Below are 115343 nucleotides of genomic sequence, written 5' to 3' on the forward strand. Positions count from 1 at the left end.
TGGCTATCTGTGACACTGTAACCTGAAATCAGTCGATAGCCGCGTACTAATCTGCTTTGGAAGCTGACAAAGGCGATAATCTGTGACAGTGTCACAATGGCATCCGGCGTCCAGCCCGCCTGTTGTAATATTACCAAATGTTCAGCAGTGGCACTGACCGGCTGGAAAGTCAGTCGTTGGGCATGATCCAGCGCCAGCTGGTAAGCGGCGTTCTGCGGGATACTCGCCGTTTGGGATGCGTAGTGTGCGGCCAGCTGATCCTCCTGATGCCAGCTGGCAACCTGTGCCGCCACAGCCAAACGCTGCTGCAGCGGAAAATCAGTACTGCCGTTGCTGAACAGCGCCAGGTAGCTGCCCTGGCTATGCCGCGTTGCGGCATCACGTTGCTGTCGGGCTGCGGCAAGTGGTGACGCCGGATCAATATCAGCCAGTTGCGCCAGTAAATCTGTAGTCTGTGTCATGCGGGAGTTCCCTGATTAAGCGTTGAGTGGGCGGCAGTCCAGCCAGATGCCGGAGCAACTTCAGTCGCCAGCAGTTCGATGGAGCGCAGGATATGCTGATGTGGCGGATCGATAGAGTGCACCTGGAAAGAGATGTCGGTAGCGCGCCGCAATACGCTGTCATTTTGCAGTGAGGTTTGCACCTCGTCGGGCGTCCCGAGATGCACATCAAAGGCGTCGATATAGTGCTCCAGCGTCTCGCCTTTTAGCTGATGTCCGGCGGCGCGGTACTGCTGTGCCTGTTCACGTAATCCCGGCAGTGCCAGCTGGCGCGCCTGCTGGCGGCTGTCGCTGGCAAAAGCGGTGCGCGATGCCAGAATGCGTGGCGGTATCCCTGCCGGTAACGCGGCCAGATAGGCATCGATCATCGGATTTTGTATCGCATCCAGCGCTAAGCCCGGCTGCCCGGCCGGACGCGGCTGAGTGCGGGACAGCATCAGGCCATGTCCAGCTTTACCGGCACGCGCCGCGCCCTCAGCCGAAAAAGTGGCGATCCACACCCGCGATGTCAGCTGTGGTGCGGGCGGATAGAGACGATTATCGGCGTGGCCGAGCAGTTCGCCGCTCCAGGCGTTGTGCAGTACTTGCAAATGTTCAGCAAAGGCGGCGGCGCGCTGCTCAATGCTGAGACCGAATGGCAGAAAAGAGCTGGCAGTACCGCCGGAGCCGAGGCCAATTTCCAGCCGTCCGTCCGCCAGCAAATCCAGCACCGCGGCGTCTTCTGCTACCCGCAGAGGATTCTCCAGCGGCAAGGTAATTATCGCGGTACCCAGACGGATGCGCCGGGTTTGAGCCGCGACGTGAGCGAGAAACACCAGCGGTGCAGGGAGTCCACCTTCATTTTCATGAAAATGGTGCTGGGCAATCCAGGCGGTATCAAAGCCGAAACGTTCGGCATGTTGTATCTGCTCCAGCGCCAGACGGTAGCGCTGCTGTGGTCCGGTTTTATCCAGCAAACGGGTAAAAAAACCGAGGCGTTTCTGGCTCATGCGAAATCCTTTTGTTCTGCTGCAAGGTAAGGAATGGCGTCAATCAGCTCACGGGTATAGTCACTGGACGGCTGGCTGAACAGCGCCTCAACGGTACCCTGATCGACTACCTGGCCAGCGCGCAGCACGGTAACGCTATGAGCGATGCGGCGCACGGTGGCGAGGTCGTGAGAAATAAACAGATAGGTCAGACCGAGTTGCTGTTGCAGCTGCTGCAACAGACCGAGAATTTGCGCCTGCACGGTGACGTCGAGCGCGGAGGTGGCTTCATCAAGCACCAGAATATCCGGCTGCACTATCAGCGCCCGGGCAATCGCCACGCGCTGGCGCTGACCACCAGACAGCTCATGGGGTTTGCGCGTCAGCAGCTCGACCGGCAGTGCGACCCGCAGCGTGACATCCTCAACGCGCTGACGACGTTCACTTTTACTCAGGGGCGCAAAGTTAAGCAGCGGCTCTGCAATAATGTCATACAGGGTTTGTGACGGATCGAGCGAGGCGAACGGATTCTGATACACCAGCTGAATCTTTTGCCGCAGCTGGCGCAGTGCTTCACCGCGTAATTCACGGGTATCGATATCATCAATCAGCAGCTGTCCGCTGTCTGCACGCTGAAAGCCGAGCAGAATACGCGCCAGCGTGGTCTTGCCGGATCCTGACTCGCCAACCAGCGCATGGGTTGTGCCGCGCGCCACGCTGAAGGAAATATTTTGCAGCGCCGCCAGTTTTATCTGGGGATTTTTACCCAGCTGAAAGGTTTTGTTCACCCGATTTACCACAATCGCCGGTGAGGAGAAGCGGGCATGGCGTGTCAATGGTTGGGGTGGAGCCAGACTACGCAGATCGGCAAACAACTGGCGGGTATAGGGATGTTGCGGCGATTTAATCACCGTGGCAGTCTCACCCTGTTCCTGGATTTCGCCGTGGCGAAACACCAGCAGTCGGTCGGCTCGCTGCGCTGCCAGCGCCAGGTCATGAGTAACAAACAGCACCGCCGTGCCAGACTCCCGGCGCAACTCGTCGATCAAATCCAGAATGCGTTTCTGTACCGTCACATCCAGCGCGCTGGTCGGTTCATCGGCAATTATCAACGCTGGCTGTAAAGCAATGGCGATGGCAATCAGCACACGCTGCTTCATTCCGCCGGATAACTGATGCGGATACTGTCGTGCGCGCTGCTCGGGGTGGCTGAGGCCGACGCGCGTCAGCAGGGCAATGACCCGTTGTTGGCGCTCGGTGCGGCTCAGACGCTGATGCAGCGTCAGGATCTCTGCCACCTGATCGCCAATGGTTTTCACCGGATTCAGAGAACTGCCGGGATCCTGTGGGATCAGACTGATGGTTGCGCCGCGCAGACTATCGAGTCGGCGCGGCGACCAGCCGCTGATATCGACGCCGTTAAGCAAAATACGTCCGCCGTCGCGCACGCCGTTTTCAGCCATCAGGCCAATAATCGCCTGCGCGGTGGTGGTTTTGCCCGAGCCGGATTCGCCAACCAGCGCCAGCATCTCACCGGCTCTGAGCTGAAAAGAGACATTGTGTACCACCGGTCGCGACTGGCCGCCGCTGAGATAACTGAGCGTCAGATTTTCCAGTTCCAGCAGTGGCACCTGCGAATTATCGTTCATCGGCGAGCTCCTGAAAATTGACGGCTGATGCGGTTAGCCGCCAGTACGATGGCGACCACCACCAGGCCGGGGAAAGTGGTCAGCCACCAGGCGGTAGAAATATAGTTACGTCCTTCGGCAATCAGCAGCCCCCACTCCGGCGTTGGTGGTGGCGTGCCGTAGCCGAGAAAGCTCAGGGTCGACAGCGCCAGAATCGCATTACCAAACTGTAAGGCGGAAAAGGCGATAACCGAGGTCAGCGAGTTGGGCAGAATATGACGCCAGAGCACGCTCCAGAAGGTGCCGCCGCTGCCGTAAGCCGCTTCGACATAATCGCTGTGCCGCACCCTAACCACTTCGGCACGTGCCAGGCGGGCGAAATTAGCAATGGATGTGACCCCCACGGCGATGGCGGCATTTATCGTGCCAAAGCCAAGCAGGATAATGACGCTCAGTGACAGCAGCAGGCCAGGAATCGACAGCAGCACATCAATGATGCGCATGACCGCCGCTTCAGTTTTACCGCCGGTGGCACCCGCCAGCACCCCGAGCAGCGTTCCAGCTAACAGCCCAAGCGACACTGCAACCACTGCGGCAGAAAGTGAGTGGGACGCGCCCCAGACAATACGCGCGTAAAGATCGCGCCCCAGCTGGTCAGTACCCAGCCAGTGACCAGCCTGCGGTGCCAGACGTTGCGCGCCGGCAATACCTTCGGTTGCGCTGTAATCGGTAAACAGCCCCGGCGCAATCGCAGCAGCCATTGCCAGCAGCATGACCAGCCAGGCGAGCAGCGCTCCGGCCGGTACCTTGTATCCGCTAACGCGGCGGGGAGCGGGGCGGCTGGCTTTCGGCCGTACCAGTTGATCGATCAGGCTCATAAGGTCGCTCCGCGATAAGTTTGCAGCCGTGGATCAAGCAGCGGGGTCAGCAAATCGACCAGCAGATTGATGGTGACAAAGCCGAACGCCGAAATCATCACAATCGCCTGAAGCACCGCGACATCCTGGTTATTAACCGCCTGCTGGGTCAGCTGACCCAGACCGCTGAGGCCAAACACTGTTTCAGTGATCAGCGCACCGGCAATTAACTCACCGAGCAACAGACCGGCGACGGTCAATACCGGCAGCAGCGCATTCAGTGCCACATGACGCCATAACACACGGCTGTAACTGGCTCCTTTGGCGCGGGCGACCGCCACAAAGGGTTGTGTCTGCACCTGATCGATGCTGCGGATCAGGATCTGTGCCAGAGGGGCGGATATCGGTAGCGCCAGTGTGATAATCGGCAGAATCAGTCCTTGCCACGGGCCGGGGTTAATCACCGGAATCCAGCGCAACTGAAATGAGAACAATTGAATCAGCGCGATGCCCAGCCAGAAGGTCGGAATTGAGATAAACAGCGATGGCAGGCTCTGTAAGGCATTCTTCAGCCAACGAAAGCCGACCAGATTGGAGATAAACGCCAACAGTACGGCAATCACCACCGCCAGCAGGAAACCCGGCAGCGCCAGGCGCAGGGTATCGGGAAAATTACTGGCAATCAGTTCGCTGACCGGCACGCCAGCCTGGACTGAGAAGCCAAAGTCACCGCGCAACATCGCCACCAGCGTATGCAGATATTGCTGCCACAGCGGGCTGTCCGCACCGTAAGCGAGGCGCATATCGGCAATCTGCTCCGGACTGAGGCCCAGATCCGGATTCTGAAATTTAATCAGAATGGCGTCACCGGGCAGTACCTGTAACAGCACAAAAGAGACGGTAAACGCCGCCCATAGCACCAACAGCGCCTGTCCCACTCGCTGGCTAAGATAGCTTTTCATCGTCATCTCCCCGACTTAGTGCTTTTCAAGCCATGTGCCGTAGAAACTCGGACGGCCAACCGCTTCAAAGCTGATGCCTTTTAGCCACGGAGCGGCAGCAAACACCTGCGGTTCTTCAAACACCGGAATCACATAGGCGTTATCCAGCAGATAGCGCTGGGCATCTCCCGTCAGCTGCAGGCGTTTCTGCGGATCGATTTCGGCCGAAATATCCACCAGCAGCTGATTCAGCTTGTCGTCACGGAAGTTGGCGACTTTGTCACTGGATCCGCCTTTCTGCAGCAGGGCATCGCGATTGGACGGGTAGAACTGGCTTTTAATCACATCCGGATCGGCACGTCCGACTTCCGATACCGTCAGCGGGGTTTTTAGCGGATCAAGATTATCCAGCGTGCGACTGCCAGCATCGCCCGCGCGCACCGCCAGACTGACGCCAACCTGTTTCCACTGTTGCGCGATCAGTTGCAGCACTTCTTTATTTTGCGGTTGTGGCAGCGATTCATAAATCGTCAGCGCCAGCCGCTGGCCATCTTTCTGACGGATACCATCGCTGCCGGGTTTCCAGCCCGCTTCATCAAGTAACTGTTGCGCCAGCGTCGGGTCATATTTCAGTTTGTCGCTCAGATCGACGTAACCCGCTGCCGATTTCGCCACTACCGAGGTGGCCTGCGGATAATTGGCTGAGAACAGAGTATCGACTACCTGACGGGAGTGAGTAGCGTGCAGCAGCGCCTGACGCACTTTGATATCGGCTACCAGCGGGTTATCCGGGCGGAAGCTAATACTGTCATTTATGCCGCGCGTCGGCGCTGCGTAAATCGGGAAGTTCTGATCGCTGGCCTGTTTTTCATCATAAGCCTGAACCTGACGAATCACATCGGCCTGACCGGCCAATAGCGCACCAATCCGCACGCTGTCTTCGGGTGTGACGATAATTTTGATGCCGTCGAGGTTGGCCGCACCCTGCTGACGGCTACTTTTCGGCCCCCAGTTGTAATCTTTACGCGCCACCAGATCGACTTCGCGACCCAGTTTTTCATTTTTCACTACAAACGGGCCGGAGCCGATAATATGGCGCGCATCGCCCAGCTCATCAAAGTTACGCGCGAGGGTGCTGAGTGAAACCAGCCCGGAACCAATGGTGGCGGTGCCCTGTAAAAAGCCCGGTGACGGTTTGCTGAAATAGAACTTAACCGTCTGCGGATCAATCACTTCGCTGCGATCGTAGTTGTTGATCACTTCGGAGACCGGCAGGCGCTGTGCTTTATTGCCGAGGCCATAAGTATCAAAGTTTTTTGCTACCGCACTGGCATCCAGCGGCGTGCCGTCGGAGAAGGTGACGCCGGGACGAATTTTGAAGGTGTATTCGGTTTTATCGGCATTAGTGCTCCAGCTTTCGGCGATCCACGGTTCAACCTGTAGCGTCTCCGGGTTTTGCCAGGTCAGTTTATCGGTGATTTGATTGAGGATGCCGCCGTTAGGATAAAAACCGCCTGCTGGCGGATAGAGATTGGTATGAGCCTGCTGCTCGAGATAGATCAGCGTACCGCCTTTCACGGCAGCACTGTCTGCGGCGTAAACGGTTTGGGTCCCGGCGAATGAAGCAAAAATTGCGGTTAATGCCAGCGTGCGCTGTACGGCATTAAGCGAAAAACGACTGCGCATGATGAATTCCTTTATTATCAGAGTGTCTGTGCGATGGATTCATCATCTGGTGAGACGGGATGAGAGAGAACTAATCTATTGTGATAAACATTGCTGGAATTAACATTTGTTGGATTATTAGCTGTCAGGCGGATTTTCAGAGAAAATTGTGGTGGTCGCGCGCTTAACGCTTTACGGATTTGCCTTTCACACGTTTTTTGCCGGTCTGATTACCCGATTACTATTCACAGTTGGCGCAGGGTCATTAGCGAGATGGCAACTGAAATTCGATTGCATCTGCATGGCAAGCCATAGCCCTGCTGATAAACAGGCCATCTGTCGCAAATGCAGCACTTTTTTACGCCTCATCGCAGTGGGATTGGGGTATCATCTGGCTATGAATGATTGCCATAATAAAAGCCAACAGCATCAGCGAATTAACGCCAGGAGTGATATGCCAGCTTTCACTCCGATCTTCGATGGCCATAACGACCTGCTGTTGCGTTTATGGCTAAATGACGCCGCCGATCCGGCGGCGCTGTTTCTTGACGATACGCTTGACGGGCATCTCGACCTGAAGCGAATGCGGCAGGGCGGTTTTGCTGGCGGACTGTTTGCGGTGTTTATCCCGCCCGCATCCTATATGCCGCAGTTGAAACCGAATGCTGCGCCGCAACCACACGATGCGTTAGCCATTACTCATGCTCAAATCGCGCTATTACAGCGCATTGAAAGCCAGTCTGCCGGTCGGGCGAAAATCTGCCGCAGTGCCAGTGAAATCAAATCCTGTATTGAACAGCGCGTGCTGGCGATGGTGCTGCATATTGAAGGGGCAGACGCGCTGGACGGCTCGCTTTGCCAGCTTGATGAGCTGTATCAAGCCGGCTTGCGCAGTATCGGGCCGCTGTGGAATTTACCCAACCAGTTTGGTGTTGGCGTCACCGGTGATTTTCCCGGCTCCCCGGACAGCGGTGACGGCTTAACTGACGCCGGGCTGGCTCTGTTACGCGCCTGTAATCAGAAAAAAATTCTGATCGATCTTTCGCATATGAATGAAAAGGCGTTCTGGCAAACGGCGCAGTACAGCGATGCGCCGCTGGTCGCGACCCATTCTAATGTTCATGCGCTTTGCCCGCAGCCGCGTAACCTGACGGATAAACAACTGGCGGCAATTGCCGAGAGTAACGGTTTTGTCGGCGTCAATTTTGGCAACGCGTTTCTGCGTGCCGATGGCAAGCGGGACAACAATACTGCGCTGGGCGAAATCGTCCGGCATCTGGATTATCTGCTGGATAAACTGGGTGAAGAGGGCGTCGGCTTTGGATCTGACTTCGATGGTATCTCGGTTCCGGCTGCGCTCGGCGACGTCAGCGGTTTGCCGCGACTGATCGAAGCGATGAATGCCGCCGGATACAGTCGCGAACTGACCGAAAAAATCGCCTGGCGTAACTGGTTAGCGCTATTAAACAGAAGCTGGGGTGAATAAACCACGGCCTGTGATATCCCTGCTGCTTACAGGGTTGATATCGTACTGCTTCAGGCGCAACATCTGCGCCGCGAAATTTCCGATACTTGACAATAAGCATTCTGACTGCCGCAATAGTATCCGGCAGTCTCTTTAAACTGTGAACACCAAGAGGAGTGAATGATGACTACGTGGACTAAACCTAAATTTGTTGATTTACGTCTGGGCTTAGAAGTTACGCTGTATATCTCTAACCGCTAATCCCTTATGCCCACAGCATGCTGTGGGCATTTTTCTTTTCATTTCCCCCGGTGTTACACATGCAGATTAATGTTCTTGGTTCCGCAGCGGGCGGTGGGTTCCCTCAGTGGAACTGTAACTGCAATAACTGTCAGGGCGTGCGCAACGGTACCATGAAGACTTCAGCACGCACTCAGTCTTCCATTGCCATCAGTGATGACGGCGTTGACTGGGTGTTATGCAACGCCTCGCCGGATATTTGTCACCAGATTGCCGCCACGCCTTCACTGATTAAACATGGCGTACTGCGCGGCACGGCGATAGGTTCGATCATTCTGACCGACAGCCAGATTGACCACAGTGCGGGCTTACTCAATCTGCGCGAAGGCTGCCCGCATCAGGTATGGTGTACGCCAGAAGTGCATCAGGATCTGACCACCGGTTTTCCGGTGTTTACCATGCTTTCACACTGGAATGGCGGTCTGGTGCACCATAAAATGCAGCCGGATGAGCCGTTTTCGGTCGCGGTTTGCCCGGCACTGAAATTTACCGCGATTCCGATATTGAGTAACGCGCCGCCGTACTCTGAGTATCGCGGCAAGCCGCTGCCCGGTCACAATGTTGCGCTATTTATTGAAGATACCCGCAGCGGCAAGACGCTGATGTATGCGCCGGGTCTCGGTGAGCCTGATGATGCGCTACTGGGCTGGCTGAAGCGCGCCGATTGCCTGCTGATTGATGGCACTTTGTGGCGCGACAACGAGCTGGCTGATACCGGCGTCGGACGCAATACCGGCAAGGATATGGGCCATCTGGCGCTGGCCGAAAAGCAGGGGCTGATGGCGCTGCTGTCGTCGCTACCCGCCGAGCGCAAAATCCTTATCCATATTAATAATACCAACCCGATTCTTGATGAATCTTCTGCTGAACGGCAGGCACTGACTGAAAACGGCATTGAAGTCAGCTGGGATGGTATGCGTATCGAACTTTAGGTGAAACACGATGAATGCAAATAATCCCGCGCAGGTGATGACGCCGCAGCAATTCGAGCAGGCGCTGCGTGACAAGGGTGCTTATTATCATATCCATCATCCTTACCATATAGCGATGCACAACGGTCAGGCGACGCGCGAGCAGATCCAGGGCTGGGTTGCCAACCGCTTCTACTATCAGACCAGTATTCCGCTGAAAGACGCGGCAATTATGGCCAACTGCCCGGACCCGCAAACCCGACGGAAATGGGTTCAGCGCATTCTCGACCACGATGGACATGGCGACAGTGAAGGCGGCATTGAAGCCTGGCTGCGTCTCGGCGAAGCCGTTGGACTGGATCGCGAGGTGCTGCTGTCAGAAGAGCGGGTGCTGCCAGGCGTGCGCTTTGCCGTTGATGCCTATGTAAACTTCGCCCGTCGCGCAGTGTGGCAGGAGGCGGCCTGTAGCTCGTTGACCGAGCTGTTTGCTCCGCAAATTCACCAGTCGCGTCTCGACAGCTGGCCGCAGCACTATCAGTGGATCGAAGCCGAAGGCTATGACTACTTTCGTGGCCGCCTGAGCCAGGCTAACCGCGACGTTGAGCACGGTCTGCAACTGGCGCTGGAATACTGTAACACCGCAGAAAAGCAGCAGCGAATGCTGGAAATTTTACAGTTTAAACTGGATATTCTGTGGAGCATGCTGGATGCCATGACCATGGCCTATGAACTTAACCGCCAGCCGTATCACAGCGTGACGCAGCAGGCGGTATGGCATCGGGGACGACTGCTGTGATTGAGATGAACCCAGATCAACTTCCTCTGTTCCGTCGCGGTTATCGACTACAGTGGGAACCGACGCAGGATTGTCATGTCATCCTTTATCCTGAAGGCATGGCAAAACTGAATGAGAGCGCGGCAGTCATTTTGCAGCTGGTTGATGGCAAACGCGCGTTATCCGCGATCATTGCTGAACTCAATGGCCGTTTTCCGGAAGCCGGTGGCGTCGATGATGACGTGATCGAGTTCTTCGCTCAGGCTTATGAACAGAAGTGGATAATTTTCCGTGAACCTGCTTAAACCTCAGGTCAACCCGCCGCTGTGGTTGCTGGCGGAACTGACCTATCGCTGCCCGTTGCAGTGCCCGTACTGCTCAAATCCGCTGGATTTTGCTAAGCAGGACCAAGAGCTGACCACCGCACAGTGGATCAAGGTGTTTGAGCAGGCCAGAGAGATGGGGGCGGTGCAACTGGGCTTTTCCGGTGGCGAACCGCTGGTGCGTAAGGATCTGCCGGAACTGATTCGTGCGGCACGCGATCTTGGCTTCTATACCAATCTCATTACCTCCGGAATTGGCCTGACCGAGAAGAAAATCGATGCCTTTGCTGATGCCGGGCTCGATCATATTCAGATCAGTTTCCAGGCCAGCGATGAAACGCTGAATGCTGCGCTGGCCGGTTCGGCTAAAGCGTTTGAGCAAAAGCTGGCGATGGCAAAAGCCGTCAAAGCCCATGGCTATCCGATGGTGCTGAATTTCGTGCTGCACCGCCATAATATCGACCAGATCGACCGGATTATTGAGCTGAGTATTGAGCTGGAAGCCGATGATGTCGAGCTGGCGACCTGTCAGTTTTATGGCTGGGCGCAGCTGAATCGCGAAGGGCTGTTGCCGACCCGCGAGCAGATTGCCCGCGCCGAAGAGGTGGTGCATCAATACCGTGAAAAAATGGCCGGCAAAGGCAATCTTGCTAATCTGCTGTTTGTCACGCCTGACTATTATGAAGAGCGGCCAAAGGGCTGTATGGGCGGCTGGGGCGCGATATTCCTCAGCGTGACGCCAGAAGGGCTGGCGCTGCCGTGTCACAGCGCGCGTCAGTTACCGGTGGAATTCCCGTCGGTGCTGGATCACTCTTTACAGCATATCTGGTATGAATCCTTCGGCTTTAATAAATATCGCGGCTTTGACTGGATGCCGGAACCTTGCCGATCCTGTTCGGAAAAAGAGAAAGATTTTGGCGGCTGCCGCTGTCAGGCATTTATGCTGACCGGCAATGCGGATAATACCGATCCGGTCTGTGATAAATCACCGCATCACGGCAAAATCCTTGCGGCGCGTGAACAAGCCAATTGTACCAATATGCAGGTCAGCGAGTTACAGTTCCGTAACCGCGCTAATTCGCAGCTGATTTATCGCGGTCAGCCATCCTGATGCAGCCGCTGCTGACGCTAAGTAATGGATTACGGGTCAGACTGATTCACGATCCGGCGGCGCCGCGCGCCGCAGCCCTGATACAACTGGCGGCCGGCAGCCATCATGAACCTGCGCAGTGGCCTGGGCTGGCTCATCTGCTTGAGCATGTGGTATTTGCCGGCAGCACCGGATACCAGGGCGATGCGCGGCTGATGAGCTGGGCGCAGGCGCAGGGTGCCCGACTCAATGCCACCACGCTGCCGACCACTACCGCCTGGTTTTTTGATATTCGCGCCACGCAACTGGAGCAGGGGCTGGCGCGATTAACCGATATGCTGGCGCAACCGCTGTTTGCGCGTGACGCCATTCAGCAGGAAGTGGCGGTGATTGATGCCGAATATCAGCTGTTGTCTGCTGATGCATCGACGCTGCGCGAGGCGGCTTTGAGCCTGGCATTTAACGCACCGGCGGCACTTCAGCGCTTTCACGTTGGCGATGCTGCGCACTTTGGCACGGACTCTGCGGCTTTGCAGCAGGCGCTGCGCGACCATCATCAGCACTATTTTCACGGCGCGAACCTGACGCTTTGGCTCCAGGGGCCGCAGACGCTCAGTGAACTGGCCGCCCTGGCCGAACGCTACGCCGCACCGTTTCCGGCTGGCGGCACGGTGTCGGCTTTGCCTGAAGCGCTGGCGCTGCAACCGGCCCGACACTTTACCTTACAGCTTGTCGATACGCCGCGATTGCGCTTTTCGTTCCCGTTAGCGGGCGCGCCGTCACTGACGCTATTGCGTCAGCTGGTTACGGATAAGGCGCCAGGCAGCTTGCTGGCAGCGCTCAGTGAACGGGGATATTGTGATGATGCGCAGCTGTTGATGCCTTACCGCAGCGAGAATGGCAGTGTGGTCAGTATTGAGTTTCAACTCACCACCGTGGATGCTTCGCTTTGTGCCAGAGTGGAAACGCTGTTTTGCCACTGGCTGCGCCAGCTAACGGCGATAACTCAGCCGCAACGTCAACATTACGCGGCGTTAGCGCAGCAACAGTTCTGCCGACTGTCGCCGGTCGATCAGCTGCGTGAGCGCGCCTTTGGTTTTGCACCGATCGCGCCGGGCGATTGGTCAGAGTGGCAGCCTTTATTGGCACAGCTAACCGCCGAAAATATGACCCGACTGCGGGTTGTGCCGCAGACAGAGGCTAAGCAGCAAAGAGTGCAGGGCTTTACGTTGTCGCTGAAGGCCAACCAGTGGCCTGACGCAGAAGCAGATATCAACCTGCCAGTATGGCAATTTTATCCACGTGCAAATGACGATAACTTACCGCTATTACCGGCGCAGCAGTGTTGTTTGCCCCATATCGATCCGGACGCGGAAAACGGCGTGCTGATGCTCAGCCCGGCAGTGGGCAATACGCTGCCGCAGCGCTGGGGGCATATTATACAGGCCAGTCTGCGCGCGATCATTGCGCAGTGTGCCCATGCCGGTGGCAGCCTTGTTTTTAGCCAGCGTCAGGGGCAGTGGTTATTGCAGCTCAGCGGCAACCACCGGGTGCTGCTACACACGCTGGACGCGCTGCTGAAACAGTTGCAGGCGATTCCTGCCAGCCTGCGGGCGCAGGGCGAGCGCCAGTTCAGCCGCCAGCAACAGCAGTGGCGATCAGATATTGCGGTGCGCTGTTTGCTGAATCAGTTGCCGCAGTTGATTGGCGGTGAAGCAGAGCGGCAACCCGTGGCGAATGGCCTACCATCGCTGTCGTGGCGTGCCGCACTGTACGGCGGTGATATTGCACTCGCGCAGGCGGTTTCCCGCTTGCTGACGCGTTTTCCCGGCGAACTAAATTCAATACAACTTCCGGTGCCGCCGCCGTTACCGGATCGCGCCAGTTATCATCTGCCGACTGACAGTCAGGAGGCGGCGGTGGTGCTGTTTTGTCCGCTGGCCGAACAGACCGCAGCTTGTCTGGCCGCATGGCGCATGCTGGCTCTGCTGTTCGAACCGCGTTTCTTCCAACAATTGCGCGTTGAGAAAAACCTTGGCTATGTAGTCAGCTGCCGATTTATGTCGCTGGCCGGTGAGCATGGCCTGCTGTTTGCCGTACAATCACCGACTCATAATGTTGCGTCGATCACCGCGCACATCCGGCAATTTATTGCGCAGATGCCGCAGATTATTGCGACACTGGATGTCTCAGACTTCGCGGAAAAATGCGCGCAGCTGACGGAAAGTCTGCATGTATTGCATCCGGACCGGCTTGAGCAGTGTGCTGAACTGTGGCTGAATCAGCAGAGTTTTGCGCCGCCCCTGACGCAGCAGGCAATAGCATTGCTGACTATAGGCGGGCTTAAAGATGATTGTCAGCGTCTGGCGCAGCAGCAACAGCGCTGGTGGATGCTGAGTAATAGTGATTGCTGATATTAACGCGTCGTCAGTATCAGAACGTTACTGGTTTCTTGAGGTTTTATCATGAATAACGATATCAGGTCGTTAGATCTGAATTTGCTTAAAGCCCTTGATGCTCTGATTGATGAAGGCAGCGTTACCCGGGCTGCTCAACGCCTCGCACTCACTCAGCCTGCGGTCAGCGGTATGCTGACCCGCCTGCGCGACTATTTTAACGATCCGCTTTTTGTCCGTACTCAGCGCGGTATGGTGCCCACGTTGCGTGCAATCGAGCTGGCTGGCCCGGTAAAACAAATCCTCGCAGAAATCGCTATTTTGCTAAAGCCTGCAAATTTCAATCCGTTAAGCGCGGAGCTAATCTATACCATTGTTGCCACTGACTACGCGCTGAAAGCCGTTATTGTTCCGCTAATGGCCGCGTTAAAACAGCGCGCACCCAATATTCGCGTAGCGGTACGTGCGGTTGATAACGCTGGTCTGTTTCAGCAGTTGGAACGTGGCGATGTTGATCTGGCGCTGGTGACACCCTCAACCACCCCGGTCGAGCTGCACAGCCGCGCGCTGTATCAGGAAGAGTATGTCTGCATGATGCGTGCCTGCCATCCGGTGGCGGCAGCGGGATCCATTACTCTGGAGCAGTTCTGCATGCAGGAACATATCCTGGTCTCGGGCGAGGGGCGATTCTGGGGGGCGACTGATGAAGCCCTGGCGAAAGTCGGTCGCAGCCGTCGGGTGGGAATGTCGGTTAACAGCTTTCTGGTGTTACCGGAACTTCTGCTTACCACGAATATGATTGCCGTTGTGCCGCGTCGACTGGCTTGTCACGATCCACAGTTAGTCATCTTTGAAACGCCACTGACGGTTCCGGGTTTCACCAAAAGTATGGCCTGGCACGAGCGTGCGCATCGCGACCCGGTTCATCAATGGATTCGCGCCCTGTGTACGGAAGTGAGCGCTGAGATATAATTTTTATTATATCAGGTATATAAATTCATAATTTGTCTTATATCTCAATCTGCCGATAATAACCTTCATCAGGTTGCATTGTGACGATACTCAGTCGCTGGCCTGAATCAAGAATAGATGGCTATTGAATCGGAGATGATAATGAACGCAATTAACTGGCCAGAGGGTTATTTACCGGGCTTTACCGACAATTTTGTTTCTAATGAAGTCATTATTTCAGGTCTGACCGTGAGCGAGATCTGGCCTTTGCTTAGCCAACCTTTTAGCTGGCCGCAGTATTATAAAAACGCTGCCGATATTCATTTCTACGATAACAAAGGCCCTGAACTGGAAAACAATGTGCGCTTTTACTTCAGCACGTTTGGCTTTCCGGTTGAAGCTCAGGTTGTGGAATACGTTGCGCCAATGGCCGATCAAGCCGCCCGAATAGCGTGGCACGGCTGGGCGGGTGAAGAAAATAGCGCAGAACGTCTGGATGTACATCATGCCTGGCTGCTGGAGGATTTGCCCGGTCATCGTGTGCGAATTCTGACACAGGAAACCCAGAATGGTGAGCCGGCTAAGGCAATGGCGCTAACCCGTCCTAATCCGATGCTGAACGGACATCAGGAATGGCTGGATGGTCTGGTAGAGGCTGCGTTGTCTAACGCTGAGTAGAGTGCGGCAACAGTCTGGTACGCGTCTGATGAAGGGATGCTGCTATCAATCATATCGCCAGCCTGGCGGTCAATATTTTACGCGAAACAGATCTCTTATTAATGTTCCCCTGCAGCGCAGGGGAACAGGCTCATACATAACAGGAAAAAAACCTATCAGAGCTTGATATTAATACAGAAAATATCACGCCGAATCATCGCTAAAAAAAGCATCCTCGCAGTAGACTAATATATCACCAGGCTGACACTCCAGATGGCGACAAATTTCATTCAGCGTGGAGAAGCGCAATCCTTTAATTTTTCCCTGTTTAATTAATGAAAGATTTTGCCCGGTAATACCCGTGGCCGAGGCTAAATCTTTGGACCTGACTTTACGATTCGCCAGGACGACATCCAGATTCACGATTATCGACATTTTCTAACGGCCTCAAACAAATTGCTGATTTTCTTCATGCAGTTTGCTTGCCTGCTTCAGTATATGAGCAATGATCATCACGCTGGCGGCAATAAACAGAGACACAGCATCTTGTGGAGTAAAACTAAAAGTGACCAGTCTTTGCCCATCTGGCTCACGCATAGTTCCCCAAATACTGAGTAATGGACCACAGATAAGATTCAGCAACGTCCAGATAGCGATTGATCGACCGGTTTTCCCCAAATGCACTCCAGCCGTTGCTGAGAACCAGGCGCGTTTTGCATAGGTCTGAAACAGCATCCGCAAATGGTATAGACCAAAGGCAAGCGCCAGGAGCGGGATACTGGTCAGAACAACCGCGCCAGCGATTTGCCAGCCGGGGAATAAGCTCAGGTTTACTGCGGTATCATTAACAAATTTAGCCGTTAGCGAAAAACTAAAGCCATATCCACCTTCGCGTGAAATCAAGGTAGGGAAAATCCATCCGGCTGCATTGAGCACCATGATGACAATAAGAAACAACAGTGTGATTGTTGCCATACGTTGGCTAAGTTTAGAAATCCGTTCTGGTGACATAGTTATCTCGATTCCAGGTAAGTTGAAAACGAGAGAATCCTACTGCTTCAAATCATCTAAAACAACAATTAATTATTATTTTACGATAATTAATTGTTGTTTTAGATGGTCTGGATTCGATTGAGTACCGGGTTGCCGCCGCGAACCCTTGTCAGATCACATTGAAGGAGCAGGGGGGTGAAGCCGCCGGAAACGCCACCGGCACGGCATCGACGACGAATGATGTGACTGGCAATTTCACCTCAGGCAGATGACTGATCCGACAAAATACTTATTCCCCGTCCGTAATAATCACTAAAAATACATAAATTAAATCGTGTATCTTTCCTGCTTTTATTTCGTTAAATTTGTGTATCTTAAATGTAAGTTTTCGTAAGGGTAATTATTACCCATTTGTTCACGTTGAGAGATCACCATGCTAAACAAGTTAACGAGTATCGTTATAGCGATTGTTGGTATCGCTATGCTTTACATGGGAGGACAGCTGCTGCTGATTGGCGGCTCGCCGTTCTATGTCATTATGGCTATTGGCTTGCTGGCTACGGCCATCACCCTGTTCAGAAATAAAAAAATCGCCTTATCAATTTACGCCATATTAATGTGGATTGTCCTGCTGTGGACTGTCTATGAGGTGGGCTTTGATAAATGGCAGTGGATCCCACGCGGCGATATTATTGGCCTGATTGGTGTCTGGCTGGCGATGCCGTGGGTAGTGCGCCCATTGTATAAAGCGGCGAAGGTCTCGCCACCGCGCAAATTCCATCCTTTCCTCGGCACTACGGTAGTGGTGGTGATTGCGATGGTCATCGGCATGATGTTCTACGATCCCTATCCGCAAGCGGGGGATATCACCACTAAGCGCAATACCACAACAGATGACGTGGCGGGCAAAGACTGGATAGCTTACGGCGGCAGCACTGACGGACAGCGTTTCTCACCGCTTAACCAGATTACTAAAGAAAATGTTAACAATCTGGAAGTAGCCTGGACATACCACACCGGTGATATTCGCGACGCTGACAAAGATGCAACCGAATACACATTCGAAGCCACGCCGCTGAAAGTGAATAACAGCGTTTATTTATGTACCCCACACAATGAAGTGCATGCGCTGAATCCTGAAACCGGTGAGCTGAAATGGAAATATCAGCCAGCGAAAGATCGCTCTTATTTGCAACAGCATCAGACCTGTCGTGGCGTCAGCTATTATCAGGCACCGGCTGCTGAAAATAATGCGGCGGACAGCACTCCAGCCATTTGCCGCAAACGTATTTTCAACGCGACCACTGATGCGAAATTAATCGCACTGGACGCTGATACCGGCAAGCTTTGCGCTGACTTTGGCAACAACGGCATTATCGATCTAGCGGCGAATATGGGAACCATTCGTCCACATGCCTTGATGCAGACTGCCGCGCCATTAGTCGCCGGTAATCTGGTTATCGTTGGTGGATCGGTTATGGATAACGGTTTTAACAGCGGTAACCCATCTGGTGTAATCCGTGCTTATGATGTTAATTCAGGTCGCCTGGTGTGGAATTTCGATCCGGCGAACCCGGAAAATACCCAGCCGATCGCCAATGGGGAAAACTATCCGCAGGACACGCCGGTTGCCTGGGCAACACTCAGTGCTGATCTGAAAAACGGTCTGGTGTATGTGCCATTTGGTAATGCTTCACCGGATGAACTGGGTATTAATCGTGACGCTGACAGCAACACGGAGAAATTCCGCGATACGCTGGTCGCGCTGGATTTGAATACCGGTGCGTTTAAATGGCGTTTCCAGTCATCAAAACATGACCTGTGGGATCGTGATAATCCGTCTCAGCCATCACTGCTGGATATTGACTATCAGGGCAGTAAACAACCGGTAGTGATTTTACCGACCAAAACCGGCAACCTGTTTGTGCTTAATCGTCTTACCGGCCAGCCGGTCTATCCGATTAATCAGGTTGATGTCTCCACCAAGGGTGGCGTAGCGGGTGAGAAATTCTCGCCGACTCAGCCGGTATCTAAACTGAACTTTATTCCAGAGCCGCTGAGTGAAAAATCGATGTGGGGTCTGACGCCATTTGATCAGATGGCCTGCCGCATTGAGTTTAAATCTTTGCGTTATGACGGTAACCCATGGACACCGGCCACCGAAAAAGGGTCGATTATCTTCCCGGGTAATATCGGGGTATTTAACTGGGGTTCAGTGGCTGTCGATCCGCAGCGTCAGATTCTGATCGCCTCGCCGGTGCGCCTGGCTTACAAGTATAATCTGATTAAACGTACGCCGGAGAATGCGGATAAGCGCCTGTTTACCAAAGAAGGCACGCCTTACTGGAATGAGAACTTTGACGGTGACTACGCTATTCAGATTCAGCAGCTGGCATCGGGCTTAGGTATTCCTTGTATCGCGCCGCCGTGGGGTCGCATGGTGGGAGTGGATTTAACCACCGGCAAAACCGAATGGCTGCGTCGCGTGGGTACCACGAAAAATCTGAAAACGACTTTCCTGCCGGGTCGCTTCCCGATTGGTTTCCCGATGGGAATGGTGGCGCACGGTGGGCCTCTGGTCACCGCCGGTGACGTGGTGTTCCATGGCGCAACGGCGGATAACTTCTTCCGTGCTTATGATATCAATAACGGCAAACTGCTGTGGGAAACCGAGCTACCGGCCGGTGGTCAGGCAACGCCTTCCACTTATCTGGGGGCGGATAACCAGCAGTATGTGGTGATTGCCGCTGGCGGTCACGGCTCGCTGGGAACCAAAGGTGGTGATGCGGTGGTCGCTTATCGCCTGAAGTAACCTGGTCAGTTGACCGATACCAAGCCTGGATGCGTCCAGGCTTTTTTTTGCCACCAAAACCACCATTCACTCAGGTTTAACGTCTTATTTACTGTGCCAGTAAGCCACCGCACGCAGCAGTCGCTCGTCAACCTGCTGGTTTTCAACTATCTCACTCCAGGCTTTAACCGTTTTACCTTCACCGGTCAGCCACAGGTAATAATCATTTTCTGGCAGTGTCAGCTGTGCCAGGCGCTGGGCAACGGCCTGCTGATTATCGCCAATAAACCATTCAGGACTGAATGCCGGAAGATGCGAAAAATAGTCTTTGCAGGCGGCGTCCTTGACTGAAATCAGTGCTGTCACCTCAACCGGGACGGTTAATTTGCTCAGCGCTTCCAGCCGACGCAGCAGGGCGGGCATGCCGGTCTCATCACAGGCATACAGCTGCCAGCGATAATCCTCCGGCACCACCAGTGAACCGCGCGGTCCCCCAACGGTTAACCGATCTCCCGGACGTGCCTGGCTCGCCCAGTCACTGGCAACCCCTGACTGATGCAGATAGAAATCGAGCGTCAGTTCATTGAGTTCAGCATCAAACATTGGCGTGTAATCACGGGAAGCTGGGCGGATGTCATTTTCCCAGACAATGCCGTCAGCGGTGATGGTGGGGGGGGCAAAAGAGCTGCCGGGCTGTGGAAAAAACAACTTTATATGATCGTCAAAGCCCGCTGAAACAAAGCCTGTCAGATCGTCGCCGCCAAATACCAGCCGCTGAAAGCAACCGGCAATGCGCTCGCTACTCAGCACGGTCAGGTTTCTGAAACGCAGTTCATTGCGTACGCGCTGCGGATAATTTGGCGCAGTCAGATTTTGCCTGCTGCCGGAGAGTTCTGCTGTCATCGCTTTGACCTCGAAAGTGACCCTGGCGCTAGTTGCTCGGGGAATGGACAATACGATATATCGAAAGGTAGTGTTAACTTGAAAATATAGGTTACATAATATTTCAATGAGTTGGTTTTCGATATATCTGAAATAGTTGTTATGCTGCCTGTCAGGCAGCGCTGCGGCAGGACTTAAATGAGAACGAAACGCATTATTAATCCGGCATTAATTGGCGGCTTACCAGGTTACAGATAGTTACATTTATCGCGCTTTCATCATCTTAGCGCTGGCGTGCACAATAGCCGCCATCCGCGTATGCCGAGTCAGAAGAGGTCAGTTGCTATGTCAAATCATCCCCGCCAGCGTTTTTTTGCTCATGGTGACTTACGGCTGGTGGTGCTGGATATTCTCAGCCGTAATGCCAGCCATGGTTATGAGTTGATCAAAGAGATTGAGTCGCTGACGCTTGGTCACTACACGCCCAGCGCCGGTGTAATTTATCCGACACTAGACTGGCTACAGCAGCAGAACTTTATTGACGTCATTCACGGTGAGCAGGGGCGTAATGATATCGCCATCACCGACAATGGCCGCTTCTGGCTCAATGAGCAAAGCGCGCAGTCAGAACAGATTAAACAGCGGATTAAGGCGCGGATCGTCGGCCATGAGTTGCGAAAAAATCCGGCAATGAAGCAAGCGCTGGATAATATAAAGGCGGTGCTGGACCAGAAGGTCAATCGCGAAAGCGCCAGTGAACAGACGCTGGAGAAAATAATCGCTATTCTTAATCGCGCCAGTCAGGATATTGCCGCGCTGGATTAGCGTCTGAAACCGGTGCAGAAAAAGTGACCGCACCTTTTTATACGGGTTTAACTGGCTCGCACGACGTAAATGCAGGAGAGAAAGTTTGAAGCGTGAGACGACCGCAAACCTCAGAGATGCTCTGCTGGACGGGGCGATAAAATTGTTTACCGAGAAAGGGGTGGAAAACGTCACTACCCGCGAACTCACTGATTTGTTGGGCATATCCCGCAGCCATATTTATCATTATTTTAAAAACTGGCAATCTCTGCGCCTTGCCGCCTGTTCACACTTTATGTACGCTGAACTGAATGAGATGGCGCGAGAAGTGGAAAATCTGCCGCCGCAACAGGCGCTAGATCGGCTTATCGCGCAGTATTTACCGGTCAGCGTGGATGCAAAATGGGTGCTGTATATGGATATCTGGCGGCTTGCGGTGCAGGATCAGCAGTACTCACAATTGACTACCGAGCTGATTAAGGCCTGGGATCGGCTGATGGAAAATGCGATCCTTGACGGGATTACCCTTGGCGTATTTAGACCGGTTGATGCCGCACGCGCCTCACGTCAGTTGGGCGCTTTGATCAATGGATATGCGGATACATTAACGTTCTGTACACCGCTTCAGACACGCGACGAGGCCATTGATGAAATTAATCAGGTAATGCGGTTAATTCTCGGCCCTGCGGGCTGATCCTTTAATGGTATTTATGCAGGACCACGAAATGCCCGGCGCCATTCGCTGGGGCTGACGCCGAATTTCGCCTTAAAATTCTGGCGAAAGGAGATCGGCGACTGAAAACCTGCCATATCTGACACGCTTTCAATACTGCTGTCGGTGGTTTCCAGCAGTTCCTGGCTTCTTTGCAGCCGCTCAGCGTTCAGCCAGTCTCCCAGCGTGTTCCCGGTTGCCTTGATAAAGTGACGCGTCAGCGTTCGTCGGCTCATACTAACGAATCCGGCCAGTGAGTCGAGGTCGTGTGGCTTATCAAGATTGCGCCGCAGGTATTCAATTAGCTGGTTCATTTTACTGTCACGTGTTGTAACCGGAACCGGGCGCTCAATAAACTGCGCCTGACCACCTTCCCTGTAGGGAGGAACCACCATTCTTCTTGCAACACTGTTAGCAATCGCAGTGCCATAATGATCACGTATGATACTCAGACAGCAGTCAATACCGGCGGCGGTTCCGGCTGAGGTAATAAGGCGTTCATCACGGGTGTACAGCGAGTTGCTGTCGAGATTAACGGCAGGAAATCGTTCGGTGAAGTCCCGTTCGTACTCCCAGTGCGTTGCGGCCCGGTGCCGATCAAGCAAGCCAGAATAGGCCAGTACGTAAGTTCCTAAACACAGACCCACCACCTCAGCGCCACGCTGCCATGCGCTGATTAGCTTATCCAACAGCGCCGGGGATGGTTTTTCTTCAGGATGACTCCAGTAGGGCACGATAACAATGTCTGCGACGTCCAGCTGCTCAAGACCATGCTCCACATTGATCGACAGGCCAATATCAGACAGTACCACGCCGGGCTTTTCAGCACAGATTTCCACGCGAAATAAATCCGGCTGCGGCATGGTCGGCCCGAAAAGAATGCAGGGCACGGAAAAGTGAAACGGGCTGAATCCGTTCGTGGCAATCACGGCGACCGTTAATGCAGACATAAATTTGACCTTACCGTAAATAATAACCCCGGTCACTGGCGACCAGGTAGCTGATGTTGACCGGCCACAGAGTTAACGGGCGGCCTGTCGGAATTGCATTCTTCTTGTTAATCAGGCCGGAACGCTAATCAGAAAGCCATCGTTTCACCATCGGCAGGAATAAGCACCTTATCCTCAATGCCGTTTTCCAGCGAGAACTCATGCAACTCAGCACGGGTGAGAAGGCAATGGTTAATCGATTCCATGTGAGAAGCCACGATGGTCGCAGTCGGCAATATCTTAAGCGTGCGCAGCGTGTCCTCTTTGCCCATGATAATCGGACCATAAAGATCGTTTATAGCATAACCGATATTCAGTACCACAATATCCGGCTGGAACCGCTGTAAGCTTCTTACATAAGGTTTTACCCAGACGGTATCACCGGCAATGTAGAGAGTTTTTTCATCATGGTGGGTGAACACCAGGCCACATGCATCTCCCAATAACTCACCCATTTGGACATCCGCATACAATTCGTTACTGCCGTGTTGACCATCAGTTTTATAAATTGTCAGCCCATCGACGAAATGATTTTCATCCTTCAGAACGCGGATGTTGAGAAAGCCCTGAGAACGGATTAGCGCCGCGTCGTTCTCATTCTGCGTGTAAATCAGCATATCTTTAGGTACAGCCCGCTGCGCCGCTTCATCCCAGTGATCGGTATGCGTATGCGTCAGGATAACCGCATCAACAGCCAGTAAATCCTCTACTGCTACAGGCAGAGCAACCATGGGATTACGCAGGTGCGGGCGTGCATTTCCGGCAAAGCCATCCCAGGCTTCCTTTTCTGCCAGCATCGGATCGATAAGAAATTTTTTACCCGCATACTCCAGTAAAAGAGTAGCATTACGAATTTGCGTTAATTTCATTGATTGCTCCAGTCATTCAACAGATTTTGAGGCTCATCCAGCGTGTTTGCTGTTGTCCGGGCTAACTATAAGAGGGAAAAGCGGGGTGTCGTGACACGCTCTGAGGTCATTAGTCGATGAAATCAGGTCAATATGGAAAGTGCTTGCACGTGTAAAAACGATCAAGGTGTTAAGCAGAAAATATTAGCGGATTGCATTGCGGTAAGTGACCAGCGATGAAAACGGAAATCAGTTCGATATTTGCCGGGTTGAGGGCGGCGTTTAACGCCGCCCGCCAGATTACCAGGCTTTAATTGCGTCGCCTTTATACACTTCCTGTGCTTTATCGGCGACTTGTTGTGACTGGAAAGCGTCTTTCAGTTTCTGCACTTTCTCGCTGTCTTTATTATCTTCACGCGCCACCAGCGCATTAACATAAGGTGAGGCGGCATCTTCCATAAATAAGCCATCACGTGCCGCAGATAAACCGGCCTGGGCTGAGAAGTTAGTATTAATAATCGACAATGAGACATTTGGATCGTCGAGCGTACGGGTCAGTTGCGGGGTGTCGACCTCGACCAGTTTTAGCTTCTTCGGATTCTCAATAATATCCAGCGTAGTAGGCAGGTAACCCACACCCTCTTTAAGCTTAATTAATCCCTGTGCCTGTAACAGCAATAAGCTGCGGCCAAGTGTGGTCGCTTCGTTGGAAATCGTGACCGTTGCACCATCTTGTAACTCTTTGATATTTTTTATTTTATGTGAATAGGCAGCAATCGGGAAGATAAAGGTTTTGCCGACGACAGCAAATTTATAGCCGCGCTCTTTGGTCTGATCTTCCAGATAAGGCAGGCTCTGGAAAGCATTGGCATCGACGTCTTTATTTCTTAATGCTTCGTTAGGCAGAACATAATCATTAAAGGAAATAACTTCCAGATCTAAGTTATACTTATCTTTCGCGACTTTCTGAACCTCCTGCCAGATGGCCTCATCCGGTCCGGTATTAATTGCAACTTTGACCTTATTATCTTCATCCGGTGAACAGGCGGATAAAAATAACGCAGATGTGGCGATTAACGCCGAAAAAATTACTTTCCTCATAAACTGCACTCTCCAGAATGATATTATCGCTGAAATACTATGCTATTCATTTGCTGCTGTACAGGTGACAGTTGGCGGTCGTTAAGATCAATAACGGCAAAAAGCCCTTAGTGCGCAATTCTTTCCAATACCGCCAGCGCGTTTACGGCTGTAGTAGACGCCTGTTCAACGTTTGGGGAAGAAGGATGTTAAGCAAAGTTTACCGGGGTATCACGCTATGATGCCGTTTTCTAATGGTTTTTTACTCAGTCTGTCGCTGTGCCTGGATATCGGTATCGCCAATATTGCGATGATTACGCTGGCGATGCAGCGCGGTTACTTTCACGGTTTCTGGCTGGGGATGGGCACCTGTATTGGCGACCTGATTTATGCACTGCTGGCGTTGGCCGGTATGACCATTCTGCTGCAGTACGAAGCGGTACGCTGGGTGCTGTGGATCGGCGGTGGCGCGATGCTGTCACTGTTTGCTGCAAAGATGCTGTTGTCTGCCTGGCGACAGGCGCATGAAATGCCGCTGGCCGGCAGTCAGCCGGCTCGTCCACTACTGCGAGAGTTTGGGCGCGGCGTGATGCTGGCGATGTCATCGCCGAGTGCAATCCTGTGGTTTGCCACCGTTGGAGGCGCGCTGATCGCCAGAATGGGGCAGAGCGGTGCTGCGACGTCATCCTGGTTTCTCAGCGGTTTTTTTCTCGCCGGCGTTTTCTGGACCGGCATACTTTGTCTGGTGGGCAGCTTTGGCGGAAAACTGCTGGGGGCACGACTGCTGCGCTATTCGTATATTGCCTCGGCGCTGATCTTTACCTGGTTTGCTTATTACGTGATTGTGTCAGGCTATCGGGAATTTGTTCAGCTTTGATGCCACCTGATGCGCATAGTGCTGGGGCGTGGTCCCCATCACTTTGCGAAAAGCGTTAATAAAGTGGCTTTGATCGTAAAAACCCAGCAGCAGCGCGGCATCAAGTGGCGCAACGTTTTGACGCAGCATATCGCGTGCGCGATGCAGGCGCAGCTGCATGTGATACTGTAGTGGCGGCATTCCGACCTGCTGGCTGAAGCGCCGAACCAGATGATATTTACTCAGGCCACTGACCTGAGCCAGCTCATCCAGCTGCGGTTTCATGGCTAAATTCTCCTGCATCCAGGCTTTCACCCTATTCACCGCCTGCTGATCCGCTTTGCCAGATCCTTCATCATCGTCCAGCAGCTTACTGCATAACAATATCAAATCTTGCTGCTGTAGCTGATGATTGCTGTGGCGGGCAGTCAGCGCAAACTGACAGATGGCCTGATGAAGCTCAGGATTATTCAATACGCCGTCATACAGTACCGGCGCAGCATTGCTGCTGCGCAGATTCTGCTGGCTGACAATCGTGCTAAGCAGCGACTGCGGCAGATGAATACTGACAAACTCGACGCTGTCGTGACCAAATTTTGACGCCTGAACGGCTGCCGGATTATACACAGTGACGTCGCCAGCACGGACGGTGGCGGTTTTGCCATCCAGCCAGATCTCCTCACTACCGCTGAGATTGGCGCTGATAACATACTCATCATGCAGATGGCGAGGAAAAGCGTCGTTAGCGGCTTTCACCCGTGAACATTCTAACCCTTTATGGCTGAACCACTCTGACGACTGAAGAGACACGGTGTGTAATCCTGAGAAGGCTTATAGCTGAATAACATCACGCCTTTAGCCAGAGTGCAATAGCAAGACAGTCAAAACGCTGGCGCAACACAGCCTAAATTCTGTTTTGATTCAATGCTCAGCCGGTTGGTGGCTGTTGCTTTCGCTGATGGTTAACGATCCCGCTAAGTTATGCCTGCGTCGAAAATAGTAAGACGATATTCATATTTAGTCCGCGGCTTTATCTGTGGAATTCTCCTGTTATAAAGTAATAAGGAGATGTGATGAGTAAACCTACCCATAATATTAAGCTCGGCCTGATGCTGCACGGCGCAGGTAGCCATATGAATTCCTGGCGCCACTGCCGGGCACCGGCCGACGCCAGCGTAAATTTTCGCTATTTTTCCGAGCTGGCGCAGCGCGCCGAGCAAGCACAGTTTGATTTTTTGTTTGTTGCCGACGGGCTGCATATTAATGAGAAATCTCTGCCGCATTTTCTTAATCGTTTTGAACCGGTGGCATTGCTGTCGGCGCTGGCGGCGGTGACTGAACGTATCGGGCTGGCAGGCACGATCTCCACCTCTTACAGCGATCCTTTCACCGTCGCCCGACAGCTGGCGACGCTGGATAATATCAGTGGAGGGCGTGCGGGCTGGAATGTGGTCACTTCTCCGCTGGCTGGCTCATCGCGTAACTTTGGCAAACCGCATCCGGACCATAGCCTGCGTTATCAGATTGCCGAAGAGTACATCAACGTGGTGCAGGGGCTGTGGGACTCCTGGGAAGATGATGCCTTTATTCGCGACCGCGACAGCGGCGTATTTTTTGATGCCTCCAGGCTGCACAAGCTCAACCATCAGGGCAAGTTTTTCTCTGTAGAAGGGCCGCTGAATATTCAGCGCTCACCGCAGGGACAGCCGGTTATCTTCCAGGCCGGCGCTTCGGATACCGGCATCGCCCTCGCCGGAAAATCCGCTGATGCGGTATTTACCAATGCCCGTACGCTGGCTGAAGCGCGGGAATATAGCGAGAAATTACAGGCGCAAGTGGCGAGCCATGGCCGTGAGCCGGTGGGCATTTTTCCAGGCATCACGCCGATTGTCGGCAAAACGCCGGAAGAGGCCGAAGCCAGATATCAGCAGCTGCTTTCACTGCTGTCGGTGGACGATGCGCTGGCCTATCTGGGGCGTTTCTTTGATCACCACGATTTCAGTCAGTATCCGCTCGACGGTCCGTTCCCGGATCTCGGCGATCTCGGGCAAAACACCTTCCGATCGACAACCGACAGCATTAAGCAGCGGGCAAAAGAGCATCAGCTCAGCCTGCGCCAGGTGGCTTATGAAACCACGCTGCCACGCGGCGAGTTTTTCGGCACTGCGGAGCAGGTTGCAGAGACCCTTATTCGCTGGGTTGAACAGGGCGGTGCCACCGGTTTTATCATTACCGGGCCGGTACTGATCGAGGCGCTGGATGATATTACCCGCACTGTGTTGCCGATCCTTGCCAAACGCGGTTACTGGCAGCCTTCTGCTGCGGCAACGCTGCGCGAGCGCCTGAATATTCCCTTTAAAACGAATCGCTATGCACAGCAGCAGCCCGCTGCAGCGCTTTACGCCAAATAAACCACTCAGGATCGATTATGCTTCAGCGAAATAAATACCGCAAAGCCCTGCTGACGGCGGTTATTGCCGCCACGCTGGTGGGATGTGACCAGGCGGCGAGCAGCAGCACGGCGGCAAGCCAGACGCCGTCAACGCCTCAGCAGGGTGGCAAGTTGCTGATCGCTATCGACACCGATCCCAACTGCCTCGATCCACAACAGGCGGGAAATAATAACTCGCTGAACATTGGTCGCCAGCTAACGGATTCACTGACCGATCAGGACAGCCAAAGCGGTGAAATCGTCCCGTGGCTGGCGACCAAATGGCAGATTGAGGACGATAACCGCCGTTTTACCTTTACCCTGCGTGATGGCGTCAGTTTCAGCGATGGCAGCGCCTTTAACGCGCAGTCGGTTAAAGAAAATTTTGAGGCGATTGTTAAGCTGGGAGCGCGTTCATCACTGGCTTCAACCTATCTGAAAGGGTTGAAACAGATCGATACTCCGGATGATCACACCGTGGTGGTGATCTTTGAGCAGCCTAATGCACAGTTTTTGCAGGCAACCTCGACCATGAGCCTCGGGTTCTTTTCTCCGGCAACGGTATCGGCGAGTGCCGAAGCGCGCTGTCAGGGTTCACTGGTCGGCAGCGGCCCGTTTGTACTTAAACAATTTGTGCATAACCAGAAAGTCGAGCTGACGCGCCGCGATGGCTATCAGTGGCCATCGTCACTGGCGGCGCATCAGGGAGAAAGCTATCTCGACGCGGTGGAATATCGGGTGATCCCGGAAAGCGGCGTGCGTTTTGGCAGCCTGATTTCCGGTCAGTTGGATGTGAATGTTGGGGTTACGCCGCAGGATGAGTCGCTGCTGCTGGCAAAAAATATCAAACTGCTGGCCCGCACTAATCCAGGGCTGGTCTACAGTCTGTTTCCTAATCAGTCCACGCCGCTGATGGCCTCGCTGCCGGTGCGTCAGGCGCTGAATCTGGCTATCGATCGCCCGGCGCTGAAACCCGTGTTGTCACGCTATCAGGCATCGGCAACCTCAGTTCTGGCTAAAACCACGCCGCTGTATCAGGACCGCAGCAGTGAGCTGAAATACGATCCGCAAGCGGCGGAAAAACTGCTAGAGGATAACGGCTGGAAGAAAGATGCCGACGGTTTTCGCAGTAAAGATGGCCAGCGTCTGAGTTTCCGCATCAGCTACTGGCAAAACGCGCCGTTTATAGAGCTGGTACAGCAGCAGGTGAAAAAAGTCGGCATCGACTTGCAGCTGGAGAAGGCCCCCATTAGCCAGGTGGTTGCGCGACAGGCCAGTGGCAGTCTGCCGGTCGATTTTTATAATCTGACGCGTTCCGATCCGGATGTGTTGCGCACGGTATTTGATGCCGGCGGCCGCAATGTTAATCATCGCCAGCCATCGGAGGTCGACAGATTGTTGTTGCAGTCCAGTCAGACGCTGGACAGCAGCGCGCGGCAAAAATATGTCACCGGGGCTGCCGACCTGCTGATAGCTGAAGGGAATGCGATTCCGCTGGTTGAACTGGCGACGGTAATTGCCACCGGTCAGAATGTGCACGGCTTCCATTTCGATGCTTCGTCACGTTTTCAGCTGTATGACACCTGGCTTTCAGCGAAGGAGTAATGCCATGACCGACGCCTCCATTCTGGTAACCCGGCGCTCACGCCAGCGACTGTCCCGACTGTTACAGCGCGCTGTGCAGGGCGTTGCAGTATTGTGGGCGACCTGGAGCCTGACGTTTCTGATTCTGTATATTTTACCCTCTGACCCGATCACTATCATGCTGAATCAGGGAGAACAGAGTACGGTCGATGTTGCTCAGCTGGCGGCGCTCAGAGCGCAGTATCATCTCGATCTGCCGGTCTGGCAGCAGTACGTGCTGGCCTTGTGGAAGGTGCTGCATCTCGATTTGGGGCGATCGATTGTCAGTGGTGACAACGTCACTTATCTGATTGCGCAGTCGCTGCCGTCTACGTTGCTGTTGGCCAGCAGCGCGCTGGTCAGTGCGCTGGTTGTCGGCGGTGGGCTGGCGGCGAGCGTCAGCGTATTGCCATCCGGGCGCATCAAGTCGGCGCTACTGGCGTTGCCATCCCTCGGTGCTGCCTTGCCGATGTTCTGGCTGGGATTACTGCTGTTACAGCTGTTCTCATTTAACCACGCCTGGTTTCCGGCAATGGGTAATGCAGGCTGGCAATCGCTGGTATTACCGACGCTGGCGCTGACCATTCCCACAGCAGCGATGATTGCGCAGGTGATGAACCGTTCACTGTCGGAAGTGTGGCGTCGTCCGTTTATTGATGCACTTCGCCTGAAGGGCGCAGGTACCGCGCATCTGCTGTGGCGTCACGTGTTACCTAATGCCGCTATCCCACTGCTGACGCTGACCGGCATGATTTTCGGTAATCTGCTGGCCGGTTCGGTGATTACCGAAACCATTTTTTCACGTCAGGGGCTGGGAAGGCTGGCCGAAGGGGCCGTCTCGGCACAGGATATCCCGGTGGTTCAGGGCGTGGTGCTGACCGCCGCGGTGATTTTTGTGGCGATCAATTTTATCACTGATGCGCTTTATCCGTTACTTGACCCGAGAATTGCCGCCGGAGAAAACGCATGAGTCTGCTGTTAATCGAGAAAGCCCCACGTCGTCCGCTGGCGGTGACGCTGTGGCTAAGCGCCGCCATGCTGTTGATGGTGCTGCTGTGGGCCATTTTTCCCGGCGGATTCAGCCATCAGGATCCGCTGGCAGGTGATGCCTTACAGGCATTGCAGCCGCCGTCAGCAGCGCACTGGTTCGGTACCGACCATCTCGGGCGCGATATCTACAGCCGCAGCGTATTTGGCACCGCGCTGACGTTACAGGCCACGCTGTTCTCGGTGGCGATTGCGTTGTTTGTCGGCACGCTGATCGGTGTAGTGGCTGGCTATGCGGGCGGGCGGATCGACAGCCTGTTTATGCGCATTATCGATATCTTAATGGCGATACCCAATTTATTACTGGCGATGGCGATTATCACCGTGCTTGGTTTTGGCACGCTGAATATTGCGGTGGCGGTTGGATTGTCCTCGGTTGCCACTTTTGCGCGCCTGACGCGCGGAGAAGTGTTGCGCAGCCGCACCAATCTGTTTGTTGAGGCCGCGAGAGCCAGCGGCGTCGGACATCTGGCGATTATCCAGCGTCATATTCTGCCGCATGCGCTGGCACCGGTGCTGTCTCTGGCGGCGCTGGAGCTGGGATTTGCGCTGTTATCCGTCTCGGCGCTCAGTTTTCTTGGTTTTGGCGCGCCACCGCCTCAGCCCGAATGGGGATTGTTAATCGCCGAAGGGCGTAACTACATTGCGGCAGCCTGGTGGTACACCACGCTGCCGGGAATGATTATCGTGCTGTCGGTGCTGGCAACTAATCGGATAGCCGGATTTATTCAGGATTCTGCGGAGAAACTATGACTGAACCTCTGTTAGCGGTTGAACAACTGAGCATTGATTATCCTCGTCAGCAAGGCGGCTATTCGCAGGCAGTAAAGTCGCTTAGTTTTGCGCTGTATCCTGGCGAAGTGGTGGCGATAGTGGGAGGCTCCGGATCGGGAAAATCCACCACGGCTTCAGCCCTGGTAGGGCTACTGAGCCAGCAGGCGTTGCGACGTGGCGGCACCCTTCACTTTGCCGGTCAGCCGCTGGAAAATGCCAGTCAGCGCCAGTGGCGGCAACTGCGTGGGCTGGAGATTGGCTTTGTGCCGCAGGATCCGGCGCTGGCGTTTAATCCGATACAGACTCTGGAAAAGCAGATGCTGGAAGCATTCACCCTGCACGGCGTGCCAAAAAATCAGGCTGCCGGACGCCTGCCTGCGCTGCTGGCTGAGGTAGGCCTGAATGACAGCCAGCGCGTGCTGGCCAGCTATCCGCATCAGCTTTCTGGCGGCATGCGGCAGCGGGTGCTGCTGGCGATGGCGATGTGCCACCATCCAAAGTTAATTATTGCCGATGAACCGACCAGCGCGCTGGATGTCAGCGTGCAGAAACAGGTGCTGGATGCGCTGGCGGCGGTGGTTGAACGGCAGGGAATCGCGCTGTTACTGATTACGCACGATCTGAATATGGCGCTGGAGCGGGCGGATCGCGTGCTGGTAATGCATGAAGGCCAGCTGGTTGAAAGTGGCACTCCGGCATCGTTATTGCGCCAGACGCATCATCCCTATACTCGTCAGCTGCTGGAGGCTTCTCCGGCATTTTTAAGCGTGCCTTATCGTCAGCCAAAACCGCACAAGCAGCCGTTTATGCTGGCGGAAAAGCTCTCCAGACGGTTTATTCTGCCGGGTGGCGAGAGCTTTAGCGCAGTTGACGACGTCTCGTTTCCGGTTTATCGCGGTGCAACTACCAGCCTGGTCGGCGAGTCAGGATCGGGTAAGTCAACCACGGTGCGAATGCTGCTTGGCCTGGAACAACCCGATCAGGGCGCAGTAAATTTTGACGGCGTCAGTTTTAGCACAGCGTCGAGCTTTCAGAAATCTGACTTTCGCCGTCGGGTTCAGGTGGTTTATCAAAATCCCTATGCCTCGCTGAATCCGAAAATGACGCTGGAGGCGATTATTACCGAGCCACTGCGCGCATTTCACATCGGCAATAAGCATAGCCAGCGCGAACGCGCGGCGGAATTGCTGGAGGCGGTCGAGCTTTCCACTAAGCTGCTGACCGCAAGGCCATCGGCGCTGTCCGGTGGGCAACGCCAGCGGGTGGCCATTGCCCGCGCATTAGCGATTTCGCCGGAACTGCTGATTCTTGATGAACCGGTCTCGGCGCTGGACGTGGCGGTACAGGCGCAGATCCTGCGGCTGCTGGAGCGTTTACAGCGTGAAAAGGGTCTCAGCTATCTGTTTATTTCCCACGACCTGGCGGTGGTTCGTCAGATTTCTGATTATGTGGTGATTATGCAGCAGGGCAAAGTGGTCGAGCAGGGCGAGGTGCAGTCGATATTCAGCACGCCGACGGCGGCCTATACCCGTCAGCTGCTGGCCCATATACCAACTCTGCCACTGCAGGCGCTGCGGGCGTGAAAATACAATCACTTTAGCTGATATCGCCTGGCTAATGACCGGAAACTGTACAATTAACCCGCCTGAACAGGCCTCGCGGACGACTGAGGTTGACTCAGGCGCATCGGCGCAGGCAGAATGCGTCACTCAGAAACTATCGGGTTCAGTAATGTCAGTACTGACATTGCAGGAAATCCGATGCGATACCACCCGCTACTGGTAGCGGCGATGGAAATCAGGCTTTGGCCGCGAAGGGGTTGTGGAGGCTGTATTGGCTAACCACTACCGAAAACGGTCTGGCTGCCTGGCAGTGATTCCCCATCAATATCCCCTTTGCGATGCAATGCCGGCAATGACGGTACGAAACGTTACGCCAGCGCAGTATCAGCCAACTCCTGGAGTTATCAAAAATAAAAACTCACTCCACCCGGAGCAACTATGAATTCTCAGCAACAACAGACGGCAATAATAGAAGATAAGTCGATCGATTATGTGCCGGAAGAAGAACGCCATGGGGATGCACGTAGTCTGTTTACCCTGTGGTTTTGTACCAATATTGCGCCACTCGCGGTAGTGACCGGCGCGGTGGCTACCCATACTTTTCATCTGGATATCCTCTCGGCAATCAGTGCGATTATTGCCGGGCATCTGTTTGGCGGCATTTTTCTGGCGCTGACATCGGCACAGGGCCCGCAGGTCGGTATTCCGCAGATGGTTCAAAGCCGCGCGCAGTTCGGTCGTTACGGCTCGCTGCTGGTGATTATCTTCGCCACGGTCATTTATCTCGGCTTCTTTATTTCTAATATTTCACTGTCGGGAAGGGTAATTAACAACGTGCTTCCGGCACTGAACATTCCGGCGGCGACGATTATTGGCGCGATCGCGGCAACGATCATTGGCGTAGTGGGCTATAACTTCATTCACAAAATCAACAAAATTGGCGCCTGGATCATGGGGGGATCGATGATCCTCGGCCTGTGGATGATGCTGTCGCAGCCGCTACCGGCAGACTTCCTGCACCGTGGTTCGTTTACGCTGGCCGGCTGGTTTGCCACCTTCTGTATCGGCGCGGTATGGCAACTTAGCTTTTCTCCTTATACCTCTGACTACTCCCGTTATCTTTCGGCCTCGGAAGGGATCGCCAGGCCCTTTCTCTACACCTGGCTGGGCGCGTGTTGCGGCACCATTCTGGCGTTTGTATTTGGTATGGTGGCGGTCAATATGGTCAGCGGCACCAATGATGCAATGGTGGCCGTGCGGCAGGCAACGGGCTGGCTGGGGCCGATACTGATGGTGCTGTTTCTGATCAATATCATTTGTCATAACTCGATGAATTTATACGGATCGGTGCTGGCATTGATTACCTCAGTGCAGACTTTCCTGCCCAACTGGCAGCCTGACGCCAGAGTCAGGATAGTGTTTTCACTGTCGGTGCTGGTGGGGTCGGTGGCAATCGCGCTGGCCGCTTCCGCTAACTTTGTAGAAGTGTTTCTGAATCTGATTTTTGCGCTGATTTCAGTGCTGATCCCATGGTGTATGATCAACCTGATCGACTTCTATCTGATTAACAAACAGCAGTACGATACTGACGCGATTTTCAGTGCAGACGGCGGGCGTTATGGCTTACTGAACTCGCGGGCGCTGCTGGTATATGCCGGGGGTATCGTGGTGCAGATCCCCTTTGTAGAGAACGCTTTCTTCTCCGGCCCCTGGTCCGGGCTGGTGCCGGGTGCGAATATCTCCTGGGTAATCAGTATGGTGGTGACCGCCATTGCTTATCCGCTGTGCTGCCGACGGTATCCGACCTGGGTGGCGCGACACGCGTAATCATCTTGCCCGGCGACGCCGGGCTTTTTATTATTTACGCTCAGGCAGCAGATCAATCATCACTTCCAGCTGAGGAGTTTTCACTCCGCGCCGCCAGATTAACCAGGTCGACAGCCAGCGCCACGGCTCTTCCGGGGTACAGACAACGACCTGCTCATTACCGGGCATGCTGTTTAACATGCTCCGTGGCAGCATCGCCAATCCGGCACCGGCAATGACGCAGGCCAGCATGCCGTGATAGGACTCCATTTCGAAAATCTTGCCCGGCGTGGCCTGGTCGGCATGAAACCAGTTCTCAAAATGACGCCGGTAGGAGCAATTGGCGCGAAAAGCATAAATATTGACGCCACTGACTTCGCGCGCGCGGGTGAACGGTTTTTGCTTGGCTGGCCCGATAATCACCATCTCTTCGTCAAACACCGGAATACCTTCAATTGCCGGATGGGTCACCGGTCCATCAATAAACGCCGCCGAGATCTTACCTTCCAGCACGCCATCCAGCATAGTGCCGGACGGGCCGGTAGTGAGATCCAGCAGAATGCGCGGATAATTACGGTTGTATTCGGCCAGCAGGCCAGGGATGCGCACCGCGGCGGTGCTTTCCAGCGAGCCCAGGGTAAAGGTACCCTGCGGCTCTTCACCGCTCACCGCCTGACGGGCTTCTCTGACCAGCGATAAAATTTGTGTGCTGTACTGCAACAGACTGTGGCCAGCTGGCGATAGCCGCAGACGCTGGCTTTCACGGATAAACAGTTCCACTCCAAGATCGGTTTCCAGCTGGCGAATGCGGGTAGTGACATTGGATGGTACGCGGTGCACCTGCTTTGCAGCGGCGGAAATACTGCCGGTTTCAGCCACCGCAGTAAACATTTCTAACTGGGACAGGTTCATCTCTTTCTCATTTAGTGAAAACCAACTGCTGAATTATTCAGTTTTTTTATCACTGCTGCAAGGTTAGGCTGATTGCATTGACACTATAAAGCTGAGGATTATATGACCATTTCTTACCAGACTCATGCGATCTCCGTGAATCCGGCCACCGGTGAAACCCTGAATGCTTATCCGTATGACAGCGAGTCGCAAATCGATCGGGCGATTGAGCGCAGTCATCAGGCCGGTAAGCAGTGGAGCAAGCTTAGCGTGGCGCAACGGAGTACAAAGCTGCGCGATCTGGCGGTGGCGCTGCGCGATCACGGCGAAGAGCTGGCGCAAATGATCCGCGCCGAAATGGGCAAGCCGATTTTGCAGGCGCGTGGCGAAGTGAACAAAAGCGCTAACCTTTGCGAATGGTATGCGGAGCACGGCCCGGCAATGCTGGCGACGCTGCCCACTCAGGTGGAAAACAATCAGGCGGTGATGGAGTTTCGTCCGCTGGGTACGGTGCTGGCGGTGATGCCATGGAACTTCCCGCTGTGGCAGGTACTGCGTGGTGCGGTGCCGATTATGCTGGCCGGTAATTGCTATATCCTGAAACATGCGCCAAATGTGATGGGCAGCGCACAGCTGATCGAACGCATTTTTATTGCCGCCGGATTGTCGCAGGGCGAGTTCGCGGTGATTAACGCCACGGCTGAGGGCGTCAGCCACGCGATTAACCATCCACAAATTGCGGCCGTGACCTTTACCGGCAGCGTGAGGGCCGGTAAGGCAATTGGCGCACAAGCCGGTGCGGCACTGAAAAAATCGGTGCTGGAGCTGGGCGGGTCCGATCCGTTTATCGTGCTGGAGGGTGCCGATATCGATCAGGCGGTGAAAGCAGCGGTGGCTGGCCGTTATCAGAATAGCGGCCAGGTCTGTGCAGCATCAAAACGCTTTATTGTTGAGCAGCCAATTGCTGAAGAGTTTACCGACAAGTTTGTCGCTGCGGTGAAACAGCTGAAAACGGGCGCGCCGGATGAAGAGGGTAATTATATCGGTCCGATGGCACGTTTTGATCTGCGCGACGAGTTGCACGATCAGGTTGAAGCAACGCTGGCAGAGGGTGCCACGCTGCTGGCGGGTGGACATAAGCTTGAAGGTAAAGGTAACTACTACGCGCCAACGGTGCTGGCAAATGTTCAGCCGCAAATGACGGCTTTCCGTCAGGAGCTGTTTGGTCCGGTAGCGGCAATTACCGTAGCACGCGATGTCGATCACGCCATTGAACTGGCAAATGACAGTGACTTCGGTCTGGCTGCAACCATTTACAGCGGCGATGAAGATAAAGCGCAGCTGCTGGCGGCTCGCCTGGAGTGCGGCGGCGTATTTATTAATGGTTATAGCGCCAGCGATCCGCGCGTGGCCTTTGGCGGCGTGAAGAAAAGCGGCTATGGTCGTGAACTGTCGCAGTTTGGCCTGTATGAGTTCTGTAATATCCAGACGGTATGGAAAAATCGTCAGGGCTGACAGACAGCGATACGGAGTATGCAACCGGGAGACTGTCTCCCGGTTTTTTTTATCATGCCATCAATAATTGATCGGTCGCAGGGTCGACAGCGCATCAGATATGATGAAATATGGCTATGCTGATTACAGCAACTCCTAACGCTGACGGATTGATGATGGCAAATAAAACCTCTTATTTATTCCTCATTTTGTTCTGCCTGACCTTTACGGTTTCCGCTGAGCAAACGACTAAAAAAGCGACCTTTGCCAATATGGCATCGGGCTGGTGGCAAAATCTTAAAGAGGATGTATCAGAAACCTGGCATAACCCACAATATACTGATGTCTATATTCCCTTTCTGAGCTGGCACAACCGTTTTATGTATGATTCGGACAAAACGGATCATTACAACGAAATGCCCTGGGGCGGAGGGGTCGGCATTTCACGCTATACCGAAGAAGGTAACTGGCATGGCCTGTTTGCGATGGTGTTTCAGGATTCTCACCGTGAGTGGCAACCGGCAGTGGGTTACGGCTGGGAAAAGGGGTGGTATTTAACGCAAAACAAGGATGCGCGAGTTGGCCTTGGCCTGGCGGGAGGGATTACGGCCAGGGATGACTTTGCCAATTACGTGCCGCTACCCTTTATATTTCCACTTTTCTCGGCGGGTTATAAGAATGTCAATTTGCAGTTCACCTATATTCCGGGAACTTACAATAATGGTAACGTACTTTTTGCATGGTTAAGATACGGGTTTTAAAATTCGGCAGGCCAGCTGCCTTGTAAAACCTGATTCTTGTAGGGTCTGCCATAACATAACAGACGAAAGTTGCCGCTTAATTAATATTATCCAGGCCGCATCCCTGCGGCCTGAAACTCAGGCTAAATCGAGCAGGGCGTTTATCCGGTCAATTTGTTGCCGCCACTGATATTGCAGCTCAGGTTTCTGATGCTTAGGTTTACGCGCCAGATCGTCTGCCAGTTTACTTTCCAGCTCAAGCAGGTTGCTCAATAAATGCTCCTGCTCACACTGTTCATTGCTAATCGCTGACGCGGTATGCTGCTTTTGCGTCACCGCAGCAGGCGGCGAACTCGCGGCAAGAATGGCACAGACCGGCTCCAGATCCTGCCACTGCTCCAGACGTTGATTATCGATCAGCCAGAAACGATTACAGCTTTTTTCAATCAGCGTGCGGTCGTGGGAAACCAATATTACTGCACCGCTGAAGTTTTTCAGCGTTTGCGCCAGCTGTTCTTTGCCTTCCAAATCCAGATGGTTGGTCGGTTCATCCAGTAATAACAGCGAGTACTCCGCCAGCGTCAGGCCAATAAACAGCAGTCTTGAGCGCTCACCACCGCTCAGGGTGCTGACCCGTTGCTGATGACGCAGGTAAGGAAATCCAGCCGCAATGAGTGCCATTTTGCGCTGATCTTCAGTCAGTGGTGCAAAGCGAGTCAGGGCATCCGTCAGGCTGTCGCTGTCACGCAGCTGCTGCAGACTCTGATCGTAATAGCCCACATGCACGCGTGGATGAAACACCACTGCGGCGTCTGTACCTGCTGGATGATGAAATGCCTGCCATAAATAGTGCAACAGGGACGATTTTCCACAGCCGTTACGCCCTGTCAGAGCAATACGATCGCCGCTTTTGACTTGTAGCGAGTCGATGCTGAACAACACCGGTGCATCTTCAGCCGGGCGTATTTTGAGATCGGACAGTGCCAGCACCCGATCGGCTGCCAGCGCTGAACCGCTAAGACGCAACTGCCACTGGTTACCGCTTGTCAGCTGAGTCTGATCATCTTTCAGTCGTTCGACCTGTTTTTCCATCTGTTTCGCTTTACGCGCCAGTTTTTCGTTATCGTACTGGTTTCCCCAAATAGCCAGCCGTTTGGCACTTTTCGCTATCCGGTCGATTTCTGTTTGCTCAGCCAGGTGACGATGCGCGTCAGCCCGATCTTTCTCAACCAGTGCCGATCGCGCCGCAGTACAAGGCAAACGAAAAAACTGCAGCGTTTTATCACGCAGAATCCAGCTGCAGTTGGTGACGTTATCCAGCAGGCTTCGGTCATGGGAAACCAGCACAAAACTGCCGCTCCAGTTTTGCAGAAACTGTTCCAGCCATAACAGTGTCGGTAAATCGAGATGATTACTGGGTTCATCCAGCAGCAGTAAGTCGGGCTGACGGATCAGCGCGCGAGCCAGTAGCAGGCGGGTATGTTGACCTCCGCTTAATGTGCCCGCAGTCAGTTGCCAACTAATTTCATCAAAGCCAAGCGAGGCCAGCAGTACTTCTGCCTGCCAGTGCTCAACGGGCTGCGTACAGTGTGGAAGGTTAGTCAGTACTGCATCCACCAGGAGACGATGATGCAGTGTGTCAGGCAGAGACTGTTCAACCCTTGCCATCAGGCACTGGCTGGCAGAGGTGACGCTGCCGCGTGTCGCGGAGAGATCGCCGCTAAGGATTTTCAGCAGGGTGCTTTTACCACAGCCGTTGTGGCCAATCAGACCGATACGGTCGCCTTTTTTTAGGCTAAAAGAGACATCAGTCAGCAGTGGACCGAAGGTGTTGTCGTAGCCAACAGATTGTGCAGAAAGCAGTGTGCTCATTGGTTTATCCAGTTTTACAGGCATGGTAGTGCCCTTCGTCAAAATCGCTGACGATAACCGGTAAGCCGGAGGGAAGTTCTTAGAGTGTCATTTAGTTAGCTTCGCTCAGACAGGTTATCGCAGCACGCAGCTGGTAACGCCTGAGCAGAAACGATCGCTAAAAACGAGTGAATAGAGAAACAATTCACTGGTGAGCATAGCAATCCTCCTTTGATAAAATAGGTTAAAAAGTCAGTCGAGTATATTGAGCTTTTAGCTGTTTTGTCATCAGTTAACAGCTAAAATTCCCTCAATTTTTAATTATGGAAAATAGATATGATGCATAAAACCCTTTCCTGTGCGCTGCTGCTTGTCGCGTCAGGTTCCGCGCTGGCAACCACTCAAACGGAAAAACAACTCAGTGGAATTGTTGATGACGTGGTTATTCCTTTGATGAAAGAACAGGCCATTCCCGGCATGGCGGTGGCGGTTATCTATCAAGGTCAGCCTTATTACTTTACCTGGGGAATGGCAGACGTCGCAGGTAAACAGCCCGTCACGCAGCAGACCTTATTCGAGCTCGGCTCCGTGAGTAAAACCTTCACAGGCGTACTGGGCGGCGATGCCATCGCGCGGGGTGAAATTACGCTTAGCGATCCCGTGAATAAATACTGGCCAGCACTGTCCGGGAAACAATGGGAAGGGATCAGTTTGCTGAATCTGGCAACCTATACCGCCGGTGGCTTGCCGCTCCAGGTGCCGGATAGTGTTACCGATGAGTTGTCATTACAGAATTACTATGAAACCTGGCAGCCGCAGTGGACACCGGGCACAACGCGCCTTTATTCGAACGCCAGTATTGGGCTGTTTGGCAAACTGGCGGTTAAACCTTCAGGTATGAACTTTGCGCAGGCGATGAGCAAGCGCGTGTTCCAGCCATTGCAGCTAACGCATACCTGGATACATATTCCACAAAGTGAAGAAAAACACTATGCGTGGGGCTATCGCGATGGAAAGGCCGTTCATGTTTCTCCGGGTATGCTGGATGCTGAAGCCTACGGCGTAAAATCATCAATAGAGGATATGGCAAGCTGGGTGCAGGCCAACATGACACCTTCTGAAGTAAAAGATGCCTCGTTGCAAAAAGGGATTTTGCTTGCACAGTCGCGATACTTGCAGGTAGGAGATATGTATCAGGGGCTGGGCTGGGAGATGCTGAACTGGCCGATGAAAGCAGCCATCGCGGTCGATGGTAGCGATAATAAAGTCGCACTTGCACCGCAAAGTGCGGTAGAAATAAATCCGCCAGCACCAGCATTAAAAGCTTCATGGGTACATAAAACTGGCTCAACCGGCGGATTTGGCAGCTACGTGGCATTTATTCCCGAGAAGAATCTCGGCATCGTGATGCTGGCGAACAAAAGTTATCCTAACCCTGCGCGCGTGGAAGCGGCTTATCATATTCTTTCAGCTTTGCAGTAAACAGCTGGCGGTCAGGCGTCAATAACCGGTGCCATTTTTGAAACACAGCGGCGCATCTTAATCACGAATGCGCCGCTTTTACCCTGGGAATGGTTTGTCGCTCAATAATGTCTTTCGCCAGTGGCTCATAAAATGGCGAAGACATCATTAAACAGCAGCCGTTATACACTCACTGGCCGATAAATTCGCTTACTGCATCCGCAAACTGTTGCGGTTGATCCAGCATAATAAAATGGAAACTGTCATCGATGCGGTGCAGTTTTATCTTCGGTAGTGAAGCATAGGCGTGACGGTAGGTGGCATCGGTGTTTGCCGCCGGAAAACCGTACAGGGTATCCCAGGCATAAACCACTTCAACCGGTGCGGTGATGTTGTGCAGTTCCGGGCGCAAATCGGTGATCATCAATTCCCTTGTTGCATCGGCAACGGTTTGTTTATCGGACTGCAAGCCCGCTTTAATCAGTGCCGGGCGTGCGGCCTGATCTTTGACCAGCCGGGCAATGGCTGCAGTCTGCATCGCTTCAGACTGTTCGTCAGGTGCTGCCATTATCGCCGCACGAAAAGCGTCAGCGCGCGGTTTTACTGCTTCAACCGTGGCATCTGGCGAAAACAGCAGGCTGTAAAAAGGCAGGGCGTCGACCACCATGACACGACCGACACGTTCGGGGTGGCGCGCGGCAATCATCAGCGCCACTTCGCCGCCAAGCGAGTGACCAATAATCGCCGGCGCTGTCAGCCGCTGGCGTTGAATATAATCACCGATCGCCTCTGCCGCGGGTGCCGCCACCAGGTTATCCCGATCGGTAATTGCCGGTTGACCGGCAAATCCGGCAATTTGCACCAGATGCAGCCGGTGCGTTGCGCTCAGCTTTTTTGCCAGTCCGGCCCAGACTTCACGCGAGGAAGCCAGCCCTGGAATCAGGATGATATCCGGCCCCTGGCCTTCGACCACCACGGAAATGCGTTCTGCTGCGGCAGCAGACTGGACGACAGGCTCTGCGTAGGCGAAAGCCGGTAAACAGCAGGCGATAGTGATTGCGGTGGCACAGACTTTCAGCAATCGTCGTTGGCTTTTCATTATCGCAACGTCTCCGTCAGCCACTGCTCCAGCTGTTTAAGTTCGACTGCCTGTTGCGGAAAATCCGCGACTAATTGCTGCATATGATTTTCCACAACGTCAGGTCGATATTCAGCACCTTGCAGTTTTTGCGCCAGCACCTCCAGCGGGGCCGGATTAAGACTGTCGGTGAAAATCTGGCAGCGGCTGATAATGCCGCGCTCAACGTCAAAATGAATCTCGACGCCGCCCCAGCTAAAGCGCTGGTCGAGGAGATGTGAGAAGTCCGGCGCCTGGCCGAAGTTCCACTCCCAGCTGCTCTGTTTAGCAAACTGCTGCTCAAATCCGGGTAAGTCGGGTAATGCGTCGGGAGAAATACGTTCCGGTTCACAGCGGGTATTAAAATGGCTGAAGAACGACTCGGTGATGGCTTCACACAGCCGCTCAAAACTGACGCCAGACACCAGTTCTTCAAGGTTCGCTACCCGCGAACGCACCGAGGTGATGCCTTTGGCCTGTAACTTTTTCACGTCCGGATTGAGATAATCGGCGAGGCGAGAAAGATCGGCATTCAGCAGGATTGTCCCGTGGTGGAAGCCGCGATCCGGCGTTTCGCGATAGGCAGAACCCGAGATTTTACGGCTGCCGTCAGCGGTGTTGACCACCAGGTCATTGCGTCCGGAAGCTTCCGCCGGAATGCCAAGAGTTTCGAGCGCACGCAGAATGATTCCGGTTGAGACGCTTTTATCGTACTCCGGTTTGCCCGCCATAAAGGTAAAGCAGCAGTTACCCAGATCGTGAAACACCGCGCCGCCACCGCTGCTGCGGCGCGCCAGTTTGATGCCATCCTCCGCCATGCGTCGGGTATTACACTCTTTCCACGGATTCTGCGCCCGGCCAATGACCACCGTGTCTGCATTACGCCACAAAAACAGCACGCGCTGAGTGGCGGGCATCTGGCGAAAAATACAGTCTTCAACCGCCAGATTGAACCAAGGGTCGTTAGACTCGGATAACAGCAAACGCAGTGTGGACATTGATCACTCCAGTTCCGTGAGAGGGGTGCCGGGCATATGGCATGGCAATAATACTATCCCGGACAGAGAGATACCAATTAGCCAGAAGCGCGATTTACTCCTGGCGACGCGATTAAAGCTGATCCATTCTGCGTTTGATGCCGAGTGGCATTGCTCAGGCTTGCTCCCATTGCGTCTATTTCTTTCTGGTTTTTAATAAATCGTTAAACTCACTGGTCATAAAATCCACGAATACACGCACTTTCGGCGTCATTTGTCTTGCACTGGGCCAGAGCAAATGAAATGTAGTATCTGTCTGTTTTAGAGAGGTTTCTAATACCGTCTGTAGCTCACCACTAGCAAGTGCCGTTCTCACTGAATAATCTGGCAAGCAGGCAATTCCGCATCCTTGTTTTACGGTAAACAGCAATGCTTCCAGGCTGCTGCAGATCATGGTGACGGGAAGCGACTGGCTGTTACCGGATTGAGCCGGATAACGCAGAGGCCAGTGGGCTTTTATCCCGCTACTGGGATATCGATAATGTAAGCAAGCATGCTCACTGAGATCCTCAGGCCGGGAAGGTGTTCCACGTCGTTTGAAATAATCAGGAGAGCCTACCAGGCACAGGCGATATTTTCCCAGCGGACGGGAAATCAAGCGCGAATCGCTTAATTTTCCCCCGCGGATAACCACATCCATACCATCTTCAATAACATCGGCCAGGCGATCTGAAAAATCGAGATCAAGTAATACGGCAGAGTCAGAAGCGATCCTTGCCCTGGCTGAAAAGCAGGGCGTCAGGCACGTGGTCGGGCTTCAGCGCCGCTTTTCACCAAGCTCACGCTACTGGCATGATCTGATAAAGCAGGGCTACGTGGGGAACATCAGATCGGTGCGGATGTCGGTTGGCGTCGACGCCTTCGGCCAGGTGATGCCAGAATTCGTCAGATGGGCGCTGGACGCAGCCAACTTTACCGAGTTGTTGTCCGTCTACGGCGGCCACTTCCATGACATGCTGTTCCATGGCGTAGGTTTCCCACAAAAGCTGGTGGCCATCACTGAAAACCACTTTCCGCTGACGACGCTGGCGGAAACCGGTGAAAAAGTGCCCTATATCAGTGCTAATGAAGTGATGGTCATAGGGACGCTGACCGGTGGCGGATTATTCTCGGTCCAGCTTGAGGGGGCACAGACATTACGCACCGGGCTGCAGATTGACATTACCGGCACTGAAGGCGTGTTGCGCATTACCAATGAACGTGCATTCCAGAATAGGCATGATAATAAAATTTCGGCTATGCGCGATGGCTCAGAAGTGTTTACTGAGCTGCCGGTACCTGCTGAATACGCGTATTTACCCGTCTCGCATCTCGAAGCCAGTACCCAGGACGTCGCCTATTTATATGCCGCTTACGCCGGTGATAAGGCGTCCGGCTCTTGTGAAGCGACCACATTTGAGGATGCGCTGCGTCAGCATCAGCTGATTGATCAGATAACTAAATCCTCTAAGTCCTTCTTTAGCTAAAAGGGACTGTTAGAATAATGGATATATGTTCACCTGCAGAATGCCTGATTATGGAACTGATTCTGTCAACACATCGGGCCCGCGATGCAAAATAAACTGGAAATGCTGCGTATATTTTGTACCGTCGCAGAGTCAAGAAACTTTAAAGATGCTGCGATACTTCTCGGCATTTCACCTCAGGCGGTAACCCGCGCGGTTAAGGAACTCGAACAGCAGCGCGGGGAGATTCTGTTTTATCGCAGCACCCGGCAGATGAAAATTACCGCCGATGGTGAACGTCTGGCGCAATATGCCCGGCAAGCAGTTAACGCTGTCGACAAATTATTGACGGCACATCAGCAGCCAGCGTCAGATGAGATGCGCGGCCCCGTCCGGTTGACGGTATCTTCCGTGTTTGGGCGTAAGTTTGTTATTCCGGCGTTAACTCAATTTTCACGGCGTTATCCGGATATTGTGGTGGACTGCATCCTGACGGATACCCACAGCGATGTGATTGATGAGCGAATAGACATCGGCATCCGCTTCGGTTTTTTACCCGATAACCGTTATGTGGCGCGTGAACTGACTAAAATTCAATTTTTTTCAGTCGGCACGCCTGAGTTGATTGGCCAGACAGGCATGCCAACGCGCATTGATCAGCTGGACTCATTTCCACTGACGGCATTGGTTGATCATAAAACCGGACGTTACTGGCCATGGAGTTTCAACAATGCGCGAAGCTTTACGCCGTCGAACCCACGCTTTATTACCGATGATCTGGAAGCAGAGTTTCACGCGGTGCTCGATGGCATCGGTTTTGGATTTATGCCGGGCTTTCTGGCACTGCCTTACTTAAAAAGTGGCCGCCTGATTCAGGTTCTGGAAGACAATACCGCCGCAAGCTGGGGGCTCTATCTTTACCGGCCACAACGCGGGCCAACATCAATGCGGATCAGGGTGCTGTACGATTATCTGGCAGAGGTTTTAGCGGATATTGAGACCTGACCTTATGCACGTCAGGTGGGGCAGGTTAAGGGGTCGCAACGCGAACGATGATCTTACCAATTTGCCGGTTTGATTCCAGATATCGGTGAGCGTCCGGCATCTGTTCGAAGCTAAATATCTTATCCAGTTGAGGTTTAAGATAGCCTGCCTCAATGCCGCTCAGGATGAAACGTTTTGCCCGTTTCCGAATGACGGGATCGTGCAACACTTCGAGGAACAGGAATCCCGACATCGTCAGACTTTTACGCAGTGCAAGCTTGAGCGGAAACGGCGTCGCTTCCGGACTCAGGGCACCATGTATCACCAGTCGCCCCTTCACCGCCAATGCGCTGGCAATCTGTTCAACCTGCGGCCCGCCGACCGCATCAAATGCGGCGTTAAGATGTTCTCCCCCCAGTCTCGAGACAATCGCCTGATACAGATCAGGTTCCTCTTCACTGGCGATAACATCTTCGACGCCAAGCGCAGATAAATGCTGTTTTTTCGCTACGGTGAGTGTGCTGGCAATCACTCTGGCACCGGCAGATTGTGCGATCTGAATCGCAGCCAAACCGACGCTACTGGATGCCGCCGTCACTAATAGCGTCTCGCCTTTTTTCAACCCGGCAGCATGGATTATCCCGCCATAGGCGGTGAGATACTGCATCCAGATGGATGCGGATTGCTCCCAGCTGAGACTGGCAGGTTTAGCGACCAGCAGCGATTCAGGGACAATCAGTTGGTCGGCATAGGTGCCAAAGCGGGCAAGACTGGATGAGGGCAGGATAGAAACGTGATCACCGGGTGAGAATTGCCTGACATCTTTTCCAGCCGAGATAACCACGCCTGCACCTTCGTAACCGAGACGTGAAGGAAATTCTGCTTTCTCAATGTAAGTGCCGCGACGAAACATAGCATCGGCCCGGTTAAGACCGATGGTTTTCATCTGAACCAACACGTCGTTCCCGGCTGGCTGAGCCAGGGGAAGATTTTCCAGTTCAAGAACATCAGCATCGCCCGTTCGATGGAAGCGCCAGGTGCGTGCCTGTAAGGGTTTATTTAACATCAATGACCACCTTAATCGATGCCGAACCCTGCTGCACTGCGTGATGCGCATCGATGGCCTGATCGAGATTGAAATGACGGGCGTCGACGACAGGGCGGATTTTACCTTCTTCAATCAGACGGGTCGCGGCGTCCAGTATCTCACCATGATGAGCGCGAGCATTTCCGGATAGCATCGGCATCAGGACAAATACGCCAGACAGCGTGGCACAACGTAACGACGACACCGCCAGATTATGTTCACCAAATGCTGCACAGCTGGTGATATGCCCGTAGTGTCGGGTCATGCCCAGTGAATCTTGCAAAACCTTGCCACCCACGGTGTCATATACAATGTCGAAGCCCGCGCCAGCGGTACAGTTGTTGACAATCTCTTGCGCTGAAAGTGCGCGGTAATCCAGCGGCGTGGCACCTAATTGAGCAATCAGTGATTGTTTAGCCGTTGAGCCGGTGGCCCAGACATTGGCACCGAGCGCTTTTGCCAGTTGCACAACCATACTGCCAACGCCTCCTGCGCCGCCCTGAACCAGTATATTTTGCCCTGGCTTTACCCGCGCATTATCAACCAGGCCTTCCCAGGCGGTTAATAAGGTTAACGGAATGGCAGCGGCTTCGCGCATGGATAAATTACGCGGTTTAAGCGCCAGTAAATCGACATCAACCGCAGCATATTGTGCAAGAGAGCCCTGAAGTCCGCGAACACCGCCGGTCAGGCCATAAACTTCATCGCCGACGTTAAATCGTTCAACGCCTTCACCCACGGCAACAATGACGCCCGCCATATCAGTACCCAGCACAGCCGGTAACTCCGGCATGGCGTAAGGCGCTTCCCCGAGGCGAATTTTGTAATCGATAGGATTGACGCCACTGGCGTGTATCTCTACCAGTACCTGGCCAGCTGCCGCGGTTGGTACCGGCAGTTGAACAGGGGAAAATTGTTCATCAGCAAAATTTTCCAGCTGCAGTGCAGTCATCATGGTTTTCATAACGTTAATCCCTGAGAAGAAATATGGGATTCAATATATCAGTCCTGATGATTACAGATAATGAAACTCTCCGGATTTAATAATTCCATAAAATGGCATTAATCAGCTGGCGTGGCGGAAATGATGCTGATAGTCAGGACAGAATCAGGTACAGCCAACAGCATCAAAGCTGTATCCATTAACCAGCGCTTAGCTCTGCACACCTTCAACGATAAACACTCGATAATCAGCACCTTTCAGACGGTGCTTCAGGGCTTGCTGATAGAGAGGACTTTCATACGATGCTTTGGCATCAGCCAGAGTCGGAAACTCAAGGATAACTGCGCCATCCACCGGAGACCCTTCCAGAGTTTCAACCGCGCCATAGAAAGCGAGTGGGGTAATCGGATGCCCAACTGATGCGGCAGGGGCACTCTTCTCATATTTGCTGAATTCAACTGGATCGGTGATTCGGTCACGAACGTAAACAATATAGGCGCTCATGGATACTCCTTTTCAACGTGATAAAAGGTTTTGGCTGGCTGAAACAGGGTTGTCTCATTCTGACGGCTCGTCGCCTAAGCGCTCACCCATATTCAGCTCGAAATCGCCGACTTGACCAAAGCCAGCAGCGGTCAGTCTGGTAAAGGCTTTCTGTGCCTCAGGCCACAAGTCAACGCCGTGCAGGATATGGTTTGATGTCCACAGTTCTCCTTCAGAAGGAACGCCAGCTCGTTGGTTGACCATTTTTTTGCCGGTCTCCAGCGCACGCTTTTCAAATCGTGACAGACGTTGGGCAAAAGCATCGACAAAGGCGTCAAGTTCGGCATCAGGAACAGAGCGGTTGATGAAGCCGTAGCGTTCACCGGTATCGGCATCAAAATCGTCGGCGCCGAGGACGATTTCCAGCGTGCGCGAGCGGCCGACCAGAGCGGACAGCCATTCAACGCCACCGCCGCCTGGAATCGATGAGCCTCCAAGCTCGATTAATGCAAACTTTGCGCGTTCTCTGGAGGCGAAACGCATATCACAGGCCAGAGCAAACTCAAATCCCTGCGCCCGGGCACGGCCGCGAATCTTGGCAATGCTGATAACGGAGGACTGTGCCAGACGAGTGACGAAAGTCGGCCAATGGTAAAAAAACGGAGCCGCTCCTGGCTGGTCAGGAATCGTCGTGCGGTTGACAACATCATGATGATTCATAAAGAAATCCTGATTCGCACTTTCGAATACCACCACCTTCAGATCGTTATCCCGCTCAATGTCATCCATCAGCACGTTAAGCTCAGCAAACATCCATGGATCAAAAAGATTCAGGGGAGGATTATTGATGACGATACGCCACCAGGCCTGAGATTCACGGATGATATTGAGTCGTTTTTCACTGTTCATATGAAGTCCCTCGCTGATTTACCTAAGCTTGTCAGATTCATTATTAGTTCGCCGCCATCAGGGAGAGCGGGATGTGTAAGTATTAACAACGGTTTTATACTAGCCAATTTGTATAAGCGGATTAAGCAGGTGGATGCGCACAACACTAATGACAAAATTGTCAGCAATGGACGGGCGCGACTTAAAGAGACAGGGAGATAAAATCGGGTTTTTATCATTGAGGATGTGGCATCGGACAGAGAAGCAACCAGAGGTTAAATGCTAACCTCTGGCTTGATTTTTAGTTGTAGGTGTTATCGATTACTTTGATGGTTTTTCCGTCTGGCGCTTTTATGATGTTGAAATACTTTCCTGTCGATTTATTTTCCACTAATACATCGATGTCATTGATTCCGTCATTATCAAAATCCATTTGAGAAGATAATGCAACCGGCAGCAGAGAGTCATCATCAGACACGTCGATATAACTGACTTGATTATTACTTTTGACCACTCTTATTCGCACGCTTCCGTTATCTTTATCCCTGGATAAATTATATACATTGCCTGCGTCAACATCGGTATCAACAATAATGTCGTTATTTAATATCAGATTATTTTCGCAACCAATAATCGCCACGCCAGAGATATCAGCACCCGCATATTCTGAACCCGGCTCAGAACTGGTATCATCAATTTTTATAAATGAGTAATTACTGTCGGCTACGCCACCGACAGCATAACCAAGAACATGACCTACACTGTTATTCTTCTGTTCCTTCAACGTCGCCTGATGCCAGTTAACGTTGTCAGATGAAACATACACATCCATCCCGGCGAACTCACCTTTTTCATAAATATAGAAAACTGGCTGTCCATCCGCTGTCGGATTGATATGCAGCGGAAATATCCCTAACGTTGTGCTGCCTTTTCTTCCCAGTGAGGTGTAAGCTTGATCAGGCATGCCAAGCATATTTGAGACATCATTATAGGGAGGAGAAACACCAGCGCCTGGTTGGTAACTCTCAACGCTGGTAATAAATCCTGAAGCCTCTTCAGGAATCTCCGGATAGCCGCCATACGATGTTGCTGTACAAATAGCCGGAATGAATAATGCCATAAATACACAGACCGTGATTTTCACTTTCATGTTAAATCCTCATATTTAAAATAATATCCGGGAATTGTTGCTATTTGCGCACGTTAACCTCTTCTTTATCCAGTTAAGATAATAAACGCGCATCAGCCTTAAGCTTTATTTGCTGATTCACTATGTACGACATCCCCGTAAAAAAGTGCAAATATTATTTTCCGAATGGGCATTGCAGCTATTTTATTTATCATGTTGATATTTAACAGTCGAGTATCTGATGTCAGGTGAGATTAAATTTATGCCATAAGGGGAGCCGCCAGCACGGCTGTATTTCATAATTCGGTACTGGCGTAATTCAGGGGAAGGGGAGATCAGGCGGTTTTGTTTTGTGCCTGCAGTTTAACTACCAGCTCATCCAGACAGCGCCCGACCAGCATTTCGACCGCTTCACTGCGCGAGGTTTCACTGACCCGTGCCAGTTTGTCAATTTTGCGCAGTATCGACATTCTCAGCGACAGCGAAACCGCTTTTTTCTTTTCTTTATCGAGGAATACCCGGCTGACCGCTTCGGTCGTTTTCAGCTCGGCATGGGCCGCCAGCGCTTCGGTCATCCGGCGCAGCGTTTTTTTATCCAGTTGTCCGGGTTGAGTCAGCTGATAAGAGTGGGTGGCCTTACTATACTTAATTTCAGCTCCCCATAATTCCCGCAGCTCTTTCAGCGCGCGGGTTAACGTCGGTTCTGAACACTCCAGTGAGGAGATGATTCGTGCAGCAGACACCGGCTTCCCTGAGCCAAGAATATTCGCCAGAGTATAGATTCGGGCTTGTCGCGTATTAAGCTGCATATTAGTTAACGCCTGCATTCATAGTCGAAGGTTCAATGGTACGAATCTCGTCCGGATCCACATTTCTGATCGCCATCCTGGCTAAACGGCTGCACAACAATATGTCTTTTTTTGCCATTGAGGGCACAGACCTTATCAGCAATATCATAAACCTAAGCTAAATCAACAAATAATAATTAGCACGCGAATCTTTTTACTGCCGGACACCCAATTAGTTATTCGGTGTTGCCTGTATCAGGCGGACACCTTCCTGAGATTTATCTGCTGCAATGCCGTAGACCTGCGCTCTGGCAAGAATGCCGGATGCCCAGCGTCGGTGCGTTGCCGGTTCGCACATCGCTCCCTGTGACTTAAATACCGCCTGCGTTGAGTTGAGAATCCGCAGGGCGTCAGCATGATCGGTGGCGGTAACCATCAATGCCTGTTCGATTTTACTGATTTGATTGGGATGGATAGCGGTTTTACCCACCAGGCCATGAGCAATATCCAGCGCCAGTTCCTGATCCATAATCTGGTGATCGTCAATATGTTCACAAACCGGTGCGGTCAGCGCGAAATCTCGCGAGGAAAATACCGCTACCAGCATTTTAATCACGTAGCCCATCGGGCTGTCATACAGGGTGTGGTTGCGTGAGCGTCGCAGCGAGACCACGTTCATCAGGTCATTACCACCGATGCGTAACGCGATGATACGTTCATAACATGCGTGACGTTGTAACGTAACTGCCAGCTCACGCATTTGCAGCACGTCGAACACTTCTTCAGTTTCCAGCGTGGGCATCATGCACAGGTGGGTATCCTGCATAATTCGCCACCACACCGGCAGCGACTGTTGCGTAAACTTGGGCAATACCAGTCCATCTACCGCGCTTAAGTCCATGCTGTTAATCAGCAGTTCACCCATTTCGGCATGACGCGGCCGGATAAACACCAGTGGCCAGTGGTCGCGGCCGGCGGCATTTTTAGCGTCGGTCAGCCGTGTCAGCATCAGCTGTAAATTACTCAGCGCCAGCGGTACATCAGCATCGCAGACTGCATCTTCCAGACAGATCACCAGCGAACGCAGCCCGGCGATCTTGTTATTTACAATCGCGTCCGCAATATCACTTCGCACCGCAGGCATATACAGCGTTGCGCCCAGACGCCAGGCAGAGAGCCGATTGTTCATCAGAGTACCTTCTTGATAATAGTCACCGCGCGGTACTGCCCGAGCGCATCGCCGGCTTCAGTGATGGTTAAGCCTTTTTCTCGCGCCAGATACACCAGTAACGCCACGTCCGGATCGTCAACTGAGCGAACAAACACATGGTCAGGAACGCGGCGCAGCACCGCGCGCGTCGCTTCGGCAATGCCGGGCTTAATCCGGTTAACACTGGAAATATTGAATTGTTCAGCCAGTTCGCTGATGACCTGTTCACTTTTCAGTTTCAAAGGGGCTTTTTGCTCAGGCTGCCAGTCACAAGCGGGGATTGCGTCGATATTCAGGGTATGACGGTATTCGGCAACGGTATCGACCAGTTGACGGCTGCATTCAAACTGCGCCAGATGATCGCATTTGACGCAGCCATGCAGCCCGGTTTCTGACCAGATAGATCGGGAAATCATGCCGGATACCGGCGCGCCCATAATGCCAAAAGGGATTAGCCAGTCATCATCACTGGCGGCCAGCCACGAACGACCACAGGGATCGGCGAGAACCACCAGTCGGGGCTGAGCAGGGTAGCCAGCACGATGCTTTAGCGAGCGCGTCAGTTCGCCGGTAATTGCACCTTTACCGGTCCAGCCGTCGACGAAAACAATCCCTTCGGTACCATGACGTGCTTCGATCCACTCCAGCGCGACGCTGTCGATACCACGATCGCGAATAATACTGATGCCGTAGTGATACGACTCCTTACCCAGCGCGCGCAGAGTTTGTTGCAGCATCACGCCGAGCGGCACCCCGGCGCGTACCAGGCTGGTCAGCACCACTGGCGTCTGCGGGAAGCGCTCAATCAGCGCTTTTGCCAACATAATCACTTCTCTGGCCAGACGCCCGGCACCCTGATCCAGCGCCTGAGAAAACAGATCCAGATGCCAGGCGGTGGGTTCCGGTTCCTGACTGAGCATTTCGGAATAATGGCGGGTGCCAGACTGAATAAGCTGCTCTTTTTGTTCAACCGGTGTCATTTCCATCTCAACCGGTTGCAGCAGAAAGTGCACATCCTGCGGCAGGTAGGAACCGGAAAAAGGAGTGAAGTCCTGCATATTATTGTTCTCCGAAAAGGGTACGACTTATCTTCTCAGCAAACTGACTCTGACGCGGCAAGCCATACCAGCTACAGAGTTTCATAAAGCGGTGATCGCTCAGGCTGTCACCGAGGCCAATCACTGGAAATACCCCGCGCTCGTTACGCAGTTTTTCCAGCAGGTAACTCACTGCCAGCCCTTTTTCTACCACCACCGGCAGCCAGGCAACGTTATTACTGTTGCGATGGATGTAATAGCCTTCGGTCGGAAACAGCTGTTCAATCTCATCCGCAATGGCGTACAGCTCATCAAGACGAGTACTGTCGCAGTGCTTCATTACCAGATAAACCGGCGTCTCAGCGTATTCGTAATTAATTCGCGCCCAGCCATCAATATTACGCGCCGCCATTAAGTCGGTGATGGCTTGCTGCATCGCCAGCAATTCAGCGGCATAGGGTTGCAGCGCTGCCAGCATTATCGCTTGCCACTGTGGATCAGGTTCCCCTTGCGGATTAAGGATCACCGCACCGTGAGTGGTGACTGCCCAGGAGTGAAAGGGGATTTTGACCCGACTTATCTCTTCTGTACCCCTGGCCGTTACCGGAATCAGCTCGCCGTGTTCCAGCATCCAGTCAACCAGCATCGCCTGCTCTTCAGTCATAAAACTGCGCGGCTGCAGGCTGCGGTCAAGGGCGCCAGTACGGAACGGCTCGAGGTTCAGTTCATCGACCATTTTGCGTCGGGTCTGAAACAAAGTATCGTCCAGATCTGAAAAAATAACCGGTTTACTCATAGCAAATAATCTCAACGTCGGGAGCCACTTTTCTCAGGGCTGCGATTAAAAGGGGGTCAACGCTGTCTGCCGGGGTTTCAGTACAGAGCAAAATACGGTCAAACTGTTGATCGGCCACGTTATAGACATAGTTAGCAATTCCCAGCCCATAGTTATCGGTAAAGGCAATTGCCGACTGAATGGCGAAACCGATGGCAATCGGTGAACGGGTAGTAGAACTGTATTTAACCTCTGCGCCGAGTTTTTCCAGCCGCTCTGCCAGCAGAAACGGTTCCCAGACGAATTCGCCACTGCCGAGCACCAGAATTTTTTCTCCTGCCTTTGGCTGAATCCCGATGCCGAGATCGGCGGCTGGCTGGGCCATACCCAGGCGTCCCCAGCTCTGTTTGCCGCTGATTGCCACGCTGCCGCTTGAGGAGACATTAACATCAGGCATGACCGGTACTGGCGCATCGGGTTTTTGCTGCCAGTGCCAGTCGCCTTGCACCAGCGAAACGCTCTGCACCGGCAACGGGCAGCGCTGCGCGACAGCGTCCCCGCTCCAGTCGGTGAGAGTGACGGTAATCACCTCGGCGATATGCTGTAATCCGCCATCATTCTTCAGTGCTTCGAGCAGATTAATAAAGGTGTTGCCGGTGGTCGCTTCATCATCAATCAGCACCAGGGTGCGTGCTTCCAGTACCCGGCGGCGCAGTTCCGCATCCTGCGGCAGATAAAGCAGGTGATCGGTCGCATGGCTGTGATTTTCTTTAAACTCGCACAGCAGTTCACCGGCCACCGGATGACGCGTCGAGGTCAGATAAACTGATTCATCTAGCTGTTGACGCATTTCGTCGAAGACGCCTGCACCCAGTCCGACGGCGGTTTCCGCCATACCGATAAACAGCACCGGGCCAGGTGAAACCGAGGGAAACCGTTCGGCCAGTTGACGATAGACCGCGCGCATGACGCCAGGGCTGACCGGAATGTGTCGGCCCAGTACTTTGCTGACAAACAGAAAGGCACGTTTTGGATTACGCCGCTCGGCAATGTCGAACAACTGATCGAGTGCCGCCGCGTCGCCGCGCGGGGTGACGCTCAGCGTACCGCAGGAAAGCGTCCGGCAATAAGGCGTCGGCCCATGGAGATGGTTCAAGATGGTGATCCTTACTGAATGAAATTAGGCAACGCCGTGCTGTAGTTGATCACGTCGGTGACGGAGCGCACCGTAGCGGGTGAGAACGCCCGGCTGGCTTCATCGGAAACCGCTTGCTGACTCATCAGCCCAAGCTGACGGAACGCAAACAGTCCCGGCAGATTGACGCCGCTGAAGCGGGTGTAGCCAATGCCGCCGGAAGGTCGCATATTGATTTCCAGCAGCAGCGGTTTGCCACTGCTGTCGTGACGGGTCTGGACATTCACCAGCCCATCAGCCCCCATCAGCTGCGCGCAATGTCTGGCAAGCTCAAAAGCTTCGCCGCTGTTTTCCAGATACTGGAGCGCGCCCTCTTTGCGACGCGCCACCGCCGCCAGCACCTTGCCTTGCTCCGCCAGAATATCGACCGAGTACTCCGGCCCGGGTAAATACGGCATCAGCACCAGCGGTTCAAAGCTGCCTGACTCTTCCAGCGCATTCAGATAACGACGGGTATTAACCTTGCGGCTTTCCGGATGAGTAAAACCCGCCATTGGCGAGACGCTGTCATCAAAACGCCAGAATCCCATGCCATAAATACCTTTTACCGGCTTAATGCACAGTGGCTGCGCGGAAAAAGGGGAAGCGGCGATCAGCTGACGCAGTTCTGCGATAGAGGTAACGGCTATCGATGGCACCACCGGTAAACCATGCTTTTCCATCAGCTGAGCAAAGGCCACTTTGTCATCGGCCAGCGCCAGTAAGTCCGCACCGGTTGCGCCGGTTACCAGGGTGACGCCACAGACTTCAATAGCGGTGCGCTGAGTTTCAAACCACTGAGTATTACGCCCGGTGTGGATGGCCTGGATGGCATGCTTTTTTACGGTGTCAATAATGAAAGCCAGACGCTGCTGCTCATCCGCTGGCTCCAGCAGTGCAAAATCAGCCTGCGAGAGAATTTCGTTACGTTGATAGCGGTGAGAGGCGAAAACCTCAACGTCGGCCTGATGACGGGTCGTGAATGCGTTGATGCCCTGAATAATATCCCGCTGGGAGGACAAGCCTTCCATAAGCCAGATTCTAGCTGTCATTTCTGATGATTTCCGTAGTGGGCATGGTGAAGCAGCGAATAGTGACGAGTGTATGTAGAGCAAATAACCATGTCAATCATAATATGATTTATGATTACCTGGCTAAAATCAGTGAAGATAATGGGTAAAAAACGCCTTTTTCTTAATATTTTTAACAGGAATTAAACTTAAATAATTGAGTAAAAACAACCATCTATACATAAAATATAAAATACTCATCAAAAATTGACTTGTTCAACTACTTCATCATGATATGATTTTCAGCTCATGGATTATGGTGTAAAAGAACGCTACTTTTTTCAATACCACTTTGAAGGATATAAGACAATGGTTTCATTAACCAAGAACCAGACAGTATCACTCAGCAAGCAATCTTCTGCGCTTAACAAACTGCATTTTGGTTTAGGCTGGGATCCAATCAAAAAGAAAGGATTTATGGGTAAGCTGTTCGGCGGCGGCAGTGATTCAATTGACCTTGATGCTGGCTGTGTGTTGCTGGATAAGTCAGGCAATCAAATCGATACCATCTGGTTTCGTAAACTTAAATCCTCCTGTGGTGCGGTGATCCATAGCGGTGACAACCTCACCGGTGAAGGCGACGGTGATGACGAAGTGATCAACGTCGAGCTGGCACGACTGGCGCCTCAGGTTGAGTATCTGGCTTTCACGGTTAACAGTTTCCGTGGTCAGACTTTTAATGACGTTGAAAATGCATTTTGCCGCGTGGTCGACCAGGCCGGTAAAGAGCTGGCCCGTTATCAGCTGACGGAGCAGGGTGCCCATACCGGGATCGTGATCGCGGCATTACAACGTAACAACGGTCAGTGGGATTTCACCGCGCTGGGTAAAGCCTGTAGCGGTCGGACTATTGACGACATGCACAGCGATATCGTTGCCGCAGTGGTGCGCTAATGAATATGACGCCGGGGGGCAATGCCCCTGTTTCATCCGGGCCGCTGACCGTACGCGTACTGTCGGGTGCGCAGGTTGACGCCTCTGCTTTTCGTCTGTTTGCCAGCGGTAAAGTGAACGGTGATGCGGATATGGTGTTTTATGGTCAGCCGGTAAACGATGACCGTACCATCAGCCTGACGACAGAAGGCCACAATTCAGCGTTTGCCGTCGATCTCAGCCGTCTTAAGCCGGAAGTGCAAAAAGTCGCGTTTACCGTCACCTGCGACGGCAATCAGACCGTTGCCGGTCTGCAACGCCTGGTGATCCAGATTGAATCGGCTAACCAGGTGCAGCTGAGCGGTACCGTCGAGCTGAATGGCCGCCAGGAAGCCGCGCTGATCCTCGGTGAGTTTTATCGTCGCAATAACGACTGGAAATTCCGTTTTGTGGCGCAAGGATTTAACGGTGGACTCAAGCCATTGGCTGAGCATTTTGGTGTGGACATTGCTGATGCGCCTGCGCCTTCTGCCGCACCGTCACCGTCACCGTCACCGTCACCGACACCCGCGCCAGCGCCTGCTGCGCAAAAGATTAATTTGAGTAAGGTTTCCCTGACCAAAGAAAAGCCGGCAATCAGCCTGACGAAACGCGACAACTTTGGCGAAATCCGCATCAACCTTAACTGGCAACGTGGCAGTACCCCACAGGGTGGACTGCGCTCGCTGTTTGGTGGCGGCAGTAAAGGCATCGATCTCGACCTTGGTGCTTTTGTTGAACTGAGCGACGGTTCGAAAGGTGTGATTCAGGCGTTAGGCAACAACTTTGGCCGCCTGAACAGCGAACCCTTCGTCGAATTGCAGGGTGATGACCGCACCGGTGAAGTGACCAGCGGTGAGTGGCTGCATATCAACGGTCGCGAGTGGAAACACATTCGCGAAGTGCTGATATATGCCTTTATTTATGAAGGTGTCGCCAGCTGGGATAAGACCGATGGCGTCGTCACCATTCATATGCCGGATCAGCCACCGATTGAAACGCGAATGACCGAAGGACAGGACCGCCGCAATTTGTGTGCTATCGCGCGACTGGTTAATGAGAACGGCAATATTAAAGTCGAACGTATCAACCAGTTCTTTAATGGCCATGCCGAGATGGATCAAGCCTTCGGCTGGGGATTCCGCTGGAAAGCGGGCTCCAAGTAATGACTGACAGAGGATTTCACCATGAGTTTTTTCAACAGAGTTAAAGGCGCATTTACCGCCAGCCGTGAAGAACTGACCAAACAGGTTAGCCGCTATAAAAACAAAAAGTTTATGCAGGGTACGGTAGCGGTCTGCGCGCGTATTGCGGTCTCCAGTGATGGCGTCAGCGCGGAAGAAAAACAGAAGATGATTGGCTTTTTAAAATCATCTGAAGAGTTAAAAGTGTTTGAAACCAATGAGGTGATTGAGTTCTTCAATAAACTTGTCACCAGCTTTGATTTCGACATTGAAATCGGTAAGGGCGAGACCATGAAGTACATTCTGGCCCTTAAAGATCAACCTGAAGCGGCTCAGCTTGCTGTCAGGGTAGGTATCGCAGTAGCGAAAAGTGATGGCAACTTCGACCCGGATGAACAAAAAGCCGCACGTGAAATCGCTATTGCTCTGGGCTTTGAACCGGCTGAATTCGGCCTTTGATGTAATATCCTTAAGGGTTAACTATGGTATCCACGCATATCGGCTTTCCGACTGAAACAGTCATTGTCTTCGTTGCACTGGCTGTCGGAGCCATCTTTATCGATCTGTTTATGCACCGCGGTGATAAACCGATCTCACTGAAAAGTGCAGCACTGTGGTCGCTGTTCTGGGTGTTTGTGGCGATGGCATTCGCCGGTTTCCTCTATATACACCACGGTGCTGAGGTGGCAAGTCTGTTTGTTACCGGTTACGCGCTGGAAAAAGTGCTGTCAGTCGATAACCTGTTCGTCATGATGGCGATCTTCTCATGGTTTGCCGTACCGGATCGCTATCGTCACCGTGTTCTCTACTGGGGGATTATCGGTGCCATCGTGTTCAGGGGGATCTTCGTGGCGATTGGTACCGGGCTACTGAGCCTCGGCCCTTACGTCGAAATCGTGTTTGCGCTGATCGTCGCCTGGACCGCGGTAATGATGCTGAAAAGCGGCGACGACAGTGATGAAATCGAAGATTACTCTCAGCACCTTGCCTATCGAATGGTGAAACGCTTCTTCCCGATCTGGCCGAAACTGAAGGGCAATGCCTTTCTGATTAACCAGAAAGAAGTTGACGAAGAGCTGGCGAAACCGGAAAACAAAGATGTCACCGTGGGTCGTGGTACTAAAGCAGCGCTGTACGCTACGCCGCTGATGCTGTGTGTGGCGGTGGTCGAATTATCCGATGTGATGTTCGCCTTTGACTCGGTTCCGGCGATTATCGCCGTCAGCCGTGAGCCACTGATTGTATACAGTGCGATGATGTTCGCGATCCTCGGCCTGCGTACCCTTTACTTCGTGCTGGAAGCGCTGAAACAGTATCTGGTTCACCTGGAGAAAGCGGTTATCGTGCTGCTGTTCTTTATCGCGGTGAAACTGGGACTTAATGCCACCGATCATATCTGGCATCATGGCTACAGCATTTCAGCGACAGCGAGTCTGTTTGTCGTGCTTGGCGTGCTGGCGGTGGGGATTATCTTAAGCGTGATGTTCCCGGGTAAAGCCGATGCCGAAGAGAAGAAAGAGAACTAATCTCATTTCTGACGATAAATTCGAAAAATCTTTAATTAAGAGGTGATTACAATGAGCGTTTCTCTATCCAAAGGCGGTAATGTTTCCCTGAGCAAAGCGGCTCCAACCATGAAAAATGTTCTGGTTGGCCTCGGCTGGGATGCACGTTCTACCGATGGTCAGGACTTTGACCTGGACGCGTCTGCTTTCCTGCTGTCGGCAAGCGGTAAAGTTCGCGGTGATGCGGACTTCATTTTCTATAATAACCTGACCTCTGCTGAAGGATCCGTTACCCACACTGGCGATAACCGTACCGGGGAGGGTGATGGCGATGACGAATCACTTAAAATCAAACTGGATCTGATTCCAGCTGACGTCGACAAAATCGTCTTCGTGGTCACTATCCATGATGCGCAGTCACGTCGTCAGAGCTTCGGCCAGGTTTCCGGCGCGTTTATCCGTCTGGTCAATGACGACAACAAATCTGAAGTTGCTCGTTATGACCTGACTGAAGATGCTTCAACCGAAACCGCGATGCTGTTCGGCGAACTGTATCGTCACAATACCGAATGGAAATTCCGTGCGGTAGGCCAGGGTTATGCTGGTGGCCTCGGTTCCGTTTGTGCGCAGTACGGCATTAACGCATCCTGATAACAACAGCGCTTTATCGCAAGACGGGCGGCGTCACGCTGCCCGAATCCCATCAATATAAGCAGGAGCTTTACAATGGCAGTTTCTCTGGTTAAAGGCGGTAACGTATCCCTCACTAAAGAAGCACCAACCATGAATATCGCCATGGCGGGTCTGGGCTGGGATGCACGTGTCACCGACGGACAGGCGTTCGATCTCGACGCATCCGTCTTTATGGTGGGTGAAGATGGTAAAGTGCTGAGCGACAGCAGCTTTATCTTCTTTAACAACAAGCTGAGCAGCTGTGGTTCTGTTGAGCACCAGGGCGATAACCGCACTGGCGAAGGCGATGGCGATGATGAGCAGGTCAAAATTGATCTGGCTAAAGTGCCGGCAGAAGTGAAGAAACTGGTGTTCTCCGTCACCATTTATGACGCAGAAACGCGTAAGCAGAACTTCGGCATGGTCAGCAACAGCTATATGCGCATCTATAACAACGACAACGGCGCAGAAATCGCTCGTTTCGATCTGTCAGAAGATGCCTCCACCGAAACCGCGATGGTGTTCGGTGAGCTGTATCGCCACGGCTCTGAATGGAAATTTAAAGCGGTTGGCCAGGGTTTTGCTGGTGGACTGTCTGCACTGGCCTCTCAGCATGGCGTGAATGTCTGATATTCGCTGCAAGCGCAAAACCCCGGCCTGACCGGGGTTTTTTATGTCCGTTCTTCATAATATGCTGCTTTCTGGCTAAAGGAGATGACATTAATGATTCTGCAATCCGGTCAGAACCTGGTCATTGAGAGAACACAGCTCACTTTGACCTTACAGTATTCCGCTAAGCCAGGCTTTAACAGCGAAGCCGATAGCGCCGTTTTTATGCTGAATGAATCAGGTAAAGTACGCGGCGATGCGGATTTTATTTTCTTTAATCAGCCAGCCAGCGCCAACAGAAGTGTGGTACTGCAAACCGCCGCGCAAGGCAGCAGCATCACGCTGGATTTAAACAACATCGATGCCGCGATCGGGAAAATTGCCATTACGCTGGTTATTGACGGTGCGGATTCCATTGCCGGATTACAACAACTAACCTTTACGGCACAGGATATTGCCGAATTCACCGTTGAAACGGCAGGGCGTGCGGAAAAAGCACTGATTGTCGCCGAGATTTATCGTCATGCCGGCAAATGGAAATTACGGGCGTTGGGGCAGGGATTCACTGGCGGGCTGGAGCCGCTGGCGTTAAATTATGGCGTTGATGTCGCTCAGCCGGTGTCAGCTCCGGCACAATCAACGGTCAGTCTTGAAAAGAAACTGGAGAAGGCCCCACATCTGGTCAGCCTGGCTAAACCGATCCGCGTTAGTCTGGAAAAACATCGGCTTAGCGATGTTAAAGCCAGGGTGGCCTTTGTGCTGGACGCGTCAGGTTCAATGACCGCTCAGTTCAGAAAGGGCAATGTTCAGAAAGTGCTGGAGCGCATCGCTGCGCTGGCGGTGCAGTTTGACGACGACGGCTCAATGGATATTTGGGGTTTCGCCACTGAATTTAAAAAGTATCGGGACGTGACGCTGGATAATCTGGACGGCTATGTGCAGTGGCTGCAAAACAGCGGTAACAAGGGTGCGTGGGAGATCCTGCCGGGGCTCGGTGGCACCAATAATGAACCGCCGGTGATGCAGGATATTATTGATAGCTTCCGTGATTCGCCGCAACCGGTATTTGTGGTGTTTATCACCGACGGTGGAATCAGTAAAACTCGCCAGATAAAAGAAGCTATCCGCGAGTCCGCGCAGTTACCGATTTTTTGGAAGTATGTCGGGCTGGGTGGCAGCAACTACGGCATCCTGGAAAAACTGGATTCCTTTACCGATCGGCTGGTCGATAATACCCATTTTTTCCCCATCGACAACTATGACAGCATTACCGACGAACATCTCTACGATATGCTGTTAACTGAATTTCGCGACTGGCTGGATGTTGCCAGACAGAAGCGAATTCTGAGATAGAAAAGACATTCTCTCTGCTGTAGCGCCGGCGTTTTCGCCGCCCATGACAAAGGCTGTGCGTCAGGCTACCGTCAGGAAATGGTGCTCATCCGCAGCTTTGCCAGTGGTGAACGTCGTTTTGACCATGCCGGATGGAAATGACGCCAGTGGGGATCCTGAGCGGCGGCCAGCAGTTCGTAATCACCACGGGTGTCGCCCCAGGCCCGTAGATGATAATCACTCAGCTGACCATAGACGCTTTCCAGTCGTTTCACCTTTTGCCCGCAGCGGCAATTGTGGCCGGTGATACGACCGGTGAGCACGCCGTCTTTCACTTCCAGCTGGGTGCCAATCAGTTTGATCCCCAGGCGATCGGCGAAAGGCTGTAATACCAGCGCCGGTGAAGCGGAGCAAATCGTCACTTCGGCAGCGGAACTGACTTCCGCCGCCACCGCCAGCAAACCGGCAGGGCGCATCAGTTTACTCCAGTTTGCCTGGCAGAAGGCCTCAGCCTGCTCTCGGACCCAGTGCTCATCAACCCCTGTAAGGAATGTTTTGATCAGCACTTCTTTCAGCTCATCACGGGTGAGTTTTCTGCGCATGCAACGCAAAGTTGGCAGGGCAAGACGCACCACGCGGCGGGCAAAAAAACGCCTGCCAAAAGCGAAGCGCAGAAATGGAATAAAGCTGTCGTGGTGGGTCAGTGTTCCATCAAAATCAAAAACGGACAGGATCTTAACGGGACGTCCAGTCGATGAATCCATCGGTAAATCTCTCATTATGTCTTTTGAAAATATCCAGCTACCGTCGGTAACGGCACACTACTCATGCCTGACATACTACACGCTGAGCGAAGTCTCTGCATGTCTTCCTCGATGCAGCAGATCAAATTTTCTGACATTATAACCATTTCAAGGGCAGGGAAGCCGGATTCGAAGCGGCTTGCCTTAGTTTGCAAATAGGGATTAACGGTGTCTACATCCAGAATACAGAAGTTCGCTGAATGGATTTATGGTGTGAAGAGCAAAGTCTTTAATTCGCAGAGGATAGCGCATGATGTCGAGCCAGGCGATATTCTGGCTTTTGAAGGTGTCAGTAGCAGCGGGCTGTTTATCAGATTATTTACCTGGAGTCGCTACTCTCACGTTGCCATTGTTAGTGCTGAAAAGGAGCAGGGTACGTACTGTATTTATGAATATCCCGCCGCTGATAGCACCATTGTGAAAACACGACTCAGCGATAAGTTAACATCTGCTGATATTGTTAGCGTTAAGCTGTTGAAGCGGCCTGAGAACGTTGCTGGTCTTGGCATTAATCCTGATTCCTTTCTTGAGTTGATGGATAACTTCTCTTACAGGCTTAAAAAAAACAGTGGTTATAACCTGAAAAGAGCGGGCATCTCAGGTATTAACAGAATCGTGATTAGCATAATAACAATATTGATTATTACCAATGGATTATTTGCCTGTGGAAGGTTTTTTTACTGCACCTTTTCAATGAGTTGCTCGCCGATTGGTGATGGTTGGATTAGTTTTGCTGTTTTCTTATCGACCCTGTTTTTATTTATTGTTGTTTGCTTCTCACAATCGAAGGCGGGTGAAAGCAGGCGGCAGAAAATTAAGCTGGCCTTAATCGATGATTTTTGTTCTGAGTATGTTGCCAGCGCTGATAAAATTCTGGGGGGTAAAATTCATACTCACAGAACATTTGAGTCGGACTTTAGGCCAAAAGATATCGTGCGCGCAGCAGAGTCTCTGAGTTATAAATCGACAATATACAAAAAAGAATAAGCGTCCGGCGGCGTGTGATAAATAATAAAAAGCCGATGATAATATCATCGGCTTTTAAATTGCAGCTAATTAGCGGGGGAGAATTAAACTTTCAGCAGTTGCTGAGCAGTGTGCTCAACCAGATCCAGCAACAGTTTAATATCATCCAGGCTAACCGTTGGGTTTAACAATGTCACTTTCAGGCAGGTGACACCATTAAACTCCGTCACGCCAACATTAGCGCGGCCGGAATCCAGCAATGCATCACCAATCTTTTGGTTCAGCAGCGCCACGGCCGCATCACCCTGGTCTGCCAGTTGCTGCGGGCGATAACGGAACAGCACGCTTGCCAGTTGTGGCTGCATAACCAGTTCCAGCGCGTCTTGCTGCTCAACGTACTCCGCAACCTGCTGTGCCAGAGTCACACCATGATCGATGATCTCAGCGTATTGTTTTTGCCCTAATGCCTCGAGGCCCATCCACAGTTTTAAAGCATCAAAACGGCGAGTGGTCTGCAACGATTTCGATACCAGGTTTGGCACACCCTGCGCTTCATCGAACTCAGAGTTCAGGTAGGCCGCCTGATAGCGCATCAGCTCATAGTGACGGGCTTCTTTTAACAGAAACGCGCCGCAGCTAATGGTCTGAAAGAACTGTTTGTGGAAGTCCAGGGTAATGGAGTCCACTAATTCAATGCCATCCAGATAATCGCGGTATTTCTCAGACAGCAGTAGCGCGCCGCCCCAGGCAGCATCCACATGCAGCCAGATGTTGTGCTCGGCAGCCAGCACGGCAATCGCACGCAGTGGGTCGATTGCGCCAGCATCAGTGGTGCCGGCAGTGGCGACAATCGCCAGAATCTGTTCGTCATTAGCCTGGGCCTGCGCCACTTTTTCAGCTAAATCGTTCAGATCCATACGCGCGAACTTATCGGTTTTTACCAGCGTGACGGATTGATAACCCAGACCCAGCAACGCCATGTTCTTCTGGACCGAGAAGTGCGCGTTTTCAGAACATAACACTTTAATCTTACGCAGATTACCAATCAGACCATCTTGCTGAATCGAATGCCCCTGACGAGCAAAGAAGGCATCACGCGCCAGCATCAGACCCATCAGGTTACTTTGGGTGCCACCACTGGTGAACACGCCAGCATCGCCAGGCTGATAACCCACCTGAGTACGCAACCACTCAATCAACTTCATTTCGATGATAGTGGCTGATGGGCTTTGATCCCATGAATCCATACTTTGGTTAGTGGCGTTGATCAAGACCTCAGCAGCCTGGCTTACCACCAGGCTTGGGCAGTGCAAGTGTGCCACGCACTGTGGATGATGCACTGACAGGCTGTCTTTTAAAAAGTATTCAATCGCACGTTCAATCGCGGCCTGGTTACCCAGGCCCTGAGGATTGAAATCCAGCGTAATACGCTCACGCAGTTCCGCAACGCTTTTACCCTGATACATCTCAGGTTGTTGCAGCCACTGCACCACCGCTTCACTACTCTGAGCGATGGCTTGCTGGTATGCCTCAGTGCTTTGCGCTGAGGCCGCCAGAATTGGGTTTGGCCTGGACATCAAATTCACTCCACTCAGACAGGTTTGACGCCAGCGGCGAGCAGGGCGTTTTCAAATTTATCCAGGAAAATAGCCAGTTCGTCATTGGAGATCAGCAGTGATGGCAGCAGGCGCAGCACGCAACCATTACGGCCGCCGCGCTCAAGAATCAAGCCGTTCTCAAAGCATTTTTTCTGCAACAGGGCAGATAACTCAGCATCAGCCGGATAGCAGCCCATATGATCCTGAGCCTGATCCGGTTTCACAATCTCGATGCCAATCATCAGGCCCAGACCGCGAATATGACCGATCACCGGATAACGTTTTTGCATTTCAGCCAGCTGAGCTTTCAGCCATTCACCCTGCGCGGCGACTTTATCTGCAACCTGATTATCTTTAAGATATTTCAGAGTCGTCAGGCCGGTGGCCATCGCCAGCTGGTTGCCACGGAAAGTACCGGTATGATGGCCGGGTTCCCATGCGTCAAACTGCTTTTTGATGCCCAATACCGCCAGCGGTAAACCACCGCCGACTGCTTTAGACATAACAATGATGTCTGGCTCAATGCCGGCGTGTTCAAAGGCAAAGAATTTACCGGTACGGGCAAAACCAGCCTGAACTTCATCAAGAATCAGCAGAATGCCATGTTCCTGAGTCACTTTGCGGATGCGCTGCAGCCATTCGACCGGAGCCGGGTTAACACCGCCTTCGCCCTGAACCGCTTCAAGGATCACTGCCGCAGGTTTGCGAACGCCGCTTTCAACGTCATTGATCAGGTTATCGAAGTAGTAAGTGAGTGCTTTAACGCCAGCTTCGCCGCCGATACCCAGCGGGCAACGGTACTGATGCGGATAAGGCATAAACTGGACTTCTGGCATCATGCCATTGATCGCTTCTTTCGGCGACAGGTTGCCGGTGACCGAAAGCGCGCCGTGGGTCATGCCATGGTAGCCGCCGGAGAAGCTGATCACACCGCTACGGCCGGTATGTTTTTTAGCCAGCTTCAGTGCAGCTTCAACCGCATCGGCACCCGATGGACCACAGAACTGCAGGCAATAATCCTGACCTTGTCCCGGCAGCAAAGAGAGCAGGTAAGCTGAGAACTCATCTTTCAATGGCGTTGTCAGATCGAGAGTATGTAACGGCAAGCCGCTGGTAATGACATTTTGGATGCTCTGCAGCATGTCAGGATGGTTGTGTCCAAGCGCCAGCGTTCCGGCACCAGCCAGGCAATCAAGATATTGATTGTTTTCTACGTCGGTAATCCAGACGCCCTGGGCTTTCGCAATCGCGAACGGCAATTTACGTGGATAGCTTCTGACATTTGATTCAAATTCAGCTTGGCGCGCTAAATAGGCTTCATTGTTTCTGTTTAATGAATCTGCACCTAAAGTATCAATACGGACTTTATCCGTCATCATATCACTCCCACAACTTAGGCTGTCAGTGACGCCACCGTTGTATTAAATTAAGTTTAAGGTAACTACAGTATGAAAAACGCGGCCAATATAGGGCTTTTTACTTCCCGACTCAATAATTAATTTTGTTTAGATTTGTTTACGTTTTTGCCTATGAATCAATATGTTGTTGATTTAGTGAGCGTTGGCACTATTGCTGCTATTTTCAGCAAAGAAAAAGTAATAAAAGTTTAATTAAAGGGCAGGGTGAAGGTGTTTTTTGGCGCTGCTGTGTAAATTCTTGCTCACTGGTCTACTGCTAAATCTTCAGAATTCACGTAGCGCGATCAATTGTAAAATACAGCTAAAATTCAAGATGTTAGTAATGAACCTGGTCACTGATGAACTCCAACCACCTTCAGGAAGAGAAATAGAGTTATGGCGATACAAATCAGAGATGCTTTGCCATCAGATGTTAAAGGAATTTTTGACATCCGCATTACCGTTAAAGAAAACGCGCTGACGCGGGCAGAGCTTGAAGCATTAGGGATTACTGAAGAGTCTGTCGAAGCGATGATTGTTGCTTCGCGTTGCGCCTGGGTCGCCACTGACGGTGAGGCAATTGTTGGTTTCACCATGGTTGTGCACGAGGAAGGCTATCTGTTCGCTGCCTTTATGCTGCCAGAATACGAAGGTCGCGGAATTGGTAAACAGTTGGTGTTGGCGGCTGAAAAAGCGCTGTTTGTTACCAACGCCGTTATCTGGCTGGAAACAGGAAAAACAACGCGCGCGGCTGAATTCTACCGGCGGCTGGGATGGGGAAAGGAAACTGCAATTGGAAAAAATGATATCCGACTTGAAAAAAGCCGCTGTCAGGGTTCAAGGGGTAAGGGAGGTCATTAACCGCAACAGCATCAGGTGACGTGAGCTGAGGAGTGATTATGGGTTGTTCATATTCAATTTAACATAATATACATTATGCGCACCGTGACAGTCGTAATAGCAAGTTATAAAAAAAGCAGCCCTCAGGCTGCTTAATCAGATTACTTACAATCGTCAGAGATTTTCACCAGCGCGGCCTGGGAAACCGCATCGCTTTCAGATGCAAACATAGCGATACCTTTAACCGGCTTTCCTTCTTTCAACAAGCCGGAACTCAGGCCTTCATCAACCGTGTCGAGTTTGAACTCTTTGTTATCTGGCGAGTAAGCTTTTAAGCATAGCTTTGATAAATCAATGTCATCACCTGATAACTTAGCCAACATGACCTCAAAGGTTTTGGTGTAGGCAGTTTTACCGGCAATCGACATCGAGCCATTCGATTTAACTGTAGAATACACCGCAATATTATCTGTGGTAGCAGCATTCGCAGCGGAGAAGAAACCGGCTACAGCCAGAGATGCAGCAATGGTTGTCATTTTCATATCAAATCCTTTCCGTAGGTTGAACGTGTTAAGCACTGAATCAAACGAGATACTACACACTGATAATAATACGCTGCTTAAACCAAACCCTGATTACCGTGACTTTGCTATTTAGTCTTCCAGTTTGCCCATGGACTATCGGCCGGGATCTCAGCTTTTGCTTCAGGCTCGTTCAGTGAATCAATATAAAGTTCTTCCACTTCTTTACGTGCCCATGGCGTACGGCGAAGAAATTTCAGGCTGGACTTGATGCTGGGATCGCTTTTGAAGCAGTTGATATTGATACGCTGCGCCAGCTCGGCCCAGCCATAACGTGCCACTAAGGCGTTGAGCAACGCTTCCAGCGTGATGCCATGTAACGGATCTTTTGAGGCGTGTGTGTTCATAGTGAATGTCCGGTGAATCTGAGAAATTGCGCCCACCTTACTGTCCATGGCGCGGTTATGCAATGCGGAATCGGTTAAAGCGCCGTTTGTTTTGGTTGCGCTACGTGAAATCTGAGCGCTTTCCCCTACCCTGACCTTGCAGATTTCACGTAGCTATACGGCTTCAGACAATTTAAATCTGCCGCTTTTTGCTTAGCGCCAGCAGGCTGACTGAAGTAATAATTACCGCCGCGCCCAGCCAAAATTGCACCGCCGGTATATTGTTCCAGATCGCCCAGTCCAGTAAGGTCGCAAAAATAACACCGGTGAAGATAAAAGGTGTTACGGCGGTGAGATTTCTACAGTTTAGTGCCCGGGTTATAAATAGCTGAAAGATAAGGCCGGATAACCCCACCATAATCAACAGCCATAGCTCATACCATGATGGTATAACCCAATGATAGCCACTTACCACCGGCAATATCATACTGCTCATCAGATAGAACCAGAACACTATCTGTAATGCCGAGTGATGTTTACTGAGTTGATTTATCCCGGTATAGGCCAGCGCAGCAAATGCCGCGCCGGCCAGCCCGATCAGGATATAAGTTGGTGCCATCTCCTCCTGAGGTGATAACGCAATAATATATACCCCGATAAATCCTGAGATGGTTAAGAACACGACTTTAAACGTGGTTTTTTCTCCGCACAGCAGAAAGACAAACAGTGGCACAAAAAAAGTTGAGGTATTCATTAAAAGCATGGCGGTTGAGACTGGGAGTGCTTTCAGGCTATAAAACATCAGCAACATACTCATCAGCCCGGCAATATTTCTTATGGCAAAATAAACGGGCTGTGTGATGCCGAAACTGAAGCCTTTATCCATTACGATCAGTGGTAAGATAAACAATAGACCGATAAAAAACCTGAAGAAAAGAACTTCACTCGACGGAATAGTCTCTGCGGCGAGTTTAACAAATACTCCCATAATGGCGATGCTCAGATAAGAGATAATCATAAATAAAACCGCTTTATGATACTGCTGATTACTGGCGGGCGGGCTTTTCTCAGCCATATTAATCCCTGCTCCCTTTAAATGGCGGCTTTCCTTTCAACTTTAATCGCCGGTCTTCATATATTGCGTGATATCGCTGCTGCTCATATGGCAGAAGAAATCTTCACTAAGCAATCGGCCATTACGGTAATAACAGCTATTATTTAAAACCGACGTTAAATCAATGATTGAGCGCATCACTGTCGATTCGTAGCCCAGATGTAAACCCAGGCTGTGCCAGGGAACCATCACGTAAGGAACATCCTGAGACAGATAGCGGTTGCTGACGGCGGTTGGGCAAAGCTTTTGTTGATTATGCACCCGAGATTGGGTAAAAAAATCATAATAAGACGCGTGCTTGACGGCGTAAAATTTCTCCATAATGTCCAGATAGCCTGGTAGCGAAAATCCCAGCAGTCGGCCTATTTTTCGCCGCTCGTTATCCAGTTGCTCGATAATGTTGGCTATTTCGCGGCTAATACCTTGTTTATAGAAATAAAACTCGTCTTCGCCCTCTCCTATTCTGCCGGCATTCATCAGCATAATTGCCGGATGGCTAATAGCGCTGGTAATATTCAGGCCTGATTCTAACAGACTTTCACTGACGGTTAATTCGCTGGGGAAATGTCCACAAATCTTGTTTACAATAATGCCGGTGTGCTTTGATGGCATTGCTGCAATATCAACAGAACGTTTGATATCAATAACATCTATTTTTCCTGCATACAGCGTGCGACAGGCATAGGGTAATGAGGCGATATCAGCCAGATAAATATCATCTTTTCTGCCCGTCAGAACCAGCTCTCGATAGAAATATAACCCGCTAAAGTTCCCGGCCAGTGTAATCACCATCTGGCCTGATTTAAGCCATGGCAGCATTTTTCTGAACTGCTCCAGATGCGCATTGGTCGGCAATGAGAGATAAATTACTTCGGCGTCGGCTAAAGCAGCAGCAATATCTTTTGTCAGATGAGCAATGGTGGCCTCACCGTCGATTTTTCCTTTCAGAGTAATAGTATTATTGCAGATACCATCGATAAAACCCGGATGGGCTTCATCGGCATACAGTGTTACCCGGTGGCGGGCAAGCGACAGATGAGCCGCCAGCGCCTGGCCCCCGTGACCACAGCCAATAATAGTGATATTCATACCAACTCCTTTTTGGTAAAACAGTATCCATCGACAATAATAAATATCGGATAAGACGTTAAATTTTTCCTGCGTTGTTTTAATTTGCACTGATTATAAACTCTGGAGCCGACTCCAGAATCAATAGATCAGGATGAAAAGATGAGTAAAGCAAAAGTCACTTTATTGTCAGCTGAAGACCTTATTGAAGATGAGTTAACATTATTATTGCCTGAACGATATTGCATAAACCCACTGCATAATGATAAAACCAGATATTCATGTGAGTATTGACCGTCCCATGAGCGGTGAACTTAGCTGCGATACATTATCCTATAACCTATTGATAAATGGAGTTTATCATGATGAAAATGATGCGAGGCGCTGTGCTTTTGGCCACCTTACTGCTCTCCTCACCGAGTTTTGCCGGTACGCATGGCGCTGAAATTAATTTCAACTCTTCCTGTGATTTCAAACAGCTAACGCTGAAAGTTAAAGAGGAAGATGAGGATAATCCAGCTACCGTCAGGCTGGATATTACATTACAGTCAGAGGCCAGCAGCCGGCTAACTCAGCTTTCTCGCGAATATTTAAACCAGAATATGACGATGTACATTAATAATATAAAAATCAGTACCTCGGTCATTCGTGCTGTATTAAATACCGATAGCTTACAGCTCAGAATTGATAAACAAACGGTACAAAAGATGTTTCCCGGCTTGCTGGAAAGCCAGTGCCACGATACAGCTGCCGGATAGGCTTATGCTGGTTTGCGCAGTAAAAAGTCTGCCGAATTAGGCCAGTGAAAACAATCTGCCGGAATATCGCACCAACATAGTTCATTGCGCCAGCGTAGCGCCCCAGCATCGCGCAAACGGCACGCCGGACATTGTATATAAGCCCCTGACGCTGGCCCGGCAAACTGGTACAAAAATTGCTTTTCAGATTACAGACTTTAAGGAGAATGTAATGAAAGCAATCGTGATTGGTGGCGGAATTGGCGGTATGTGCGCAGCGATAGCGCTGAAGCGTTTTGGTATTGAAACTGCTGTATACGAGGCAGTGAAAGAGATCAAACCGGTCGGCGCCGCGATTTCAATCTGGCCAAATGGCGTGAAATGCCTTAACTGGCTGGGTATGAAAGAGCCACTGCGCGCGCTGGGCGGACCGATGCATTACATGGCCTATCACGACTATCTGCATGGCCAGACGATGACGCGCTTCAGTATCAATCCGCTAATCGAAAGCGTTGGCGAACGCCCTTATCCGGTAGCACGCGCGGAATTACAGGCGATGCTGCTGGATACCTATGGTCGCGATGCGGTGCAATTCGGTAAACGCGTGACCCATATCGAAGAATCAGCCGCTGGGGTGACTGCCTGGTTTGATGATGGCACTGAAGCCCACGGCGATCTGCTGATTGCGGCAGATGGCACCCACTCGGTTATCCGCCAGCACGTTCTGGGTTATCGTACCGAACGCCGCTATGCCGGTTACGTTAACTGGAACGGGCTGGTTGAGATTGACTCCTCAATTGCCCCCGCCGATCAATGGACTACCTTTGTCGGTGAAGGCAAGCGTGTCTCCCTGATGCCGGTCAGCGGCAATCGCTTCTACTTCTTCTTTGATGTGCCGTTGCCAACAGGACTGAAGGAAGATCGCAGCACGGTTCGTGACGACTTACAGCGTTATTTCGCTGGCTGGGCCGCGCCGGTGCAAAAGCTGATTGCCAGTATTAATCCGGAAACCACTAACCGGATTGAAATTCATGATATCGAACCTTTTATGCAACTGGTGAAAGGCCGGGTCGCACTGCTCGGCGATGCGGGCCACAGCACCACGCCGGATATTGGTCAGGGCGGCTGTGCGGCAATGGAAGATGCGATTGTACTGGCGACGGCGTTGCAGACCAACTCGCTGGGAATTGAAGATGCGCTGCTGCGTTATCAGGAAAAACGCGCATGGCGGGTAAAAGATCTGGTGCTTAAGGCGCGCAAACGCTGTGACGTAACCCACGGTAAAGAGATGGCAGTTACCGAACAGTGGTATCAGGAGCTGAAACAGGAAACCGGCGAACGCATTCTTTCCGGCATGTGTGAAACCATTCTCGGTGGGCCACTGGAATAAGCTGGCCCAGTCAGATTACTGTTTTTCCCACGCCGCCAGCACCAGCCTGGTGGCGCTGGCCAGCACATCGCGGCGCGCTTCAGCCTGCGGCTGCTGCTGAGTAAAGTAGACAGCCAGTACCAGCGGTTCGCCCTGTGGTGGCCAGAGGATCGCCAGATCGTTGGTGGTGCCGTAGTCACCCGCTCCGGTTTTATCGCCCACTTGCCAGCCTGCCGGCACGCCCGCGCGAATGCTTTGTGCGCCGGTTTTACTCTGCTTTAACCACTGAATCAGCATTTGCTGCTGAGCAGCGGGCAATGCCTTGCCCAACGCCAGCTGATGTAAATTTGTCGCCATTGCTTTGGGCGTTGAGGTATCACGCAGATCACCAGGGATGGCACTGTTTAACGCGGTTTCCCAGCGGTCCAGACGGGTCTGATTATCCCCTAAACTGCGTGCCAGTGCGGTAATACCCTGCGGACCGCCGATTTCGCGCAGCAGAAAGTTGCCCGCCGAGTTATCACTCAGCTCAACCGCCGCTGCGCCGAGTTCAGCAACGGTCATTCCCTGTTGCAGATGCTTTTCCGTCACCGGCGAATAGGTCACCAGATCGCTCTGTTGATAATGAATGCGCTTATCCAGTAAATCGGGCTGTTGCACGCTGCGTTGCAGCACAGCGGCAGCGGCAAGCGCTTTAAAGGTACTGGTCATGGCGAAGCGTTCGTCGCCGCGATAGCTGAGCTGACGCGATGATCCACTGTCAATCAGTGCCACACCGAGACGGCCGTTGGCCGATGACTCCAGAGCACTGAGCTGAGCAGCCAGCGTTTCCGGCTGAGCGGCCAACACTGCTGTGGATGAGAACAGCGAGACGATAGCCAGCCCGGCGGCGGCCAGTAAATATTTGCGTCGGGATACGGTAAAAATTGTGATCATTAAGCCAACCATCCTGTGGTCCGGGCGGCGCAGGCCGCCCTTATTGATATTACTTTAGTCCGCGATTAATCAGCATTGGCTCGATTTGCGGCTCCTGCCCACGCCAGTCGTGATACAGCTGGCGCAAATCACTGCTGTTACCGCGCGAGAGGATCATATCGCGGAAGCGCTGGCCGTTTTCGCGTGTCAGCCCACCGTGCTCGCGGAACCATTCAAAGCCATCATCGGCCAGCATCTGAGTCCATAAATAGGCGTAATATCCGGCGGCGTAACCATTGCCCCAGATATGCTGGAAGTAACTGGAACGATAGCGTGGCGGAACCTCTGACAGTTCGATATTATCCTGTTTCAGGGCGCTTTGCTCAAAGTTATCAACATCCTGCAATGGTTCATTCGCCGTCAGGCTGTGCCAGTGCATATCCAGTAGCGCGGCCGACAGCAGTTCGGTCATATCATAGCCTTTATTAAATTTATTGGCTTTGATGATCTTGTCGTGCAGCGCCTGCGGCATCGGTTCATTACTCTGATAATGGCGAGCGAAGTGTTTAAACACCTGCTCGTCACTGGCCCAGTGTTCATTAAACTGAGAGGGAAACTCAACGAAATCACGCGGGGTTTCCGTACCGGATAGGCCCGGGTATTGCTGATCGGCAAAGATGCCGTGCAGCGCATGGCCAAATTCGTGGAAAAGTGTGATCACTTCATCCCATGACAGCAGCGCAGGCTGGCCAGCGACCGGTTTGCTGATATTGGAGACATTATAAATCACCGGTTTGCTGCCCAACAGTTTTGACTGCTCGACAAAATTGCCCATCCAGGCACCGCCGCCTTTATTATCGCGCTTAAAGAAATCGGCATAGAACAGCGCAATAGAGCGGCCATCTTCGTCAAACACCTCATACACTTTGACGTCCGGATGATAAACCGGCAGATCGTCGCGCTGTTTAAAGGTGATGCCGTAAAGTTGGGTCGCCGCATAGAACACACCGTTTTGCAGCACGTTATTCAGCTCGAAATACGGCTTAATTTGCGATTCATCCAGATCGTATTTGGTGCGGCGAACCTGTTCGGCGTAGAAAGCCCAGTCCCACGGAGCAAGTTTAAAATTGCCCTGCTGTTTATCGATCACCGCCTGAATATCCGCCGCTTCACGCCTGGCGCGGGCGGTAGCTGCTGGCACAATCTCACGCATAAAACTCAGCGCGGCATCCGGCGTTTTCGCCATTTGATCCTGTAATTTCCACTCGGCGTAGGTTTTGAAGCCCAGCAGTTGCGCCTGCCCGGCGCGCACCTTCGCCAGGCGAGCAATCAGCTGACGCGTATCGTTATCATCGCCCTTTTCTGCCCGTAACCACGAGGCGTTAAACAACGCTTCCCGCGTCGCACGCTGGCTGAGGATTTGTAGGTCGGGCTGTTGCGTGGTGTTTTGCAGCGCCAGTAACCAGCGATCCTGCAGGCCACGCTGGCTGGCCGCCTCAGATGCCGCAGCCAGTTCACCGGCGCTTAACCCCTCCAGCTGAGCTTTATCGGACAGCACTAACGCGCCGGATTTGGTCGCCGCCAGCAGACGGTTGGTAAAGCGAGTGCTGAGCGTGGCGGCTTCCTGATTCAGTGCTTTCAGCTGGGTCTTTTGCTGTTCCGAGAGTGTGGCGCCGGCCAGCTTAAAAGCCTGCCAGTTGACCTCTACCAGGCGACGCGCCTCGGCTGACAGCTGAAGCGTATCGCGCTGCTGGTAAACCCGATCGAGTCGGGCGAACAGTTTGCTGTTGAGTTTGATCTCATCATCCAGCGCCGCCAACAGCGGTGCAGTCTGCTCATCAATTTTTTGCAGCCGATCGTTAGTATTGGCGGCAGTCATGGCGCTGAAAACGTTGGTTACGCGCCTTAACATCAGGCCACTCTTCTCCAGCGCTTCATAGGTATTCTCAAAGGTTGGCGCTGCCGGATTATCTGCAATGCGCTGTACTTCCTCGCGCTTTTGCCTGATGCCGGCTTCTATTGCTGGCAGGTAATCCTGGTCGTTAATACGGTTAAAATTAGGGGTCTGAAACGCTAAATCACTGGGTTGACTGAATGGATTTTGTTCGCCGGGCATTGCCGTTTGCTCCTTTTTACTCTCTTCCACCGCCTGCGCCATGACTGCGCTGCTGCTTAAAGCCAGACTGGTGGCCAGAAAAACCGTTGATAAACGCATATCCTTACCTTCCTCTCCTTACCAGTTAAGCAGAAAGCATAGGTGGCAATAGATAGCAGTGCCATTTGATTTTACAGGCTAATTTTGCTGGTACACCGCAATAATTTCTGCAGCTACCGCGACGGCAATCTCTGCTGGCAGTTTTCCTTTTACATCCGGTAGCCCCATTGGACAGCGCATGGTGTTCAGCTGCTGGCGACTGAAACCTTTACCCTCCAGCCGGTATTCAAAGCGCTGACGCTTGGTGGCCGAACCGATTACGCCGAAGTAGCGATAGTCACCACGGCGTAAAATGGCTTCGCACAGCTCCAGATCGCGCGGATGATGATGGGTCATAACAATAAAATAACTGCCGACTGGCATCGCCTGCACCTGATCGCGCGGATCTTCTGCCTGACAAACAGTAACACCGGGCGGCACCAGATTAAACTGCCCTTCGCGTTCATCTATCCAGTGAATGTGACAGGGTAACGTCGACAGCAAGCTAACCAGCGCTTGCCCGACGTGCCCTGCGCCAAAAACCGCGATTTGCGGCTGTTGCTGCATTAGCGGTTCGAACAGAATGGTAGTCATTCCGCCGCAGCATTGCCCAAGCCGTGCACCGAGGGCAAACTGCTCGGTGTGTGGCGTTTGCTGGCCGCGGCTCAACAGGTCACGTGCCTGCCCGATGCAGCTGAATTCAAGATGCCCGCCGCCGATGGTGAGATAACTGCGTTCACGCGTCACCACCATTTTGCTGCCGCGATCGCGCGGTACTGAGCCTTTCTCATCCAGTACGGTAATCAGCACGCAGGGTTCGCGCTTTTCCCGCAGCTCACCAAGAACAGCGATCCAGTCATGGTAGATCATCTGCGCCTCCTGCCAGCTGACTGGCGGCGCGCCATACCCGCTCAGGCGTGGCTGGCGAATCCATTAACGGATGCTGGCGATACCCGGCCACACTGGCAACGGCGTCCTGTAGCGCGCACCACACAGAGATTCCCAGCATAAACGGAGGTTCGCCCACCGCTTTGGAATGAAAAACGGTATCTTGCGGATTCTTACGGTTTTCCAGCAGCGTCACGCGCATATCAGCCGGAACATCAGTAATCGCCGGAATCTTATAACTGGCTGGCCCATCGGTCATCAGCCTGCCCTGGTCATTCCAGACCAGTTCTTCACAGGTCAGCCAGCCCATCCCCTGCACAAATCCGCCCTCAATCTGCCCGATATCAATTGCCGGATTCAGCGAAGCGCCAACGTCATGCAGGATATCGGCGCGCAACAGGCGATATTCACCGGTCAGCGTGTCGATCACCACTTCCGCACAGGCAGCGCCATAAGCAAAGTAGTAAAAGGGCTTTCCGCGTCCGGCCTCTCGATCGTAGTGAATACCCGGCACCTTATAATAACCGGTGGCCGACAGCGGCACCTGATTCAGCCACGCCATCTGCGACACCTCTGCGAAGCTAAAGTGCTTATCAGCAACTTTGACAATGCCGTTGCGGAAGCTGACCGCGTCAGGCGTGCAGTGATGTAACTGACACAGCATCGAAGTCATGCGTTCGCGCAGAATTTCTGCCGCATTTTGCGCCGCTTTTCCATTCAGATCAGTACCGCTTGAGGCGGCAGTCGGTGAGGTGTTCGGCACTTTACCGGTATCGGTGGCGGTGATTTCAATCTGGTCGATATCGATTTGCAGCACCTCAGCAACGATTTGCGCCACTTTAGTATTCAGCCCCTGGCCCATTTCAGTACCGCCATGATTGAGCTGTACCGTGCCGTCGCTGTAGATCAGGATCAACGCCCCAGCCTGGTTAAGAAAGCTGGAGGTAAAAGAGATGCCGAATTTAACCGGCGTTAGCGCCAGACCGCGCTTAATAAAGCGACTGCTGGCGTTAAAAGCACTGATTTCGGCGCGACGCGCCTGATAACCGGCACTCTGCTCCAGTTGTGCGGTGATCTCTTCCAGCAGATTATCCTCAACCTGCTGGTGATAATGGGTAATATTGCGCTGTAGTTTGCCGTAATAGTTACGCTTGCGAATATCCAGCGGATCAAGACCGCGCTCACGGGCGATATGATCCATAATCTGCTCAATCGCCACCATGCCTTGTGGGCCGCCAAAACCACGATAGGCAGTATTGGAGGCGGTATTGGTGCGGCAGCGGTAGCCGGTGATTAGCGCATCACCGAGGTAATAGGCGTTATCGGCATGAAACATCGCGCGGTCAACAATCGAGCCGGAGAGATCGAGCGAATAGCCGCAGTTTGCCGCCAAATCAATTTTTACCCCGCAGAATCGGCCAGCGTCGTCATATCCGACGTCGTAACGAACATAGAACGGATGACGCTTGCCGGTAATCTGCATATCATCGCGGCGCGCCAGGCGCATTTTAACCGGCCGACCGGTTAACGCTGCCGCGACGGCACACAGGCAGGCAACGCCCGCCGCCTGCGTCTCTTTACCGCCAAATCCTCCGCCCATTCGCCGCATATCGATGGTAACTTTGTTCATGCTGATGCCCATCACTGAGGCCACCAGTTTCTGCACTTCGGTCGGGTTCTGCGTGGATGAAAACACCCGCAGTGCGCGATCTTCGCCGGGCACCACCATGGCAATCTGGGTTTCCAGATAAAAATGCTCCTGACCGCCAATATGAAACTCACCGCTGAGACGATGTGGTGCACGGGCCAGTGCCGCCTCTGCATCGCCGCGCTGGTGAATATGCGGCTGCTGAACATAACTGCGCTGCTCCAGTGCCTGCCGGACATCCAGCAGCGGCGTCAGCTCCTGATACTCAATAATCGCGGCCTGCGCCGCCTTACGTGCCGCCTGCGGGGTTTCGGCCACCACCGCCAGAATCACCTGACCAAAATAATCCACCCGATCTTTAGCCAGCAGCGGGTCGCCCGGCTCCAGCGGGCCGATATCGCCATCGCCCGGCACATCCTGCCAGCCAAGCACCCGCACCACGCCGGGAATGGCATAACAGGGGGCGGTATCGATGCTGATAATGCGCGCGTGGGCATGCTCACTGAGCCGTGGACAGATATGCAGCTGGCCGGGAAACTCCAGCCGATCGTCGATATAAGCTGCTGCGCCGCAGACGTGTTTTTCTGCACTTTCATGCTTATTGCTGCGACCAACGCCAGTTTGCATAGCCGCCAGATACTGCTGTTCAGTCAATGTTTCATTAAGTTCAGGACGATTACGAGACATAACGCGCCACCTCCGTAATGGTCAGCTCACCGGATAACAGATGGTAGTAACGGCGTAACAGATTTTTCGCCACCTGAAGGCGATAGTCGGCGCTGGCGCGAAAATCGCTTAATGGCTGAAAATCGATCGCCAGCGCCCGGCAGGCGTTCTCCAGCGTGCGCAGATCGAATTGTTGACCGGACAGCTGCTGTTCACAGGCGCTGGCGCGTTTCGCTATCTCTGCCATGCCACCAAATGCCACCCGCGCCTCAACAATCACGCCGTGAACAATTTGCAGATTAAAGGCGGCAAAAACGGTGGAAATATCGTCATCAAGCCGTTTCGATACTTTCCAGGCATGAAAGTTATGTGACGTTGTCACGTTTGGAATCACAATCGCGCGAATAAACTCCCCCGGTTGTAAGGCAGTTTTGCGGTAGCTCAGGAAAAACTGTGACAGCGGCAGGCGGCGCTGCTGCTCGCCAGATTGCAGAATTAATGTGGCATCCAGCGCCAGCAGCATCGGCGGCGTATCGCCTATCGGCGAGGCATTGGCAATATTGCCACCCAGCGTGCCCTGATTGCGGATCTGTAATGAGGCGAAACGCTGCAACACTTCTGAAAAACCGGGAAGCTTATCCGTCAAAAAGTGATAACAGGCGGTCAGTGAGGCTGCGGCTCCCAGAACGATCTCCTGAGCATTAATTTCACACTGTTGCAGCTCGTCAATCTGTTCCAGCGCTATCAGCAGCGGCAAGCTTTTATATTGCTGGCTGATCTGTAACACTAGGTCAGTACCGCCAGCCAGCAGACGAGCATCCGGATATTGCAGATACAGTTCCGCCAGCTGCGCGACGGTTTTCGGTAGCAGACAGCGATGGCCCTGCCACTCAATTTGCTGTAGCTGAGGATTTTTCAGCGCCTGCAATTGCTGCGCTACGCTGGCCTGCTGGCGATCAAAACTGTCATCTTCGGAACTTTCACAGGCCTGACGTGCGGCATCGACAATCGGACGATAGCCGGTGCAGCGACAAAGATTGCCTGCCAGCGCCTGTTCAGTCTGATGACGATCCCAGCTGCTGCTGTTTTTTTGCAGAGTGAATAGCGACATAACAAAACCGGGTGTACAGAAGCCGCATTGCGAGGCATGGCAGTCTACCATCGCCTGCTGCACGCTATGTAACTGATTACCCTGTTTAACATCTTCAACGGTTATCAGCTGTTTTCCTTGCAGCGTGCTGACCAGCGTCAGGCAACTGTTAATGGTTTCATAGCGCATCTCGCCGTTAACTTCATTACCCAGCGTCACGGTACAGGCACCGCAATCGCCTGATGCACAGCCCTCTTTAGTACCACTGCGGCGTTGATGTTGACGCAGATAATTCAGTACCGTCAGATTGGGATCAATATGCTGTTCGGTGATCAGCGTCTGGTTAAGCAAAAATTGAATCATGCTGCTTTCTCCCCATCAACGCGCTGCCAGACGCTATTCCCGTTAACCCAGGTGGCGGCAATATTGCGGTCATCACCCAATGTCATCAGTACAAAAAGCTGCTCCCAGATATCGCGACTGTTGCCGTGACGCAGCTGCTGCAATGCCGAAACCGCCGGATCCAGCACCACAAAATCCGCCTCTTTTCCGGCATTGAAATTACCAATACAGTGGTCGAGATCCAGCGCCTGCGCGCCGCCGAGCGTCGCGTGATAAAAAGCTTCACAGGCTGCCAGTTTGTAACCTTGCAGCTGCGACACTTTGTAGGCTTCACCCAGGGTTTGCAGCAGATTAAAGGTAGTGCCTGCGCCGACGTCGGTGCCGATGCCAATTTTCACCTGTTTGTCCCAGCTCTTTTTCACATCAAACAGCCCGCTGCCCAGAAACAAATTTGAGGTTGGGCAAAAAGCGATGGAGGAATTGGTTTGATGCAGGCAGTCCCACTCCTGATCTTCAAGATGCAGACAGTGCGCAAATACGCTGCGGCGCCCGGTAAGCTGGTAGTGATGATAAACATCCAGATAGCTGCTGTTTTCCGGAAACAGCGATTTAACCCACTCAACTTCCTGGGGATTTTCACTTAAATGGGTGTGCAGCCAGCTGTCCGGAAATTCCTGCCTGAGCCTGCGCACGCAGGCGAGCAGTTCTGGCGACGAGGTCGGCGCAAAACGCGGGGTAATGGCGTAGCTGAGGCGGCCACGATTATGCCAGCGCTCGATCAGCGTTCGCGTCTGCTGATAACTCTGTTCGGCGCTTTCGGTGAGATAGTCCGGCGCATTTCGGTCCATCATCACTTTGCCGGCAATCAGGCGCATCCCCAGCTGCTCTGCGGCACCGAACAGAGCATCGACGGATTGCGGATGGACGGTGCCAAACACCAGTGCGGTCGTGGTGCCATTACTGAGTAGCTGATGAAGGAAAAAAGCCGACATTTTTTCCGCATGCTGCGGGCAGTGATACTGACTTTCGACCGGAAAAGTATACTGCTGTAGCCATTCCAGTAGCTGTTCGCCAAAAGCACCGATCATTTCGGTCTGTGGATAATGAATATGGCTGTCGACAAAGCCAGGTACGATCAGCTTGCCGCGATAATCTGTCAGCGGATGTTGGTCCGTCAGCTGAGCGCGGCCCTCTTCCCACGGCTGCAAACTGACAATTCGGCCGCCGTTAATCAGCAGCAGTCCATCGGCAATATGGCGTGCCTGTTGCGGGAGTTGCTCCGGTTGAGTCACCGTCGCCGTTATATCAAAAAAGCTGCCGCGTATGGCTTGGGTATATTTCACTGACATAGCAATTCCCTTTTGAGAAAGGATTAGCTCTCTCTAATTAATAGCAGACTAAGATCTCGTTAACCAGAAATTGCAAAAGGCATGCCAGTTATTTAATTAACTTTACCCGTTAATAATCAATAAATTACAATAAACACACGTAAACAAACTTATCAGCACAAAATAATTACTGCGCAAACGGTTGCCTTTAGCTTTGCAATCGTTTGCCTGCGGTTTAAAAAAGGTTTCAATAATAAATTGCGCTAAAGCCACTATTTATCTGCACCACAGCAATGCGCGTTATGCGTTTTTTGCACCATTGATGTGCAGATATTTGCTTACGCTGAAACTGATTCTGCTCTTACCTGCTGCTGCCCTAAGTGATATGGTGTCTGAAACCTAAAATGTGTTGAGGAACAGTGAGATGATAATTCTTGTTACTGGTGCGACCGCCGGTTTTGGTCAAAGTATTGCTCGCCGGTTTATTGCTGATGGTCACAAAGTGATCGCCACCGGCCGTCGTTCCGGGCGTTTACAGACGCTGAAAGATGAGTTGGGCGATAATCTCTACACCCTGCAATTCGACGTGCGCAATCGCGCCGGTATTGAAGAAGCGCTGGCAAGCTTACCGGTCGAATGGCGTGAAATTGATGTGCTGGTGAATAACGCCGGGCTGGCGTTGGGTATTGAACCGGCGCACAAAGCCAGTATTGAAGATTGGGAAAATATGATCGACACCAATAATAAAGGCCTGGTGTATATGACCCGCGCGGTGCTGCCAGCGATGGTAGAGCGTAATGTCGGTCATATCATCAATATTGGTTCGATTGCCGGTAGCTGGCCTTATGCTGGTGGCAATGTTTATGGTGCGACCAAAGCCTTTGTGCGTCAGTTCAGCCTTAATCTGCGCACCGACCTGCACGGCACTGCGCTGCGCGTAACGGATATCGAGCCGGGACTGGTTGGCGGCACCGAATTCTCCAACGTGCGCTTCAAGGGTGATGATGACAAAGCGGATAAGGTTTATGACGGCACCACCGCATTGACCGCTGAAGACGTCACCGAAGCGGTTTACTGGGTCGCGACGCTGCCAAAACATGTCAATATCAATACCTTAGAAATGATGCCAGTCAGCCAGACGCTGGCCGGTCTTAAAATCCATAAGCCTTAGTTGCTCTGACCCGGTGTGATGCGGTTACACCGGGCTATTTGCTCCAGCCAGCAACAATGATCAGCATTCCACTCAATGCCACCGCCGCACCCAGCCAGTCATAACCGCTCAGACGTACTCCATCGACCCAGCGCAACCACAACAGAGCCGTCATCACATACACGCCGCCGTAAGCGGCATAGACCCGTCCACTGGCCGCGGGATGTAAGGTCAGTAACCAGACAAAAAGCGCCAGGCTAACAGCCGCCGGGATCAGCAACAGTACAGAACCGCCCTTTTTTAACCACAACCACGGGAGAAAGCAGCCGACGATTTCAGCAATTGCGGTTATAAAAAACAGTAAAGAGGTTTTAAGCATTGGGTAAAAGATCTCTCAGAAGTGTAAACAAGTCGGTTGTGTGGCTGGTGAGCAATTGAACCCCAATGATATAATAAAACCGATCCTGACCCCAGCAGCGCTGGCTGACTGGGGTATTAACCAAAGGAACTAATGATGAAAATTCTGCATAAACGCCTGTTTTCTGCCCTTCTGCCAATGACTTTGCTTGGCAGCATGCTGGCTTTCCAACCGGTCGCACTGGCGAAAACTGACCGTGTGATTATTGAGAGCGGGAATAATGCGCTCAGTACTGAGCAGGCGCGTCAGGACCAGCAACAGTGGGATGACACCCGCATGTTGCGCAAAAAGGTCAACACTCGCGTCGAGAAGGAGTTTGATAAAGCTGACCGCGCATTTGATACCCGTGATGCCTGTGACAAAAGTTTTAATGTGAATGCATACTGGGAACCTAATACCCTGCGCTGTCTTGATCGCCGCACCGGTCGTCCGGTTGCTCCATAAGCGAATAACAGCTGCTATGCTTAAGACAGTTTTTAACAAAAGGATAATGTGATGAAAACGTCTGCGATGATCTTAACTGCGCTGTGCTTTGCCGCCCCACTGGCGGTTCAGGCTTCCTGTGAAACCGTTAAAGCCGATATCAGTCAAAAAATTATCAATAATGGAGTGCCTGAATCAGGCTTCTCTCTGGATATTGTCCCCAACGATCAGGCCGATCAAGCGGGTGGTCAGGTAGTTGGCCACTGTGAAAACGATACGCAAAAAATCGTTTATAAGCGCAATGGTAATAATGCCGATGTGAATGTGCCGTCCGATGCCGGTACCACTCAGGATGCACCGGCAAGTTAACGCGATAACCACGACGACGAGAGCCGAAATTCGGCTCTCGTAACGTTTCTTTTATTCGACTATTCCGGCCTTCTCTGCGGCATTGCCCGCGCAATCACCATACTCATCAGAGCAATCAGCAACGATGCGACAAACACCCAGTGCAGTGACGCCGCAACCTGCGCAACGACCTGCTGCAGCGTGTCATGGTGTAACGTTTGCCGCTCGCCTTCCGACATAATTTGCTGCACCGGATCGTGCTGATCGGGCAGGCGCAACATCAGATTATAATTGAGTACTGCCCCCATTAACGCCGTGCCCAGCGCCGAGCCCAGCATGCGGCTGAACATGATTGATGCGGTACAGATACCGCGAATATGAAATTCCGCACTGTTCTGCACCGAAACCAGAAAGGTCGTGCTGGTCATTCCCATTCCGGTGCCAATCACAAATGCGGCACAACCGGCGTAAATCAGCGAGCTGTCACGCTGCAAGGTTAACAGCAGCGCAGTACCGATAATCAGTAACAGCGCGCCAAGCTGTGCGGTAAAGCGATACGAGGTACGCAGCATCAGGCGACCACTCAGGGTGCTGGCGATTGGCCAGCCGATCGACATCATTGCCAGCGCACTGCCGGCCTGTAAAGGCGTGCCGCCATTCACCCCCTGAATCCAGGTTGGCAGAAAAGCGCTGATGCCCATCATCGCCGCGCCAATCACCAGATTACCGGCATTGCCCGCGACAATAATCCGGCTGCGCCAGATCGCCAGCGGAAACAGCGGTTCCTTAGCCTGCTTTTCGTGCCTGACCAGTGCGTATCCGCCGATCAGCGCCATTGCAAAGAACAGCAGCGACCAGTAACCCAATGCTTCAGCCTGAAGTAAAGCGACCAGCAGCGAAGAGACGCAGATCATCAGCCAGAAACTGCCGCCCAAATCCAGACGATGTTGATGCTGCGGTTTGATTTCCGGCAGCAAACGCGCCAGCATCAGCATTGAGATAATGCCAATCGGCACATTAACCCAAAAAATCAGCGCCCAGCTAAAGTGCTGGACGATCCACGCGCCGGTCAGGGGGCCGATGATTGCCGCAATCCCCCAGACGCTGGAGAGCCAGCCCTGAATGCCGGCGCGTTCTTTAGGCGAATAGATATCCGCGACAATGGTTGAAGTCAGCGGCATTATGGCCCCGGCACCCAGCCCCTGAAAAGCGCGAAACAGTATCAGCCAGCCCATATTATTGGCGAAGCCACACAGCACCGAGCCGAGCAGAAACAGCGAGGTGCCAATAAAAAACACCCGTTTTCTGCCCCATAAATCTGCCAGACGACCATAAATGGGTACGCTGACCGCCTGCGTCAGCAGATAAATAGAGAATACCCAGCCAAACTGTGAAAAGCCGCCCAGCTCAGCAATAATGGTCGGCATTGCCGTCGCAACAATGGTCACTTCAATTGCCGCCATAAACATTGCCAGCATAGCGGCGAATAAAATCCAGCGACGATGCGCGACCTGATGTTGAATATTTTCCGTCATAGTATCCCTTAGGTTGTCCAGGATTAAGGCTAGCTCATCCCTGTAACCGACAGTTTTCCTATTGTGCGCTGGATAAGTGACACCGTCACATAATAATCTGCTTTTTTTTCTTTTCTCTGCTTTCCCCAGTGACTACGCGGCACGGCACGCAATCCGCTTGAAAACTATCCTGCTGATTTTGCCCGTAAAAGTTGCCTGTAACCTCAACACGCTGCTATAGCTTTAAAGGTCCTTTTTAACCTTTGACCCATTTAATGCGTTAAGAAGAGTTTTTTCTCTGCTTCAAGCGGTGAATTCGGTTTTGGATATGGCGCTGCGTTTTTTGCCGTTTCTGTCGTTTCACCTCCCGGTTTAATAACAAGGGCAACCTTCCGGCTCCCACTGGAAGCGCGTCCCAATGAATGCGGTATCAGGGAGAATCATCCTCATGCAAAACTTAGCGCTGATTAAGCGTGCAGCCCTTGCGGTGCTGTTCATTATTGTGGTGCTCGGGTTACTGGTTTATGGCCTGGGCTTCGAGACCATCAAGTCACGCCAGGTGGATTTGATCTATCTCGGTAAGCAACATATGTATCTGGTGTTCTGGTCGATGCTGTTCGCGCTTGGCGTCGGTATTCCCAGCGGCATCATTCTTAGCCGTCCGTTCGCCCGTCGCTGGGCGGAGTACGTGATGCAAATCTTTAACGTCGGTAACACCCTGCCGCCATTGGCGGTACTGGCGCTGGCAATGGTGATTATCGGTATCGGCGACCGTCCGGCAATTGTCGCGCTGTTTCTCGCCTCTTTGCTGCCGATTGTGCGTAACACCTATGCCGGTCTGTGTGCCGTGCAACCGTCACTGCTGGAAGCGGCAAACGGCATTGGCATGACCAAAATGCAGCGTTTGCGCCAGGTTGAGTTGCCTGCCGCGTGGCCGGTGATGCTGTCCGGCATCCGTATCGCCACCGCAATCAACGTCGGTACCGCTCCGCTGGCATTCCTGATTGGTGCCAGCAGCTACGGCGAGCTGATTTTCCCCGGTATCTATCTGAATGATTTCCCGACGCTGATTTTAGGTGCCGCGGCAACGGCGTTGTTCGCGCTGATTCTGGATATGTTACTGGCCGGTTTGGGACGTTTATTAAGCCCACACACCGCGGTTTAACACAATTTTTGGAGTCCTGTTATGGCAAATGCCAACAGATTAACCCGCTGGGTCCGTCATACCGCCCTCGCCCTTGGCGCTTCGCTGGCAATAAGCAGCGCTGCGTCAGCCGCGCCTATCGTTATGGCTACTAAAAGCTTTACCGAACAGCACATTGTATCGGCGTTGGCGACGATGTGGCTGAAGAAGAAGGGCTTTGATATTGAGCCAAAAACCAATATTGCGACCACTATTACGCGTAATGCGATGCTGAGTAAACAGGTTGATATGACCTGGGAATATACCGGCACTTCACTGATTATTTTCAATCATATTGAACAGCGCATGTCTCCTGAAGAGGCCTGGCAAACGGTGAAAAAACTGGACGGCGAGAAAGGACTGATCTGGCTGAATCCGGCGCCAATGAATAATACCTACGCCTTCGCGATGAAGCGCGACCGTGCGGAAAAAGAGCAGATTGAAACGATATCGCAGCTGGTGGCGAAAGTTGAGCAGGTGCGCAAAACCGATCCGGAAAACAACTGGATGCTGGGGCTGGATCTGGAATTTGCCGGACGCTCTGACGGCCTGAAACCGCTGCAAAAAGCCTATGGACTGGAGCTGGATCGTCCGCAGATCCGTCAGATGGACCCCGGACTGGTATATAACGCCATTCGCGATGGCTTTGTCGATGCCGGTCTGGTGTATACCACTGATGGCCGGGTTAAGGGTTTCGAGCTGAAAGTACTGAAGGACGATAAAGGCTATTTCCCCAGCTATGCCCTGACGCCGGTGGTGCGTAAAGAGACGCTGGATGCGCATCCGGGGCTGGCGGAGGCACTTAATCAGCTGTCGCCGCTGATCACTGATGATGCCATTACCGAAATGAATAAGCGTGTTGATATCGACCATCAATCTCCGCAGCAAGTTGCGCGCGATTTTCTGAAATCCAACGGCCTGCTTTAAGGAGAACTTATGGATACCCTTCACTATATTTTCAACAACTGGGAACACCTGCTTGACCTGACGTTACAGCATCTGTGGCTGGTGGGGCTGGCGGTCGGACTGGCGATTATCATTGGCGTACCGCTTGGCATTCTGATTGTGCGCTTTAAATGGCTGGCGACGCCGATTTTAGGCCTGGCGACGCTGATCCTGACGATTCCTTCAATCGCGCTGTTTGGCCTGATGATTCCGCTTTTTTCAATGATCGGTCAGGGTATTGGTGCTTTACCGGCGATTACTGCGGTATTCCTTTACTCGCTGTTGCCGATAGTCCGTAACACTCATACCGCACTGGAGAATATTCCACCGGGTTTACGCGAAGCCGGTCGTGGCATTGGCATGACCTTCTGGCAGCGACTGCGCTGGGTGGAAATCCCGATGGCGTTGCCGGTTATTTTTGGTGGTATTCGTACCGCTGTAGTGATGAATGTTGGAGTAATGGCCATCGCCGCTGTAATTGGCGCGGGCGGGCTTGGCCTGCTGCTGCTGGATGGCATCAGCGGCAGTGATATTCGGATGTTAATTTCAGGCGCATTAATGATTTGCCTGTTGGCTATTATTCTTGACTGGCTGCTCCACAGACTGCAGCTGGCGCTGACTCCTAAGGGGATTCGATAATGATAAAACTGGAAAATCTCACTAAACAATTTACCCAGAAAAACGGTACGACGTTTAACGCCGTGGATAATGTCAGCCTGAATGTACCGGAAGGTGAAATGTGCGTGCTGCTCGGCCCTTCTGGCTGCGGTAAAACTACCACGCTCAAAATGATCAACCGTCTGATTCCGTCGACCAGTGGTAAAATTTTGATTAACGGTGAAGATACCAGCAATCTTGATACCACCACCCTGCGCCGCAATATCGGTTATGTGATTCAGCAAATTGGTCTGTTTCCCAATATGACCATCGAAGAGAATATTACCGTGGTGCCGCGCATGCTCGGCTGGGATAAAAAGCGTTGTCAGCAGCGGGCCACCGACCTGATGAGCATGGTGGCGCTCGACCCGAAGAAGTTCCTGCATCGCTATCCAAAAGAGATGTCCGGTGGCCAGCAGCAGCGCATTGGCGTAATTCGCGCACTGGCGGCCGATCCACCGGTGCTGCTGATGGATGAACCTTTCGGAGCCGTCGACCCGATAAACCGTGAAGTGATTCAGAATGAGTTTCTTGAAATGCAGCGCCAGCTGAAGAAAACCGTGATGCTGGTCAGTCACGATATTGATGAGGCATTGAAACTGGGTGACCGCATCGCGGTGTTTGGCCAGGGCAAAATCGTACAGTGCGCCAGCCCGGACGAATTGCTGGCAAAACCCGCCAATGAATTTGTCGGTTCCTTTGTTGGTCAGGACCGCACGCTGAAACGCCTGTTGCTGGTGCAGGCCGGTGATGTCACCGATCAGCAGCCGACCATTACCGCGCAGAAATCGACGCCGCTGTCACAGGCTTTCGGCACCATGGATGACAATGATATGCGTTCGATTACCGTGGTGGACGACGACGGTAAACCGTTGGGATTTGTTAAACGCCGTGAAGCGCGTGGTGCCACCGGGGTATGTGCAGATATGTTACATCAGTTTAGTGTCACCGGGCGGGCAGAAGAGAATCTGCGCGTGGTGTTATCTAAGTTGTATGAACATAACTCGGTATGGATGCCGATCGTTGACGAAGATGGACGCTATAGCGGTGAGATTTCGCAAGATTATATTGCCGACTATCTCAGTTCCGGCCGTACGCGTCGGGCGCTGAATCAGGGATAATAATCCTCAGGAGAGCGTGAGTTCACGCTCTCCTGATTAATGATCTTATGCTAGTTCAGCGGATTCAGTCTGATAATAAAATCGTAAGTGATGCCTGCTTCATGACCGGCATCATTGTCGGGTATTTCGAGGCGTTCAACTGCATAAGCGGTTAAGCCGAAATCATTCATAATATGCTGTGTTGATTTTCCATTTGGCGTTTTGAAAAAAACATCAAATAATTCTCGCCCTGCTTTCCCCTCCGTCATTTCCAGTGTCGCTTCATTGAAAACTCCACTTCTGACAATAGTTTCAGGCATCCTGCCAATAAAGTTATTTTCTGTTGCTATTCTTTCATACTGGTATCTTGTTACATCACTGGCATAATAAGGTACATTTTGCTCTCGCCTGTAATTGTTTACAAAAGTCCATTTATTGGGTTTGAATTTATTGCCAAATAAATTACGCCTGTTATTAAGGTCTCGTGACGTTATCTTGTATCCGGTTATTTTATGCGCAAAGTTATTTCCGTCATCAATCCATGCTCGGGCCTGTTCCTTCGACAGCCTTTGACTGGCAGATGCCGAATCGGCTTCCAATAGATTCTCACCAGGCTCTGTCCAGGCCAGAGAATAATGTAGTGCTGTTGATACCCCCTCATCCTCAGCACGCGTTGCTGAGCGGCCAACCCCGGCCAGCAAACCCGCCCCAAGCGAGAGCAAACCACTGGCAAAACTGAGCCAGCCCAGCGCCGATGCGGCACGTGGATGAGTTCCGGCACTGGTGATACTGAGAATACCGCTGATATCGGCTACTGTCCCTGAGGTGCCGACCAGCATGGCGCTGGCGGAGGCACTGATCATTGCAGCCTCCAGCCCCCCGGCGGCAATCAGCGCAGCACCACCGGTAAACAGCGTGCCGATAATTCCCAGAATGCCCATGCCAATACCGAGTGCGGATTGCCAGCTGAAATGGCCTGATGGATCGCTACGGTTGATCGGGTCACCGGCGCAATAACTGTAAGTATTGATTCCACCTGCACCAAACGGGCTCCAGCTATCCGGTGCGCTAAAGCGCATAAGTATTGGACTGTAACTGCGATAGCCATTGCCCGGATGATAATTTCCGCTGACGGGATCGATGCGCAGACCATTATAACCTGAAATATTGCCGTTCATATTTACCTCCGTTGTAAAATATGATGCTACGACTGTGGATTAAGTTTGATAATAAAATCGACAGACTGTTCTGATTCCAGACGCTCAACCTGAAATGCGGTTAAGCCAAACGCATTCATGATATGCTGAGTTGATTTGCCATTTGGCGTAGTGAAAAAAGCCGCGAATAATTCCCGCCCCTCCTTTCCTTTTGTTGTTGCCAGGGTAAATTCATTAGAAACTGATTTTCTTATAATTATTTCAGGAAGCATGCCAATGAAATTTTTTTCTCCGGCGATTATTTCAAACTGATATCTTGCCACATCACTGGCGTAGTAAGGGACTTCTTTGACTAATCTGGCATTGTTGATAAACGTCCATTGTTTTGATTTAAACTTATTACCAAAAAAATTAGACTTATTATGAAGGTCTTGCGAATGTATTCGATTATTAATGATGTAATGCCTGAAATTTTTATCATCAGCAATCCAGCTGCGCGCCTGTTGCCAGGACTGGCGATAGCTGGCAGCGGCATTATCAGCGGCTGATAACCTTTCAGCTGATTCAGCGTAGCAAAACTCAAAATGCCGTATGTCAGAAACCCTCGCCGTATCAGCCATACTCCGCCCCGGCATTCTGGCTCCGCTACTTAGCAAGCCGGCCCCCAGCGATAACAGCCCGCTGGCAAAAGAGAGCCAACCGAGTGCCGCCGACGCGCGTGGATTATTCGCGGCAGTGGTGAAACTAAGAATACCGCTGATATCGGCTGTCGTTCCTGAGGTTCCGGCCAGTAGAGCGGTAGCGGAGGCGCTGATCATAGCGGCGTCAATACCGCCAGCGGCAATCAACGATGCGCCGCCGGTAAACAGCGTACCGATAATCCCCAGAATGCCCATGCTCATACCGAGTGCAGCCTGCCAGCTGAAATGACCGGAAGGATCGCTGCGGTTAATCGGGTCACCTGAGCAATAGCTATAAGAGTTGATTCCGCCCGCATCAAACGGGCTCCAGCCGTCCGGCGCGTTAAAGCGCATCAGCCGTGGATGATACGCACGATAGCCGTTACCTGGATGGTAACAGCCGCTGACCGGATCGATTCTCTGGTGATTAAATCCTGTAATGCTGTATGCCACGCTTACCTCCATCAGACAGGAGATAAGCAATAACCCGGTAAATCACTGAAGTATAGTTAAATAAAATTATAAAAATCAGTACGATATAAAAGTCACACCGTGATATTGCGTCCTGCTGAAGCGGCCATCAGCTTTTCACCACCGAGAGATCGATATATTTCGCCAGCTCGCGCTGCTCGGCACGCGGCAAATAAGGCAACTCACCCAGTAGCGGTGCCGGGATTTTATCGCCCAGAACATCAATAATTTCGGCATAGTGAGCCAGGCCAGGATTGATACGGTTTGCTACCCAGCCTAATATGGGTAAGCCATCATTTATTATCGCTTCGGCGGTCAGCAGCGCCTGACTGATGCAGCCGGACTGTATCCCTACAACCATCACCACCGGCAGTTTTTCCTGCACTACCCATGCTGAAAGTGGACGCAAATCATTCATTAAACTGCGCCAGCCGCCAGTGCCTTCAACCACCACCACATCCGCCTGGTCGCATAAATAGTGTAAACCGGCACTGAGCTGGCTGTAACTGATCGGATGTTCGCGATGGATGCTGATCTCATCTTCCTGCAAGGTGACTGGGTTAATGGCCTGATAGGGTAATTCAACGGTTGAAGATGCCTGCAAAATAAGCGCATCTTTATTGCGTAATCCCTCTTCTGTTTGCTGGCAGCTTTTAGCGACCGGCTTATAGCCGGCAACACGGGGATACGCGATCGCCAGCTTTTGCAACAGTGCGCGTGAAACCACGGTTTTACCGACAGAAGTATCGGTTCCGGTTACAAATAGACGACTCAACATGCGTGCATCTCCGACAGGTCAACAACCTGAAATTAATGATTTTGATTAATGTATTCTGTCGGGAAATTGTAAAGGAGCCTGTTCACCACGGGTTTGCGTTAGCGCAAGCTTTCAGCGAAAAGCGAGGTTTGATTAGCCCTGTAAAAGTTTCAGCAGTAATGAGCCATTGTAAAGCGCATCTTTTACCAGCGCCGCGCCCGGCATGGTGCCGAGATTAACGAACTGCGTGGGTTCAACATCAATTTGTGCGCTGTACGCAGGCAGTGATTGTTGGCGAATACAGGCGGTAATGACCGGATAGAGAATCTCAGAGGCGCGATTTAACGGTGAGCCGATTAAAATTTTTTGCGGATTAAACAGATTGACCATCACTGCAACAATGCGGCCTACGCTGTTGCCCACGCCGGTAATTAAATCTTTTGCCAGCTGATCGCCCTGTCGTGCGGCGTCGCACAGCCATTCGATGGTTAATGGCTGATTATGCAGCAGCGAACTGGGAGAAGCCTGCATTCGCTGTTCCGCCAGCGTCAGGATGCTGCTGATGCTGGCCACGGTTTCCAGGCAGCCATGGTTGCCGCAATAGCACTGTTTACCATAAGGATCGAGCTGAGTATGCCCAATCTCAACCAGTGTACTGCTGCCATTGTGCAACAGGCGGCCACCGGTAATCACTCCGGCACCTACATTATGGTCAATCACGACATGGATTACATCACGGGCACCACGGGAAGCACCAAACAGCGACTCTGCCATCGTCCAGGCACAAATATCATGCTGAATATAAATCGGCAAGCCGGTGCGTTGTTCCAGCGCTGGCCCCAGCGGCATATCGATTACCGGATAAAACGGCATACGGTGCACAATGCCGGACTGGGTATTGATAATTCCTGGCAGCGTAATGGCAATAGCAGTTAAGCGCTCAAGCTTGCGCTGGTGACGAATGAAAAACTGGTCTATTTCGCCGATGATACGCTCTAACAGTGGTTCACTGGCTTCTGACGGCAACGGACGTTGTTCTTCAGTCACGAGCGCACTGCTTAAATCACGCAGTGCCAAAGTGATCTCACCCTCGCTGATGCGTACAGAAAGGTAGTGCCAGGCAGCGGTATCGAGAATCAGCCCGATTGCCGGACGACCCCGGCTGCCGATATCCTGAAACTCGGTTTCCTGTACCAGATGTGCTTCCAGCATTTCACGCACAATTTTGGTAATGCTGGCCGGTGCCAGCTGTGCCAGCCTCGAGAGTTCGATGCGCGAAATCGGGCCAAATTGATCTATCAGGCGATACACTACGCCAGCATTAGTTTGCTTAATCTGATCGATATGACCGGGCTGACTATCCGCTATCACTAACCCTGCTCCCGCTTATTTTCGCGCTTCAAAATAAACTACTTTCGCTATGGTGAAACACTTAATCGGTGTCGTCAAATATTTGATTCGATATGTGATTTACTGCACACAAATCCCCGCGCAACGCGTGAAAAAAGAGCAGAAACAGTCAAGCCTGCTGACCTGAGATAAATTTTCCGGTTATTACTGCTGAAATGAATTGTTCTCAGAAGCTGAAGTTGTGGCAAAATAAACCATGGTGTCTTGTATGTTGTAACTAATGGGGTATGCGATGAATCATTACGATGCTGTAGCGGCGCTGCATCAATGCGTGAATCAGCTGGAAGCTGAACTGAGCCAGTTACAGCAGCAGCTACAATCACTGCGCTTGTTGACTGCACGGGTGTTTAACCTGCCTCCCGTAGTGAAGGGAAAGGAACATGATGCCGTTACCAGGATTGAGGTGACCCAACAACTTGGCGCGGAAGCACTTCGTTCAGGGCTTGAACACTATTGCCGGCTGTTTATGCAGCATCAGTCGGAGCAGCTAAGCACGAAAGCTGCGGTTCGCCTGCCCGGTGCGCTCTGTTTTCAGGCGGATGACGAACAGTCTGCCCTGCTCCAGCAGCAGGTCGCGCGGGTTAATAACCTGAAGCAGCGACTGGAACAGATTGTTACGGTTGAGTCAGGCGTTGAAAGTGAGGAACGCTTTGAGTTTGTGCATACCCATCTGCGTGGGTTTATCACGCTGAATGCCTATCGTGCTATAACCCTGCTGGATGCACCCGACAGCGTGCGCTTTGGCTGGGCCAATAAACATATCATTAAGAACCTGACGCGGAGCGAAGTGCTGGAAAAACTGGTGCGCAGCCTGAAGTCCGGGCGAGCTATCGCTCCCTGGACGCGTGAACAATGGGCAGAAAAGGTGCAGGAGGAGATCGCAATGATTAACGATCTGCCCGCCGATGCGCGCTTGAAAATCAAACGCCCGGTAAAAGTGCAGCCCATCGCCCGCATCTGGAATAGCCAGCAGCAAAAACAGACCCAACTCGCCTGCCCGTCTCCACTGCTGGTGCTGTGCGCGGATAAAAATCAGGTGCCAACCCTGGGTGAACTGCTTAATTACGATGCCGAACGGATTAAACACCGTTATAAACCGCAGGCGGAAAAGCTGTTTGCTGTTATTCCGCGCCTGCATCTGTTTAGCGACCGACTGGTGTAAACGTTATTGACATGCCCTGTTCACAGGCGGCAAATCAGAGTAGGCATCGTGCTTCGCCTTGTTCATATTCGCGCCCGGGGTGCCAGCGTGCAGGCAAAGCGTAATCAAGCTGGCAACGCCCACCGTTAACCAGTTTGATCTGCAAGGCTTGTTTCTCATTAACATCGGTCAGCAGCAGGCCTCCCCGATCGCTGATGATGCCCGTTAGCTGTCCGCTCATATTTAACACCGATGATCCATAAGCTATAAATTGCTGGTTTTGATCGCGTACGGTGAGTAACACTGCGCGATTAATTTTGGTCGGGATTTCCAGACTTAACATCGATCCACGAGCCGGGCGCACTTTTTCCCTGACGCTGCCAACCTGAACATCGAAAGGAATATTCTGCGTATCCAGCCTGATTTCAGACTCCTGCCACGGCGAAAGCGAGGGTAACAGCACGCTTCCACTGTTACTGGTACGCCCGCTTCCGGCCCCACTCACTTTAACTCCGGCCAGTTCCGGCACCAGTAACACTCCCCAGGTATCGTCAATTGATTGAGAGTGCGCCAGCCATTGCCCCTTCGCCAGCGCCAGCGATCCCTTGGTGCCGAGAGTGACATTTTTACGCCCCTCATCCTGCTGCTGATAGCTGAGGTTGTAGCGTGCAAAATCAGTTTTCCCCCTCAGATACGCGCGTGAATTGCTGGTATTGCGGGAGTTGCTGCGACTGAGGCTGTAAGCGAACCGATCATCGACGCGATGGTCGTAAACCATCGAAGACTGACTGCCGGTCTGACTATCCCGACTGGCGCTGAAGCCGATTGACTGCGCTTTGCCAAAAGGAATGGTGGTGTTAAGCATGATTCTGTCGCGATCAACCAGGCCAGAGCCTTTTGGCTGGTCGGCAGACCAGTATTGACTTTCAGAGTGTTGCCAGCTCAGATTTAACGTGGCACGGGCAATGTTTTTTCGCCAGCTGACGCCGTAAGTATTACTGATACCATTGCCCCGGCTGGCCGAGTACCAGGTGCTTAACGAGCCAAAATCCTCACTGGAAAGCTGACTGGCAAGGTAATAGCCGAGGCTGTCTTCACTCTGGCTATAGGGCTGACTGACTAAAGCCGTATAAGGAGAGAAAAAACCCGCCGATTGCCAGTTGCCACTGGCAGTGAAATTTAACCAGGGTGCAAACTGATAACTGCCCGCCAGGCTATAGAGTTGTCCCTGCTGGATATGGCTCTGCTGGTTATCGCTTTTGACGGTAGTTCGGCTCAGTGCAACTTCTGTATCAAGATTCAATGCCGGTAGTGGCTTATGGCTTAAACGCAGCGCGCTTCCCTGTGCCGCTTCAGCCATTAGCAATGAGCTGTCGACACGGCTGCGCTGCCCGATGCCCTGCCCCCAGGCACCGGTTAATAACGGCGCAGCATGATTTTCACTGTTCATCCCGGGCTGGTTACGCCAGCTGCCAATGGCCAGTGCATATTCAGGTGCGACCGAGAGACGGCCACTCGCCAGCGGATCCACTCGGGTGATAAACCGTTTTTCACTGCCACTCTCTTCACGCACCAGCACCTCAACCTCTGACAGCGGTGACAGGCCCGATACGTTATTCAGTGCGAATGGTCCCGACGCTACCCGGGTGCGGTAGAGCATTCTGCCATTTTGCCAAATCTCAACGGTGGCATTATCGTTGGCACTGCCAATGATCGGGGTATTATTGTTATTCAGCGCGCTGGTCAACGCGCTGTCACTCACCAGCTGCACGCCATTAATTGGCAATCCAGAAAAACGCTGCGTCTGGGTAAGCAGTTCACCCGCCTGAAAAACAGCCGCTAACAGCGGTACCCCACGTGCCAGCCAGGCTTGTTGATGCCGTGTCTCACTGCCATAGCGGCTGTTATGGGTGAAATCATCAACGCTGCGCAGTACCCAGTTGGAAAAGTTAGCGCCGTATTCGACGCTCAGCTGGCTGGCATCGGTGGCGGCTGAACGACCACCACGGGTGGAATAATGATAAATATCGTAGTTCATCATTAGCCCATTACCGCCATAGCGGAAGCCCTCCGCTTGTGATGTAAACGCGCTCTGCGGTACGGTTATTTGTACCCCACCCTGTGCCGGTAGCAGCGTGACCGTAGATAAAGGAATGTGCTGATCCAGGCTGACACAGCCCTGCGCCGGGAACCATTCCGACTTAAGCGTTAGCCTGCTGGCCATCACCCGATCCAGACACAGCTCACCGTCAGCGGTAAATTCAACTTCCTGGGGTTGCGCTCGCTGGCCGTTTACCGACAGTGAGACCCACTGCTTACCCGGTAAAAAGCGCGTGCCGGTCGAAAAGAACTGCGCAATATCCTCACCATAGCCGAGCGCCCGTAGCTGTGTGATATCAAAATCTTGCGCATAAGCGATATTAAGCGGTGAAATGAACACAACGGTTAACAGACCGGCCACCATAGCCCGATAAGCTCTCATCATGCATCTCAGCGTGGCGTAATGCTGACAGGCTTGCTCAGCAAGCCTTTACTGTCGAAGGGACTGATTTTTACATCGCTGATATTACTGCTGCTGATCGGTAGTGTCAGTGTCTCATGCGGACGTAAATAAGCGCGGCTTAACGTCAGCTTTTCTGCGGCAGGCATCAGCGTCACGGCAGGTTGCAGGCGCACCAGCCGATCTCCGGTATTCGTTACCACCAGCTGATTAGTATGTTGTTGCCAGCGCAGATCGCTCCAGACGCTTGAGCCTGTGGCATAACTTGCTGAACGCACCACTAAGGGAATCACCTGGCTCAGACCCACCCCAAGATAGTTCCCCTGCGACATCTGCCCTACTCCGGTCAGATTGAGGCGCAGCAGGACATCCTGCGGCAATGCTGGGGCATCTTGTTTTAACCGTAAACGAATAAATTGGGTCGCTCCCGCATCAATGCGGATCACCGGCGGAAACACCATTATCTGGCTGGCGTAGCGGGTTTCCCCAACCTGGTCTTCTACTTTGGTGACTAACAACATCGGCACTTTATCGACATTGGTCACCTCCATACGAAATTCACGTATGTCAGGCGTTAATAGCGCCTGCATACTTTCCAGTTTAAAATTAGTGCTCATGGCAGATAAAGGTAATAGCAATGCACTTAGGCAAAGTAAGCGTGAGATTATCATGATATTTACCGGCGTTTAAAAGGCTCGATAAAAAACCGAGCCGGAAGTTATTATTAAAATTGTTATTTATCAGAAACCGTATTGAATAATAAAGTTACCGCTTACGATAACATTTTTTTCTGTTACCGGAGCAACGATGTCGGTTAAATTACGGAAAGCAATCTGCCCTACTTTAACCTGATAATCTTTTCTCGGCGTGGTGCGGTCACCGAAATAGACCGCACCTATTTTCACTAAATAAGTGACTGGATTAAAATTACTCCCATTGTCGAAAGCATCATGGTAGAGCGTTACATTGTTATTATCAGCTTTAGCGGTAACACCCTTAAACTCAACCAGCTTAGAGATCACGCCGCCATCAGTGTCGTTAAGCACATAGGCACCATTCTCGGGGTTGACCGTCGCTGAGTTATCGACAAATTTAAACTTTACTAACTGCGGTGAATCACAGTTAACCTGAAGGGTAAAAGGATTCGCGAGCAGCAGCGTCTGGCTGAGGTTGATCTGGCCAAGGTCACCGGTGGTGTGATCTAAACTTGCTGTACAGTCTCCGGATACGGGGGTACCCGCAGTGCCTGTTGCAATATATTGTAAGTCATCAATTGTGGTCGCCGCATAAGAGAATAGCGGTGCCATCATCAGACACAAAGAAAACATGTAACGCTTATTATTTTCCATAAAAATAAAACTCCTTTATATTTAACAAAAAAATTTTCTCCTGTACGCCCTATTACAAGACGCTGACGCATATTAATGTAGATTGGATTGAACATCAATAACCGGGGGAGATTGTATGCTTATTAAATTCACGCACTACCAAAAAGCGCTTATTTAATATAATGGAGGGCGACATTACTTGAAAAGAAATAAAAAAGGGCGACATTAATGTCGCCCTAATAAAATAATTCAACTAATTATGATTTCATACTGCCAACCATATCTTCCGGACGAACCCAGGCATCGAACTCTTCTTCAGTCAGATATCCCAGTTTCAGAGCGGAACCTTTCAGCGTCAGCCCTTCTTTATGCGCTTTTTTGGCAATCTCAGCCGCTTTATCATAACCAATGTGGGTATTCAGCGCGGTAACCAGCATCAGTGACTCATTGAGCAGCTGCGTAATACGGTCGCGATTTGGCTCAATACCAACCGCACAGTGATGATTAAAGCTGTCCATACCGTCTGCCAGCAGGCGCACAGATTGCAGGAAGTTATGAATAATCATCGGACGGTATACGTTCAGTTCAAAGTTACCGGATGCGCCACCGATATTGATGGCAACATCGTTACCCATTACCTGACAGCACAGCATGGTCAATGCTTCACACTGCGTCGGGTTAACTTTACCTGGCATAATAGAGCTGCCTGGCTCGTTCTCAGGAATAGCAATTTCCCCGATGCCGCAACGCGGACCAGAAGAGAGCCAGCGCACATCGTTGGCAATCTTCATCAGCGAGGCCGCCAGACCTTTCAGCGCGCCGTGAGCGTGAACCAATGCATCACAAGCCGCCAGCGCTTCAAACTTATTCGGCGCGGTAACGAAAGGTTGTTTGGTCAGTTCCGCCAGCTCTTTGGCGACACGCACCGCATATTCCGGATGGGTGTTCAGACCAGTGCCGACCGCGGTACCGCCGAGCGCCAGTTCTGCCACATGCGGAATACTCTGTTCAACATGTTTCAGGCTGTGCTCCAGCGCAGCCACCCAGCCAGAAATCGCCTGACCCAGCGTCAATGGCGTCGCATCCTGCAGGTGCGTACGGCCAATTTTAACGATGTCTTTGTAAGCTTCAGCCTTTTCTTGCAGCGTTTGCTTCAGCGTCTTCAACTGTGGAATCAATTGCTCACTTACCGCGATAACTGCTGCAACATGCATGGCAGTCGGGAACACGTCATTGGAGCTCTGGCTCTTGTTGACGTCATCATTCGGGTGAACCAGACGCGACATACCGCGCTCGCCGCCAAGAATTTCACTTGCGCGGTTTGCCAGTACTTCGTTCATGTTCATATTGGTCTGGGTACCGGAACCGGTCTGCCAGATTGCCAGCGGGAATTCGTTGCTATGTTGATCGTCGAGGACTTCGTCTGCCGCTTTGATAATGGCGACAGCGCGCTCATTAGCCAGCAAGCCTAAATCACTGTTCACTTTAGCCGCTGCCCGTTTGGTCAGCGCCAGCGCATGTACCAGCGCAGTCGGCATCTTTTCGGTGGAAATGCGAAAGTGTTCAAGTGAGCGCTGAGTCTGGGCGCCCCAAAGTTTATCAGCCGGAACATCAATAGGTCCCATTGAGTCTTTTTCAATGCGGTTGGCTGGCATTCCTGTCTCCTTAGCACGTACTTTTGGTTTAATGGCCCTTACATCCGGGTTGGCTAACAAGGGCGCGCGATAGTCTGACACATCGTAATTTAACATTATGAGACTTAATCGTCCTTATTGCACATCTGCTGTTCTTTTAATTACGGATTCTGCTTTAATGTGCCGAGTTAAATTGAGCTTAACAGGAATCTATGATGCAGAAATTGATCAATTCACTGCAAAACTATGCATGGGGCAGCAAAACTGCACTCACTGAACTGTATGGTATTGCCAATCCGCAACATTTACCGATGGCAGAGATGTGGATGGGCGCGCACCCGAAAAGCCCTTCGTGGGTGGAAATTGATGGCGAAAAGCACAGCCTGCGTGAGCTGATTGATGCGGATAAAGCGCAGTTACTGGGAAAACCGGTGGCTGAACGCTTTGGTGAATTGCCTTTTCTGTTTAAAGTTCTCTGCGCCGATCAGCCATTGTCAATTCAGGTTCATCCAAGCAAGTCGGCAGCCGAAGCCGGTTTTGCCAAAGAGAATGCCGCCGGTATCGAGCTCACCGCCGCCGAACGCAATTATAAAGATGCCAATCATAAGCCAGAGCTGGTGTATGCCCTGACCCCGTTCCTTGCGATTAACGGTTTTCGGGAAATGCATGAGATTATTTCCCTGCTGCAACCGGTCGCGGGCGCGCATCCGGCGATTGCTCAATTTTTGCAGCACGCCGACAGCGAAGGCCTGGCGCAGCTGTTTGCCAGCTTGCTGTCATCCGCAGGTGAAACCAAGTCCCGGGCGCTCGGCGTACTGAAGGCGGCACTTAACAGTCAGCAAGGTCAGCCTTGGGAAACCATCCGATCTATCTCCAGTCACTATCCGGATGACAACGGTTTATTTTCGCCGTTGCTGTTGAACGTGATTGAGTTACAACCTGGCGAAGCGATGTTTCTGTTTGCCGAAACACCGCATGCTTATCTGCAAGGGGTTGCGCTGGAGGTGATGGCTAACTCAGATAACGTGCTGCGCGCCGGACTGACGCCGAAATACATTGATATCGCTGAGTTGCTGGCCAACGTTAAATTTACCCCAAGCCCCTACCACCAGCTGCTAACCCAGCCTCAGGTTGATGGCAACACGCTGAACTTCCCGATCCCGGTGGCTGACTTTGCGTTCTCGATTTATACCCTGAGTGATACGCCAGTTTCGATTTCTCAATCAAGTGCAGCTATCCTGTTCTGTATCGATGGCGAGGCGACCATCGCTACTGCTCAGCAGCAGCTGGTACTACAGCCGGGAGAAAGCTGTTTTATTGCCGCCAATGAGCCGTCGCCAACCGTCAGCGGCAGCGGACGCCTTGCCCGGGTGTATAACGCATTGTGACATTGGGCTGACGCCAGCCGCATCAATTGCTATTATTATTCAAGCTATTAACAAAAACGCCCGCCGGGCGTTTTTCTGCGCTGCCGGTGAGAGGATTGCTCAGGTAGCGCTTGAAATCAGTGAAAGGACGACGACAGAAGATGAAAAAGACCAAGATTGCAGTAGGCGTAGTGGTTGCATTAGGTGTTATCTGGACCGGCGGTGCCTGGTTCACTGGTAAGCAGCTCGAAACCCATATGGACACCCTGGTTCAGAACGCCAATGCACAGCTGAATAATATTGCCCCGGACAGCCGCCTGAAGGTGAGCTATCAGGAATACCAGCGCGGCCTGTTCAGCAGTAGCGCCAAACTGGTGGTGCAGGCCAGCTCACAAACCGAAGATAACTCACTGCTTAAGCCGGGTCAGAGCATTGTCTTCAATGAAAAGATCGATCATGGTCCCTTCCCGTTTGCCCAGTTGAAGAAGTTTAATCTGCTGCCGTCGATGGCCTCAGTACATAGCGAGCTGGAAAACACCGATGCGGTGAAGCCGCTGTTTGAACTGACGAAAGGTGAATCTCTGGTGCAGGCTGATACCCGCTTCAGTTACAGCGGTGCCACCTCGTCGGCGATCAAACTGTTACCGGTTGATTATCAGAATGCCGAAAGCGGCCACCGTTTCGCCTGGAATGGCGGCACCCTGAATATTGATGCCGATGATAAAGGCGATAAAGTCAGTTTTGATGGTGATATCGACAGCATCGCCATCACCACAAAAAATCAGCTGGATATGCCCGTGCTGTTTACGCTGAACGGCGTGAAAGCCAATGCCAATACCCATCTTAGCCCGCAAGGTGTGCGAATTGGCGATCAGGGTATCAACCTGAAAAAACTGACCGCCAGCGTCAATGGCAAGGAAGCGTTAACGCTGGAAGGTTTACAAGGCACTTCCAGCTTTGATTCCAAAGATAACGTGGTATCAGGCACCATCGATTACACCCTCGACAATCTGATGATGCAGAATCAGTCGTTTGGTCAGGGCAAGCTGTCGATGAAACTGTCACAACTTGATGGTAAAGCGCTGAAAACCTTCTCTGAAAATTACAATGCTGAGATGCAGGCGCTGCTGAATCAGCCGGGCATTGCAGAAGATCCGCAGCGTTATCAGGAACAGGTGAATCAGATTCTGGTGGCTAATCTGCCGACTCTGCTGGAAGGTGGTCCGGTGATTACCGTGGCACCGCTAAGCTGGAAGAACGATAAGGGTGAGAGCAGCTTTAATCTGTCAGTACACTTTAACGATCCTTCCACCGCTACCGGCCAGGCGCAGAACATCAACCAGGCTGCCGATCGCGTGCTGAAAACGCTGGACGGTAAGCTGGTGATCTCGATGGATATGGCAACCGAGCTGATGACCCATGTGGCGATGGCAGAAGGCCATCCGCAGGAACAGGCAGCGAAACTGGCTGAGCAGCAGGTCAAAGGCATCGCGGCTATGGGCCAGATGTTTAAACTGACCACGCAACAGGATGATAATATCGTTACCAGCCTGCAATACGGCAACGGTCAGGTGACGATGAACGGCGAGAAAATGCCGCTCGATCAGTTCCTGGCTCGCTATATGCTGGGCGGCATGACGGCGATGCCGGAAGGGTTGCCTGCCGAGTAATACTTTTCTTCCGGGCGGCGCTCTGCCGCCCTTTCTTAGGATGATGCCGCAAAAACATTACCCTCTGCTTTATGCCGACCCGCGCTCAATTAACGTCGAAGGCATAATCACATTCTGAATATCTCCCTGTGGATCGGCCATACGCTGTAACAGACGTGCGGCGGCGCTGCGACCAATTTCACGTGCAGAACTGGTGATAAAGGTCAGCGGCGGATCGGTCAGTTGCGCTTCCGGCACATCACCGAATCCCACCAGCGCCATCTGCTGGCTGTAATAGCTGTCCAGCCCACCTTTACCAATACTGCGACCGCTGCGTTGCAGACCAAAATAGCAGCCGAGTGCAACTGAGGCGTTATGACACAGAATCGCGGTAATCGTCGGATGCTGTTGAATCAGCTGGGCGGTCAGCTCTGCCGCGTCGCGCTGATGGCTGCCACATTCAATAATCCATTCGCTGCGAAACGGTAAGCCGTACTGCATCAGCGAAGAGCAGTAACCACCAATACGCTCAGCCCGGGTTAACGAGGAACCGGAGCCCCCAAGCCATGCGATGCAGTGATGCCCACGTTTAATCAAATATTCAGTTGCCAGTTTTGCCGCGTGCATATTATCCGGGCGAATCGAGTCGGTTGCATCCAGCGAACTGGCACGTGAAGCGCAAATCAGTGTAATCCCTGCATCACGCGCTCTGACAGCAATCTCACCGGCATTCTCCGCTCCTCCGCCCAGCACGATGGCATCAACGCCCTGTGCCACCAGCGAATCAAAACAGCGGTTAAGATTTTGCCCCTGAGCGCCACTCTGCGTCAGAAACAGGACTTTGCCCTGCTTTTCCAGCGCCTCACTCAGTCCGGCGGTCATTTCAGCATAAAACGGATTACAGATATCACGCACGATCAGTCCAATAACGCCGCTGTCGCCACCGCGAAGCATTGCCGCCGAACGATTAGGGATATAGCCCAGCTTTTCAATCGCCCGATTCACACGTTCAGCAGTAGCGGGAGAAATTCGTCCCTTTCCGGACAACACCAGAGAGACGGTGGTCACCGAAATGCCCGCTTCATCAGCAACATCGGTAATAGTTATTTTTTTCTGAGACATAGTTCGCCAGTTTTGCCGCAAGAGGTCGGTTAGTCAGTCAACCGGACAGATAAAACGTTACACCGTCAGTCAACTAATGAAAACCCTTAGCGGCAATCAATATGTGAGCAGACTCGCATTAAATCCTGGTAAAACGTTTTATCTTGTTTTACCTCAGCAGTGGCTGAGTTTTTTGCCAGGAGAGTGTATGTCCACCCAAAAACCAAAAATATCCGTGTGGGAATTTTTCCAGAGTCTGGGGAAAACCTTTATGTTGCCGGTTGCGCTACTCTCCTTTTGCGGGATTATGCTCGGCATCGGCAGCTCCTTGAGCAGTCACGATGTGATCACTTTACTGCCGTTTCTTGACCATTCTGTCCTACAGCTGATCTTCACCTGGATGAGCAAAATTGGCTCTTTCGCCTTCAGCTACCTGCCCGTGATGTTTGCCATCGCCATTCCATTAGGCATGGCGCGTGAGAATAAAGGCGTTGCGGCATTTTCCGGCTTCGTGGGTTTCGCCGTGATGAATCTGGCGGTTAACTTCTGGCTGACTGCCAAAGGCATTTTGCCCACCAGCGATGCTGCGGTGCTGAAAGCCAATAACATTCAGAATATTATCGGCATTCAGTCGATAGACACTGGCATTCTGGGTGCGGTAATTGTCGGTATTGTGGTGTTCTGGCTCCATGAGCGCTTTCACACCATTCGCCTGCCCGATGCGCTGGCCTTCTTTGGCGGTACGCGCTTTGTGCCGATCGTTACGACGCTGGTAATGGGTCTTGTAGGCCTGACCGTGCCGCTAATCTGGCCGGTGTTTGCGGCGGGGATCCGTGGTCTCGGTTGGATTATTAACGGTGCCGGTGACTTTGGACCGATGATTTTCGGCACCGGGGAACGACTGCTGCTGCCATTTGGGCTGCAGCATATTCTGGTGGCGATTATTCGCTTTACCGATGCCGGTGGCACCATGGAGGTGTGCGGTCACAGCGTCAGTGGTGCCCTGACCATTTTTCAGGCCCAGCTCTCCTGTCCAACCTCCAGTGCCTTTGCAGAGAGCGCAACCCGCTTTCTCTCTCAGGGTAAGATGCCCGCGTTTCTGGGTGGCTTACCGGGTGCCGCACTGGCAATCTATCACTGCGCCCGCCCGGAAAACCGGCCTAAGATTAAGGGACTGCTGATTTCAGGCGTGGTGGCCTGCGTGGTAGGCGGTACGACCGAGCCGATTGAATTTCTGTTCCTGTTTATCGCGCCGCTGCTGTATCTGGTCCATGCGCTGCTGACCGGCCTCGGTTTTACCGTGATGGCAGTCCTCGGCGTTACCATCGGTAACACCGACGGCAATGTGATTGATTTCGTCGTGTTCGGCATCCTGCACGGACTCTCGACTAAATGGTACTGGGTGCCGGTGATTGCCGCTGTCTGGTTTGTCAGTTACTACCTGATTTTCCGTTTCGCCATTACGCGCTTCAACATCAAAACGCCAGGTCGGGAAATCGATAACAACAGCGAGGCGATTGCCAAAACCTTTTCCAGTGCCGGTATTGGCAAGTCTGGCTACAATGCGCCGGGTATTCTGGCTGCGCTTGGCGGCGTCGACAATATCACCTCACTCGACAACTGCCTGACGCGCCTGCGCCTCACCGTCAGTGATATGAGCAAAGTGGACGACGCCGCATTAAAGGCTTATCGCGTTATCGGCGTGGTACATCTTAACGCTCACAGTCTGCAGGTGGTGATTGGCCCCCAGGTGCAGTCGGTGAAAGATGAAATCACTCTTCTGATGCAAACCGCGGCGAATTAACCGGTTTACGGCAGCAGCCGCTGCCGCTTTATGTGAGGTTGCGATGTTTAACTTTGATCGGACGATCGACCGGCGCGGAAGCTGGTGTACCCAATGGGATTTTGTCGCTGACCGTTTTGGTCATCCGGATCTGCTGCCGTTTACCATCTCTGATATGGACTTGGCTACCGCGCCGGTAATTATCGACGCGCTACAGCAGCGGGTCACTCACGGCGTGTTTGGTTACAGCCGCTGGCAACATGATGACTTTCTGGGCGCTATCAGCCAGTGGTATCAGCAGCGATTTCGGCTGAATATCGAGCAACAGCACCTCGTCTATGGCCCGTCGGTGATCTATATGGTCGCACAGATGATTCGTCTGTGGTCAGAGCCAGGTGACAGCGTGCTGATCCATACCCCGGCTTATGATGCCTTTTACAAAACCATTGAAAGTAATCATCGTCAGGTGCTGGCTGCCCCGCTGGAGAAACAGGGCAATCACTGGCAATGTGATATGACCGCGCTGGAAAACGCGCTGAAACGCCAGCGCTGTAAAATTATGCTGCTGTGCAGTCCGCATAATCCGACCGGCAAAGTGTGGTTACGCAGCGAACTGGCACAAATGGCCGAACTGTGCGCCCGTTATCAGGTTAAGGTGATCAGCGACGAGATTCATATGGATATGATCATCGGTGATGTACCGCATACCCCCTGGATAAGCGTGGCATCTCAGCCCTGTGCGCTGTTTACCTCCGCGTCCAAAAGCTTCAATATTCCGGCGCTGGGTGGCGCATATGGTTTTATCACCCAGCCAGACGATCGCGCTCGCTGGTTTGATGCGCTGAAAAATGCCGACGGTCTCTCCTCCCCACCAGTGATGACGATTGCCGCACATATTGCCGCTTACCGACAGGGCGCTGACTGGCTTGACGCGCTGCGCGCATACCTGCGCAGCAATCTGCACTATCTTGCCCAACAGTTGCAGCGCCATTTTCCTGAACTTGACTGGCAGCCGCCTCAGGCCAGCTATCTGGCCTGGATCGATTTGCGTGCTTTACAGCTGGATGATCAGCGGTTGCAGCAAAATCTGATTGAACAGCAAAAAGTGGCGATTATGCCCGGTTATACCTATGGCACCGAGGGCAAGGGTTTTATCCGGCTTAACGTGGGCTGCCCGCGCAGTAAACTTGAGCTCGGTGTTCAGGGGCTGATACGTGCGATTAATGACTGCCGTCGCTGATTAACTGCTGGTTTCTGGCGGCCGTATCACTTCGTCAGCATCAGAGTGTGAATAGTTTAATACATTGATTTTATTCATAATAAATGATTATTTTTTCTGCTTTTTCCGGGGTATAAATCGCGTTCTTTCACACCGGAGATCGTAAATATAATGAATAATACTATGTTAAGTTTTAACGGTGAGCGTACCGATCCCGTCAGTGGTGCTTACCACCTTGGCAACGGCTATCGGGCTTACCATCCACAACTGATGCGCTTTACTACCCCGGACAACTTGAGCCCGTTTGCCGCCGGCGGTATTCATCCTTATGCATACTGTGCTGGCGACCCAATCAACCGTGCCGACCCCTCCGGCCATTTCAGCTGGCAGGCCGGTCTCGGCATCGGTCTGGGGTTGCTGGGCATTCTCGGCGCGATATTTAGCGCCGGAACGTCGATTGCCGCCACCCTCAGTCTCAGTGCCGCGCTGACCGAGTCTGCAGCGCTGGTCGCGGATGTCACCGGCATCGCCAGTATCGCCACCGGCCAGCACAACTCCCGCGCCTCAACGGTGCTGGGTTGGCTGTCACTGGCTGCCGGCATGCTGTCGCTGGGCACCGGTCTGGCGGCAGGTGGCTGGCGCATGTTGAATAATGAAACCAGAGGCCTGCGCCAGCGGCTGGGAAATGTTCTGCATACCGGGCTAAGCGGAGATGCCGCGCAGGCAGCGCGGCAAATGAACCGCGCCGGATTATCTCATTCAGGTGGCACCGAGCTAAACGGACTGGGATTACGCGAGAACATTTTTAATTCGAAGGTGTATCGGGTCGACCGGTTACCGCCAGAAGTCATCTTAAATGACGGATTCGACCCCTCCAAAATATTCAGAGGCGTGCCGAAAATGATTCCCGAATACACACCTGCTTTAATCGCCTCAGAAAGGGTGTTGGGTGTGCTGAAATTCAGAGCACTATTCCGTCTCAGAGGCGAGATGTCGTATGTGTATGAAATTGATGCAATGGGAGTAAAAGGCGTTTCACTCTGGAAAAACTATATCTTCAACCGCAGCGGCCTTGCCCAGCTGATTCGCAACGATGAGCCTGCCAGATTGGCTTTTGCCACCGCTGATGAAGATGAGTTTAATCGCGTTTTTAACCGAGCCAGTGAATTTTATGAGGTACATCTTTATCACCAGCAAATTACGCCAGACCGCATCCGGGTAATGTCTGCCGAAGAGGTCAGAACTTTAGAAATCAATAACCGCATCTTTTAACCGCTAATCGTGGCAGGTCATCATCTGGCCTGCCCCTGCCCGTCCACCCCTGACAGAGTGACGGTGATGTCATCATGTTAACGCGGGGCTGAAACAACAATAACAAACCGATTTTATTGATGATTAATGATTATTCCTGACGAATTTTCTCAGATATTAATGCGCTTTCTCACTAAAGGAGGCGATTATGAATACTCATCTGATGGCTTTTAATGGCGAACGTGCAGATCCGATCGGCGGTGTTTATCATCTGGGTAACGGCTACCGGGCTTACCATCCACAACTGAGACGCTTTACGACCCCGGACAACTACAGCCCGTTTGATGCGGGCGGCATCAACCCTTACACATACTGTGCAGGCGACCCAATCAATCGCGCCGATCCCTCCGGCCATTTCAGCTGGCAGACGGGTCTTGGCATCGGGCTGGGCCTGCTTGGCATACTGGGTGCGATATTTAGCGCCGGAACCTCGATTGCCGCCAGCTTTAGTTTCAGTGCCGCGTTGGCGGAGTCTTCAACGCTGGTCGCAGATATTACCGGCATCGCCAGTATCGCCATAGCCCAGCGGCATCCTCGTGCCTCTGCGCAGCTGGGTTGGGCGTCATTTGCCGCCGGGATGCTGTCGCTGGGTATTGGTTTGGCGGCGGGCGGCTGGCGTCTGCTGAATAACACCACTAAAGGCTTGCGTCAGCGTCTTGGGGCTGTGATGCATCAAGGGCTAAGCGGGGATTCGGCGCAGGCGGCACAGCAAATGAATCGCGCAGGGTTAAATCTTAATGACCAGGGGCTGCATGAAGAGATGTTTACTACCCCAGTTTATCGCGCAGACAGAACACCGCCGTCGATTATTTTAAGCACTGGTTTCAGGCCATCGAACACCTTCAGAGGCGTGGCTAAAATGACCTCACAGGAAAGTGCTGCCTTAATCGTCGCTGAAAATGCGGTTGGCGCATTACGCTATCGGCAATGGGGAAGCAACGCGGCTCATATTTATGAGATAGATGCCCGGGGAATGAAAGGCGTTTCACTGTTGAAAAATCTGACGATTAATAAAGCTGGGCTGGCTGAACATTTGTCGCATCCGGCCGCCACCGCAGCAGCGCTGGAGAATGCCGATTCACTGGATATCAATCTCTATACCAATCGCGCCAGTTACTTCCATGAAGCACATCTTTATCATCAGCAGGTGACGCCAGACCGCATCCGCGTCATGACTGCCGCAGAAATAAGAATAATAAAAGAAGAGCATGAAATGTTTGACTTATTTGATTAGATGTCAATCTGTACCCCGTCACAGGCGCGACCAATTAACCAGCAGTTAAGCGGTCGCGTTGCGCAATTCTCTGGCGTATTTGCGCAAGATGTTTTTATACTGCTCTGCACTTCACCTTATACAATCCAGAGAGTGCGAAATGATCGATACCCAGCTTCCCCTCACCGATATTCATCGTCACCTTGACGGTAATATTCGTGCGCAAACCATCCTTGATTTAGGTCGCGAATTTAATCTCTCACTGCCTGCCAGCACGCTGGACGCGCTGCGTCCGCACGTGCAGGTGACGAAAAATGAGCCGGATCTGGTCAGCTTCCTGCAAAAACTGGACTGGGGCGTTAAAGTGCTCGGTTCGCTGGATGCCTGCCGCCGCATTGCGCAGGAAAACGTTGAGGATGCGGCGCGCGCCGGTATTCACTATACCGAACTGCGCTTCTCTCCGGGTTATATGGCGATGAACCATCAGTTGCCGGTAGCGGGTGTGGTTGAAGCGGTGATCGACGGCATTAAAGCCGGTTGCCAGCAGCATGATATCGAGGTGCGACTGATTGGGATTATGAGCCGTACCTTTGGTGAAGAAGCCTGCCTGCGCGAGCTGGAGGGCTTACTGGCTCATCGCGACAGCATTACCGCGCTTGATTTGGCCGGTGATGAGCTGGGATTCCCTGGCAGTCAGTTCCTGAGCCACTTTAACCGCGCGCGCGATGCCGGACTGCGCATCACGGTGCATGCCGGTGAAGCCGCCGGTCCGGAAAGCATCTGGCAGGCCATTCGAGAGCTGGGTGCCGAGCGAATCGGCCACGGCGTGAAAGCAGTAGAAGATCCGGCGCTGATGGATTTCCTGGCTGAACAGCAGATTGGTATCGAATCCTGTCTGACATCCAATATTCAGACCAGCACCGTCGCACAGTTACACCATCATCCGCTGGCAACCTTCCTCGAACATGGGGTGCTGGCCACCATTAATACTGACGATCCGGCGGTTCAGGGTATTGAACTGGCACATGAATATCAGGTAGCGGCACCCGCAGCGGGCCTGAGCGCGCAGCAGATCCGTACCGCGCAGGAAAATGGCCTGAAGATTGCGTTTATCAGTGAAGCCGAGAAACAAGCGCTACGCGCGAAGGTTGTCGCCCTGCAGGGGAGCCGTTAACGGCTCCCGTTATCATCGCAGGCAATGTGCATGGGCGGCGAGAAGGATTAGCCGCCCCTACAGCGACAGCGTCTGTCCTTTCTCTGCTGATTGCAGGCCCAGCTCGATCAGTTCCATAACCTGAATCGCCTCTTCGGCAGTGACCGGGTTACTGCCTGTGCCATTTACCGCATCGCGGATCGCTGCATAGTAAGCCGGATAATTGCCCGGGATCGTCAGCAGCGTTTTCTCCACCATCACCTCACCTTCAGCCAGCGTCAGTACGCCATCACGCATATCATAACCCCAGTCTTCCTGCGGCGGGCGCGCACCATCCTTCAGCCGATCTTCCTGCGGATCCAGACCATATTTTATATAGCTGCCGCGCGTGCCGTGCACCTGGAAGCGAGCCGACTCCGCCGCCACCAGCATACTGCCGTGCAGTACCACCCGACGCTGTGGATACGTCAGTACCGCGTGAAAATAGTCAGTGGTTTGCGCACCCGGACGCAGCTCGGCCATATCAACATTGATGGCATCCGGCTTGCCAAACAGTTGCAGCGCCTGATCGATCACATGCGGACCAAGATCAAACCAGATACCGCTACCGGCTCCTTTCATTTCGCGCCAGCGCTGACGGACTTCCGGACGGAAGCGATCGAAATGCGATTCAAGATAACGCACCTCACCGAGCGTGCCATCGGCCAGAAGAGCTTTCAGCGTCAGGAAATCACTGTCCCAGCGGCGGTTATGGAATACCGAAAGCAACAAGCCTTTGGTTTTAGCCAGCGCATCCAGCTCGCGGGCCTCTGCCAGAGTCACGGTGAACGGTTTATCGACTACTACGTGTTTGCCCGCATTGAGCGCCGCTTTAGCCAGCGGGAAATGGGTATCATTTGGCGTAGGAATAACAATGACCTGAATGGTCGGATCGTCAAACAGCGTTTGTGGATCGGCAACCACCTGCATGGCAGGCCAGTCGGCATGAACTTTCGCTGCGTCGCTGCTGGAGACCGCAGCCAGCTCCATTTCTGAGGTACCGGCAATTAGCGGAGCATGAAACGTTTTGCTGGCGAAGCCATAACCCACCAGACCGACACGGACTTTATCACTCATTAGCATTCCTCTTGTTCAGCCTAAGCCTGCCGGTGAAGCAATATGCATTCACCGGCAAAACTTTACCTAATGATTTAAAACCATTAAGTCTCAGAGAACAAGCCAGATTGAGCTGAATTAGCTGTTTGTCCCCGATCGCGGCATCTGCCAGCTCTCCTCGGCTACCAGCGCATCATGGGCATCCTGACTGCGACGACGGAAGTCACTCGGGCTGACACCGACCCGTTTACGAAATACGCGTGAGAAATAGAGCTGATCGTCATAACCGACTTCACGCCCCACGCTGGCAATCGGCTCCTGAGTGGTCTGTAACAGCAGTTTGGCGCGTATTACTCGCTGATCCTCACGCCAGCGTAGCAGATTCACCCCCATCTGCTCACGGAACAGATGCGCCAGCCGCGACGGCGACAGGCAGACGAATTTTGCTACCTCTTCAATTTTAACCTCGCCCGCCAGATTGCCGGTAACGTACTGACAGGCTTCAATAACCCGCGGATCGCGCACCTGCTGATGAGAACGAGGATCTTCTTCCACCGCCCGCAGCAACAGCCGCTCCAGCAAATTCATCGCCAGCTCTTCGGCAAAGCGCCGTCCGGAGTTATGGGTCTGCTCAATATTGGCCATCAGGCGATCAAACTCTCCGCGCAGCGCCTCCGGCAGTCGCAGCCGGCCAACGCCCTGGTTCTGATCCTGCCACTGCAACCAGTCACTCCAGTAGGCACGCGGGCGGAAGTAAATCCAGCGGTGGAACCAGCAATCGCTGTCGGATGAGCGGCCATAGTAGTGCGGCGTTTTGGGCTGAAACAGCAGCAGGTCGCCCGGCTCGCAGTCAAATGCCGCTTCACCGTCAAATACCCGTCCGCTGCCTTTGATCGTCAGATTGAGAATATAGCCTTTCATGCCGAGCGGACGATCAATAAAAAAGTCCAGCGGCCCATTGGCGGTAATCGGCGTCAGCCCTGCCACCAGCCAGGCATTAAACGGATAGCCCGGCAGCAATGGGTTCGACTGAACGGTTCCAGGCAGACGGTGATACATAACCCCTCCGGTTGACATATTTTTCGGCCTGTTAATCCACCGGCGTGAGCTAGTGGGTTTTGGCTTTTTGTTTATAGCGGTCGAAAATCACCGCCGCTAACAATATCAGGCCACGCACCACATACTGTGAGAACGGCGAGATATTCAATAAATTCATCGCATTCTCTACCGTACCGAGGATCAGCACCCCAGCCACTACATAAGAAATTTTGCCGATGCCGCCTTTCAGCGAGACGCCGCCCAACACGCAGGCTGAGATAACAATCAGTTCATAACCCAGTGACGTCATCGGCTGGCCGCTGGTCATTCGCGAAGCGAGAATAATCCCCGCAGCAGCGGAAACCAGCCCGGACAGAATAAAAATAATGATGCGGGTACGCACCACCGGTACGCCGGCCAGCCGCGCCGCCTCTTCATTACCGCCGATGGCCAGCGTATTGCGGCCAAAGGTGGTTTTGTTCAGCAGAAAACCAAACACGATCATGGTGGCGATAGTCAGCCAGATCGGTGCCGGAATGCCCAGCCAGTTGGTATAACCCAGCGCGAAGAAGCGCTCATCTTCAATACCGACTGCCTTACCGTCAGAAAAAATATAGGCCAGACCGCGCACAATTTGCATCGTCGCCAGCGTGGTAATCAGCGCGTTAATTTTCAGTTTCGCAATCACGAAACCGTTCACGAAGCCGCAGGCAACCCCGAGCAGCAGACCGGCAGTGATACCAATCCACAAGCTTTCGCTAAGATTAATCACCACCGCCGTCGTCACTCCGGCACAGGCAATTACCGACGCAACCGAGAGGTCAAAATCACCGGAAGCCAGGCAGAACAACATGCCGCAGGCCACCATACCGGACATTGACATCGCCAGGCCCAGGCCTTTCATATTGATAAAACTGCCAAAATTCGGCACGAAAATCATGCAGCCGATAAACAGCACGGCAAATACCACCAGCATGCCGAAGTTATCCCAGATGCGTGCGAGATTGATGCCGGAACGCGAGACCGGTGGCGTGGTATTTGAGGTGGTTGAAGAAGACATAACAGCACTCCTGGATTCAGGCCACAGCGGCCACTTGAGAGATTTTCGGCATCGCCAGATGCAGGGTTTTCTGCTCGGTCGCTTCGTCATGGCGAAGTTCACCGGCAATTTCACCTTCACGCATCACAATAATGCGGTCAGCCAGCCCCATCACTTCCGGCAGATCGCTGGAGGCAAACAGCACCGCAATCCCCTTCTCAGCCAGCGCATAAATCAGATTATAAA

At 52.5% G+C, this 115343-nt stretch carries 108 protein-coding genes and 1 pseudogene (2 of these 109 only partly in view); 51 read left to right on the forward strand and 58 right to left on the reverse strand.

Going from position 1 to position 115343, the window contains the following annotated elements; all coding sequences use genetic code 11:
• The 6 genes in view from ACP3TC_RS10450 to ACP3TC_RS10475 are tightly spaced (at most 15 nt apart) and all read right to left on the reverse strand, a layout consistent with a single transcriptional unit that may run on beyond the window.
• Positions 1-461, reverse strand: partial view of an alkylhydroperoxidase domain protein gene (locus ACP3TC_RS10450; protein ID WP_426818165.1) — the 5' portion only. It extends 646 nt beyond the left edge of the window; only the first 461 of its 1107 coding nucleotides appear in the window; its start codon is at positions 459-461; its stop codon lies off the left edge, out of view.
• Positions 458-1489 (reverse strand): putative FMN-dependent luciferase-like monooxygenase, encoded by a 1032-nt coding sequence (locus tag ACP3TC_RS10455; RefSeq protein ID WP_426818166.1) that lies wholly within the window; start codon positions 1487-1489, stop codon positions 458-460. Before ACP3TC_RS10455 ends, ACP3TC_RS10450 begins: the two co-directional genes overlap by 4 nt.
• The gene (locus tag ACP3TC_RS10460) at positions 1486-3117 is read right to left on the reverse strand and encodes a dipeptide ABC transporter ATP-binding protein (protein ID WP_426818167.1); all 1632 of its coding nucleotides are present in this window, start codon (positions 3115-3117) and stop codon (positions 1486-1488) included. Before ACP3TC_RS10460 ends, ACP3TC_RS10455 begins: the two co-directional genes overlap by 4 nt.
• On the reverse strand, positions 3114-3974 hold the full coding sequence (locus ACP3TC_RS10465) for an ABC transporter permease (protein ID WP_426818168.1): 861 nt from the start codon (positions 3972-3974) through the stop codon (positions 3114-3116). Before ACP3TC_RS10465 ends, ACP3TC_RS10460 begins: the two co-directional genes overlap by 4 nt.
• Positions 3971-4915, reverse strand: coding sequence for an ABC transporter permease (locus tag ACP3TC_RS10470; RefSeq protein WP_426818169.1), 945 nt, complete (start codon positions 4913-4915; stop codon positions 3971-3973). The genes ACP3TC_RS10465 and ACP3TC_RS10470 overlap by 4 nt, the downstream gene beginning before the upstream one ends.
• Before the next feature lie 15 nt (positions 4916-4930).
• Positions 4931-6580, reverse strand: coding sequence for a TIGR04028 family ABC transporter substrate-binding protein (locus ACP3TC_RS10475; RefSeq protein ID WP_313857548.1), 1650 nt, complete (start codon positions 6578-6580; stop codon positions 4931-4933).
• A gap of 433 nt (positions 6581-7013) precedes the next feature.
• On the opposite strand from ACP3TC_RS10475, the gene ACP3TC_RS10480 reads away from it, so the two are divergent.
• From ACP3TC_RS10480 to ACP3TC_RS10520, 9 genes are all read left to right on the forward strand, one after another.
• On the forward strand, positions 7014-8045 hold the full coding sequence (locus tag ACP3TC_RS10480; RefSeq protein ID WP_426818170.1) for a dipeptidase: 1032 nt from the start codon (positions 7014-7016) through the stop codon (positions 8043-8045).
• A gap of 162 nt (positions 8046-8207) precedes the next feature.
• A complete protein-coding gene (gene pqqA / locus ACP3TC_RS10485) occupies positions 8208-8285 on the forward strand; it encodes a pyrroloquinoline quinone precursor peptide PqqA (RefSeq protein ID WP_038328232.1) in 78 nt (25 codons plus the stop codon).
• Positions 8286-8344: 59 nt separating this feature from the next.
• Positions 8345-9256: a pyrroloquinoline quinone biosynthesis protein PqqB gene (gene pqqB / locus ACP3TC_RS10490; RefSeq protein WP_313857546.1), complete on the forward strand. Its 912-nt coding sequence runs from the start codon at positions 8345-8347 to the stop codon at positions 9254-9256.
• Between the two features lie 10 nt (positions 9257-9266).
• A complete protein-coding gene (gene pqqC / locus ACP3TC_RS10495; protein WP_426818171.1) occupies positions 9267-10031 on the forward strand; it encodes a pyrroloquinoline-quinone synthase PqqC in 765 nt (254 codons plus the stop codon).
• A gap of 5 nt (positions 10032-10036) precedes the next feature.
• Positions 10037-10315 (forward strand): pyrroloquinoline quinone biosynthesis peptide chaperone PqqD, encoded by a 279-nt coding sequence (pqqD, locus tag ACP3TC_RS10500; protein WP_313857717.1) that lies wholly within the window; start codon positions 10037-10039, stop codon positions 10313-10315.
• Positions 10302-11444: a pyrroloquinoline quinone biosynthesis protein PqqE gene (gene pqqE / locus ACP3TC_RS10505; protein WP_313857543.1), complete on the forward strand. Its 1143-nt coding sequence runs from the start codon at positions 10302-10304 to the stop codon at positions 11442-11444. Before pqqD ends, pqqE begins: the two co-directional genes overlap by 14 nt.
• A complete protein-coding gene (gene pqqF / locus ACP3TC_RS10510) occupies positions 11444-13837 on the forward strand; it encodes a pyrroloquinoline quinone biosynthesis protein PqqF (protein WP_426818172.1) in 2394 nt (797 codons plus the stop codon). The genes pqqE and pqqF overlap by 1 nt, the downstream gene beginning before the upstream one ends.
• Before the next feature lie 51 nt (positions 13838-13888).
• The gene (locus tag ACP3TC_RS10515; protein ID WP_313857540.1) at positions 13889-14791 is read left to right on the forward strand and encodes a LysR family transcriptional regulator; all 903 of its coding nucleotides are present in this window, start codon (positions 13889-13891) and stop codon (positions 14789-14791) included.
• A 141-nt stretch (positions 14792-14932) separates the two neighbouring features.
• Entirely contained in the window at positions 14933-15448 is a 516-nt protein-coding gene (locus ACP3TC_RS10520; protein ID WP_426818173.1) for an SRPBCC domain-containing protein, read from the forward strand.
• A 183-nt stretch (positions 15449-15631) separates the two neighbouring features.
• Here the strand turns inward: ACP3TC_RS10520 and ACP3TC_RS10525 are convergent, their stop codons facing one another.
• Both ACP3TC_RS10525 and ACP3TC_RS10530 read right to left on the reverse strand, forming a co-directional pair.
• Complete coding sequence (locus ACP3TC_RS10525) at positions 15632-15862, reverse strand: helix-turn-helix domain-containing protein (RefSeq protein ID WP_426818174.1); 231 nt, start codon at positions 15860-15862, stop codon at positions 15632-15634.
• A gap of 12 nt (positions 15863-15874) precedes the next feature.
• Positions 15875-16438: a DUF2975 domain-containing protein gene (locus ACP3TC_RS10530; protein ID WP_426818175.1), complete on the reverse strand. Its 564-nt coding sequence runs from the start codon at positions 16436-16438 to the stop codon at positions 15875-15877.
• A gap of 415 nt (positions 16439-16853) precedes the next feature.
• Here ACP3TC_RS10530 and ACP3TC_RS10535 point away from each other — a divergent pair, with 415 nt between their 5' ends.
• On the forward strand, positions 16854-19232 hold the full coding sequence (locus tag ACP3TC_RS10535) for a membrane-bound PQQ-dependent dehydrogenase, glucose/quinate/shikimate family (RefSeq protein WP_426818176.1): 2379 nt from the start codon (positions 16854-16856) through the stop codon (positions 19230-19232).
• An 84-nt stretch (positions 19233-19316) separates the two neighbouring features.
• Here ACP3TC_RS10535 and ACP3TC_RS10540 read toward each other — a convergent pair whose 3' ends face one another.
• The gene (locus ACP3TC_RS10540) at positions 19317-20114 is read right to left on the reverse strand and encodes a siderophore-interacting protein (protein ID WP_426818177.1); all 798 of its coding nucleotides are present in this window, start codon (positions 20112-20114) and stop codon (positions 19317-19319) included.
• 297 nt (positions 20115-20411) lie between these two features.
• Here ACP3TC_RS10540 and ACP3TC_RS10545 point away from each other — a divergent pair, with 297 nt between their 5' ends.
• Positions 20412-20918, forward strand: coding sequence for a PadR family transcriptional regulator (locus ACP3TC_RS10545; RefSeq protein WP_426818178.1), 507 nt, complete (start codon positions 20412-20414; stop codon positions 20916-20918).
• Positions 20919-21003: 85 nt separating this feature from the next.
• On the forward strand, positions 21004-21591 hold the full coding sequence (locus ACP3TC_RS10550; protein ID WP_313857531.1) for a TetR/AcrR family transcriptional regulator: 588 nt from the start codon (positions 21004-21006) through the stop codon (positions 21589-21591).
• A 14-nt stretch (positions 21592-21605) separates the two neighbouring features.
• Here the strand turns inward: ACP3TC_RS10550 and ACP3TC_RS10555 are convergent, their stop codons facing one another.
• From ACP3TC_RS10555 to ACP3TC_RS10565, 3 genes are all read right to left on the reverse strand, one after another.
• A complete protein-coding gene (locus ACP3TC_RS10555) occupies positions 21606-22559 on the reverse strand; it encodes a GlxA family transcriptional regulator (protein ID WP_426818179.1) in 954 nt (317 codons plus the stop codon).
• A gap of 128 nt (positions 22560-22687) precedes the next feature.
• On the reverse strand, positions 22688-23467 hold the full coding sequence (locus ACP3TC_RS10560; RefSeq protein WP_426818180.1) for an MBL fold metallo-hydrolase: 780 nt from the start codon (positions 23465-23467) through the stop codon (positions 22688-22690).
• Positions 23468-23746: 279 nt separating this feature from the next.
• Complete coding sequence (locus ACP3TC_RS10565; RefSeq protein ID WP_426818181.1) at positions 23747-24547, reverse strand: MetQ/NlpA family ABC transporter substrate-binding protein; 801 nt, start codon at positions 24545-24547, stop codon at positions 23747-23749.
• Positions 24548-24764: 217 nt separating this feature from the next.
• On the opposite strand from ACP3TC_RS10565, the gene ACP3TC_RS10570 reads away from it, so the two are divergent.
• Positions 24765-25403 (forward strand): LysE family transporter, encoded by a 639-nt coding sequence (locus ACP3TC_RS10570; protein ID WP_313857529.1) that lies wholly within the window; start codon positions 24765-24767, stop codon positions 25401-25403.
• Here the strand turns inward: ACP3TC_RS10570 and ACP3TC_RS10575 are convergent.
• A complete protein-coding gene (locus ACP3TC_RS10575) occupies positions 25374-26192 on the reverse strand; it encodes a helix-turn-helix domain-containing protein (RefSeq protein ID WP_426818182.1) in 819 nt (272 codons plus the stop codon). The genes ACP3TC_RS10570 and ACP3TC_RS10575 overlap by 30 nt on opposite strands.
• Before the next feature lie 263 nt (positions 26193-26455).
• Between ACP3TC_RS10575 and ACP3TC_RS10580 the strand changes: the two genes are divergently transcribed.
• The 6 genes from ACP3TC_RS10580 to ACP3TC_RS10605 all read left to right on the forward strand — a co-directional run bounded on the left by ACP3TC_RS10580 (position 26456) and on the right by ACP3TC_RS10605 (position 34646).
• Entirely contained in the window at positions 26456-27793 is a 1338-nt protein-coding gene (locus tag ACP3TC_RS10580) for an LLM class flavin-dependent oxidoreductase (protein ID WP_426818183.1), read from the forward strand.
• A 17-nt stretch (positions 27794-27810) separates the two neighbouring features.
• Positions 27811-29418, forward strand: a complete 1608-nt coding sequence (locus ACP3TC_RS10585; protein ID WP_426818184.1) for an ABC transporter substrate-binding protein — start codon at positions 27811-27813, stop codon at positions 29416-29418.
• Positions 29419-29422: 4 nt separating this feature from the next.
• Positions 29423-30406 (forward strand): ABC transporter permease, encoded by a 984-nt coding sequence (locus ACP3TC_RS10590; RefSeq protein WP_426818185.1) that lies wholly within the window; start codon positions 29423-29425, stop codon positions 30404-30406.
• Positions 30403-31236, forward strand: a complete 834-nt coding sequence (locus ACP3TC_RS10595; RefSeq protein WP_426818186.1) for an ABC transporter permease — start codon at positions 30403-30405, stop codon at positions 31234-31236. Before ACP3TC_RS10590 ends, ACP3TC_RS10595 begins: the two co-directional genes overlap by 4 nt.
• Positions 31233-32840, forward strand: coding sequence for a dipeptide ABC transporter ATP-binding protein (locus ACP3TC_RS10600; protein WP_426818187.1), 1608 nt, complete (start codon positions 31233-31235; stop codon positions 32838-32840). Before ACP3TC_RS10595 ends, ACP3TC_RS10600 begins: the two co-directional genes overlap by 4 nt.
• A 417-nt stretch (positions 32841-33257) precedes the next feature.
• Positions 33258-34646, forward strand: coding sequence for a purine-cytosine permease family protein (locus ACP3TC_RS10605; RefSeq protein WP_313857515.1), 1389 nt, complete (start codon positions 33258-33260; stop codon positions 34644-34646).
• Positions 34647-34676: 30 nt separating this feature from the next.
• On the opposite strand, the gene ptrR is transcribed toward ACP3TC_RS10605, so the two are convergent.
• A complete protein-coding gene (gene ptrR, locus ACP3TC_RS10610) occupies positions 34677-35537 on the reverse strand; it encodes a putrescine utilization regulator PtrR (RefSeq protein WP_313857514.1) in 861 nt (286 codons plus the stop codon).
• A gap of 102 nt (positions 35538-35639) precedes the next feature.
• On the opposite strand from ptrR, the gene ACP3TC_RS10615 reads away from it, so the two are divergent.
• Together ACP3TC_RS10615 and pagP are read left to right on the forward strand one after the other, a co-directional pair.
• Complete coding sequence (locus tag ACP3TC_RS10615; protein WP_426818188.1) at positions 35640-37031, forward strand: aldehyde dehydrogenase family protein; 1392 nt, start codon at positions 35640-35642, stop codon at positions 37029-37031.
• Positions 37032-37186: 155 nt separating this feature from the next.
• A complete protein-coding gene (gene pagP, locus ACP3TC_RS10620; RefSeq protein ID WP_313857716.1) occupies positions 37187-37771 on the forward strand; it encodes a lipid IV(A) palmitoyltransferase PagP in 585 nt (194 codons plus the stop codon).
• Between the two features lie 117 nt (positions 37772-37888).
• Here pagP and ACP3TC_RS10625 read toward each other — a convergent pair whose 3' ends face one another.
• A complete protein-coding gene (locus ACP3TC_RS10625; RefSeq protein WP_313857512.1) occupies positions 37889-39622 on the reverse strand; it encodes an ABC-F family ATP-binding cassette domain-containing protein in 1734 nt (577 codons plus the stop codon).
• A 315-nt stretch (positions 39623-39937) separates the two neighbouring features.
• Here ACP3TC_RS10625 and ampC point away from each other — a divergent pair, with 315 nt between their 5' ends.
• Entirely contained in the window at positions 39938-41083 is a 1146-nt protein-coding gene (gene ampC / locus ACP3TC_RS10630) for a CMY2/MIR/ACT/EC family class C beta-lactamase (protein ID WP_426818189.1), read from the forward strand.
• A 169-nt stretch (positions 41084-41252) separates the two neighbouring features.
• Here the strand turns inward: ampC and ACP3TC_RS10635 are convergent, their stop codons facing one another.
• The 3 genes from ACP3TC_RS10635 to ACP3TC_RS10645 form a co-directional block, all read right to left on the reverse strand.
• A complete protein-coding gene (locus ACP3TC_RS10635; protein ID WP_426818190.1) occupies positions 41253-42161 on the reverse strand; it encodes an alpha/beta fold hydrolase in 909 nt (302 codons plus the stop codon).
• On the reverse strand, positions 42161-43177 hold the full coding sequence (locus ACP3TC_RS10640; protein ID WP_426818191.1) for a lipoate--protein ligase A: 1017 nt from the start codon (positions 43175-43177) through the stop codon (positions 42161-42163). Before ACP3TC_RS10640 ends, ACP3TC_RS10635 begins: the two co-directional genes overlap by 1 nt.
• Before the next feature lie 175 nt (positions 43178-43352).
• A complete protein-coding gene (locus ACP3TC_RS10645) occupies positions 43353-43856 on the reverse strand; it encodes a LysR substrate-binding domain-containing protein (protein ID WP_426818192.1) in 504 nt (167 codons plus the stop codon).
• A gap of 106 nt (positions 43857-43962) precedes the next feature.
• Here ACP3TC_RS10645 and ACP3TC_RS10650 point away from each other — a divergent pair, with 106 nt between their 5' ends.
• On the forward strand, positions 43963-44682 hold the full coding sequence (locus ACP3TC_RS10650) for a hypothetical protein (RefSeq protein ID WP_426818193.1): 720 nt from the start codon (positions 43963-43965) through the stop codon (positions 44680-44682).
• 84 nt (positions 44683-44766) lie between these two features.
• On the forward strand, positions 44767-45666 hold the full coding sequence (locus tag ACP3TC_RS10655) for a LysR family transcriptional regulator (protein ID WP_313857504.1): 900 nt from the start codon (positions 44767-44769) through the stop codon (positions 45664-45666).
• Positions 45667-45691: 25 nt separating this feature from the next.
• Here ACP3TC_RS10655 and ACP3TC_RS10660 read toward each other — a convergent pair whose 3' ends face one another.
• The 11 genes from ACP3TC_RS10660 to ACP3TC_RS10710 form a co-directional block, all read right to left on the reverse strand.
• Positions 45692-46711, reverse strand: coding sequence for a zinc-dependent alcohol dehydrogenase family protein (locus ACP3TC_RS10660; protein ID WP_313857503.1), 1020 nt, complete (start codon positions 46709-46711; stop codon positions 45692-45694).
• Positions 46701-47696, reverse strand: coding sequence for a zinc-dependent alcohol dehydrogenase family protein (locus ACP3TC_RS10665; RefSeq protein WP_426818194.1), 996 nt, complete (start codon positions 47694-47696; stop codon positions 46701-46703). Before ACP3TC_RS10665 ends, ACP3TC_RS10660 begins: the two co-directional genes overlap by 11 nt.
• Before the next feature lie 189 nt (positions 47697-47885).
• A complete protein-coding gene (locus ACP3TC_RS10670) occupies positions 47886-48179 on the reverse strand; it encodes a DUF1330 domain-containing protein (RefSeq protein WP_426818195.1) in 294 nt (97 codons plus the stop codon).
• A 54-nt stretch (positions 48180-48233) separates the two neighbouring features.
• The gene (locus ACP3TC_RS10675) at positions 48234-49067 is read right to left on the reverse strand and encodes an enoyl-CoA hydratase/isomerase family protein (RefSeq protein ID WP_426818196.1); all 834 of its coding nucleotides are present in this window, start codon (positions 49065-49067) and stop codon (positions 48234-48236) included.
• Between the two features lie 280 nt (positions 49068-49347).
• Positions 49348-50196, reverse strand: a complete 849-nt coding sequence (locus tag ACP3TC_RS10680) for a hypothetical protein (RefSeq protein ID WP_426818197.1) — start codon at positions 50194-50196, stop codon at positions 49348-49350.
• Positions 50197-50510: 314 nt separating this feature from the next.
• Complete coding sequence (locus ACP3TC_RS10685; protein ID WP_313857495.1) at positions 50511-50984, reverse strand: tellurium resistance protein TerW; 474 nt, start codon at positions 50982-50984, stop codon at positions 50511-50513.
• Between the two features lie 211 nt (positions 50985-51195).
• A complete protein-coding gene (locus tag ACP3TC_RS10690; protein WP_426818198.1) occupies positions 51196-52152 on the reverse strand; it encodes an HpcH/HpaI aldolase/citrate lyase family protein in 957 nt (318 codons plus the stop codon).
• Complete coding sequence (locus ACP3TC_RS10695) at positions 52152-53231, reverse strand: cysteine protease StiP family protein (RefSeq protein WP_426818199.1); 1080 nt, start codon at positions 53229-53231, stop codon at positions 52152-52154. Before ACP3TC_RS10695 ends, ACP3TC_RS10690 begins: the two co-directional genes overlap by 1 nt.
• Position 53232: 1 nt before the next feature.
• Positions 53233-54006: a hypothetical protein gene (locus ACP3TC_RS10700; protein ID WP_313857490.1), complete on the reverse strand. Its 774-nt coding sequence runs from the start codon at positions 54004-54006 to the stop codon at positions 53233-53235.
• The gene (locus ACP3TC_RS10705; protein WP_426818200.1) at positions 53999-55141 is read right to left on the reverse strand and encodes a phosphoribosyltransferase domain-containing protein; all 1143 of its coding nucleotides are present in this window, start codon (positions 55139-55141) and stop codon (positions 53999-54001) included. The genes ACP3TC_RS10700 and ACP3TC_RS10705 overlap by 8 nt, the downstream gene beginning before the upstream one ends.
• A gap of 11 nt (positions 55142-55152) precedes the next feature.
• Positions 55153-56211 carry an ATP-grasp domain-containing protein gene (locus ACP3TC_RS10710; RefSeq protein ID WP_426818201.1) on the reverse strand — a complete coding sequence of 353 codons (1059 nt, stop codon included), beginning with the start codon at positions 56209-56211 and terminating at the stop codon, positions 55153-55155.
• A 327-nt stretch (positions 56212-56538) separates the two neighbouring features.
• On the opposite strand from ACP3TC_RS10710, the gene ACP3TC_RS10715 reads away from it, so the two are divergent.
• From ACP3TC_RS10715 to ACP3TC_RS10745, 7 genes are all read left to right on the forward strand, one after another.
• Positions 56539-57123, forward strand: coding sequence for a TerD family protein (locus ACP3TC_RS10715; RefSeq protein ID WP_313857486.1), 585 nt, complete (start codon positions 56539-56541; stop codon positions 57121-57123).
• A complete protein-coding gene (locus tag ACP3TC_RS10720; RefSeq protein WP_426818202.1) occupies positions 57123-58307 on the forward strand; it encodes a TerD family protein in 1185 nt (394 codons plus the stop codon). Before ACP3TC_RS10715 ends, ACP3TC_RS10720 begins: the two co-directional genes overlap by 1 nt.
• Positions 58308-58328: 21 nt before the next feature.
• Positions 58329-58784 (forward strand): tellurite resistance TerB family protein, encoded by a 456-nt coding sequence (locus tag ACP3TC_RS10725; protein ID WP_313857484.1) that lies wholly within the window; start codon positions 58329-58331, stop codon positions 58782-58784.
• Between the two features lie 23 nt (positions 58785-58807).
• On the forward strand, positions 58808-59851 hold the full coding sequence (locus tag ACP3TC_RS10730) for a TerC/Alx family metal homeostasis membrane protein (RefSeq protein ID WP_313857483.1): 1044 nt from the start codon (positions 58808-58810) through the stop codon (positions 59849-59851).
• Between the two features lie 51 nt (positions 59852-59902).
• Positions 59903-60481: a TerD family protein gene (locus ACP3TC_RS10735; RefSeq protein WP_313857481.1), complete on the forward strand. Its 579-nt coding sequence runs from the start codon at positions 59903-59905 to the stop codon at positions 60479-60481.
• Between the two features lie 75 nt (positions 60482-60556).
• Positions 60557-61132: a TerD family protein gene (locus ACP3TC_RS10740; RefSeq protein WP_313857479.1), complete on the forward strand. Its 576-nt coding sequence runs from the start codon at positions 60557-60559 to the stop codon at positions 61130-61132.
• A gap of 93 nt (positions 61133-61225) precedes the next feature.
• A complete protein-coding gene (locus ACP3TC_RS10745) occupies positions 61226-62464 on the forward strand; it encodes a vWA domain-containing protein (RefSeq protein WP_426818203.1) in 1239 nt (412 codons plus the stop codon).
• Positions 62465-62535: 71 nt separating this feature from the next.
• On the opposite strand, the gene ACP3TC_RS10750 is transcribed toward ACP3TC_RS10745, so the two are convergent.
• Complete coding sequence (locus ACP3TC_RS10750) at positions 62536-63207, reverse strand: HAD-IB family hydrolase (RefSeq protein WP_313857476.1); 672 nt, start codon at positions 63205-63207, stop codon at positions 62536-62538.
• 252 nt (positions 63208-63459) lie between these two features.
• On the opposite strand from ACP3TC_RS10750, the gene ACP3TC_RS10755 reads away from it, so the two are divergent.
• Complete coding sequence (locus tag ACP3TC_RS10755; protein WP_426818204.1) at positions 63460-64233, forward strand: hypothetical protein; 774 nt, start codon at positions 63460-63462, stop codon at positions 64231-64233.
• A gap of 83 nt (positions 64234-64316) precedes the next feature.
• Here ACP3TC_RS10755 and ACP3TC_RS10760 read toward each other — a convergent pair whose 3' ends face one another.
• Together ACP3TC_RS10760 and ACP3TC_RS10765 are read right to left on the reverse strand one after the other, a co-directional pair.
• Positions 64317-65789 (reverse strand): pyridoxal phosphate-dependent decarboxylase family protein, encoded by a 1473-nt coding sequence (locus tag ACP3TC_RS10760; protein WP_426818205.1) that lies wholly within the window; start codon positions 65787-65789, stop codon positions 64317-64319.
• Positions 65790-65803: 14 nt separating this feature from the next.
• The gene (locus ACP3TC_RS10765; protein ID WP_313857715.1) at positions 65804-67186 is read right to left on the reverse strand and encodes a diaminobutyrate--2-oxoglutarate transaminase; all 1383 of its coding nucleotides are present in this window, start codon (positions 67184-67186) and stop codon (positions 65804-65806) included.
• Between the two features lie 417 nt (positions 67187-67603).
• Here ACP3TC_RS10765 and ACP3TC_RS10770 point away from each other — a divergent pair, with 417 nt between their 5' ends.
• Positions 67604-68068 (forward strand): GNAT family N-acetyltransferase, encoded by a 465-nt coding sequence (locus ACP3TC_RS10770; RefSeq protein WP_426818206.1) that lies wholly within the window; start codon positions 67604-67606, stop codon positions 68066-68068.
• 140 nt (positions 68069-68208) lie between these two features.
• Here the strand turns inward: ACP3TC_RS10770 and ACP3TC_RS10775 are convergent, their stop codons facing one another.
• From ACP3TC_RS10775 to ACP3TC_RS10790, 4 genes are all read right to left on the reverse strand, one after another.
• On the reverse strand, positions 68209-68589 hold the full coding sequence (locus ACP3TC_RS10775) for a DUF4354 family protein (RefSeq protein WP_313857471.1): 381 nt from the start codon (positions 68587-68589) through the stop codon (positions 68209-68211).
• Between the two features lie 107 nt (positions 68590-68696).
• The gene (locus tag ACP3TC_RS10780) at positions 68697-68975 is read right to left on the reverse strand and encodes a VF530 family DNA-binding protein (protein ID WP_426818207.1); all 279 of its coding nucleotides are present in this window, start codon (positions 68973-68975) and stop codon (positions 68697-68699) included.
• 172 nt (positions 68976-69147) lie between these two features.
• Positions 69148-70029, reverse strand: coding sequence for a DMT family transporter (locus ACP3TC_RS10785; protein ID WP_426818208.1), 882 nt, complete (start codon positions 70027-70029; stop codon positions 69148-69150).
• Positions 70030-70071: 42 nt separating this feature from the next.
• Positions 70072-71157, reverse strand: coding sequence for an NAD/NADP octopine/nopaline dehydrogenase family protein (locus ACP3TC_RS10790; protein WP_426818209.1), 1086 nt, complete (start codon positions 71155-71157; stop codon positions 70072-70074).
• Between the two features lie 141 nt (positions 71158-71298).
• Here ACP3TC_RS10790 and ACP3TC_RS10795 point away from each other — a divergent pair, with 141 nt between their 5' ends.
• The 3 genes from ACP3TC_RS10795 to hpxO all read left to right on the forward strand — a co-directional run bounded on the left by ACP3TC_RS10795 (position 71299) and on the right by hpxO (position 73263).
• Positions 71299-71430, forward strand: a complete 132-nt coding sequence (locus ACP3TC_RS10795) for a hypothetical protein (protein ID WP_313857466.1) — start codon at positions 71299-71301, stop codon at positions 71428-71430.
• Between the two features lie 68 nt (positions 71431-71498).
• Positions 71499-71894 carry a hypothetical protein gene (locus ACP3TC_RS10800; protein ID WP_313857465.1) on the forward strand — a complete coding sequence of 132 codons (396 nt, stop codon included), beginning with the start codon at positions 71499-71501 and terminating at the stop codon, positions 71892-71894.
• A gap of 211 nt (positions 71895-72105) precedes the next feature.
• Complete coding sequence (gene hpxO / locus ACP3TC_RS10805; protein ID WP_313857464.1) at positions 72106-73263, forward strand: FAD-dependent urate hydroxylase HpxO; 1158 nt, start codon at positions 72106-72108, stop codon at positions 73261-73263.
• A gap of 15 nt (positions 73264-73278) precedes the next feature.
• On the opposite strand, the gene bla is transcribed toward hpxO, so the two are convergent.
• From bla to guaD, 6 genes are all read right to left on the reverse strand, one after another.
• The gene (gene bla, locus ACP3TC_RS10810; protein WP_390902516.1) at positions 73279-74178 is read right to left on the reverse strand and encodes a class A beta-lactamase; all 900 of its coding nucleotides are present in this window, start codon (positions 74176-74178) and stop codon (positions 73279-73281) included.
• Between the two features lie 49 nt (positions 74179-74227).
• A complete protein-coding gene (dcp, locus tag ACP3TC_RS10815) occupies positions 74228-76315 on the reverse strand; it encodes a peptidyl-dipeptidase Dcp (protein WP_426818266.1) in 2088 nt (695 codons plus the stop codon).
• Positions 76316-76450: 135 nt separating this feature from the next.
• Complete coding sequence (gene xdhC / locus ACP3TC_RS10820) at positions 76451-77221, reverse strand: xanthine dehydrogenase accessory protein XdhC (protein ID WP_313857462.1); 771 nt, start codon at positions 77219-77221, stop codon at positions 76451-76453.
• Positions 77208-79574 (reverse strand): xanthine dehydrogenase molybdopterin binding subunit, encoded by a 2367-nt coding sequence (gene xdhB / locus ACP3TC_RS10825; protein ID WP_426818210.1) that lies wholly within the window; start codon positions 79572-79574, stop codon positions 77208-77210. Before xdhB ends, xdhC begins: the two co-directional genes overlap by 14 nt.
• Complete coding sequence (gene xdhA / locus ACP3TC_RS10830) at positions 79564-81006, reverse strand: xanthine dehydrogenase small subunit (protein WP_426818211.1); 1443 nt, start codon at positions 81004-81006, stop codon at positions 79564-79566. Before xdhA ends, xdhB begins: the two co-directional genes overlap by 11 nt.
• Positions 81003-82334 carry a guanine deaminase gene (gene guaD / locus ACP3TC_RS10835; RefSeq protein WP_426818212.1) on the reverse strand — a complete coding sequence of 444 codons (1332 nt, stop codon included), beginning with the start codon at positions 82332-82334 and terminating at the stop codon, positions 81003-81005. The genes xdhA and guaD overlap by 4 nt, the downstream gene beginning before the upstream one ends.
• Before the next feature lie 403 nt (positions 82335-82737).
• On the opposite strand from guaD, the gene ydfG reads away from it, so the two are divergent.
• Positions 82738-83484 carry a bifunctional NADP-dependent 3-hydroxy acid dehydrogenase/3-hydroxypropionate dehydrogenase YdfG gene (gene ydfG, locus ACP3TC_RS10840; protein WP_313857457.1) on the forward strand — a complete coding sequence of 249 codons (747 nt, stop codon included), beginning with the start codon at positions 82738-82740 and terminating at the stop codon, positions 83482-83484.
• Positions 83485-83518: 34 nt separating this feature from the next.
• Here ydfG and ACP3TC_RS10845 read toward each other — a convergent pair whose 3' ends face one another.
• Complete coding sequence (locus ACP3TC_RS10845; RefSeq protein ID WP_426818213.1) at positions 83519-83842, reverse strand: YnfA family protein; 324 nt, start codon at positions 83840-83842, stop codon at positions 83519-83521.
• A gap of 135 nt (positions 83843-83977) precedes the next feature.
• Here ACP3TC_RS10845 and ACP3TC_RS10850 point away from each other — a divergent pair, with 135 nt between their 5' ends.
• Complete coding sequence (locus tag ACP3TC_RS10850; protein ID WP_313857712.1) at positions 83978-84325, forward strand: DUF1283 family protein; 348 nt, start codon at positions 83978-83980, stop codon at positions 84323-84325.
• A 51-nt stretch (positions 84326-84376) separates the two neighbouring features.
• A complete protein-coding gene (locus tag ACP3TC_RS10855; RefSeq protein ID WP_313857455.1) occupies positions 84377-84673 on the forward strand; it encodes a DUF1161 domain-containing protein in 297 nt (98 codons plus the stop codon).
• 59 nt (positions 84674-84732) lie between these two features.
• Here the strand turns inward: ACP3TC_RS10855 and ACP3TC_RS10860 are convergent, their stop codons facing one another.
• Entirely contained in the window at positions 84733-86187 is a 1455-nt protein-coding gene (locus ACP3TC_RS10860) for an MDR family MFS transporter (protein WP_313857452.1), read from the reverse strand.
• Positions 86188-86614: 427 nt separating this feature from the next.
• Here ACP3TC_RS10860 and osmY point away from each other — a divergent pair, with 427 nt between their 5' ends.
• The 4 genes from osmY to osmV are packed head-to-tail and all read left to right on the forward strand — an operon-like array spanning position 86615 to position 90072.
• A complete protein-coding gene (gene osmY, locus ACP3TC_RS10865) occupies positions 86615-87331 on the forward strand; it encodes an osmoprotectant ABC transporter permease OsmY (protein WP_313857450.1) in 717 nt (238 codons plus the stop codon).
• A gap of 21 nt (positions 87332-87352) precedes the next feature.
• On the forward strand, positions 87353-88276 hold the full coding sequence (locus tag ACP3TC_RS10870) for a glycine betaine ABC transporter substrate-binding protein (protein WP_313857449.1): 924 nt from the start codon (positions 87353-87355) through the stop codon (positions 88274-88276).
• Between the two features lie 9 nt (positions 88277-88285).
• Positions 88286-88933, forward strand: a complete 648-nt coding sequence (gene osmW / locus ACP3TC_RS10875; RefSeq protein WP_313857448.1) for an osmoprotectant ABC transporter permease OsmW — start codon at positions 88286-88288, stop codon at positions 88931-88933.
• Positions 88933-90072, forward strand: coding sequence for an osmoprotectant ABC transporter ATP-binding protein OsmV (osmV, locus tag ACP3TC_RS10880; protein WP_313857446.1), 1140 nt, complete (start codon positions 88933-88935; stop codon positions 90070-90072). Before osmW ends, osmV begins: the two co-directional genes overlap by 1 nt.
• Positions 90073-90122: 50 nt before the next feature.
• On the opposite strand, the gene ACP3TC_RS10885 is transcribed toward osmV, so the two are convergent.
• From ACP3TC_RS10885 to mlc, 5 genes and pseudogenes are all read right to left on the reverse strand, one after another.
• The gene (locus tag ACP3TC_RS10885; protein ID WP_426818317.1) at positions 90123-90992 is read right to left on the reverse strand and encodes a hypothetical protein; all 870 of its coding nucleotides are present in this window, start codon (positions 90990-90992) and stop codon (positions 90123-90125) included.
• A gap of 42 nt (positions 90993-91034) precedes the next feature.
• Positions 91035-91229: pseudogene (locus ACP3TC_RS10890) on the reverse strand (RHS repeat-associated core domain-containing protein); the annotation flags it as partial.
• 26 nt (positions 91230-91255) lie between these two features.
• A complete protein-coding gene (locus tag ACP3TC_RS10895) occupies positions 91256-92341 on the reverse strand; it encodes an RHS repeat-associated core domain-containing protein (RefSeq protein ID WP_426818214.1) in 1086 nt (361 codons plus the stop codon).
• A 127-nt stretch (positions 92342-92468) separates the two neighbouring features.
• The gene (bioD, locus tag ACP3TC_RS10900) at positions 92469-93137 is read right to left on the reverse strand and encodes a dethiobiotin synthase (RefSeq protein ID WP_426818215.1); all 669 of its coding nucleotides are present in this window, start codon (positions 93135-93137) and stop codon (positions 92469-92471) included.
• Between the two features lie 132 nt (positions 93138-93269).
• Positions 93270-94487 (reverse strand): sugar metabolism global transcriptional regulator Mlc, encoded by a 1218-nt coding sequence (mlc, locus tag ACP3TC_RS10905; RefSeq protein WP_313857439.1) that lies wholly within the window; start codon positions 94485-94487, stop codon positions 93270-93272.
• A 271-nt stretch (positions 94488-94758) separates the two neighbouring features.
• On the opposite strand from mlc, the gene tus reads away from it, so the two are divergent.
• A complete protein-coding gene (tus, locus tag ACP3TC_RS10910) occupies positions 94759-95688 on the forward strand; it encodes a DNA replication terminus site-binding protein (RefSeq protein WP_426818216.1) in 930 nt (309 codons plus the stop codon).
• Positions 95689-95722: 34 nt separating this feature from the next.
• Here tus and ACP3TC_RS10915 read toward each other — a convergent pair whose 3' ends face one another.
• The 4 genes from ACP3TC_RS10915 to fumC form a co-directional block, all read right to left on the reverse strand.
• A complete protein-coding gene (locus ACP3TC_RS10915; protein ID WP_426818217.1) occupies positions 95723-98152 on the reverse strand; it encodes a fimbria/pilus outer membrane usher protein in 2430 nt (809 codons plus the stop codon).
• 5 nt (positions 98153-98157) lie between these two features.
• Positions 98158-98784, reverse strand: coding sequence for a fimbria/pilus periplasmic chaperone (locus tag ACP3TC_RS10920; protein ID WP_313857435.1), 627 nt, complete (start codon positions 98782-98784; stop codon positions 98158-98160).
• Positions 98785-98907: 123 nt separating this feature from the next.
• Positions 98908-99516, reverse strand: a complete 609-nt coding sequence (locus tag ACP3TC_RS10925) for a hypothetical protein (protein ID WP_313857434.1) — start codon at positions 99514-99516, stop codon at positions 98908-98910.
• A 236-nt stretch (positions 99517-99752) separates the two neighbouring features.
• Positions 99753-101150, reverse strand: coding sequence for a class II fumarate hydratase (fumC, locus tag ACP3TC_RS10930; RefSeq protein ID WP_313857433.1), 1398 nt, complete (start codon positions 101148-101150; stop codon positions 99753-99755).
• 194 nt (positions 101151-101344) lie between these two features.
• Here fumC and manA point away from each other — a divergent pair, with 194 nt between their 5' ends.
• Both manA and ACP3TC_RS10940 read left to right on the forward strand, forming a co-directional pair.
• Positions 101345-102517 (forward strand): mannose-6-phosphate isomerase, encoded by a 1173-nt coding sequence (gene manA, locus ACP3TC_RS10935; RefSeq protein WP_426818267.1) that lies wholly within the window; start codon positions 101345-101347, stop codon positions 102515-102517.
• Between the two features lie 140 nt (positions 102518-102657).
• The gene (locus ACP3TC_RS10940) at positions 102658-104166 is read left to right on the forward strand and encodes a YdgA family protein (protein ID WP_426818218.1); all 1509 of its coding nucleotides are present in this window, start codon (positions 102658-102660) and stop codon (positions 104164-104166) included.
• 69 nt (positions 104167-104235) lie between these two features.
• Here ACP3TC_RS10940 and ACP3TC_RS10945 read toward each other — a convergent pair whose 3' ends face one another.
• Positions 104236-105267 carry a Mal regulon transcriptional regulator MalI gene (locus tag ACP3TC_RS10945; protein ID WP_426818219.1) on the reverse strand — a complete coding sequence of 344 codons (1032 nt, stop codon included), beginning with the start codon at positions 105265-105267 and terminating at the stop codon, positions 104236-104238.
• A gap of 187 nt (positions 105268-105454) precedes the next feature.
• On the opposite strand from ACP3TC_RS10945, the gene malX reads away from it, so the two are divergent.
• The 5 genes from malX to add all read left to right on the forward strand — a co-directional run bounded on the left by malX (position 105455) and on the right by add (position 111946).
• Positions 105455-107050 carry a maltose/glucose-specific PTS transporter subunit IIBC gene (gene malX / locus ACP3TC_RS10950; protein ID WP_313857429.1) on the forward strand — a complete coding sequence of 532 codons (1596 nt, stop codon included), beginning with the start codon at positions 105455-105457 and terminating at the stop codon, positions 107048-107050.
• A gap of 43 nt (positions 107051-107093) precedes the next feature.
• The gene (locus ACP3TC_RS10955) at positions 107094-108269 is read left to right on the forward strand and encodes a MalY/PatB family protein (RefSeq protein WP_426818220.1); all 1176 of its coding nucleotides are present in this window, start codon (positions 107094-107096) and stop codon (positions 108267-108269) included.
• Between the two features lie 150 nt (positions 108270-108419).
• Positions 108420-109520 carry an RHS repeat-associated core domain-containing protein gene (locus ACP3TC_RS10960; RefSeq protein ID WP_426818221.1) on the forward strand — a complete coding sequence of 367 codons (1101 nt, stop codon included), beginning with the start codon at positions 108420-108422 and terminating at the stop codon, positions 109518-109520.
• 187 nt (positions 109521-109707) lie between these two features.
• Positions 109708-110793 (forward strand): RHS repeat-associated core domain-containing protein, encoded by a 1086-nt coding sequence (locus ACP3TC_RS10965; protein WP_426818222.1) that lies wholly within the window; start codon positions 109708-109710, stop codon positions 110791-110793.
• Positions 110794-110932: 139 nt separating this feature from the next.
• Positions 110933-111946: an adenosine deaminase gene (gene add, locus ACP3TC_RS10970; RefSeq protein WP_313857423.1), complete on the forward strand. Its 1014-nt coding sequence runs from the start codon at positions 110933-110935 to the stop codon at positions 111944-111946.
• Between the two features lie 57 nt (positions 111947-112003).
• Here the strand turns inward: add and ACP3TC_RS10975 are convergent, their stop codons facing one another.
• The 4 genes from ACP3TC_RS10975 to araG form a co-directional block, all read right to left on the reverse strand.
• Positions 112004-113041 (reverse strand): oxidoreductase, encoded by a 1038-nt coding sequence (locus ACP3TC_RS10975; protein WP_426818223.1) that lies wholly within the window; start codon positions 113039-113041, stop codon positions 112004-112006.
• Positions 113042-113158: 117 nt separating this feature from the next.
• The gene (gene araC, locus ACP3TC_RS10980; protein ID WP_313857419.1) at positions 113159-114079 is read right to left on the reverse strand and encodes an arabinose operon transcriptional regulator AraC; all 921 of its coding nucleotides are present in this window, start codon (positions 114077-114079) and stop codon (positions 113159-113161) included.
• A 49-nt stretch (positions 114080-114128) separates the two neighbouring features.
• Positions 114129-115118 carry an L-arabinose ABC transporter permease AraH gene (gene araH / locus ACP3TC_RS10985; RefSeq protein WP_426818224.1) on the reverse strand — a complete coding sequence of 330 codons (990 nt, stop codon included), beginning with the start codon at positions 115116-115118 and terminating at the stop codon, positions 114129-114131.
• Between the two features lie 16 nt (positions 115119-115134).
• Positions 115135-115343 carry the final stretch of an L-arabinose ABC transporter ATP-binding protein AraG gene (gene araG, locus ACP3TC_RS10990; RefSeq protein WP_313857416.1) on the reverse strand. Its footprint extends 1312 nt past the window's final position, so 209 of the gene's 1521 nt are visible here — the last part of the coding sequence; its start codon lies beyond the right edge, outside the window — the gene reads right to left on this strand; it ends in the stop codon at positions 115135-115137.

The sequence above is a fragment of the Winslowiella sp. 2C04 genome, from assembly GCF_050037805.1.
Classification (GTDB): Bacteria; Pseudomonadota; Gammaproteobacteria; order Enterobacterales; family Enterobacteriaceae; genus Erwinia; species Erwinia toletana_A.

What these genes read in the sequence shown, in the direction of transcription:
- ACP3TC_RS10455 (WP_426818166.1), bottom strand. Translation starts at nt 1,489, where the DNA reads ATGAGCCAGAAACGCCTCGGTTTTTTTACCCGTTTGCTGGATAAAACC.
- ACP3TC_RS10460 (WP_426818167.1), bottom strand. Translation starts at nt 3,117, where the DNA reads ATGAACGATAATTCGCAGGTGCCACTGCTGGAACTGGAAAATCTGACG.
- ACP3TC_RS10465 (WP_426818168.1), bottom strand. Translation starts at nt 3,974, where the DNA reads ATGAGCCTGATCGATCAACTGGTACGGCCGAAAGCCAGCCGCCCCGCT.
- ACP3TC_RS10470 (WP_426818169.1), bottom strand. Translation starts at nt 4,915, where the DNA reads ATGAAAAGCTATCTTAGCCAGCGAGTGGGACAGGCGCTGTTGGTGCTA.
- ACP3TC_RS10475 (WP_313857548.1), bottom strand. Translation starts at nt 6,580, where the DNA reads ATGCGCAGTCGTTTTTCGCTTAATGCCGTACAGCGCACGCTGGCATTA.
- ACP3TC_RS10480 (WP_426818170.1), top strand. Translation starts at nt 7,014, where the DNA reads ATGCCAGCTTTCACTCCGATCTTCGATGGCCATAACGACCTGCTGTTG.
- pqqA (WP_038328232.1), top strand. Translation starts at nt 8,208, where the DNA reads ATGACTACGTGGACTAAACCTAAATTTGTTGATTTACGTCTGGGCTTA.
- pqqB (WP_313857546.1), top strand. Translation starts at nt 8,345, where the DNA reads ATGCAGATTAATGTTCTTGGTTCCGCAGCGGGCGGTGGGTTCCCTCAG.
- pqqC (WP_426818171.1), top strand. Translation starts at nt 9,267, where the DNA reads ATGAATGCAAATAATCCCGCGCAGGTGATGACGCCGCAGCAATTCGAG.
- pqqD (WP_313857717.1), top strand. Translation starts at nt 10,037, where the DNA reads ATGAACCCAGATCAACTTCCTCTGTTCCGTCGCGGTTATCGACTACAG.
- pqqF (WP_426818172.1), top strand. Translation starts at nt 11,444, where the DNA reads ATGCAGCCGCTGCTGACGCTAAGTAATGGATTACGGGTCAGACTGATT.
- ACP3TC_RS10515 (WP_313857540.1), top strand. Translation starts at nt 13,889, where the DNA reads ATGAATAACGATATCAGGTCGTTAGATCTGAATTTGCTTAAAGCCCTT.
- ACP3TC_RS10520 (WP_426818173.1), top strand. Translation starts at nt 14,933, where the DNA reads ATGAACGCAATTAACTGGCCAGAGGGTTATTTACCGGGCTTTACCGAC.
- ACP3TC_RS10525 (WP_426818174.1), bottom strand. Translation starts at nt 15,862, where the DNA reads ATGTCGATAATCGTGAATCTGGATGTCGTCCTGGCGAATCGTAAAGTC.
- ACP3TC_RS10530 (WP_426818175.1), bottom strand. Translation starts at nt 16,438, where the DNA reads ATGTCACCAGAACGGATTTCTAAACTTAGCCAACGTATGGCAACAATC.
- ACP3TC_RS10535 (WP_426818176.1), top strand. Translation starts at nt 16,854, where the DNA reads ATGCTAAACAAGTTAACGAGTATCGTTATAGCGATTGTTGGTATCGCT.
- ACP3TC_RS10540 (WP_426818177.1), bottom strand. Translation starts at nt 20,114, where the DNA reads ATGACAGCAGAACTCTCCGGCAGCAGGCAAAATCTGACTGCGCCAAAT.
- ACP3TC_RS10545 (WP_426818178.1), top strand. Translation starts at nt 20,412, where the DNA reads ATGCCGAGTCAGAAGAGGTCAGTTGCTATGTCAAATCATCCCCGCCAG.
- ACP3TC_RS10555 (WP_426818179.1), bottom strand. Translation starts at nt 22,559, where the DNA reads ATGTCTGCATTAACGGTCGCCGTGATTGCCACGAACGGATTCAGCCCG.
- ACP3TC_RS10560 (WP_426818180.1), bottom strand. Translation starts at nt 23,467, where the DNA reads ATGAAATTAACGCAAATTCGTAATGCTACTCTTTTACTGGAGTATGCG.
- ACP3TC_RS10565 (WP_426818181.1), bottom strand. Translation starts at nt 24,547, where the DNA reads ATGAGGAAAGTAATTTTTTCGGCGTTAATCGCCACATCTGCGTTATTT.
- ACP3TC_RS10570 (WP_313857529.1), top strand. Translation starts at nt 24,765, where the DNA reads ATGATGCCGTTTTCTAATGGTTTTTTACTCAGTCTGTCGCTGTGCCTG.
- ACP3TC_RS10580 (WP_426818183.1), top strand. Translation starts at nt 26,456, where the DNA reads ATGAGTAAACCTACCCATAATATTAAGCTCGGCCTGATGCTGCACGGC.
- ACP3TC_RS10585 (WP_426818184.1), top strand. Translation starts at nt 27,811, where the DNA reads ATGCTTCAGCGAAATAAATACCGCAAAGCCCTGCTGACGGCGGTTATT.
- ACP3TC_RS10590 (WP_426818185.1), top strand. Translation starts at nt 29,423, where the DNA reads ATGACCGACGCCTCCATTCTGGTAACCCGGCGCTCACGCCAGCGACTG.
- ACP3TC_RS10595 (WP_426818186.1), top strand. Translation starts at nt 30,403, where the DNA reads ATGAGTCTGCTGTTAATCGAGAAAGCCCCACGTCGTCCGCTGGCGGTG.
- ACP3TC_RS10600 (WP_426818187.1), top strand. Translation starts at nt 31,233, where the DNA reads ATGACTGAACCTCTGTTAGCGGTTGAACAACTGAGCATTGATTATCCT.
- ACP3TC_RS10605 (WP_313857515.1), top strand. Translation starts at nt 33,258, where the DNA reads ATGAATTCTCAGCAACAACAGACGGCAATAATAGAAGATAAGTCGATC.
- ptrR (WP_313857514.1), bottom strand. Translation starts at nt 35,537, where the DNA reads ATGAACCTGTCCCAGTTAGAAATGTTTACTGCGGTGGCTGAAACCGGC.
- ACP3TC_RS10615 (WP_426818188.1), top strand. Translation starts at nt 35,640, where the DNA reads ATGACCATTTCTTACCAGACTCATGCGATCTCCGTGAATCCGGCCACC.
- pagP (WP_313857716.1), top strand. Translation starts at nt 37,187, where the DNA reads ATGGCAAATAAAACCTCTTATTTATTCCTCATTTTGTTCTGCCTGACC.
- ACP3TC_RS10625 (WP_313857512.1), bottom strand. Translation starts at nt 39,622, where the DNA reads ATGAGCACACTGCTTTCTGCACAATCTGTTGGCTACGACAACACCTTC.
- ampC (WP_426818189.1), top strand. Translation starts at nt 39,938, where the DNA reads ATGATGCATAAAACCCTTTCCTGTGCGCTGCTGCTTGTCGCGTCAGGT.
- ACP3TC_RS10635 (WP_426818190.1), bottom strand. Translation starts at nt 42,161, where the DNA reads ATGAAAAGCCAACGACGATTGCTGAAAGTCTGTGCCACCGCAATCACT.
- ACP3TC_RS10640 (WP_426818191.1), bottom strand. Translation starts at nt 43,177, where the DNA reads ATGTCCACACTGCGTTTGCTGTTATCCGAGTCTAACGACCCTTGGTTC.
- ACP3TC_RS10645 (WP_426818192.1), bottom strand. Translation starts at nt 43,856, where the DNA reads ATGGATGTGGTTATCCGCGGGGGAAAATTAAGCGATTCGCGCTTGATT.
- ACP3TC_RS10655 (WP_313857504.1), top strand. Translation starts at nt 44,767, where the DNA reads ATGCAAAATAAACTGGAAATGCTGCGTATATTTTGTACCGTCGCAGAG.
- ACP3TC_RS10660 (WP_313857503.1), bottom strand. Translation starts at nt 46,711, where the DNA reads ATGTTAAATAAACCCTTACAGGCACGCACCTGGCGCTTCCATCGAACG.
- ACP3TC_RS10665 (WP_426818194.1), bottom strand. Translation starts at nt 47,696, where the DNA reads ATGAAAACCATGATGACTGCACTGCAGCTGGAAAATTTTGCTGATGAA.
- ACP3TC_RS10670 (WP_426818195.1), bottom strand. Translation starts at nt 48,179, where the DNA reads ATGAGCGCCTATATTGTTTACGTTCGTGACCGAATCACCGATCCAGTT.
- ACP3TC_RS10675 (WP_426818196.1), bottom strand. Translation starts at nt 49,067, where the DNA reads ATGAACAGTGAAAAACGACTCAATATCATCCGTGAATCTCAGGCCTGG.
- ACP3TC_RS10680 (WP_426818197.1), bottom strand. Translation starts at nt 50,196, where the DNA reads ATGAAAGTGAAAATCACGGTCTGTGTATTTATGGCATTATTCATTCCG.
- ACP3TC_RS10685 (WP_313857495.1), bottom strand. Translation starts at nt 50,984, where the DNA reads ATGCAGCTTAATACGCGACAAGCCCGAATCTATACTCTGGCGAATATT.
- ACP3TC_RS10690 (WP_426818198.1), bottom strand. Translation starts at nt 52,152, where the DNA reads ATGAACAATCGGCTCTCTGCCTGGCGTCTGGGCGCAACGCTGTATATG.
- ACP3TC_RS10695 (WP_426818199.1), bottom strand. Translation starts at nt 53,231, where the DNA reads ATGCAGGACTTCACTCCTTTTTCCGGTTCCTACCTGCCGCAGGATGTG.
- ACP3TC_RS10700 (WP_313857490.1), bottom strand. Translation starts at nt 54,006, where the DNA reads ATGAGTAAACCGGTTATTTTTTCAGATCTGGACGATACTTTGTTTCAG.
- ACP3TC_RS10710 (WP_426818201.1), bottom strand. Translation starts at nt 56,211, where the DNA reads ATGACAGCTAGAATCTGGCTTATGGAAGGCTTGTCCTCCCAGCGGGAT.
- ACP3TC_RS10715 (WP_313857486.1), top strand. Translation starts at nt 56,539, where the DNA reads ATGGTTTCATTAACCAAGAACCAGACAGTATCACTCAGCAAGCAATCT.
- ACP3TC_RS10720 (WP_426818202.1), top strand. Translation starts at nt 57,123, where the DNA reads ATGAATATGACGCCGGGGGGCAATGCCCCTGTTTCATCCGGGCCGCTG.
- ACP3TC_RS10725 (WP_313857484.1), top strand. Translation starts at nt 58,329, where the DNA reads ATGAGTTTTTTCAACAGAGTTAAAGGCGCATTTACCGCCAGCCGTGAA.
- ACP3TC_RS10730 (WP_313857483.1), top strand. Translation starts at nt 58,808, where the DNA reads ATGGTATCCACGCATATCGGCTTTCCGACTGAAACAGTCATTGTCTTC.
- ACP3TC_RS10735 (WP_313857481.1), top strand. Translation starts at nt 59,903, where the DNA reads ATGAGCGTTTCTCTATCCAAAGGCGGTAATGTTTCCCTGAGCAAAGCG.
- ACP3TC_RS10740 (WP_313857479.1), top strand. Translation starts at nt 60,557, where the DNA reads ATGGCAGTTTCTCTGGTTAAAGGCGGTAACGTATCCCTCACTAAAGAA.
- ACP3TC_RS10745 (WP_426818203.1), top strand. Translation starts at nt 61,226, where the DNA reads ATGATTCTGCAATCCGGTCAGAACCTGGTCATTGAGAGAACACAGCTC.
- ACP3TC_RS10750 (WP_313857476.1), bottom strand. Translation starts at nt 63,207, where the DNA reads ATGGATTCATCGACTGGACGTCCCGTTAAGATCCTGTCCGTTTTTGAT.
- ACP3TC_RS10760 (WP_426818205.1), bottom strand. Translation starts at nt 65,789, where the DNA reads ATGTCCAGGCCAAACCCAATTCTGGCGGCCTCAGCGCAAAGCACTGAG.
- ACP3TC_RS10765 (WP_313857715.1), bottom strand. Translation starts at nt 67,186, where the DNA reads ATGACGGATAAAGTCCGTATTGATACTTTAGGTGCAGATTCATTAAAC.
- ACP3TC_RS10770 (WP_426818206.1), top strand. Translation starts at nt 67,604, where the DNA reads ATGGCGATACAAATCAGAGATGCTTTGCCATCAGATGTTAAAGGAATT.
- ACP3TC_RS10775 (WP_313857471.1), bottom strand. Translation starts at nt 68,589, where the DNA reads ATGAAAATGACAACCATTGCTGCATCTCTGGCTGTAGCCGGTTTCTTC.
- ACP3TC_RS10780 (WP_426818207.1), bottom strand. Translation starts at nt 68,975, where the DNA reads ATGAACACACACGCCTCAAAAGATCCGTTACATGGCATCACGCTGGAA.
- ACP3TC_RS10785 (WP_426818208.1), bottom strand. Translation starts at nt 70,029, where the DNA reads ATGGCTGAGAAAAGCCCGCCCGCCAGTAATCAGCAGTATCATAAAGCG.
- ACP3TC_RS10790 (WP_426818209.1), bottom strand. Translation starts at nt 71,157, where the DNA reads ATGAATATCACTATTATTGGCTGTGGTCACGGGGGCCAGGCGCTGGCG.
- ACP3TC_RS10795 (WP_313857466.1), top strand. Translation starts at nt 71,299, where the DNA reads ATGAGTAAAGCAAAAGTCACTTTATTGTCAGCTGAAGACCTTATTGAA.
- ACP3TC_RS10800 (WP_313857465.1), top strand. Translation starts at nt 71,499, where the DNA reads ATGATGAAAATGATGCGAGGCGCTGTGCTTTTGGCCACCTTACTGCTC.
- hpxO (WP_313857464.1), top strand. Translation starts at nt 72,106, where the DNA reads ATGAAAGCAATCGTGATTGGTGGCGGAATTGGCGGTATGTGCGCAGCG.
- bla (WP_390902516.1), bottom strand. Translation starts at nt 74,178, where the DNA reads ATGATCACAATTTTTACCGTATCCCGACGCAAATATTTACTGGCCGCC.
- dcp (WP_426818266.1), bottom strand. Translation starts at nt 76,315, where the DNA reads ATGGCGCAGGCGGTGGAAGAGAGTAAAAAGGAGCAAACGGCAATGCCC.
- xdhC (WP_313857462.1), bottom strand. Translation starts at nt 77,221, where the DNA reads ATGATCTACCATGACTGGATCGCTGTTCTTGGTGAGCTGCGGGAAAAG.
- xdhB (WP_426818210.1), bottom strand. Translation starts at nt 79,574, where the DNA reads ATGTCTCGTAATCGTCCTGAACTTAATGAAACATTGACTGAACAGCAG.
- xdhA (WP_426818211.1), bottom strand. Translation starts at nt 81,006, where the DNA reads ATGATTCAATTTTTGCTTAACCAGACGCTGATCACCGAACAGCATATT.
- guaD (WP_426818212.1), bottom strand. Translation starts at nt 82,334, where the DNA reads ATGTCAGTGAAATATACCCAAGCCATACGCGGCAGCTTTTTTGATATA.
- ydfG (WP_313857457.1), top strand. Translation starts at nt 82,738, where the DNA reads ATGATAATTCTTGTTACTGGTGCGACCGCCGGTTTTGGTCAAAGTATT.
- ACP3TC_RS10845 (WP_426818213.1), bottom strand. Translation starts at nt 83,842, where the DNA reads ATGCTTAAAACCTCTTTACTGTTTTTTATAACCGCAATTGCTGAAATC.
- ACP3TC_RS10850 (WP_313857712.1), top strand. Translation starts at nt 83,978, where the DNA reads ATGAAAATTCTGCATAAACGCCTGTTTTCTGCCCTTCTGCCAATGACT.
- ACP3TC_RS10855 (WP_313857455.1), top strand. Translation starts at nt 84,377, where the DNA reads ATGAAAACGTCTGCGATGATCTTAACTGCGCTGTGCTTTGCCGCCCCA.
- ACP3TC_RS10860 (WP_313857452.1), bottom strand. Translation starts at nt 86,187, where the DNA reads ATGACGGAAAATATTCAACATCAGGTCGCGCATCGTCGCTGGATTTTA.
- osmY (WP_313857450.1), top strand. Translation starts at nt 86,615, where the DNA reads ATGCAAAACTTAGCGCTGATTAAGCGTGCAGCCCTTGCGGTGCTGTTC.
- ACP3TC_RS10870 (WP_313857449.1), top strand. Translation starts at nt 87,353, where the DNA reads ATGGCAAATGCCAACAGATTAACCCGCTGGGTCCGTCATACCGCCCTC.
- osmW (WP_313857448.1), top strand. Translation starts at nt 88,286, where the DNA reads ATGGATACCCTTCACTATATTTTCAACAACTGGGAACACCTGCTTGAC.
- osmV (WP_313857446.1), top strand. Translation starts at nt 88,933, where the DNA reads ATGATAAAACTGGAAAATCTCACTAAACAATTTACCCAGAAAAACGGT.
- ACP3TC_RS10885 (WP_426818317.1), bottom strand. Translation starts at nt 90,992, where the DNA reads ATGGGCATTCTGGGAATTATCGGCACGCTGTTTACCGGTGGTGCTGCG.
- bioD (WP_426818215.1), bottom strand. Translation starts at nt 93,137, where the DNA reads ATGTTGAGTCGTCTATTTGTAACCGGAACCGATACTTCTGTCGGTAAA.
- tus (WP_426818216.1), top strand. Translation starts at nt 94,759, where the DNA reads ATGAATCATTACGATGCTGTAGCGGCGCTGCATCAATGCGTGAATCAG.
- ACP3TC_RS10915 (WP_426818217.1), bottom strand. Translation starts at nt 98,152, where the DNA reads ATGATGAGAGCTTATCGGGCTATGGTGGCCGGTCTGTTAACCGTTGTG.
- ACP3TC_RS10920 (WP_313857435.1), bottom strand. Translation starts at nt 98,784, where the DNA reads ATGAGCACTAATTTTAAACTGGAAAGTATGCAGGCGCTATTAACGCCT.
- ACP3TC_RS10925 (WP_313857434.1), bottom strand. Translation starts at nt 99,516, where the DNA reads ATGGAAAATAATAAGCGTTACATGTTTTCTTTGTGTCTGATGATGGCA.
- fumC (WP_313857433.1), bottom strand. Translation starts at nt 101,150, where the DNA reads ATGCCAGCCAACCGCATTGAAAAAGACTCAATGGGACCTATTGATGTT.
- manA (WP_426818267.1), top strand. Translation starts at nt 101,345, where the DNA reads ATGCAGAAATTGATCAATTCACTGCAAAACTATGCATGGGGCAGCAAA.
- ACP3TC_RS10940 (WP_426818218.1), top strand. Translation starts at nt 102,658, where the DNA reads ATGAAAAAGACCAAGATTGCAGTAGGCGTAGTGGTTGCATTAGGTGTT.
- ACP3TC_RS10945 (WP_426818219.1), bottom strand. Translation starts at nt 105,267, where the DNA reads ATGTCTCAGAAAAAAATAACTATTACCGATGTTGCTGATGAAGCGGGC.
- malX (WP_313857429.1), top strand. Translation starts at nt 105,455, where the DNA reads ATGTCCACCCAAAAACCAAAAATATCCGTGTGGGAATTTTTCCAGAGT.
- ACP3TC_RS10955 (WP_426818220.1), top strand. Translation starts at nt 107,094, where the DNA reads ATGTTTAACTTTGATCGGACGATCGACCGGCGCGGAAGCTGGTGTACC.
- ACP3TC_RS10960 (WP_426818221.1), top strand. Translation starts at nt 108,420, where the DNA reads ATGAATAATACTATGTTAAGTTTTAACGGTGAGCGTACCGATCCCGTC.
- ACP3TC_RS10965 (WP_426818222.1), top strand. Translation starts at nt 109,708, where the DNA reads ATGAATACTCATCTGATGGCTTTTAATGGCGAACGTGCAGATCCGATC.
- add (WP_313857423.1), top strand. Translation starts at nt 110,933, where the DNA reads ATGATCGATACCCAGCTTCCCCTCACCGATATTCATCGTCACCTTGAC.
- ACP3TC_RS10975 (WP_426818223.1), bottom strand. Translation starts at nt 113,041, where the DNA reads ATGAGTGATAAAGTCCGTGTCGGTCTGGTGGGTTATGGCTTCGCCAGC.
- araC (WP_313857419.1), bottom strand. Translation starts at nt 114,079, where the DNA reads ATGTATCACCGTCTGCCTGGAACCGTTCAGTCGAACCCATTGCTGCCG.
- araH (WP_426818224.1), bottom strand. Translation starts at nt 115,118, where the DNA reads ATGTCTTCTTCAACCACCTCAAATACCACGCCACCGGTCTCGCGTTCC.